The organism is Dyella japonica DSM 16301, assembly GCF_001010355.1.
GTDB lineage: Bacteria > Pseudomonadota > Gammaproteobacteria > Xanthomonadales > Rhodanobacteraceae > Dyella > Dyella japonica.
The window spans coordinates 169,660-250,417 of record NZ_JPLA01000013.1 but is presented as its reverse complement, the minus strand read 5'-3'; the positions used below and the strand labels follow the sequence as shown (position 1 = coordinate 250,417).

At 64.7% G+C, this 80,758-nt stretch carries 53 protein-coding genes (1 of these 53 cut by a window edge); 33 read left to right on the top strand and 20 right to left on the bottom strand.

The features are described 5' to 3' along the window. On the bottom strand, positions 1–791 hold a 791-nt coding region (locus tag Y882_RS05935; RefSeq protein WP_046970948.1), incomplete at its 3' end, for a YadA family autotransporter adhesin. 447 nt (positions 792–1,238) lie between these two features. Next, positions 1,239–2,195: an AraC family transcriptional regulator gene (locus Y882_RS05930; RefSeq protein WP_046970947.1), complete on the bottom strand. Its 957-nt coding sequence runs from the start codon at positions 2,193–2,195 to the stop codon at positions 1,239–1,241. 328 nt (positions 2,196–2,523) lie between these two features. On the opposite strand from Y882_RS05930, the gene Y882_RS05925 reads away from it, so the two are divergent. The 7 genes from Y882_RS05925 (at position 2,524) to Y882_RS05895 (ending at position 23,370) form a co-directional block, all read left to right on the top strand. Beyond that, positions 2,524–4,173, top strand: a complete 1,650-nt coding sequence (locus Y882_RS05925) for a mechanosensitive ion channel family protein (RefSeq protein ID WP_052949714.1) — start codon at positions 2,524–2,526, stop codon at positions 4,171–4,173. 342 nt (positions 4,174–4,515) lie between these two features. Continuing rightward, the gene (locus Y882_RS05920) at positions 4,516–16,413 is read left to right on the top strand and encodes a VCBS domain-containing protein (RefSeq protein WP_052949711.1); all 11,898 of its coding nucleotides are present in this window, start codon (positions 4,516–4,518) and stop codon (positions 16,411–16,413) included. 18 nt (positions 16,414–16,431) lie between these two features. Next, a complete protein-coding gene (locus Y882_RS05915; protein ID WP_082120949.1) occupies positions 16,432–18,042 on the top strand; it encodes a TolC family protein in 1,611 nt (536 codons plus the stop codon). A 10-nt stretch (positions 18,043–18,052) separates the two neighbouring features. Further along, a complete protein-coding gene (locus tag Y882_RS05910) occupies positions 18,053–18,790 on the top strand; it encodes an efflux RND transporter periplasmic adaptor subunit (RefSeq protein ID WP_046970945.1) in 738 nt (245 codons plus the stop codon). Then, the gene (locus Y882_RS05905; RefSeq protein ID WP_046970944.1) at positions 18,787–20,127 is read left to right on the top strand and encodes an efflux RND transporter periplasmic adaptor subunit; all 1,341 of its coding nucleotides are present in this window, start codon (positions 18,787–18,789) and stop codon (positions 20,125–20,127) included. The genes Y882_RS05910 and Y882_RS05905 overlap by 4 nt, the downstream gene beginning before the upstream one ends. Then, positions 20,127–22,223 carry a site-2 protease family protein gene (locus Y882_RS05900; RefSeq protein ID WP_046970943.1) on the top strand — a complete coding sequence of 699 codons (2,097 nt, stop codon included), beginning with the start codon at positions 20,127–20,129 and terminating at the stop codon, positions 22,221–22,223. Before Y882_RS05905 ends, Y882_RS05900 begins: the two co-directional genes overlap by 1 nt. A gap of 217 nt (positions 22,224–22,440) precedes the next feature. Beyond that, on the top strand, positions 22,441–23,370 hold the full coding sequence (locus Y882_RS05895) for a SphA family protein (protein ID WP_046970942.1): 930 nt from the start codon (positions 22,441–22,443) through the stop codon (positions 23,368–23,370). 7 nt (positions 23,371–23,377) lie between these two features. Here Y882_RS05895 and Y882_RS05890 read toward each other — a convergent pair whose 3' ends face one another. Continuing rightward, a complete protein-coding gene (locus Y882_RS05890; protein WP_046970941.1) occupies positions 23,378–24,739 on the bottom strand; it encodes a sigma-54-dependent transcriptional regulator in 1,362 nt (453 codons plus the stop codon). Next, on the bottom strand, positions 24,736–26,502 hold the full coding sequence (locus Y882_RS05885; protein WP_046970940.1) for a PAS domain-containing sensor histidine kinase: 1,767 nt from the start codon (positions 26,500–26,502) through the stop codon (positions 24,736–24,738). Before Y882_RS05885 ends, Y882_RS05890 begins: the two co-directional genes overlap by 4 nt. 208 nt (positions 26,503–26,710) lie before the next feature. On the opposite strand from Y882_RS05885, the gene Y882_RS05880 reads away from it, so the two are divergent. From Y882_RS05880 to Y882_RS19935, 8 genes are all read left to right on the top strand, one after another. After that, a complete protein-coding gene (locus Y882_RS05880) occupies positions 26,711–27,808 on the top strand; it encodes a porin (RefSeq protein WP_046970939.1) in 1,098 nt (365 codons plus the stop codon). A gap of 11 nt (positions 27,809–27,819) precedes the next feature. Continuing rightward, a complete protein-coding gene (locus Y882_RS05875; protein ID WP_052949709.1) occupies positions 27,820–28,317 on the top strand; it encodes a type 2 periplasmic-binding domain-containing protein in 498 nt (165 codons plus the stop codon). Between the two features lie 295 nt (positions 28,318–28,612). After that, positions 28,613–29,716, top strand: coding sequence for a glycosyltransferase family 9 protein (locus Y882_RS05870; RefSeq protein ID WP_052949707.1), 1,104 nt, complete (start codon positions 28,613–28,615; stop codon positions 29,714–29,716). Further along, positions 29,713–31,539, top strand: coding sequence for an ArnT family glycosyltransferase (locus Y882_RS05865; protein ID WP_082120954.1), 1,827 nt, complete (start codon positions 29,713–29,715; stop codon positions 31,537–31,539). The genes Y882_RS05870 and Y882_RS05865 overlap by 4 nt, the downstream gene beginning before the upstream one ends. Positions 31,540–31,584: 45 nt before the next feature. Then, entirely contained in the window at positions 31,585–33,243 is a 1,659-nt protein-coding gene (locus Y882_RS05860; protein WP_244466249.1) for an ArnT family glycosyltransferase, read from the top strand. A 358-nt stretch (positions 33,244–33,601) separates the two neighbouring features. Then, positions 33,602–35,134: an ArnT family glycosyltransferase gene (locus Y882_RS05855; RefSeq protein WP_052949705.1), complete on the top strand. Its 1,533-nt coding sequence runs from the start codon at positions 33,602–33,604 to the stop codon at positions 35,132–35,134. Between the two features lie 11 nt (positions 35,135–35,145). Next, a complete protein-coding gene (locus Y882_RS05850) occupies positions 35,146–35,769 on the top strand; it encodes a phosphatase PAP2 family protein (RefSeq protein ID WP_046970938.1) in 624 nt (207 codons plus the stop codon). A 130-nt stretch (positions 35,770–35,899) separates the two neighbouring features. Then, the gene (locus Y882_RS19935) at positions 35,900–36,397 is read left to right on the top strand and encodes a hypothetical protein (RefSeq protein WP_156171330.1); all 498 of its coding nucleotides are present in this window, start codon (positions 35,900–35,902) and stop codon (positions 36,395–36,397) included. On the opposite strand, the gene Y882_RS05840 is transcribed toward Y882_RS19935, so the two are convergent. The 7 genes from Y882_RS05840 to Y882_RS05810 all read right to left on the bottom strand — a co-directional run bounded on the left by Y882_RS05840 (position 36,376) and on the right by Y882_RS05810 (position 45,718). Next, a complete protein-coding gene (locus tag Y882_RS05840) occupies positions 36,376–36,930 on the bottom strand; it encodes a DUF4199 domain-containing protein (protein WP_046970936.1) in 555 nt (184 codons plus the stop codon). The two genes, Y882_RS19935 and Y882_RS05840, sit on opposite strands and share 22 nt — an antisense overlap. 107 nt (positions 36,931–37,037) lie before the next feature. Further along, complete coding sequence (locus tag Y882_RS20860; protein WP_046970935.1) at positions 37,038–37,451, bottom strand: helix-turn-helix transcriptional regulator; 414 nt, start codon at positions 37,449–37,451, stop codon at positions 37,038–37,040. A gap of 186 nt (positions 37,452–37,637) precedes the next feature. Next, positions 37,638–40,172 carry a TonB-dependent receptor gene (locus Y882_RS05830; RefSeq protein ID WP_046970934.1) on the bottom strand — a complete coding sequence of 845 codons (2,535 nt, stop codon included), beginning with the start codon at positions 40,170–40,172 and terminating at the stop codon, positions 37,638–37,640. 34 nt (positions 40,173–40,206) lie between these two features. Continuing rightward, positions 40,207–42,231, bottom strand: a complete 2,025-nt coding sequence (locus tag Y882_RS05825) for a tetratricopeptide repeat-containing sulfotransferase family protein (RefSeq protein ID WP_046970933.1) — start codon at positions 42,229–42,231, stop codon at positions 40,207–40,209. A gap of 82 nt (positions 42,232–42,313) precedes the next feature. Next, positions 42,314–43,708 (bottom strand): M20/M25/M40 family metallo-hydrolase, encoded by a 1,395-nt coding sequence (locus Y882_RS05820; RefSeq protein ID WP_046970932.1) that lies wholly within the window; start codon positions 43,706–43,708, stop codon positions 42,314–42,316. After that, a complete protein-coding gene (gene pcaF, locus Y882_RS05815; protein WP_046970931.1) occupies positions 43,705–44,907 on the bottom strand; it encodes a 3-oxoadipyl-CoA thiolase in 1,203 nt (400 codons plus the stop codon). Before pcaF ends, Y882_RS05820 begins: the two co-directional genes overlap by 4 nt. Then, positions 44,900–45,718: an IclR family transcriptional regulator domain-containing protein gene (locus tag Y882_RS05810; RefSeq protein WP_046970930.1), complete on the bottom strand. Its 819-nt coding sequence runs from the start codon at positions 45,716–45,718 to the stop codon at positions 44,900–44,902. Before Y882_RS05810 ends, pcaF begins: the two co-directional genes overlap by 8 nt. 105 nt (positions 45,719–45,823) lie before the next feature. Between Y882_RS05810 and Y882_RS05805 the strand changes: the two genes are divergently transcribed. The 7 genes from Y882_RS05805 to Y882_RS05775 are packed head-to-tail and all read left to right on the top strand — an operon-like array spanning position 45,824 to position 56,315. Next, a complete protein-coding gene (locus Y882_RS05805) occupies positions 45,824–47,143 on the top strand; it encodes an aminotransferase family protein (RefSeq protein WP_046970929.1) in 1,320 nt (439 codons plus the stop codon). A gap of 11 nt (positions 47,144–47,154) precedes the next feature. Continuing rightward, positions 47,155–48,738 carry an aldehyde dehydrogenase family protein gene (locus Y882_RS05800; protein ID WP_046970928.1) on the top strand — a complete coding sequence of 528 codons (1,584 nt, stop codon included), beginning with the start codon at positions 47,155–47,157 and terminating at the stop codon, positions 48,736–48,738. 4 nt (positions 48,739–48,742) lie between these two features. Continuing rightward, positions 48,743–49,588, top strand: a complete 846-nt coding sequence (locus Y882_RS05795; RefSeq protein ID WP_046970927.1) for a CoA transferase subunit A — start codon at positions 48,743–48,745, stop codon at positions 49,586–49,588. Continuing rightward, positions 49,585–50,388, top strand: coding sequence for a CoA-transferase subunit beta (locus tag Y882_RS05790; RefSeq protein ID WP_046970926.1), 804 nt, complete (start codon positions 49,585–49,587; stop codon positions 50,386–50,388). Before Y882_RS05795 ends, Y882_RS05790 begins: the two co-directional genes overlap by 4 nt. Positions 50,389–50,390: 2 nt before the next feature. After that, positions 50,391–51,734, top strand: coding sequence for an acetyl ornithine aminotransferase family protein (locus Y882_RS05785; protein ID WP_046970925.1), 1,344 nt, complete (start codon positions 50,391–50,393; stop codon positions 51,732–51,734). Between the two features lie 4 nt (positions 51,735–51,738). Next, on the top strand, positions 51,739–54,282 hold the full coding sequence (locus Y882_RS05780) for a CehA/McbA family metallohydrolase (protein WP_046970924.1): 2,544 nt from the start codon (positions 51,739–51,741) through the stop codon (positions 54,280–54,282). Beyond that, entirely contained in the window at positions 54,279–56,315 is a 2,037-nt protein-coding gene (locus Y882_RS05775) for a S9 family peptidase (RefSeq protein WP_052949703.1), read from the top strand. Before Y882_RS05780 ends, Y882_RS05775 begins: the two co-directional genes overlap by 4 nt. 11 nt (positions 56,316–56,326) lie before the next feature. Here the strand turns inward: Y882_RS05775 and Y882_RS05770 are convergent, their stop codons facing one another. Continuing rightward, positions 56,327–57,484 carry a DmpA family aminopeptidase gene (locus tag Y882_RS05770; RefSeq protein ID WP_046970923.1) on the bottom strand — a complete coding sequence of 386 codons (1,158 nt, stop codon included), beginning with the start codon at positions 57,482–57,484 and terminating at the stop codon, positions 56,327–56,329. A gap of 58 nt (positions 57,485–57,542) precedes the next feature. On the opposite strand from Y882_RS05770, the gene Y882_RS05765 reads away from it, so the two are divergent. Genes Y882_RS05765 through Y882_RS05750 form a run of 4 tightly spaced genes read left to right on the top strand, consistent with a single transcriptional unit; the run spans position 57,543 to position 63,348 of the window. After that, on the top strand, positions 57,543–58,613 hold the full coding sequence (locus Y882_RS05765; RefSeq protein WP_046970922.1) for an aromatic ring-hydroxylating oxygenase subunit alpha: 1,071 nt from the start codon (positions 57,543–57,545) through the stop codon (positions 58,611–58,613). Beyond that, positions 58,610–59,911 carry a Xaa-Pro dipeptidase gene (locus Y882_RS05760; RefSeq protein ID WP_082120946.1) on the top strand — a complete coding sequence of 434 codons (1,302 nt, stop codon included), beginning with the start codon at positions 58,610–58,612 and terminating at the stop codon, positions 59,909–59,911. Before Y882_RS05765 ends, Y882_RS05760 begins: the two co-directional genes overlap by 4 nt. A gap of 18 nt (positions 59,912–59,929) precedes the next feature. Further along, positions 59,930–61,255 (top strand): amino acid permease, encoded by a 1,326-nt coding sequence (locus Y882_RS05755; protein ID WP_046970921.1) that lies wholly within the window; start codon positions 59,930–59,932, stop codon positions 61,253–61,255. 5 nt (positions 61,256–61,260) lie between these two features. Next, a complete protein-coding gene (locus tag Y882_RS05750) occupies positions 61,261–63,348 on the top strand; it encodes an oxidoreductase (protein WP_046970920.1) in 2,088 nt (695 codons plus the stop codon). Positions 63,349–63,350: 2 nt separating this feature from the next. Here Y882_RS05750 and Y882_RS05745 read toward each other — a convergent pair whose 3' ends face one another. From Y882_RS05745 to Y882_RS05730, 4 genes are all read right to left on the bottom strand, one after another. Beyond that, positions 63,351–64,553: a threonine synthase gene (locus Y882_RS05745; protein ID WP_046970919.1), complete on the bottom strand. Its 1,203-nt coding sequence runs from the start codon at positions 64,551–64,553 to the stop codon at positions 63,351–63,353. 47 nt (positions 64,554–64,600) lie between these two features. Next, the gene (locus Y882_RS05740; RefSeq protein ID WP_211259125.1) at positions 64,601–65,830 is read right to left on the bottom strand and encodes a dicarboxylate/amino acid:cation symporter; all 1,230 of its coding nucleotides are present in this window, start codon (positions 65,828–65,830) and stop codon (positions 64,601–64,603) included. Positions 65,831–65,925: 95 nt separating this feature from the next. After that, positions 65,926–67,518 carry a SulP family inorganic anion transporter gene (locus tag Y882_RS05735; protein ID WP_046970917.1) on the bottom strand — a complete coding sequence of 531 codons (1,593 nt, stop codon included), beginning with the start codon at positions 67,516–67,518 and terminating at the stop codon, positions 65,926–65,928. 1 nt (position 67,519) lies between these two features. Continuing rightward, positions 67,520–67,969, bottom strand: coding sequence for a DUF3574 domain-containing protein (locus Y882_RS05730; RefSeq protein ID WP_046970916.1), 450 nt, complete (start codon positions 67,967–67,969; stop codon positions 67,520–67,522). A gap of 345 nt (positions 67,970–68,314) precedes the next feature. Between Y882_RS05730 and Y882_RS05725 the strand changes: the two genes are divergently transcribed. Continuing rightward, a complete protein-coding gene (locus Y882_RS05725) occupies positions 68,315–70,771 on the top strand; it encodes a TonB-dependent receptor plug domain-containing protein (protein WP_046970915.1) in 2,457 nt (818 codons plus the stop codon). Between the two features lie 41 nt (positions 70,772–70,812). On the opposite strand, the gene Y882_RS05720 is transcribed toward Y882_RS05725, so the two are convergent. The 3 genes from Y882_RS05720 to Y882_RS05710 all read right to left on the bottom strand — a co-directional run bounded on the left by Y882_RS05720 (position 70,813) and on the right by Y882_RS05710 (position 73,883). After that, positions 70,813–71,268 carry a MarR family winged helix-turn-helix transcriptional regulator gene (locus tag Y882_RS05720; RefSeq protein WP_046970914.1) on the bottom strand — a complete coding sequence of 152 codons (456 nt, stop codon included), beginning with the start codon at positions 71,266–71,268 and terminating at the stop codon, positions 70,813–70,815. A gap of 47 nt (positions 71,269–71,315) precedes the next feature. After that, on the bottom strand, positions 71,316–72,311 hold the full coding sequence (locus tag Y882_RS05715) for an NmrA family NAD(P)-binding protein (RefSeq protein WP_244466247.1): 996 nt from the start codon (positions 72,309–72,311) through the stop codon (positions 71,316–71,318). A gap of 288 nt (positions 72,312–72,599) precedes the next feature. Further along, entirely contained in the window at positions 72,600–73,883 is a 1,284-nt protein-coding gene (locus Y882_RS05710) for a LysR family transcriptional regulator (protein WP_046970912.1), read from the bottom strand. 266 nt (positions 73,884–74,149) lie between these two features. Between Y882_RS05710 and Y882_RS05705 the strand changes: the two genes are divergently transcribed. The 6 genes from Y882_RS05705 to Y882_RS05680 all read left to right on the top strand — a co-directional run bounded on the left by Y882_RS05705 (position 74,150) and on the right by Y882_RS05680 (position 80,524). Next, positions 74,150–75,007: an amidohydrolase family protein gene (locus Y882_RS05705; RefSeq protein ID WP_046970911.1), complete on the top strand. Its 858-nt coding sequence runs from the start codon at positions 74,150–74,152 to the stop codon at positions 75,005–75,007. Beyond that, positions 75,004–75,900 (top strand): substrate-binding domain-containing protein, encoded by an 897-nt coding sequence (locus Y882_RS05700; protein WP_046970910.1) that lies wholly within the window; start codon positions 75,004–75,006, stop codon positions 75,898–75,900. Before Y882_RS05705 ends, Y882_RS05700 begins: the two co-directional genes overlap by 4 nt. A gap of 61 nt (positions 75,901–75,961) precedes the next feature. Then, positions 75,962–77,242: a C4-dicarboxylate transporter DctA gene (gene dctA, locus Y882_RS05695; protein WP_211259124.1), complete on the top strand. Its 1,281-nt coding sequence runs from the start codon at positions 75,962–75,964 to the stop codon at positions 77,240–77,242. Positions 77,243–77,326: 84 nt separating this feature from the next. Then, positions 77,327–78,796 carry a carbohydrate porin gene (locus tag Y882_RS05690; protein WP_046970908.1) on the top strand — a complete coding sequence of 490 codons (1,470 nt, stop codon included), beginning with the start codon at positions 77,327–77,329 and terminating at the stop codon, positions 78,794–78,796. A gap of 20 nt (positions 78,797–78,816) precedes the next feature. Beyond that, positions 78,817–79,488 (top strand): 4-carboxy-4-hydroxy-2-oxoadipate aldolase/oxaloacetate decarboxylase, encoded by a 672-nt coding sequence (locus Y882_RS05685; RefSeq protein WP_046970907.1) that lies wholly within the window; start codon positions 78,817–78,819, stop codon positions 79,486–79,488. A 13-nt stretch (positions 79,489–79,501) separates the two neighbouring features. Continuing rightward, complete coding sequence (locus Y882_RS05680) at positions 79,502–80,524, top strand: amidohydrolase family protein (RefSeq protein WP_046970976.1); 1,023 nt, start codon at positions 79,502–79,504, stop codon at positions 80,522–80,524. 28 nt (positions 80,525–80,552) lie between these two features. Here the strand turns inward: Y882_RS05680 and Y882_RS05675 are convergent, their stop codons facing one another. Beyond that, a protein-coding gene (locus Y882_RS05675; RefSeq protein ID WP_046970906.1) for a CerR family C-terminal domain-containing protein crosses the window boundary here: on the bottom strand, positions 80,553–80,758 show its end. 496 nt of this gene lie beyond the right edge of the window; 206 of the gene's 702 nt are visible here — the last part of the coding sequence; the start codon falls outside the window, past its right edge; the stop codon is at positions 80,553–80,555.

Below are 80,758 nucleotides of genomic sequence, written 5' to 3'. Positions count from 1 at the left end.
TCAGTCTGCGCCTGCGCATTCGCGCCGAAGGCGGCGGAGTTCGCACCTGCAGCCACGCTGTTGTAGCCATTGGCTGTGCTCAAATCGCCCGTCGCCGTCGCGCCACTGCCGATCGCCGACGACCCGTCGCCCAGCGCCAGGCTTGCCGAGCCCATTGCCGTCGCGTTGTTGCCCACGGCCAGCGCATCGTCGCTGCCGTCATTGGCACCGTTCGCCTTGAAGTAGCGGGTCGCATTGCTCAAGTTCGTGTCGGCCTGCGCAGAAGCCACATCAAGCTGCTCTTTGTTCACCGCGTCGTGCGCATTCGTGCCATCGGCGACATTGGTGATGCGGCGCTCTGTGCCGGCACTGCCGACGGACACCGTATTGGCTTCGTTGGCGATCGAACCCTGCCCCAGCGCCACGCTGTTGGCAGCCTTCGCCACACTGCCGTCTCCCACGGCGGTCGCGTTCTTTGCCGAGGCCTTGGCGCCATTGCCGACTGCCGTGCTGTGCGCACCGCTGGCCGAGGTGTTGTTGCCCACGGCCGTGGCGGACGCGGCCGTGGCAGCCGCCACGCTGCCGCACGCGAACGCGCCGGTCACCGCTGTGGGTTCCTGGCCTGCGGCAAACGTGCCGCTGCAAACCTCTGCATGCGATGCGAGTGGCGCGAGCGCCATCGCCAGTGCGAGTGCCGCGCCCTTGCGGGTGGTCACGCCGCGGCGGCCCTTGCCGTTGGCGCGCGCCAGCTCGGAGGCCACCACTACGGCGCCGAGCGTGGGATTCCATATCTTGCTGTAGATCGTGTTCATCGTTTCTCCCCGTGAACGTCGTCGAGTTCGGATTGGCTTGACGCAAGTCGTCGAACTCGCCCCCACCAGCCATGGGTTCGGCTGGAGCGATCGACGGGTCAACCGGGTGTCGATGCGCTGCAAGTTCGTCCGTTCAAGGGTGGACCCTGCAAAACCTGCGAGTCACGCACAGGTTTTTTCATTGCAATCACGAGGGTCACGAAGCGCACGAAGATTGCAAAGACCACGCAACATCACGAAGCCAACGCGCCATGCGTCGGACTCGGCAAGGTGATTGAAGTGGCCCATCGAAGCAGCGGGTAACTCACGCTGTGGCGGGCATCGTGCTCAAGCAAGTCTCCCGCGCCTTGGTTGCGTTGATGTGACGCGGGCGCAGGAAGGACTGTGTAGTTCCGGCAAAAATTCCAGCATCCATCGCGGCGAAACTACCGCCGGCGCCATGGAAAACTAATGACTCGTTGCGCGAAACGCTTTGCTCTTGCCGAGAACAGAGGCAGGCAACGTCCCGTAGATGCGGCGATGCAGGCCGGAGAACCGTCCAAAATCCCAGACGCCGAAACGGCTGCAGATGCCGGCGACGGTTTCGCCGGGAGCGGCTGCCTTCAGTGCATCGTGGATTTTCCGCAGCCTTCGCAGGACCAGATAGCGATAAGGACTGAGTCCGAAATGATCCATGAAGATCGCATGCAGTGTGCGCGCAGAAACGCGGGTGGCGCGGGCAAGGTCGGACAGTTGCACGGGGCCGTTGCCCGCCGCGTCGATCACCTGCAGGGCGCGGCCGAGGATCTCGCGCCTGGGCAAGCGAGGACGACCTTGTGCTGGCGGCGGCGCCGCATCCAGGGATTGAACGGCTTCATAGATCGCCCAGGACAGCTGTGCATGGAGCATGTCGATCGCAGCCTCGTCGAACCCGGCATCGCGGGTCTGCATGCCCGGCATGCGATCGACGAGGTCCCTGATGCGTGCGATGGACGCGGCATCGACCTGCCCGACCAGATGGTCGCTCATGTCGCGACGAAAATCCTCGTGCGTGAGGTCCAGCCAGTGAGCCACGGCCGTCCGTCCGATGGCCACGCCAATCCAGTCGATCGCGTCGCTGTTGTAGACGTGGAAATCGCGATCCGGCGCCAACCAGGCCAGCATGGCGCCGTGCATCCGCGTGCCGTTCACGGCCACCGCAGGCGTTTCGACCATGGGCAGGAACAGCCCGAAGTTCTCCGACCGGCATGCGCCGCCGTAAATGGCACCACCGCCATTGCGTCCCCGCATGATCTCCAGGTCCGCCAGCGCGATATCCCTGAGCTGCCAGCTGAGCGTATTTCTGCCGACGGGAATGTATTGCCCGTCGACGCCACGCAAGGCGTCCTCGAACTCATCGAAATCCAAACCGGTGAGCGAATTCACCTATTACTCCTCTCAGCAAGACATGGGGGCGCTGCGACTCCTTGCAGATTATTTCCAGAACAGCACAGCCGGCGACCGCAAAGCGCGCGATCCGGGGCCAAATCAGGGGGATGGTAACAACGTGGCGTCGATCCGCGAAATTAAAAGGCGGCGCAATGCCGCATGCGGGCCGATACGTGGATCTCGCAAAAACCCGCGCGCGGCCCCGGAGGCGGCCGTGACCGCTTTTACGTAGTTTTACGAAGTGAAGACGCCGTAGTTTTCCAGTTGCCAATTGGGGACCGTGCATCGATTCTCGACGCCAGTGGGGCGCTTAAGGAAACGTGACATGAAAGTGTCGACGCGCTTTTGGCTGGCGGCTGCACGCATGGCGGCTGTGGCGATGCTCACGGCAACGGCCGCGTGGGCTCCAGCCGGCTACGCATCGCCCGCACCCCAGGAGGCCGCCGCATCGTCGGCGTCGGTATCGGCGCCGGAGCAGCCGCAGGCCCAGGCGCAGGCGCAGCTGCGCTATTTCAATCGCGAGATCACCACGTTCCGCTCATACTTCATGGGCCGGTCGCCCGCGCTGAGGGCTGCCACGGGGGCGGAGAATATCGCGCACATCGCGGCAAAGAGCCCGGCGGTCGACCTGACGTTCAAGGACCTGCCGCAGGGTGCGCTCATCCTTTTGAACGGCGAAGTGGTGGCGATCTTCACGCCAGACGATCTGGACAAACTCAACAACGAAACGATGGCCGAGGCGAAGGCCCATATCACGCAGCAGCTGACGGCGGCTGTCGAAGCCGCCAACAGCGCCAACTCGCCCCGACGACTGACCCAGGCCATCGTCTGGTCCGCCCTGGCTACGGCGCTGACGCTGGCGATACTGGTGACGCTGCGATGGCTGGGGCGACGGATCGATAGCGCGCTGCAGCGCTGGCTGGAGCGGCGCCTGCTGGCCATCCGCCATGAATCGGCGCGCCAGTTCGCGCTCAATGCACGCACCATCGCCTCATGGTTTGTGCGTGTGATCTTCTGGCTGGTGGCTTTGGCCATCATCGAGGAATGGCTGCGCTTTGTGCTGGCGCAGTTTCCGTACACCCAGCCATGGTCGGAGGCCATGCGCGGATGGGTCGTGGAAAAGTTGAAGCAATGGGGCGTGACGATCGCGGGCGCCCTGCCCGGCCTGCTCACCGCCGCGGTGATCCTCTTTGCGGCGCGAGTGATCACGCAGGCCATCAGCGTGACGTTTCGCGGTGTGCAGAGCGGGCGCTTCAAACTGCTTGAGATCGACTCGGAGCTCGCCGAGCCCACGCGCAAGCTGGTGGTAGCCGCGATCTGGCTGTTTGCCGTGGCGATGGCCTATCCGTATCTGCCCGGCGCCCAGACCGAGGCCTTCAAGGGCCTGAGCGTGCTGGTCGGCCTGATGGTCTCGCTCGGCGCCTCGGGCATCATCGGCCAGGCCGCCGCGAGTTTCACCATCATCTATTCACGCACCATGCGCGTGGGCGACCTGATCAAGAGCGGCAACACCGAGGGCGTGGTGCTGCAGATCGGCCTGTTCACCACGCGATTGCGCACCATCACGGGCGTGGAAGTGAGCATTCCCAACAATGTGGTGCTCGGCAGCCAGCTGCAGAACTATTCGCGCAACCCGGAAGGTCCCGGCATGTGGCTCACCACCACCGTCACTATCGGTTATGACGCGCCGTGGCGGCAGGTGCAGCACATGCTCGTGGACGCCGCCAAGGCGACCGCGCAGGTGCTGCCGGAACCCGCGCCCTTCGTATTGCAGACCGCGCTGTCCGACTTTTACGTGGAATACCTGCTGCACGTGCGCATCGTGGATACCAGCCTGCGGCTGGACATCCTGCACGACCTGCATTCACGCATCCAGGACAACTTCAACGCGGCCGGCGTGCAGATCATGTCGCCTCACTACGTGGGTGATCCGGCGGAGCCGAAGGTCGTGCCGCAGGCGCACTGGAATGGTTGAGCGCGGCGCGCACGTCGCGCGACTTCATGGAGTACGGCCTTCGGGCCAGGGTGGCTTGGAAATCACATCTTCCATGCTTTTGTGCACCGCAATTCTTGACGCTGCTTATACGCGGCAAATGCGCATCCTTAGCCTTGCATAGAACTGTCCTTGACTAGCGACGGGGCAGCCGATTTCCGCGGGGAGTGGATGAAAAGAAGATCGTCGTGACTGGGTTAAACCGACGACGTTCGATAAACGCGGCCGCTATTCGGGGTACCGCATATGGCTCTTGTGTCCAGTCATGGATGGGGCAATCCCTTAAGACCCCACGGCCAGGCGATCGCCCTGGAGCCCCGCATCATGTTCGACGGCGCGGCCGCCGCTGCCACTGAGCAGCATCACGTCGCCGAGCGCTTTGCAGACACGGAGCCGGCAGCGTTTCAGACGCACGGCCTGACGCTGACGCCGCGCGCCGCCGCCACCGCACCGGCGCCTTCGGCAGCGCGCGAGCTGCTGGTCATCGACAGCCGCATCCAGAACGGTACGGAACTCGCCAAGGACTTGCCATCCAACGTTTCGGTGCTGGTGGTACAGCCGGGCCAGGATGGCTTGGCTGCCATCTCGGCGGCGCTCGATCGCCTGGGCAAGGTGGATTCGATCCAGATCGTGTCGCACGGCGCGCCGGGACAATTCACCCTGGGCGACCGCACGATCACCAGCAGCACCATCGATCAGCTTGGCAACGAACTCGCATCGTGGCGCTCATCGCTCACCGCCGATGCGGACATCCTGCTGCTGGGCTGCAATGTAGGTGCGGATGCTTCGGGACAAGCCCTGGTACACGAGCTTGCCCACTGGACCGGCGCCGGCGTGGCAGCGTCCAGCGACAACACGGGAAGCGTCGCTGCGGGCGGCAACTGGACGCTGGAGGTGCACGACGGCGCCATCGATCATCCGCTCGCGATCAGCGCCGAAGCCCGCGCCGGCTTTCAAGGCCTGCTGGTCGATGCCAGCCCCACCGTGACGTTGTCGTCGGCCGGTGGCGACGTCCTGTTGGGCGACCAAGTCACCTTCACGGCATCGTTCACCAACACTTCCACCCAGGACGGCTACGCGCCCTTCATCGATCTGTTCTTTCCTGCCACCGGCAAGGACGGCGACGATGGCGTGAGCTTTGTTTCCGCCACCTATCTTGGGCGTCCGGTCACGGCTTATGTGATCACCTTCGATGCCAGCGGCAATGCCGTGCATCCACTGGCCAAGGACGCCACCGGCCAGGCCGTCGTGCTCCACGCCGCCAACTATGGGCTGCGACCGGGCGACGAGCTGGTGGTGCTGCAATTGCCCTATGCCAGCGTGGGCAGTGCACAGCCATCCGTCGACGTGCAGGTCACCGCGCATCTGAGCAACCTCGCCGACACGGCGTTTTCCAACGGATCTCCCAATCTTTCCATCCTTGCGCAAGGCGGCTTCCAGTTCGGCAACGATTCGCTGGACAACCCCACGCAGGATCCGTCGCTGATCGAAGCGGCCACGCACAGCTACGCCGTGCATCCGACCGTGATCACGCTGACCCAGACGGTGAACACGCCGGAAGGGAAAACCTCGTCGGGCCCGAATTACGCTCGAAGCATCACCGTCACTGCCTCGCCTGCGCCCGGGCAATCGCTCACCGACGTCGTGGTTACGCAGAACCTGCCGTCGGACATCATGGTCACCGCGATCACACCCAGCGCCGGCGGCGTGGTGACGGAAGTGATGCTGGCCAACGGCACTGTGCTGAGCAATCCCACCTTGATCCAGGCGGCACTCGCCGGTGGCGCCTACGTGGCGAACTACTCGGTCACGTATGCCGCGCTCACCGGCCCCTCCGACATCAACATTGCGTTCTTCGTGCCACAGGCCGATGCCAATGGCGACCCGATACTCAATCCAGCCACCGGCGCTGCCGTCACCATCACGGTCGACGGCGCATCCGCGACCGGCGAATGGACACCACTGGACCCGCGCGACCTGACGCCGCCGGCAACCGAAGTGGCGCTCTCGGGTACCGGGCCCGCCACGTCATTCGTGGTGCAATCGCTCAGCCTGTACAAGACGGCCGCCATCACCGGCGATATCGGCACTCCCGGCCTCACGCCCGGCGACCGGCTCACCTATTCCGTCGAGCTGGATCTGTCGGACTACTTCGCCTTCGGCATGAACATATTCAACCAGGGTCACTTCCTGGTGAAGGACACGCTCGGCGACGGTCAGACGCTCAGCGGCACCCCCACCATGAGCATCTCGCTCAACGGCGTCACGCAGACCGTGGCGCTGGTGGTCACCACCATCGTGAACGCCGACGGCACGACCTCGCTGGCCTTCGATATCGGCCAGTCGATACTCAATGCGCGAGGCCAGCTTGGTGGCTTGCAGGGCGACCTCGCCTTCGATGCGATACAGCAAGGCGCCACCAAGGTGGTGATCAGCTACCAGGCCGTGGTGAGCCAGGCCTATACCACGGTGTATCCGCAAAGCGAAATCAACGAAGGCGATTCGATCAGCAACAACGCCAGCGTCGACGCCACCGTGCTGGAAGATCCCGTCAACCTGGGCACGGGCGTGGTCGGCGATACCGACGCACGCACCGAGACGGTGCCGGTCAGCGACGTGGACATCGCCATCTCCTCGGTCAATGGCGGTGCGGTACCGGCCAATGGCGAGCTGCGTCCCGGCGATGTCGTCACCTTCACCATGAGCTACGACCTGGTCACCGGCGACTACGAAAACATGTCGCTCTCGGCCTATATGCCGCTGCCCTTGTTCGACATCACCGGCATTAGCTGGACGCAGGGCAATGGCGTTGATCAGTGGCATCTGGGCGCGGGCAATACCAACGCCGGCGGACTGCTGTCGGTGACCACCGGTGCCGGCAACGCCATCGTGTTCAACTTCGGCAGCTTTGCGACCGCAGCCACGGTGGGTTCGCGCATCGAGGTGCAATTCACGGTGGTGGTGGGCAATCAGCCGTTCGCGGACCAGCGCGCGCTCAGCGTGCTGGCCAAGTCCGACCAGACCACCACCATCGATCACACGCACCTGCTTTCATCCGAAGAGATCGCGGTGATCAGCTCGATTGCCGAGCCTGAGGTATCGATCGTCCACGGTGTCGTATCAAGCACCAATGGCACGATCACGGGCACCACCGGCACCTGGTCCGCGCCCGGCACCGGCGGTGCGCCGTTCACTGGCAGCATCACCGATCCCAAGGCCGTCAACGGCGACATTACCGGCATCGATGCCGGCGATACTTTGCGCATGGCCACGGAGCTGAAGAACACCGGCGGCGGCGCGGCCTTCGATTTGAGCACCGATATCTTGTTGCCCACCGGCTTCTCGTTCGTCGGCGGATCGCTGGCCAGCGCCAATCTGCACCTTTATCGTGGCGATGGCACGGCCCTGGTGCTGGGCGTGGATTACTCCGTCAGCGGCAATACCATCACCTTGCTGGACGCGAACGGCACCGGCACGCTGACCGCCGGACGCGCCGGCTCGGCAGCCGATGCCACCGGCGCCAACGTCATCATCATCACCTACGACGTCACGGTAAACGCCAGCATCGCGGCAAGCAGCACGCTGCAAAGCACCGCCGATCTGCTGCACTACGCCAGCACCGAGGGCGGCGCCAACTTCGTCGGCAGCATCAGCGAAACGGCGGCCGAGCAAGTCGCCGCGCCAACGGTACGCGTGGTGTATGCCGGCGGCAGCCTGGACAACAGCGACTCCAGCGCCCCGCAGACCAATGGCAGCGACCTGGTGATCGGCGAGAGCATGCTCTACGACATCGTGGTCACCCTGCCGGAAGGCTCGACCCAGTCCTTGCGGCTGCAGGACCTGATCCCCGCCGGCATGCGGCTGGACACCAGCTTCAACGGCACCGGCTACCAGATCATCACCACCAGCGGCGGATCGGCCGCGTTGCTGGCGAACTTCAATGGCAACGTGGTGATCAGCGGCCTCAGCGGCAGCGGCGGCACACTGGGCGCGGATGGCGTCGATGCCTTGTTCACCTTCAGCGCAAGTACGGCCAACGGCGACAACAACACCGGCAACAATGCGTTCGTGATACGCGTGCGCCTGGTGGCCAGCAATGTGATCTCCAACCAGGCCGGCACCACGCTTTCCAACCCGGCGCAGATCGTCTACAGCGATCCGGATGGCGATACGCCCAACGGCGCCACCGCCATCGACCGCACGGTGGCTTCGGCGGGCGCGGCGCCGACCATCGTGATCCGCGAGCCTACGCTCACCATCCAGCAGACCACCGATCCCCTGCCCCCGTTCGGCGTGGAAGAAACCATTCCCGTCACCTACCAGATCATCATCACCAACGGCTCCAGCAGCGCGGACTTCAACGCCTACGACATCAGCCTCAACGATGTGCTGCCGACCCAGATGAGCGGCTACACCATCCTGGGCGTGACCTACAGCGGCGGCGCGAGCAACAACGGCGGCCAGGACTTCGTGATCGTCAACGGGGTGCTGCAGACCGCCTCGGGCGCCCGGGTCGACATCCCCACCGGCGGCAGCATCGTCATCCGCGTCAACGGCACGGTCAACGCGAGTGCGGCGAGCGTCGCCAGTTTCGACAACACGGCCACCGTGGCGTGGACCAGCCTCGACGGTCCCAACAGCGGCGAGCGCACCGGCGCGGACGGCCTGCTCAACAGCGGCGTGCTGAACGATTACAGCGCAGCGTCCACGCTCACGGTTCCCGTGCTTCGAGGCGTCTACCTCTCCCGCGTCGGCGGCTTGCCGCAGACTTCTCCGGCCAGCCCGACCGATGGCGACAACGAAAACGTGACGGTTGGCGAAGTGATCCACTACCGAGCCGTTGGCGCGTTCGCGCAAGGCATCACCAACGACTTCGTGTTGCAGATCACCCTGCCCAATGGCATCGGCTTCATCAACGACGGCACGGTGCGCCTGGTGTTCATTTCCAACAACGGCATCGTCAGCAGCATCGGCAACCTGGTCACCGGCGGCACGCTCAACATCGTGGGCAATGCCGAAAGTCCGCAGGCGCAACCTTTGCTGCCCGATCTGTCCGGGCCTGGCGCCACGGGCGTATTCAATCCCTCGCAGATCACCATCAGCACCGATGCCAACGGCAATACGGTGATCAGCTTCCACTTCGGCAACATCACCAACACGGATATCGACCCGGATGTGGAGGGCTTCGCGCTGGAGTTCAACGCGCGGGTGCTCAACCAGGCGTCCAATACCGCCGGCGATGCGCTGCCCGTGGTGGCCGCCGAGTTCGCCGGCACCACGGCCTTGTCCACCAGCCAGCCCGTGTACGAGGACATCGTCGAGCCGTCGTTCAATGGCCTCAACAAGCAGATCATCGATTTCACGCCGAACGTCACCGCCACCACCGGCATGGCCACGGTGTCCGTGAGCTTCACCCAGAACGGTGGCTCGCCCGCGTTCGATGTGGTGCTCAGCGACAATTTCGCCGGCGGCAGCGCTTACACCTTCAACGGCCTGATCATCAACGGCACGGCCTACACGCTGGGCAATCTGCCTCCTGGCGTGACCGTCGACACCAGCAACGGCGTCACCGTGCACTTCGGCCAACTCAATCCGGGCGACAGCGTGCGGTTCACCTATAACGTCACCGTACCGGACCTGGCACCGGAGCCCGGCAACAACGCCACGCTGACCTGGACGAGCCTGTCCGACAGCTTTACCCAATGGGGCGGCTCACTGGTTGGGCCAGCAGGAAGCTCGACGGGCGAACGCACCGGTCAGGGCGGCGTGAATACCTATGTGCTCAGCGAGGGCGCGGGACTGGGCGTCATCAGCGGCACGCTATGGAACGACACAGCCAGCGCCACCACCAGCACCACGCCGGATGGTCCAGGTCTGGCCGGCCAGACGGTCACGCTGACCTGGGGCGGACTCGACGGCAATCTCGCCACCACCGCCGACAATCGCAGCTTCACCACCGTCACCGACGCGAACGGCAACTTCAGCTTTGGCGCGCTGCCCAGTGGTGCATTCCGTATCGATGCGCCCGCCAGTGCCACCTATGCGCTGCCAACCGGCACGTTGCGCGTGCGCATCGACACGGATACGTCCTCGCCGCTGGGTCAGGTCGTGGTGAATCTTGGCGAAGGCGTGCAGGTCGCCGCCAACGCGGGTTACGTCCACCAGAACGTGGCGCCACAGAATCAGCTGCCCGGCACGCAGAACGGGCTGGAAGACGTCGTACTCGCCATCAGCGGCATCAGCATCAGCGATGTGGATGCGGGCGCAGGCACGGTGGGCGTCACGCTTACCGTGCTGCATGGCACGCTTGCGCTGGGCAGCGCAGCCGGCGTCACGGTGAGCGGCAGCAACACGTCGCAGCTGGTGATCACCGGCACCATCGCCAACATCAACGCGGCGTTGGCCACGCTCACGTACATCGGCCTGCCCAATTACAACGGTGACGACACGCTCAGCATCGTCACCAACGATCAGGGCAATTTTGGTGACGCCAATGGCGATGGCATCCCGGGCCAGAATCCCGGCGATGCGCTCACCGCCACCGGTGCCGTCGCCATCGTGCTGCAACCCGTGAACGACCCGCCCAGCGCCGTGCCCGACACGGACGACGCGGTCGAAGCCGGCGGCACCAACAATCAGACCGAAGGCGTCGATCCCAAAGGCAACATGCTCGACAACGATACCGATGTCGACATTGCCACCAACGGCGACTTCCTCACCCTGACGGGGGTGCAGTTGCTGCCGGGCGGACCGGTGGTGGCGCCGCTGGCCAATGGCGGCACGGCATCTGTCACCGGCTTGTACGGCACGCTGTATTTTCTGGCGAACGGCTCCTATCAATACGTCGTCGACAACGGCAATCCCACCGTGCAGGCACTGCGCACGTGCGGCCAGACGCTCACCGAAACCTTTTCCTATACGGCGGTGGATACCGGCGCCCTCGGTACCGGCTCCACCCTCACCATCACCATCCATGGCGCCAACGACACGCCCGTGGGCGTGCCCGACGTGGGCAATGCGGTCGAAAAAGGCGGCGTGAACAACGGCACGGCTGGCAGCGACGCCACTGGCAATGTGTTGGCAAACGACACCGACGTCGACAGCGCGGCGAACGGCGAAGTGCTCTCCGTCTACGGCGTGCGTACGCATTCGGCGTCGGGCGTGGGCCCGGTGGTGCTGGTCACGGCTGGAACCACCTCCGCCAGCGGCGGCGCCGTGCTCAATGGCTTGTATGGCACGCTGACCATCGGCGCGGACGGCAGCTACGTTTACACGGTGTTCGACAACAACGCCACCGTGCAGGCCTTGATGGCGGGTGAAACGCTCAACGACACGTTCGATTACGCGGTCGAAGACGCCGGCGGCCTGCTCTCGATCACCCAGCTCAACATCGTGATCCACGGCAGCAACGACAACCCCGTGGCCACCGACGACGTGGCGCAGGCACAGGCCGCATCGACCAACGACGACACGCATGAGAGTAATCCCTCGGGCAATGTGATTCTGTTTGCGAGCCGGCCCGGCAATCCCACCGATCCAGGTGGCAATGGCATTGACTACGACGTGGATCATGCCGATCAGCCCAATACCAACCTCACGGTCACCGGCGCAGCCTCTGGTGGCAGCCTCACTGGAGCGCTCGATCCCGTAGGCGTGATCACCGGCTTGTACGGCACGCTCACCATTCACGCCGACGGCAGCTACACGTACAACGTGGATAGCGCCAATGCGACGGTGCTGGCTCTGTCCGCGGGACAGACGGTACTGGACGTCTTCACCTACCAGATCGTGGATACCGAAGGACTCACCGCACGCGCCAACCTCACCATCACCGTGCACGGCGCGGAAGATCCGCCGGTCGCGCAGAACGTCACCTCGTTTGCACGCGAAGCCGGTGGCGTGAACAACGCCACGCCAGGCCTGGACCCCACCGGCGACGCCACCGTCAACAGCCTCGACCCGGATGGCGACCCCATCACCGTGATTGGCATCCGCACGGGCGACGTCGCCGGCACCGGTACAGCCGGCACGGTGGGTACCGCACTGGCAGGCCTCTACGGCACGCTCACCATCGATGCCGACGGCACCTATCGCTACGTGGTGGACAACAGCAACGCCACCGTGCAGGCGCTTCGCACCGCCTCGGATGTGTTGCGCGAGGACTTCACTTTCACCATCACCGATGGCGTGTTCCAGAGCAGCGCGGAGATCCATATCTTCATCAGCGGCCAGAACGACAATCCGGTGGCCAGCGACGATGCCGCCAATGCCACCGAGGCCGGCGGACTCAACAACAACCGGCCCGGCGTGGATCCCGCGGGCAACGTGCTCGGCAATGACACCGACGTGGATGCGGGCGATGCGCTCGCGGTGACGGCCATACGCACGGGCGCCGAAGCCGGCACCGGCACAGCGGGCACCGTGGGTGCCGAGCTCGCGGGACAGTTCGGCTGGCTTACCGTCAATGCCGACGGCAGCTACGCCTACCGCGTGAACAACACGCTGGCCGCAGTGCAGGCCCTGCGCAGCTCCACCGACACACTGACCGAGAGCTTCAGTTACACGGTGACCGATCTGGCCGGCGCCACCGATGTGGCCACGCTGACCATCGTCATTCATGGCAGCAACGACACGCCGGTGGCCGTGGACGATGCTGCCACTGCCGTGGAAGCGGGAGGCATCAACAACGGCACGCCGGGCGTCAACCCGACCGGCAACGTGCTGAGCAACGATTCGGATGTCGACGCCTTTGGCGAAGCACTGCGCGTCACCGGCTTTGACAGCGCGACCACGCACGGCAATGCCGGCGAGAGTCTGGCGGGTACCTATGGCACGTTGACGCTCAACGCCGACGGCACCTATTCGTACGTGCTCGACAACAATAACGCCGCCGTGCAGGCGCTGCGCACCAGTGGCGACACACTTAGCGAAACCTTCAATTACAGCATCGCCGATGTGGATGGGGCGGTCAGCTCGGCGCAGCTGGTCATCGTGATCCATGGCGCCAACGACGCGCCCCACGCCAACGACGACACGGCCGATGCCATCGAAGCGGGCGGCATCAACAACGGCACTCCCGGCACCTCGCCCTCGGGCAACCTGTTGAGCAACGACACGGACGTGGACGCCAACGACACCATGGTGGTGTCCGGCGTGCGCGTGGGGCCGCTCTCCGCGGGCGGCACGGTTACCGGCATACCCAGCCATAGCCAGGTCAGCATCGCCGGCACCTACGGCACCCTGCTGGTCAGCGACAACGGTGACTATACCTATCAGCTCGATGACAGCTCGCCCGTGGTGCAGGCGCTGCAGCCCGGGCAGACGCTGACCGAAATCTTCTCCTACATGTCGCTCGATGCGGCCGGCGCTCCGGGTGCCGCGCAGCTCACCATCACTATCCACGGCAGCAACGACACGCCCACGGCCACCGTGATGACGGTGTCGGCAACCGAAGCCGGCGGCGTCAGCAACGCTACGTCGGGCGTGGATCCCACCGGCAATGTGCTGAGTGTGGTGACGGATGTGGATGCGGGGCCTGGCGATCTGTCCGTAGTCGCGTTCGACAATGGACAGAACAGCGGCACCGTGGGCGACGCCCTCGCCGGCAAGTACGGCTCGATCACGCTCAATGCCGACGGCAGCTTCCAGTACCTGGTGGACAACAACAATGCCGCCGTGCAAGGGCTGCGCACCAGCACCGATCGCCTGATCGAAACCTTCAACGTCACGGTTTCCGATCAGTTTGGCGCCACCACGACCACCCAGATCGTGGTAGTGATCCACGGTGCCAACGACGCGCCGGTCGCGCATGACGATATCGCTGACGCCTTCGAGGCCGGCGGCGCCGACAACAATTCGCCGGGCGTCAATCCCAGCGGCGATGTGCTGCTCAACGACACCGACGTCGACAGCGTCGCCAACGGCGAAACCAAGACCGTCATCGCCATCCGCACCGGCGCCGAGAGCGGCACGGGCACCGCCGGCACGCTCGGCACGGAACTGCGCGGCCTGTATGGCTGGCTCACCATCCTGCCTGACGGCACGGCGAGCTACCGCCTGGACAACGACGATCCGACCGTGCAGGCCTTGCGTGGCAGCAACGACACGCTGAGCGAATCCTTTACTTACACCATGTCCGATACAGACGGACTCACCGACGCCGCCACCATCACCATCGTCATCCATGGTGCGAACGATGCGCCGGTGGCCGTCAACGACACCGCCACGGCGATCGAGGCGGGCGGCGTGAACAACGGTACGCCTGGTTTCAATCCCAGCGGCAATGTCTTGACCAACGACAGTGACGTGGACGCCGGCGACCAGCTCAGCGTGGCCGGTGTACTTGGCGCGGGAGGTTTTGGCGGCGCCGGCGCAGTGGTGGCCGGGCGCTATGGCACAGTGGTCGTCAATGCCGACGGCAGCTACAGCTATCAGTTGGATAACGACAATGCCGACGTGCAGGCGCTGCGCCTGCCGACGGATACGCTCACCGAGGTCTTCGTCTATACCGTGCACGATCTGGCTGGCGCCACCGCCACGGCCACGCTGACCATCACCATCCATGGCGCCAACGACAATCCGCACGCCGTGAGTGACCTCGGCGTCGCGGTCGAGACGGGTGGATTGAACAACGCCACTGCCGGGACCGATCCCAGCGGCAATGTGCTGGCCAACGACACCGACGTGGACGCCAATGACAGCAAGACCGTCGACGGCATCCGCGCAGGCGGCTTGCTCAGTCCGGGGCCGCTGCAATCCATCAGCGCCGCGACAACGGTGGCCGGCCAGTACGGCACGCTGGTCATCGCACCTGATGGCTCCTACCACTATGCGCTCGACAACGACCTGGCCGCGGTGCAGGCGCTGTTGCCGGGGCAGTCGCTGATCGAGGTGTTCACTTATCGCGTGGTCGATCGCCTGGGCGCCTCGGATACGACGGAGCTGCGCATCGTCATCCAGGGCAGCAATGACACACCCATCGCGATCGACGACAGCGCAACCGCCGTGGAAGCCGGCGGCATCCACAACGGCACGCCCGGCGTGGATCCTGTCGGCAACGTGCTGGACAACGACACCGACGTCGATGGCGTCGCCAATGGCGAAACCAAGCAAGTGGTGGACTACCGCACGGCCAGCGGCAGCAGCAGCGTCGCTGGACAAGCGCTGGCCGGTGCGTACGGCACGCTGACCATCGGCGCCGACGGCAGCTACCAATACGTCGTGGACAACAACAATCCGCTGGTGCAGGCGTTGCGCACGCGCGATCAAACGCTCACCGAAGTATTCAGCTACACCATGCGCGATGCGAATGGCGCGACCTCGGTGGCGCACCTCACCATCACCATCCAGGGCAGCAACGACAACCCGGTGGCCGTGGACGATAGCGGACAAGTGAGCGATCAAACGCCCGGGCAGCAGGTGGGCGGCCAGGTCCTGCCCAACGACAGCGACGTCGATGCGGGCGATGCATTGGTCGTGAAGAGCGTGCGTGCCGGCGCGGAAAACGAAGCCGGCGCCGAGCTTCCCGTCGGACAGAAGATCGCCGGACGCTACGGCAGCCTCGTGCTCAATGCCGATGGCAGCTACGTCTACACCATCGACATGAGCAATCCCGCGGTATTGGCCGCGGCTGGCCTTGGCCAGGTGCTGGATGATGTGTTCACCTACACCATCGCCGATCTCGCGGGTGCCACCGACAGCGCGCAGCTGGTGATCCATCTGAACATCTCCGCGCCGCGCCCGCCGCTGAGCACGATCGGCCCGCAATTCCCCGATCGACCCGGCGTGTATGTCAGCGGCCTGTCGCTGCCCGAGGTCGACCCGAAGGTCTATGTCCTGCCTGCGGTCAACGATGTGGCACAAGACCAGGCCGAGACCGCCATTGCCACGGGCGGCAACGATCCGCAGTACATCTCGTTCGATCTGATCAACGCACAGTCCATTGGCGAGGGACTCGGGCTGGTGCCCGGACAGGTGGTGCATCACGCGGTGCAACGGAGCCAGCAACTGGCCGCCTTCGATCTGGCGAAACTTTTTGCACGGCACGGTCGCGTGAGCCTGAGCGCGGATGGCCTGCTGCCCGATCCGTCGATCTTCGCGAGCACACCGGGCGGCCTGGCGAGCGGCGAGTTCCTGCGGGATGCCAGCGGACATCTCACGGCACGCGGCTTCCGCGACCAGCTGCGCGATGCCGCCAACCGCCGGCCGTTGCACGGACGCTGACCAGGACGGAGTGAGGACATGCTTATACCAACAAACAAGCTGACGATCGCCTCCTTCTCCTGTGCACTCACCCTGGCGCTGTCGGCCTGCATCTCGCAGCAACCCAAGCCTTACAGCCAGGACGAGATCGACAAGCGCGTCGCCGCCGACCAGGTGACGATGTACGCCAATCAGGAGCCGGTCACGCACCCGATCACCTTCTATGAGGCGGCGGCGCGGGCGCTCAAATACAACCTGGACTATCGCCTCAAGTTGATGGAGACCGCGCTCGCGTCCAACTTGCGTGACGTCTCCGCCTACGAAATGTTGCCGAGACTGGTGGCGTCGGCCGGTTACGCCGGCCGCAACAACGATTCCGGCGGCACCTCGATCGGCATCGTGGATCGCCAGGTGAGCTTGCGCCCATCGACGTCCGAAGAGCGCTACCACGACGTCTACAACCTCGGCCTGAGCTGGAGCCTGCTCGACTTCGGCGTCGCCTACTACCGCAATCAGCAGAAGATCGACCAGATCCAGATGGCGGAGGAGCGCCGCCGCAAAGTGGAACAGAACGTGCTGCAGGACGTGCGCAATGCCTATTGGCGCGCCCTGGCCGCACAACGCCTGATGCCCGAAGTGACCCGCCTGCTCGAACGCAGCAACCAGGCGCTGGCCTCGGCGCGCGAAGCGGAGGCACGGGGCATTGCGCCCAAGCAGGAATTGCTCGCCTATCAGCGCGCCCTGCTCGATGCCATCTATCTGCTGACCGTACGCCGCCAGGATCTGGAGTTCGCCCAAGCGGAGCTTTCGGCGCTGATGTCGCTGCCGCCCGGCTCGCGCATGGTGCTGGCGGAAGATGCCGAGCCGCCGTTGCCGACGATCACCTCGGACATCAACGGCCTCGAACAGCTGGCCCTGCATCAGCGTCCGGAAATCATGGAGGAGTGGTACCGCAAGCGCGTGGACGACAACGACATCAAGGTCGCCAAGGCCAACCTGTGGCCCAACGTGCAGATCAGTGCCGGCTATTCGTACGACACCAACAAATACCTCTACAACAACGGCTGGGCCGAAACCGGCCTGCAGGTGTCGATCAACCTGCTCAAGCTGTTGCAATACCCCTCGCTCAACCGCGCCCAGGATGCCCAGCGCAACACCGACGACATGCGCCGCATCGCGCTGTCCATGGCGGTGCTGACGCAGGTGCGCGTCGGCGCCTTGCGCTATTCGCTGGCCACCGAAGAACTGGGCTTTGCCGACCAGAGCCTGGCGGTGGACAAGCAGCTGTTCGATTACGCCAAGGCCGCCAATCTCACCACCATCGGCTCGCAGCTGGAAGTGATCCGCGCCGAAGGTCGTTACCTGCTCTCGCGCTATCAGCGTGAAGCGGCGTATTCCGATGCGCAGGCCTCCTGGGGGCGCCTGTACAACTCGGTCGGCCTGGACGTGTTCCCCGACGCCGTGGAGAACTACGACGTGGCCACGCTGGCCAAGGCGATCGAGCAGACCATGAACAAGCTGGAGCCGTTGCGGCCGCCGCCGGCCCCGGCACCTGCGCCGGCGCCGAATCCCGCGCCGGCGCCTGTCGGCGATGCGGCGCCGGCCCCCTCTTCCACCCCGACGACGGGAGCAGCGCGTGGCCCCCATTGACGAGACGACGATGCGTTTGACTCTCTGCTCGATCCTCCTCGCAACATGCGCCACCCTGGCACAGGCCGCCGAACCCAACGTCGACTCACCCTCGGTCCACGTGCTGCTCAGCGCCGACACGGAAACCACCTTGTCCAGCCAGATGAATGGCACGCTCGGTGACATGAAGGTCACCCTGGGTCAGCGCGTGGCCAAGAACGCGCTGCTGGTGGAGCTCAATTGTGGCGAGGCGCAGGCCCGCGCCCAGGCCGCCGATGCGGAACTGGCCATGGCGCAGCAGAATCTGGTCGCCAAGCAAGGCATGCAGAAACTCAATGCCGCCGGCGAAATCGAAGTGGCCAACGCCAAGACCGATGTGGCCAAGGCCCAGGGGGCACGCGCGTTGGCCGCGGCGCAGCGCAACTATTGCTATGTGCGCGCGCCATTCGGTGCACGCATTGCCAAGGTCTATGCGCGGCCATACCAGACGGTCGCCGCCGGCGCGCCCTTGTTCGACCTGGTCAGCGATGGGCCGCTCAAGGTCCGCCTCAACGTGCCTTCGAGCCTGGTGGCGCAGTTGAAGCTCGGCATGCCCTTCCAGATACGCGTGTCGGAAACGGGCAAAACCTATCCGGCGCATGTGAGCGCGATGAGCGCGCGCGTGGACGCCGTGGCACAGACCGTGGAGCTCGAGGCCCGGCTCGATGGCGAGCACCCCGAACTCATCGCCGGCATGAGTGGCGTGGCGCTGTTGCCGGGGGCGCGATGACTGAAGCCTTGCCGCCCTCTGCGCTGCTGATGTTGCTGGCGTCGCTGCGCGACCGCGCGCTGGCCGCCGACACCTTGAATGCCTTGGCGTTCTCCATCGCCAACGATCCTTTTCCCTTGCTCGCCTATCGGCAGGCGCTGGTGTTCGCGCAGCGTGGCGAGAGCTTCGAATTGCTCTGCGTATCGGGCCTGGCCAAACCCACCGAGGACTCGCCCTATCTGATCTGGCTGCGCCGGGCCAGCCGATGGCTGGGCACGCAAGTGACCGATGACCATCCGCTGTGGCTATCCCGCGAGGGCCGCACGCTGCCCGACGACGTCGCCGATGGTTGGTCCGAATGGTGGCCCGCCGGCGCCTGGTGCCTGCCTGTGCACAGCAAGCACGGCGAGCGCGTGGGCATGGTCGTATATCTGCTCGATGCCGCCCCCGATGAGCGCCTCGCCTCACTGCTGCAAGGCTTGCGCAGCACCTGGGCGTATTGCTGGTCGGCACTTACCGGCCGGCAGCATCGTCAGCGCTGGCGGCCGACACGCAAACAGCTGCTCACCTTGACGGCCATCGCCGCACTGCTGTTGCTGTTGCCTGTGCGGCAGACCGCACTGGCTCCTGCCGAAGTGGTGTCGCGACACGCGGAGATCATCAGCTCACCGATCGACGGCGTCATCGCCAGAATGGACGTGCGGCCGAACCAGGCGGTCGAGACCGGCAGCTTGCTGTTCGAGCTGGACGAAACCACCTTGCGCAGCCGCGCCGATGTCCTGAAGAAGGAGGCTGCGGTCGCCGATGCCGAACTGGTGGCCGCCACGCAGCGCGCCTTCGACAATCCGCAGAGCAAGAACGAACTGACCCTGTTGGGCGCGCGATTGCAGGAGCGGCGTGCCGAGCTCGATGGCGTCCGTGCCCAGCTGGAGCGCACGCGCGTCACCTCGCCGCGTGCCGGCGTGGCCGTCTACAGCGATCCGAACGACTGGATCGGCAAACCCGTCGTCACCGGCGAACGGATACTGCGCGTGGCAGACCCGGCCCTGCCTGCCATGCGCATCGAGCTACCCGTGGCCGACGCGATTGCACTCGAGCCCGGCAACAGCGTCACGCTCTATCTTTCCGCATATCCGCTGCAGCCCTTGCACGGCACCATCATCGAAACGAGCTATGAGGCGCGCCCCAACGACGACGGCATCGTGGCGTATCGCCTATTGGCCAGTGTCGACGGCACACCGGAGCACGCGCGACTGGGCTTGCATGGCACGGCCAAGCTCTATGGCAGTCGCGTGTTGCTCGGCTACTACCTGTTTCGCCGGCCGCTCGCGGCCTTCCGCGCGTGGACGGGCCTGTGATGGAATCCGTACTCGACATGCCGCTGCCGCCGCTGCGCGACGACCTGCAGCTGTCCGAAGCGTCGGCCGGCCGCGAAGGCGAGCCGGCATGGGTCATCCAGGACAGCGTGGTCAATCGCTTCTATCGCATCGGCTGGCTGGAGTTCGAATGCCTGCTGCGCTGGGGCAGCTCCCCGCGAGAGATCGCCGACGACATCCAGGCCAAGACCACGCTGCAACCCGACGCGGAACAAGTGTGGACGTTCGGGCTGTTTCTCCAGCACAACCACCTGCTTCGCCCCGGCCCGGCTGCCGTCGAACAGCTGCGCAAAGCCAGCGAAGGCACGCAGTGGCTGACCTGGCGCTGGTGGCTGCATCACTATTTGTTCTTCCGCATTCCGCTGCTGCGCCCCGAGCGGCTGCTGCGCTTCCTGGCCGCCCATACCGACTGGCTGTTCAACCGCATCACGGCGGCCATCATTATCGTGCTGAGCCTGCTCGGCATCCTCATGGTGGCGCACCAGTGGGACGAGTTCACCCATGCGGTGGTGGATGCCTTCTCGTTCGAGGGCGTGCTCGGCTTCGCGCTGGCGATCATCATCGGCAAGACGCTGCACGAACTGGGGCACGCGGTGGTGGCGACGCGACTGGGCGTGCGCGTGGCACATATGGGCATCGCCTTCGTGGTGATGTGGCCGATGCTTTATACCGATACGGGCGAAGCCTGGAAGTTGCGCAGTTCGCGGCAACGCCTGGCGATCGCATCAGCGGGCGTATTGACGGAGCTCACGCTTGCCGGGCTCTCCACCTTTCTCTGGGCGCTGAGCGAACCGGGCACGCTGCGCAACGCCCTGCTCTATCTGGCCACCACCAACTGGGCGCTGACGCTGGCGCTCAACGCCAGTCCGTTCACACGCTTCGACGGCTATTTCATTTTGTCGGATCTGCTGGACGTGCCCAACCTGCACGAGCGTGCCTCGGCGCTTGCACGCGTGGCGGTGCGTCGGCATGTGCTCGGCCTGGACGAGCCATGGCCGGAGGTGATGGATGCCCGCCGGCGCCACATGCTGATCGGCTTCGCCTTCGTGACCTGGGTGTATCGCTTCGCGCTGTTCCTGGGCATCGCCGTGGCCGTGTACTACTTCTTCTTCAAGGCGCTGGGCATCGTGCTGTTCGCGGTGGAAGTGACCTGGTTTATCGGCCTGCCGATTGCGCGCGAACTGCGTCACTGGTGGTCGCGCCGCAGCGAGGTGCCGGTGCGTCGACGCATGATCGTGTTCGCGATCATCGCCATCATACTGGTGCTGATTGCCCTGCCCTGGCGCACCCAGGTACATGCCTACGCCGTGGCCCGCTCTGCGCAGCAGCAGCGGATCTTCGCGCCGTTTGCAGCGCGCATCCGCGATATCCATGCCTCCGGCGAAGTCGCCGCGGGCACGCCGCTGGTGGTGCTGGAGCAACCCGATATCGCCATACGGATGCGCGGCAGCCAATCCAGTCTGCAAGGCTATCAGGCTCAGCTGTCCAGTCTGCTGGCCCAGCCGGGCGGCATCGATCAGCAATCGGCCACCACCGAGCGCGTCAACGTGCAGCTCGAGGAAGTGGCGTCCGCACGCGATGAAATAGCGCGCCTCACCTTGCGCGCCCCGTTTGCCGGGCGCTGGATGGACGTCAACCCCGACTGGAAACCCGGCCAATGGATCAAGGCCACCGAGCCGCTGGGCGTGATCGCCGATCCGCAGCGCTGGCAAGTGGATGCCTATGTGCCGCAGGAAGACATCTACCGGATTCAGCCCGGTGCCGAGGCCACCTTTTTTGCGGACGGCCACGTCGGCGCCATCCACGGCCGCGTGATTTCCATTGCCAGCTCGCGCTCCAGCCAGCTCGATCACGCCATGCTCTCCTCGCGCTATGGCGGCCCCATTGCCGTGGCCAAGAAGGCCGACAGCGATGCGCCGTCGTCGGCGTTCTTCCTGGTGGTCATCCAGTTGGATGGCGCTCCCTACACCGTGCGTGAGTTGCGTGGGCACGCGCAGATCGAGGGTGAGCGGCGCAGTTACCTGATGTCTGGCCTGACGCGCCTGTTGTCGGCCGTGATCAAGCAAAGCGGCTTTTGACGAGCACCTCTGGTAGGTAAATCTACGCAGCGACCTCTAGGTACTTCTGCGCTGGCAGTAACGCCATCGACTGCACACTATCACCAGAAATCTTGATGCTTGAGGGCCAGCTAGCCGTCACACATCAAGCCTGCGCGTGCGGCATCGAAACCTCTGGCGACGCCTCCATCCTGGCCTGCCAGACCCATCACCAGCCGGTAGACAGCCTGAGTAGCGTATGCGCGTGACGACGCGAGCGTTCGCGGTATTGGCCATCGCGATAGGGGGTGTCACCGGTGCCTCGGTGCACGCCACGGAAGGTGCCGGCGGCCTCTATCTGCTTGGCAGCCAGGCGCTGGGTGCCGGCCTGGCGCCCGCTCCCGGCTGGTATGTATCAACCGCTGTTGCGCAGTACAACGGCGCGGTCGGCAGTACCACGGTGGGCGGCGTCACCCTGGTGACCTTGAAAAAGCGTGTCGACAGCATGGCGGTCAACCTGCTCTACGCTCCCGCCACGCCGATCTTCGGTGGTCAAGCCGCCATCTCCGTGACCGCGCCTTATGCGTATCTGCGCCTCAGCGGCGAAATCACCGGGACGCGTCAGACCTCAGGCTCGGTCAGCAATACCGACCTGGCCGACATGGCGATCAACGGGCGTCTGGGCTGGAAGATCAACAACGGGTTCTCTCACGCCATATCGCTGACCGTGTGGGCACCCACGGGCGACTACAACAAAGGCTTCAACGCGTCCCTGGGCCACAATCGCTGGGCCGGCGACGTGCTGTGGGCGATGACCTATGTGTCGCCCCATTCCCACCTCGAGCTGTCTGCAGCCGTGGGCTACGGGATCAACGGTCCCAACGACATCACCCATTACCGCAGCGGCAACGAAGCCCACGTCGAACTTGCCGTGGGCAAGCGGCTGTCGCCCCACTGGGTGGTTGGCCTGGCCGGCTACGCGTACCGCCAGGTCACCGCCGATACGGGGCGCGGAGCAAATCTTGGTGGACTGGAAGGCCGCGTGCTGGGTGCGGGACCCGCCGTCAACTACGGCACCAGGTTTGGCAGCCATGCCCTGGCCGTCGGTGTCCGCTACTACCGCGAATTCGACGCCAATGATCATTTCCACGGCGACGTGGTGATCGCCTCGGCCACCTTCCGCCTTTGATGCGGCGCTACATCTGATACGTCTTGAGCTTGTACCAGAGCGTGCGTTCGCTGACGCCCAGCAGGCGCGCAGCGGCAGCCTTGTTGTTGTCGCTGCGCGCCAGCGCGGCCTCGATCAGTTGGCGCTCCAGCGATTCGACGCGATCCTTCAAGGCCAGCGAGCCCTCGGGCACCGGCGCGGCATGCGGCGGCGAGGCCGTGGCTTCACGCGACAGCTCGGCGGGCAGCAGTGTCGCGCCGACCTCGCCGTCGCGACACAACACCGCGGCGCGCTCCATCAGGTTCTCCAGCTCGCGCACATTGCCCGGCCAGTCGTAGGCTTCCAGTCGTTCCAGTGCACGCGCCGACAGCCGCGGCGTGGCGCGGCCCAGTTCCAGCGAGTATTTGTTGAGAAAGTGATTGGCCAGAATGGTCATGTCGCCCTGACGATCGCGCAGCCTGGGCACGTCGATGCGCACCACGTTGAGCCGGAAGTAAAGATCCCGCCGCAGCAAGCCCGCCTCAACGGCCTCCAGCGGCTCGCGATTGGTCGCCGCCACCACGCGCAAGTCCACCGGTATCGCCGCATTGGCGCCCAGCCTCTCGATGCGTCCTTCCTGCAGCACGCGCAGCAGTTTGGCCTGCAGGCTGCTGGGCATTTCGGTGATCTCGTCGAGAAAGATGGTGCCGCCACTGGCCAGCTCGCACTTGCCCACGCGATCGCGCAAGGCGCCGGTGAAGGCGCCTTTGACATGGCCGAAGAGTTCGGTCTCCAGCAGCTCGGTGGGAATGGCCGCGCAATTGATCGGCACGAACAGGCCTTGTCGCCCGGATGCCTGGTGGATGGCGCGCGCCACCAATTCCTTGCCCGTCCCGGTTTCGCCGACGATGAAGGCGTTGCTGCGCGTGGGTGCCACCTGGCGGATCAGCTCGTAAAGCGCCTGCATGGCTGGACTGACGCCGATGAACTCGCCCCAGCCTCGCGAGATCTCTTCGCGCAGATAGTAGTTCTCGCGCTGCACCGCCTGCATGGCCAACGCCCGCGTCACCGCCATCTCGACGGTCTCCATTTCGAACGGGCGGATGATGTAATCGATGGCGCCCAGCTTCATCGCGGCCACGGCGGTCTCGATGGTGGCGTAGGCCGTCATGACGATGACCGGCACATCCTGGCTGCGTTCGCGCAAGGCCTCGAGCAAGGCGATGCCGTCCATCCGGGGCATGCGCAGGTCCGTGAGCACCAGGTCGATCGACTGCTGCTCGATGATGGCCAGCGCCTCCATGCCGTCGCCGGCTTCGAGCACGTCATGGCCCAGCGACTTCAGGGACAGTTCGAGGATGCGGCGCATCTTCGCCTCGTTGTCCACCACGAGTATCCGCCTGGCGTTCATCGGTTTTGACCATCCACTGCAAATCGAAGATTGAAGGATGCGCCACCCCAGGCACTCTCGCCCACGGTGATCTCGCCCCCATGCACATGCACGACCTGCTGCACGATCGTCAGGCCCAGGCCGATGCCGCCATCGCGACGGCTGAAGAAGGGATCGAAAATCGTCTGCCGCAACGATTCGGGTACGCCGGGACCGTCGTCCATCACGCTGATCCACACCGCGCCCGCATCGGAACGTGTAGCCACCTGCACGCGCCCTTGCTCGCCCACGAAGGCCAGCGCATTCAACACCAGGTTGAGCAGCACCTGCATGATCTGCTCGCGATCGCAGGGAAAGATCAGCACCGGCTCGGCAAACTTGCTGGACAGCGACACGCCGGCCTTGTCGGCCCGCGAAGCCAGCAGCCCAAGCACGCTGTCGATGATGGCGTGCAGATCGTGCGGACGGAAATCGGGCGGCGCCGGGCGCGCGCATTCCAGCAGCAGGGTGACCAGCCGGTTGAGCCGTTCGGTCTCGCTGAAGATAAAACCGATCAGCTCATGCTCGCGCTCGCCCAGGTGCGGCTGGCGCTGCAGCATTTGCGCGGAACTGCGCAGTATGCCCATGGGAGTGCGCACCTCGTGCGCCATGATGGCGGCCATCTCACCGACCACGGCCAGCTTGCCCGCACGCACGACCTGCTCGCGCGAGCGCGCCAAGGCATCGATCATCTCCGCGTACGCGCGATGCAGCTCGTGGATCTCGGAGATATTGGTGGCAGGCAGCTGCGGCAAGGCCGCGTCGCGCTGGCGGAAGCTGCGGGTAAAGTCGGTGAGCGCCACGATGGGCAGCGCAATACGGTTGGCCAGGCGCGAGGAAATCCACAGTCCCGCGAGCAAGGTCAGCACCAGCACCGCCAGCATCGCCCACAACAGGCGCCAGATCGGCCCGAAGGACACCGAGGTCGGCTCCATCATCACGATATGCCAGCCCAGACCCTGGAATTGCTGATAGCCGGTGGAGGTGGCGATGCCGACCAACAAGGTGCCGTAACCGAGCGCGCTGCCATCGCGCACATAGGACAGCGCGCCGCGGGCTGGCAGGCGCCAATCCAGTTGCAGGCGTGACAGGTCGGCGCGTGCACGCAAGGCAGCGGAGGCAGCGATGACGCGGCCGCGATCGTCCACCAGCAGCAGGCCGCGCGAGCCATGATCAACCGCCTCGTCCAGCAGCGCCTGCACGGCCTGCCAGTTCAACACGACGTAGAGGTAGCCGATGCTGCCCTGGCCAAAGGTGTTCGGCACCGGCGTGCGCAGGATGGCGCCATGGCCATCGGCACCCCACGTCTGCGCAATGGACGCGCCGCCCAGACGGGCACCGGAAATCGGACGCCACTCACTGCTCGCGGGCGCCGCCGTGCCAATCAGCGAAGGCTGGCTGGCAGCGACCACACGCCCGTGTTCGTCGGTGCACAGCAGTGCGGCATACGCATTGCCCTGACCGGCGTGCAGGTCCGAGAGAAAGTGCGAGAGGCGCTTGTCGACATCGTTGACGCGGACGTCCTGCATCACCTCCAGCCCGCTCCACACGCGCATGTTTTCGATATGCGAGAACAGCAGCGTGTCGATGCGCTGCATCACCGTGCTGGCGCCAAAACGCAGGTTGCCGGCAATCTCCGAACGCAGCGCACTGCGAAACTGATAGAACGAGAGCGCGCCCACCACCAGCACGGTGCCCAGCAGGGTCAGGAACAGCAGGCGAAACAGGGCTGATCGTGTCGTCAAGGTGCTGCCGTCGCGCTGATGATGGGAGGGCGTCGCCGCCCGGGTGGGATGGCACGCCTTTGCGGTAGCCCCTGCACTGTCGCAGAATCCGCCGCAGTGCCGAGCCCTGCCGGTGGAATCGTCGCTCGCGAGCCTTTCGTTTCGCTGTGCCGGCCGCCGGAACCAGGTGTGCCGGCTTGGTTCCATTCCATGTTGGTGGGCATGACCGATGAACAGGCACCCTCGCCGCTTTTCGCTCCCAGGCGCAGCCGCACTGCTGCTTGGGCTGGCCTGCGCCTCGGGCGCCATGGCGGCGGACGATGGCGACGGCAGCTGGCAACCGGCGCCGTATACGCTGGGCCAGGGCCTGTACTTTCCTGGCGTGGGCCTGCGGGTGGGCGGCTATGCCGACCTCAATTTCTTTAGCGTCCAGGGCACCAAGACCAGCTACAACGTGCGCGACCTGAGCCTGTTCATCACCCAGGACATCGGCACCCGCTGGCAGCTTTTCAGCGAAATCGAGGCCACCAATCCGGTGAACAGCACCGGGCGTACCGACGATGACGACGCCGAGCTAGACATCGAGCGGCTGTACGCGGACTACCACGCCAACCAGGCCATCACCTTCCGCTTTGGCAAGTTCCTCACCCCGGTGGGCGAATGGAATCTGGTGCATGCCGACCCGCTGACCTGGACCGTGTCGCGCCCTTTGTCCACCTCGGCCGCCTTCTCGCGTCACGCCAACGGCGCCATGATGTTCGGCACGGTACCGGTGCACGGAAACGACCTCGATTACTGGGTTTTTGCCGACGACAGCAAGAACCTCAATATCGGCCGCGACCAGGACAATGCGTATACCAACTTCGGCACCACCGAGACGCTGCAGAACAATTTTCGCCAGGCCATCGGCGGCCGGGTGCTCTACCACCTGCTGGGCGACTCGCTGAGCATCGGCGCCTCCACGCTGAACTACGAGCTGCAGCAGCCGCGCGAAAAATACTGGCTCAACGGCATCGATTTCAGCTGGACCAGCCGCTACGTGAGCCTCACCGGCGAGGGCATCTATCGCAGCAGCACGAGCAGCACCCCCGATGAGCGCGGCGGCTTCGTGCAGGCCGAAGTGCCGGTGTGGCGGCGGCTGTACCTGATCGGCCGTTATGAGCGCTATCGCTCATCGACGCCGGCGCAGACCAGCACCATCCGCACCACGGCCATCAATTTCAAGCCGATCGAAGGGGTGGTGCTCAAACTGGAATATCGCGACGGCTCGCACAACGAGCTGCTCGCGCCCACCGGCTGGCTGGCGTCTGTCGCGGTGCTGTTCTGAGCGTCGCACCCATGCGCGGATACCCTCGGCAATGGTCGACCTGGCTGGTCATCAGCGTACTGCTGATGCGCCCGGGCATGGCCTGGGCGGCGCAGCCGCAGATCGCCATCATCACCGCGCTCGATGGGCCGCAGCTGACGCTGGATCAGAACACGGTACGCAACGTGTATCTGAAGAAGATCTTCGTGGATGGCAAGGGACAACGCCTGACGCCGGTCAACCTGCCCAGCCGCTCGCCCATGCGTGTGGCGTTCTCGCACACACTGCTGCATATGGACGACACCCAGCTGCAGGATTACTGGGACCAGCAGTACTTCCAGGGCGTCAGTCCGCCATACGTGCTCGCTTCGACCGATGCCGTGGTGCGCTTTGTGGCGACCACGCCGGGCGCGATCGGTTACGTGGAGCCGTGCCAGGCGGACGCCAGCGTGCGCGTCGTACTCACCATCACCCTGCCAGCGCACCAGGGCGAGGATCTCCCGGCCTGTCCGGAACATCCTGCGCCCTGAGTCCTTGGCCGGTCTGCCAATAGTTGCAGACAAAGTTTGCACCCTGCAGAAAGCGTCGCGCGCCCGGGCCGCTGCCCACGGCCCTCTTTCATCGCACCATCAGCCACTTGGGGTCGTGGCACGAAATTCGCACCGCAGGCATTGCCCTGCTGCGAGCCGCCTGATGCCCTGACTTCTATGTGTCAACTTTTTGCGCCCTTCATAGGGCATGATGGGTTGGCGGTAGTTGCGCGGATCTCGGCATGAGCCCGGAGCGGAATTCACCTCATGCCTCCTCCATGCCGACCGGTGCCGCTTGAACCAAACCAAGACCCTCCACTGCAACGAGCCGCTGCCTCGCAAAGGCATTTTTCGCATCCTGGTCTGCCGCCCCAACCATCGGCTTGGCAACACCATCCTGCTCACGCCGTTGATCGCGGAGCTTGAGCGGCACTTCAAGGGCGCGGAGATCGACGTGATCTCCGAGGGTGATATCGCCGCGGAGATCTTTGCGACGTTCTTCAGCGTCCGCAACGTCTATTGCCTGCCCAAGCGCGGATTCAAGCACCCGCTGCCTTTCCTGCACCTGCTGCACCGCGTGCGCCGCACCCGCTACGACCTGATCATCGATCCATGCCTGGGCTCGGGCTTCAGCCGTGCCATCACGCGCCTGCTGCACGGCAGCTACAAGCTGGGCTTCAGCGACACGCCGCTGCGCTCGGGCCTCACTCACGCGGCGCCGACCAGCATCGCCATGCAACATATGGCCAAGCGCCCGGTCAATCTGCTGCGCTGGGCGTTGGGCCGCAGCCATGGCGAGGAGCCTGGCTATCCTCCCTTGGATATCCGACTGACCGAAGTCGAGCTGGCCCACGGCCGCCGCGTCATCGGTGAGCTGCTGGCCGTGTCGCGACAGACCAGCTCGCCGCCGGTGGTGGGTGTGTTCGCCAATGCGACGGGCGCCAAGCGCTACCCGATGGACTGGTGGCGCGAGTTCATCGACACCTTCAAGACGCTGTGCCCGGCGGCCAGCATGCTCGAGCTGATCCCCATGCACGGTCATTCCATGCTGGGCGCCGAATGGCCGGGTTATTACTCCTCCGACATCCGCCGCATGGGCGCCGTCATGGCCGGCATGGACTTGATGATCACCGCCGATTGCGGCGTGATGCATCTGGCCGTGGCGTCCCGCGTGCCTACGGTCGGCATGTTCTGCGTCACCGATGCTTCGGTCTATGCCCCCTACGGGAACGGCAACTGCTCGCTGCCCACGCAAGGGCTGTCGGCGCGTGAGGTCGCGTGCCGCGTGGTGGCGGCGCATCCGGATCTGCTCGGGCGCCCGGTGTTCGGCTCGTCGCTCGGAGACGTGGCGGCCACCGCGGGCGAAGACCTGTTTCTCGCCCGGGCATGGGCACCATGACGCAAGTGCTGGGCACGCCTGTCGAGTCTCCCGCAGAGCGTGCCGAGGACGTGTCCTTGCATCGCCAGCACTCCGGAAGCGAGCCGGGTGATGCCGCTGCGCAAACACAGTCACGCGAGCGACTGCAACGTTGGCTGTTGATGCTGGGCGCCTTGCTGCTGCTCGCGGCAGGCATCGGCCTGCGCGGTCCCACGCCTTCGGATGAGCCGCGATTCGCGCTGGTGGCGCATCAGATGGCGGCTTCCGGGAACTGGCTGATTCCGCATCGCGGCAGCGACTGGTATTCGGACAAGCCGCCGCTGTTCATGGCGATGCAGGCGCTGTCGTATACGCTCACCGGCAACTGGCGCGTGGCGTTCTTGCTGCCCTCGTTGCTGAGCGCGCTGGGTACGCTGTGGCTGGTGTATGACCTGGCGCGCCGGCTGTGGGGACACCGCGCCGGTATGGTCGCCAGCCTGGCTTTGCTGTGTACGGTGCAATTCGTCTTCCAGGCCAAGCGCGGGCAGATCGATCCGACCGTCACGTTCTTCATCACGCTTGCCAACGTCGGCCTGCTGCGGCATCTGCTGCTGGGCCCGGACTGGCGTGCATTCTGGCTGGGCTGCTTTGCCGCGGGACTGGGCGTCATCACCAAGGGCGTGGGCTTTCTTGCCTTGATGATGTTCCTGCCATGGGCCTTTGCCGTGCGGCGTCGCTGGCCGGATATGCCTGACCTGCGTGGTCATGCCGGGCACTGGCTGGGCGGCCTGCTGGCGTTCGCCCTGGCCATCGCGCTGTGGATGGCGCCCTTGCTTTTCTACGTGCACGCCTACGACAGCGACGTGGCACGCAGCTATCTGCACGACATCTTCTTCAACCAGACCGTCAACCGCTACGTGCATCCATGGAACAGCTTCCAGCCGCCATGGTTCTATCTCACGGTGATCATCACCTCGTGGCTGCCGCTCAGTCTTGCCTTGCCCGCCTTGGCGCCGGCGTGGATGGAGCGGCTGCGGGCGCGCGATGCACGCATCCTGCTGCCGCTGGCGTGGATCGTCTTGGTCATCGTGTTCTTCAGCCTGACCCGGGCCAAGCGCGATGTCTACATCATGCCGGCGCTGCCGATGCTGGCGCTGTGCGCAGGGCCGTATCTGGAAGATGCGTTGCGCAAGCGCTGGTTGTCGTTCGTCGCGATCGGGTTCCTGCTATTGCTCGGCGGCGCGGCGCTCGGCATCGGCGTGGCTGCGCTTGGCTTTCATCCCGCGGCGACCGTGCGCTTCATGGCTGCGCGTCAGCTGGGTGAGCAGGCGCCGCTGTGGTGGGGCATGTGCATCGCCCTGGGCGCCTGGTTGCTGCTGCAGCCGCTGATCTTTCGCCGCCAGCGCGCGGGTATGGCCGTGCTGGCCGGCATGGCCGGTGTGTGGCTGATCTGGGGACTGGGCATGGCGCCCTTGCTGGCGCGCGCAAGCTCGCCTGCCACGCTGGCGGCTCGCGTCGAACAGACGATAGGCCCGCACGCCGAACTCGCGCTGGTCGCCTGGAAAGAAGAACTGCCGCTGGCCTTTACGCGACCGCTCACCGATTTCGGCTTCGTGGTGCCGTGGCATCAGCAGCTGGCCTCGGCCATCCGCTGGCAGGCCCAGGCGCCGTCGCAGCGATGGGTGCTTGTTCTGGCCGATGTGATGGAGCCCTGCATCATCCGCTCGGCCAGTGTGGACATGGGCGTCACCAGTGGACGTGACTGGCGGCTGTTCCGCAGCGATGCGGTAGCTCCGGCCTGCCGGCAGGGCCAGGTGCCCACGGGCGCCGTCGAGGACTGGGGCGGCATCGACAGCCATCGCTGATGCAGCTAGACCTCGCATTTGTGCCACCACGTTCTCGAGTCGCCCGTGAATTTTCCTGATAGCCAAGCGCTGCGCACCACACCGTACGAACGGCTCGCTCCCTACCTGCCATGGGCATGGTTGCCGCTGTGGATCGCAGCCGCGCTGGTTGCCATTTTTCAGCACGGCCCGATGCCCATGTATTCCACGCGCACGCTGTCGGTGGCATGGGAGATGTGGACGCACCACAGCGTGCTGGTCCCCTACCTCAACGGCCTGCCCTATAGTGATAAACCACCGTTGCTGCTGTGGCTGATCCAGCTGGGCTGGGCCATCGGCGGTGTCGGCGATGTGTGGCCGCGCCTGCTCGAGGTGGCGCTCGGTGCCTTGCAGCTGGTGTTGGCGTGGCGGCTGGCGCGCCGGCTCTTCCCACAAAATCCACTGATCGCGCACGGCACGGCATGGATCCTGCTCGCGCTTACGTATGGTTTCCTGTTTGGCCTGCAGGTCATGTATGAGGTGCTGCTGGCCGACTGCGTGCTGGCCGCCCTGCTCTGCCTCGCACCATCGGCAAACGGACAACCTCCGCAGCTGGGCAGGTTTGCGCTGGCGCTCAGTCTCGGCTTGCTGACCAAGGGACCGGTGATGTTGCTGCACGTCGGCCTGCCCTGGCTGCTCGGTCCTTTATGGAGCGAGTGCGCGCACAACCATGCGCGACGGTGGTATGTGCGCGGAGGCGCCGCGTGCGCCGTGGCCTGCGCTGTCCTGCTGACCTGGGCTTTGTTGGCCGCATGGAGCGGTGGCGTAGCCTATCGACACACTCTGCTGGTGCATCAGACCGCCGGTCGTGTCGTTGACGCTTTCGCCCATGCCCAACCGTTCTGGTGGTACCTGCCCTTGCTGCCGGTGCTGGTGTTTCCGTTCGCGCTGTGGCCACGCATCTGGCTGGCCTTGGCATCGTGGCGCCATCCGCTGGAGCCTGGTGTGCGGTTTCTGCTCGCCTGGCTGGTCCCTGTGTTTCTGGCGTTCTCGATGATCAGCGGCAAGCAGGCGTATTACCTGCTGCCGGAGTTCGCCGGATTTGCCATGCTGATCGCGGCGTCGCTGGCGCGCCTGTCCTTGCAGGAAACGCGGAACAGCCGCTGGTGGTCACCATGGCCCTTGGCGCTGCTGCTGGCGCTTGCCGGCGTGGCCTTGATGGCCATGGATGGACTGGTGGCCCATGGGCACCTCGCCGATCCCATGTATGCAACGCTGGCCACGCACAGTCGCCCCTTCGGTGCGTTGTATCTGCTGCTGGCATTGGCGCTTGCGCTGCCGCGACGAGGAGAACTGTACCGCGTGGCGGGCGTGGGCCTGCTCGCCGTGGTGGCGGCCAACGGGCTCTTCAGCATGACCTTATGGCCAGCCTACGACTTCACACCCGTCGCCAGGCTGCTGGCCACAGCGCAGCAGCAGGGACGCGCCGTCGCCAACTTCGAATCGAATGACGGGCAGTACACCTTCCTCGGACGTCTCACCGAGCCGGTCGCATCCGTGCACAGTCTGCACGCACTAAGCGAGTGGGCGCGCCAACACCCCGAAGGCCTGGTGATCATCTATCCCAGACGCCTGAGCGACGCCGATCGCGCGCAAGCCATCTATACCCAACCATTCCGCGGCATATCGCTGGCCGTGTGGCCGGCGCAGGCCCTCGTGCAGGCGCTTCCTCAGGAAATCCTGTGACGTGATGCGTGCGCCGCAGCGCGCACTCCTACCTTTTTTGCAAACAAAAATTGCGGGGTGCAGGTTTTGCATGGCGCTCCCGGCGCATGTCCATCGCGCAAACATGCGCGCGCTCAGCCACTTAGTGGCATGGCATGAAATTGGCAAAAGGCTAGACAGACCTTAGCCAACGCAGAGCCTCATCCATGCCCGCAACAGCCGGTACGTTTGATCGGTTGTCCACCACCTCATGCCATAGCCGATCGACCCCCGCTGCGGGCGAGCGAATAAGCGAACCAGGCAGCAGCGTAGCGAACGCTGTCTGCCGTTGCTCTCATCAAGAGGAGGCGACCAGTGCATCGCTGACCGGTTGTCACGCATGAACAGCAGCCTGAGCGTGTCGGTTGAATCGTCGCGAGCGGTCGCGCGCATACGCACCAGTCCACTCCTGTGGGTGTTGCTGCTGGGTCTGTTGCTTGGTTTTGCCTTCCAGGGCTCTCGTGGCCTGTGGAGTCCCGACGAAGGGCGCTACGTCGGCGTCGCACTGCAGATGATGGACTCGGGCAATTATCTTGCGCCCGCCTACAGCCCCGCTTCGCTCAACTTCTCCAAGCCGCCGCTGACGTATTGGGTGATCGCCGCGTCGTTGCATCTGTTTGGTCGCAATACCTGGGCTGCACGCATGCCTTACGCACTCGCCTATCTGGCGACGCTGGCCTTGCTGTTCGCCATGGGCAAGCGCACCAGCCCGAGCAAACCCTGGCTTCCATCGCTGGTCTACGCGACCAGCCTGTTCACCTTTTTCAGCGCCAACATCATCAGTACCGATGTGCTGTTGACTCTGACTGAGGGCTTGGCTGTCTTCGGCTTCATCCTGCACACATGGCCTCAAGGCGACGGCGAACGGCGTCGTGGCCTGATCGTGATGTGGCTCGGCTTTGGCCTGGCCTTCTTGACCAAAGGTCCGCCGGGCCTGCTCCCGCTGTTGTCGGTTATTGCGTTCGCAGCCACGTGCGGCGGCGCACGTGCGGTGGTGCGACTGCTGCACCCGGCCGGCCTGGTGATCTTCCTGCTGGTGGGATTCACCTGGTACGCGGTTGTCATCCTGCGCTATCCCGGCCTGCTCCACTACTTTCTCCATCAGGAAGTGTATGGCCGCATTTTCACCGCCATGCATAAACGTCACGCCGGAGCCTTTGGATGGGCGGTGGCGTTTCTGCCTGTGCTGGTGCTCGGCACCATCCCGTGGTGGCGCGGCCTTGCGCGATCGGTCCGCGACATGCTCAAGCCCGCCACGTGGACTCAGTGGCGCAATGAGCGATCGATCCAGCTGTTTCTCGTCCTCTGGTTTGCCCTGCCCTTCGTGATCTTCTGCCTGGCGCAGTCACGGCTGCCGCTCTATCTGCTGCCGCTGTTTCTTCCCCTCGCGCTGTTCACGGCATCGCGCATGGAGCGCACTTTCGATGTGGGCAGCCCGCGGACCATTGGCCTGTTGGCCACATGGCTCGTGCTGCTGCTCGCGACCAAGGCCGTTGCGGCTTACGGCTTCAAGACCGGCGTCGACAACCGCCATGCCGCAAAACAGATCGCGGCAACGATGGGCGCCGCCGACTACCGCGCGCTGGTTTTTCTGGAAGAGGCCACCGACACCTATGCCGTGGAAGAACAAACCCTCTGGGGCCTGCGCTTCTATCTCAACCGGCCGGTGTACGGCATCTGGTGGCATAGCCCCGACGCGAGCACGCAGCTCTGCTCAGCGATCAAGGCACAGGAAACGTCCCTGCTGCTGGTCGATCACGACATTCCCGCCGCCAACGCGCAGGCGCTGTTGAACAGCTGCGGCGCGTCGGTCGCCTCCGCCGGCAACTGGCGAAACAACATGTTGTTCCTCGTACACGGCGTTCCGAAGTGACCGGAGGGCGTATGTCCATACGACGACTCGCAGCCTTGGTCCTGGTGCTGGCCTGCAGCAGCCCCAGCTGGGCGGGCAGCGGCATCCTGGGCCTTGATCACCCGGTGACCTATGACAACAGCGGCATCTGGAAACGCAGCAATCAGGAAATCCTGATCTATGGAACCATCGCCACCATCGGCGCCGGCGCGCTCTGGTTTGGCGACGACAACAAACTGGGCGACACCTTCTGGCGATCCGTCGATTCGATGGCAGTCACCGCCATCAGCACGCAGGCGCTGAAGTGGACGTTCCAGCGCGAACGCCCGTCGGAAACCGACAACCCGAACAAGTGGTTCCAGGGCTTGCACGCGCAAAGCTTCCCGAGCGGCGAAGTGGCCGCCGTCACTGCCGCCGTGACACCGTTCATCATCAACTACGGCAACGATCATCCGGCCGTCTATCTGCTGGCCCTGCTGCCCGCCTATGACGCCGTCGCCCGTGTAAAAACCCATGGCCACTGGCAGAGCGACGTGCTGATCGGCGCGGCGATTGGCGCAGGTATAGGCGTGTGGGCCACCCATCGCGACTCACCCTGGATCCTCTCGCTGCTACCAGGCGGATTTCAGGTCGGCTATGTCCACCACTTCGATTGACAGGGAGACCGCGCTATTCCGCGGATAGGCGGAAAATTTACGCCGCCACCGTATTTCGATGTAGCGCCTTTACGCCCGCAGGACACAGCATGGCTCATCCGCTCCCGGGAGCGCCGAATAGCACCATGCTGTGAGCATTGTGATCGTCCATGGGCCGCACACGTCCGGCCACCCTCTTCCCCAGGAACTGCAACAACAACTTCAGCAACAAGCCGGCGCGGCGGGATGCACGCTGGAGCTGCGCGGATGCAGCGACCTGCGCCACTTTGTCGGCCAGGTGTGCGCGGCCGGTTCCGACAGCACGGAGTTCGTACTGCTCGATCCGGGCGACCTCGCATCCCAAGTACGCGAGCACCCGGAAGCCGGCCTGGTCGATGCGCTGGACCAATTGGGTGCGCCATACATCGAAGTACATGAGGAATGTGGCGCCGAACTGGACCATGAAGCCGGCTTCCACAAAGCCCCGCTCGCCACCGTCATCATCAACGGCAATATCGGCAGCGGCTACCGCATCGGCCTCAGCATCGCGTTGCGGCAGCTGCAGGAGGGGCGTCGTGGCGACCAGGGAACGGAACCCGGCAGCCACGGTCGACGCCAAGTTTTCGCTCAGCGGGTGGCGGGGCTATAGCCGGGCCGCGCGGGCAGGAACCGACTGTTGCGCAGCAGGGCCGCCGAGATCAGCGACACCAGCACGCCGACCGGGAAGATCTCCACGAAGGTCATCGGCAGGCGGTACATCGGGTTGGCGTATTGGACCTTGAAGGCCTCCATGTCGGCGGTCAGCTTGGCCAGTGCCTCGGCGCTGGCGCCCTTGGCCTTCTCGCTGGCGATGATCGCCTGAGCATACGAGGTGGCGAAATCCATATGGGTCATCGCCTGCACGGCTTCCCATGCCGCCACATAGAAGATGCCGGCAATGAAGCTGATCCCTAAGCCGACCCCGAGTGCCGGCCAGAAGCCGATCACGCCGCCCCGGTCCACGTCCCGATGCCGCTTGATCCCGACGAACACCGCGCTCAGGGCGATCAGCATCGTCGTGTAGCCGATCAGCATGCCGTACTTCATGGGCGGCATGCCGGAGAAGGCGATGAAGGTGACGAACTCGAACCCGCCAACGATGACGCCGGCGATCACGCCGTATTTAAGGATGGTCCGCAGCACGGTGTACTCCTGGGTGATGGAAGATGTCGCCATTGGGGGCAAGCGGGAGCCGCCCGGCAATCGCCCGAATGGGTGATTTGAGCGATTTCATCCGAAATGACACCGCATCAGGGCACGATCCCCAGTTCGCGGGCCCGACGGATCGCTTCGGTACGGCGCTTCGCACCCAGTTTCTCAAACAGTCGCGCGACGTGCGTCTTGACCGTGTTGGGCGACACATGCAGGCGTGCGGCGATCTCCTTGTTGGAGTGGCCGGCGGCCAGCTCATGCAACACCTCCAGCTCGCGCCCACTCAGACCCAGCGCCGCCTGCGCCTTCGGGTTGCCGTCGAAATCAGGGGCCGGTGGCCTGGCGAATACCCGCATGCCGAGCACGATGCCAAGCACCAGGAAGGCGGCCGCCACCAGGAACATATAGATGTCGCCCGAATGCATCCGCGCTAGGCGCTGGTAGTCGAGCCACTGCAAGGCCACGGTGCCCGCCGCCAGCAGCGCCCCATAGCCGACCACCCGCTTCCACATCGCCGCCTCCGCTTTCCCCGTGGAGTCAGATCTTAGCGCCGGCCGGTGGGTGCCGTGCCCTCGAAAGCCCTGCCGCTCCGGCACAAAAAAAGCCGGGCCCGAGGGCCCGGCTAGGGGAAGGCAACATCGGATGACAGAACGTGAACTCGTGCCGTGGCCAGCGGGCCGCGGCACGCCTGGGTCGAACTAGAACTCCTGGCTCAAACGGATGCCGATGGTCCGCGGCGGCGTCATGACGGTATAGACCTGGCCGTTGGGATAGGCCGGCACCACGTCGTGGGCGGCGCACACGGCCTCCGCGCACTCGGTGTAGCGGTACAGCTGGCCACGTTTGTCGAACATGTTGTTGATATAGATATCCAGCGACAATCCGTGCTTCTTGATGCCGGCGGTAAAGTCCACCGTCGTGTACGCAGGCAGATTGCCCACCAGGCCTCGTTCCAGGATGCGCAGGTCCGAGGTGCGCTCACCCACATGCACCACGGCGCCCTGCACGAAGGCCTCCATGCCGGCCACGTCGAAGGCATAGCGCGCAATCAGGTTGCCCTTGAACTTCGGTGTCACCGGCAACTGCGTGCCCTTGGGCGCCTGCGGACCGGTCACCACATCGCCGGTGAGCGGATTGACCGTGCCCGCCGGACAGTACGTGATCGGCGTGCCGCTGGTGTCGGTGAACCCGCAGTAGTTCTCCGTCAACTTGGCGTTGTACAGGGCGATGCCCATGCCGATGGTGAGGTTGTACGTGGCCGCCCAGTTCAGGTCCGACTCCAGGCCGTCGATCTGCGCCTGGCCCGCGTTCTTGATTTCGGTCAGGCCGTTGGCGCCCAGGATGCTGAACTGGAAGTCCTTCCACTTTTCGCGGAACACCGCACCATTGAACGACAGCCGGTTGTCGAACCAGGTCGTCTTCCAGCCCAGTTCGTAGTTCGTCAGATAGTCCGACTTGTACGGCGGCAGGCTGCCTCGGCGATTGATGCCGCCGGGACGGAAGCCTTCGGACCAGGTGCCGTAGATCATCTGCTCGGGCGTGATCTGCCAGGTCAGGTTCGCCTTGCCGAGCGAGCCCGATTCGTTGGTGGACTTGAAGAAGTCCGAACAGGGTGCGCCGTGGTAAGGCTCCTGCGTCACGCAGCCGGCTTCACCATAGCTCGACGAGGGCGAATAGCCGGAACTGAAGCCGTAGAAGCCCTGCAGGCTGTTGTCCGTCTTGAAGTAGCGCCCGCCGATGGTGCCGGTCAATGTCTCCGGGATGAAGTCATAGGACAGCTCGCCGAACACCGCCTTGTCGCGGTCATTGCGTTGCTGCTCGGTCAGCCACAGCGTATTGGGCCAGCCCGGTACCGCGAGCGAATCGGCCAGGCCGTTGATCATGTAGGCCTGTTCGATGTCGTGCACCTGCTTTTCCCAGAACAGGCCGCCAACCACGCGCAGGCGATCTTCCTTGGGCGAGGCGATGCGCAGCTCGTGGCTGTTCATCGTGTAGTGGTCCTTGCCCTGGATGAACTGCGACGGATTGATCAGCTTGCCGCTGTTGTCGTAGATGTACGCGCCATAGCCGGCCAGCGTGTCGTACCAGAACGAGTAGTCGCTGTAGTCGCTGTACTCTTCCTGGTTGCGCTTGAGGCGGCCGTAGGCATAGGTCAGGTCGAAGTTGCCGATCTTGCCTTCCACCGTCAACGCCGCCTGGATCCAGCGGTCATTGGTCTTTTCCGGATAGAAGTGCGTGAGCGCCAGGCTGCCGACCTGCGGATCGGAGGCCACGTTGCCGTTGGCGATCGTCTGCTGGCCCATCAGCGTCGGGCTGATCGACCACTCGTCGTTGAGGTTGATCTTCAACGCCGCACGCGCACCGCTGGTGTCGACATCGTTGTAGTTCTTCTTGGCCGCGCCGGTACAGACCAGATCCGGCGCCGAGCAGCCCTTGGCATTGCTGACGGTGATGCCCGAGGTCGGGAACGTGCGCTCGCCGACCACGTTGTCGATGTAACCGGCATCGTGCTCATGCCAACCCACCAGGCGGATCGCCGTGCTCGGCGACAGCGGGATATTGACCATGCCGTCGGCCTCGTAGCCGATGCCGCCATGATCGACCGAGTCCATGCCGACGCTGTAGCTGGCAGCAAAGGCGCTCGGGTCGGGCTTGTTGGTGATGATGCGCAACGCGCCCGCTTCGGCGCTGGCACCGTAAAGCGTGCCCTGCGGACCGGACAGCGATTCGACGCGGGCGATATCGTACATATGGATATCGAGCGGTCCCTGGATCGTGGTGACCGGTTGTTCATCGAGATAGACGCCCACGCTCGGCAAGGAGCCGGAGTGGTTGCCATCGCCGCCGCTGGCCACGCCGCGCATGTAGATCAGCGCAAAGCCCGGCCCGAAGGTCTGATACGACACGCTGGGCAGATACTTCACGTAGTCGTCAAAACTCTTCACGTGCAGCTCCTGCAGCTGCTCGCCACCCAGCACGTCGATGCTGATCGGCACCTTCTGCAGGTTTTCCTCGCGCTTCTGTGCGGTCACCGTCACCGTGCCCAGCGTCTTGGGCTTGGACGCCGCAGCGGGTTCTGCGGCCGGCGTTTGGTTCTGGTTTTGATTCTGCTGGCTGTTGTCTTGCGCGAAAGCGCTGGGCGCTACGGCAAGGCAGATCGCCGCGGCTAGCGGCAACCGGGCTAGTCGCACCCTTTGTGTTCGTATTGGCTGTCTTGGCCTGACCCTGTGCATCGACTTCCCCTCCCCGGTAGTGACGACGATCTATCTATAGGACTCCCCATGCCGGCGGCTCGGGATAACAACCGAGTACCGGACCCAACCCCTGCTCCAACGGCTCCAGCCATCCGGCGTAGTGGCGCCAGTGATCCACGCCTTCGCGGTAGATCGGCCGACGCACCTGTTCCGAACTGGCCGTACGCACCGGCCGCTCGTTCTGGAAGAAGCGCAGACACGATTCCTCGAACGGCAGGCCACAATGGTCGAGCAGACGCCGAACCTCCCCTTCGGTGTCGTCGACCATGTGTTCATAGATCACGCGATGAATGCGACCGGGCAGCACCCGGTCGAAATGCGCCATCAGCGCCACGTAGTCGCGGTAGTAGCGGCCCAGATCCAGCAGGCTGTAGCTGAAGCTCTGCCCGCGTGCGAAATGCTGTTTGAAGCCGGAGAAACAGCAGGCCAGGGGATGCCGGCGCGCGTCGATGATCTTCGCGTTCGGCAGCATCAGGTGGATCAGGCCGATATGCATGAAATTGTTCGGCATCTTGTCGATGAACAACGGTGCCGAGGTCTTGCGCTGGATGCGTGTGTGTTCGAGATAGCGCTCGCCCAGTTCGTGCAGCGCATTCGCGTCGAGCGTCGCCAGCGCCTCGTGGTACGGCATCTCACTGCTTGCATGAGCCTGTTCGCGCAGACTGCGGGTGATCGAGGTGACCTCCGGCAGCTCCATGGTGCCTTCGACCATGCTGTGGCTGGACAGGATCTGCTCGATCAGGGTGGAACCGGCGCGCGGAAGGCCCACGATGAAGATCGGATCGCCGGACGCATGGCCACAACCGGCACGCGCGGCGAAGAACTCGCTGGTGTAGCGCTCGCGGATGTGTTGAACGCGTGCGGTGGTTTCATCGGCGCTGTAGTTGAGCTGCGCGTGGCGTATCGCGTTGCCTTGGGCGTAATGGCTGAACGACGCCTCGTACTCGCCGTCATCCTCCATCGCCTTGCCGATGGCGAATTCCAGGTGCAGCCGATCATCCTCACCCAGGTCGGCGCGGGCCAATTGCCGGCGCATCACGGCCAGGTCGTCGGCGCTGAAGCGGAAGGTCTTGAGGTTGGCCAGGCTCCACCAGATTTCGCCGAACGAAGGTTGCAGCGCCACGCCGCGACGATAGGCGTCGATGGCGCGCGCGGTATGGCCAGCCGTCTTCAGTGCATGGCCGTAGCTCATCCACACGCTGGGATGGCGCGGATCGCGCGTCACCAGCTCGTCATAGATGCCGATGGCCGGCTCGTAGTCGCCGATGCGGCAGAGCACGGCAGCCTTGAGGTTGAGATGGCCAAGGTTGTTGGGTTCCACCGCGAGCAGCTGCTCGACTTCCGCCAGCGCGCGCTCCGGCTGATTGCCCCGGTGCAACACCAGCGCATAGTTCTGGCGTGCCGCATGAAAACTGGGCGCCAGTTCGAGGCAACGCGAAAGCAAATGCTGGGCGTCTTCGAGACGCCCCAGGCGCGCGGCCACTTCCGCGAGCATACGGATCGCCGCCACATCGGTGGGTGCCTGCTTCAGATGTTCGCGCAGCAGTGACTCGGCATCCGGCACGCGGTTTTCGACCAGTGCATTGGCAGCCGCCAGCAGGCGCGGATCGCGCGTGGAGCAGCGCACGTGCTGGGCGTAGGCGGCATCGGCTTGTGCGTGTTCGCCGGCGGCCATCAAGACATCGCCCAGCGCACGCCATGCTTGCGGCAGATCGGGCTTCAGTACTGTCGCCAAGCGCAGCGCAGTCATGGCTTCCTGTCCCTGCCCGCTACGGCCCAGGGCAATGCCCAGGTCGAGCTGGGCATAGGCCCAGCTGGGCTGCGTGAGCACCAGCTTCTGAAGGATGTCGATGGCGCCCTGCATGTCGCCCTGCGCCGCGTGCGCCGCTGCCAGCAGACGCATCGCCACTGGCTGGTTCTCGACCACTTTCAGGATTTCGGTCGCCTGCTCGGCGGCCATGGCCGGGTTGCTCTCCAGCAGGCGCGCGGCGTGCGCCAGCGCCTGCTCCAGGGTGCCGCTGGCGTCGCGCGCCGTCATCGCGAGCGCACTCGCCTGGGCGTGCGGCATGTACGGCGCAGCGATGGGGTGACGGCGATCGGCATAAGGCGGCAGACGCTCCTCAAAGGTCTTTCAGCAACCGATAGTTGAACTCTAACGACTGCGTGTAGGAATTCACCAGAATGCGTTCGTCCTGTCCGTGCGAGCGGTCATCGTCCACATCGTAGGGCAAGCCGTTGAACACGTACGACGGCATGCCAGCCGCACGCAGAAACACGCTATCGGAAGCGCCGGCCGACATCATCGGCGACACCGGCACCGTACCCCACACCGATTTCGCCACGCTTGCGATCTGCGCAAACAACGCTGCATCGACCGGACTGGGTGGACTGGGCTGAGGTGCGGCGACGCGGCTGATGTCGACGCCAGTATCTGCCACGGCACTCTTAAGCATGACGTCGACCTGATCCGGATCCTCGTCCGGCAGCAGACGGCAGTTGAGGGTGGCGCGCGCCATCTGCGGCAGCGCGTTCTCCGCATGCCCGCCCTGCAACAAGGTGGGCACGCAGGTGCTGCGCAGCTGCGCGTTGTTATAGGGCGAGGATGCGGCCAGCCGTGCCAATGCTGCGGCGTCAGAGGGCTGCCTGCCCACGGCGCGCATATCCGCCGCGGTCTGGCCCGTATAGAAGGTCGCCAGCTCGGTGTAGTACCCGCGCGTGGCCGAGTTGGTGCGCAGCGGAAACTGCAGCGATGAGAGTCGGTCCAGCGCCTTGGCCAGTCGATAGATCGCGTTGTCGGCCGTGGGCAGCGAGCTGTGGCCGCCGGGATTGCGCACGGTGAGCGTATAGCTAAGGAAGACTTTCTCGGCTGTCTCCACCGACAGCACGGCAGGCTTGCCGCCGCGGATCTCCGGACCGCCGCCATCGACATTGATCGAATAGGCCGAACGAATCAGCTCCGGCCGGTGCGCCAGCAGCCATTGCACGCCATTGGAGACGCCATCCTCCTCGCCCGCGGTGAGCGCGAGGATGTAGTCGCCCTTCGGCTTGAAGCCTTCGCGGTGAAGCCGCAGCAAGGCAGTGACCAACCCTGCCCCGCCACCCTTGATGTCCATGGTGCCGCGGCCATAGAAATAGCCGTCGCGCTCGGTCAGCGCGAAGGGATCGACATGCCAATCCTCGCGTCGCGCCTCGACCACGTCCAGATGGGCCAGCAGCAGGACCGGCTCGCGCTCGCCACGGCCGCGCAGGCGCACCACCAGATTGCGTCGCTTGGGATCATCGCCAATCACCTGTACATCTGCCGGCGCAAAGCCCTCGGCGATAAAGCGCTTGGCCAGGCGATCGGCCGCCACCGTGGTGCTGCCGTGCTCGGAGGTGGTGTCGGTGGTGATCAGTTCGTTGAGCAGCTCGCGGCCTAAAGCGTTTTGCGCGCTTACGGTGGCATCGGTCGCCGGTCCGCCTATCGCAGGCAGGCTGAGTGCTCCCAACAGTGCGCAGATCAAAACCCGATTCATGCTCGCTCCATGGCAACAGCCAAACCCTGCCCCACACCCACACAAAGGCTGACCAGCGCCCGGCGCTGCCCATGTCGACGCAAGGCGAACGCAGCACTCATCGCCAACCGTGCGCCACTGGCGCCTAGCGGATGACCCAGCGCAATGGCGCCGCCGTTCGCATTGAGCTGCACCGCATCGTCGGCCAGACCCAAGGCACGCGCACACGCCAGCACCTGGGCCGCGAACGCCTCATTGATCTCGATGCGATCGAAGTCCGACAAGCCAAGACCACTGCGGGCGAGCAGCTTTTGGATCGCAGGCACCGGGCCGATGCCCATCACTCGCGGTTCCACGCCGGCCGACGCCATGCAGGTGATGCGTGCGAGCGGATCGAGGCCGTATGTGCGCACGGCTTGTTCGGAGGCGAGCAGCACAGCCGCGGCGCCATCATTGAGACCCGAAGCATTGCCAGCCGTGATACTGGTTCCCGCACCAAGCAAGGGCTTGAGTGTGGCCAGCTGTTCGCGTGTCGAACCGGGTCGCGGTTGCTCGTCGGCATCGACGGTAACGACCTGCTTGCCCGATGTTGTCTCGACCGCGGTGATTTCTTCGGCAAGCCAGCCCTGCTGACGCGCTTGCTCAGCGCGTTGCTGGCTCCGCCACGCATAGGCGTCCTGGTCGGCGCGATCAATACCGTGTTCGCGCGCCAGGTTCTCCGCCGTCTGCGTCATGGAGTCGACGCCGTAACTCTCCCGCATGCGTGGGTTGACCAGACGCCAGCCCAGCGTGGTGTCCTCCAGCTGCTGGTCGCGGGCCAGTGCATCTTGGGCCTTGGCCATCACATAAGGTGCGCGCGACATGCTCTCCACACCGCCAGCGATGATCAGCTCGGCTTCGCCGCTGGCAATCGCCCGCGCAGCCTGGCCAATCGCTTCCAGACCCGATGCGCACAAGCGGTTCACCGTGACCGCGGGCACGCTCACCGGCAACCCGCTCAACAACGAGGCCATGCGCGCCACATTGCGATTGTCTTCGCCCGCCTGGTTGGCGCAACCGAGGATCACTTCGTCCACTGCCGCCCAGTCAAGGCCGGTGTGGCGCGCCATCAAGGCTGCGATCGGCAGAGCCGCCAGGTCGTCGGCACGCACACTGGACAACGCGCCGCCGTGCCGTCCAAACGGCGTGCGGGTGGCGTCGACCAGATAGGCGCTATGCATAGGCCCTCGTCAGGGCCATATGCGGTTGCCAGCTGCCACGCTGGATGGCGTATTCGATCGAGCGCTGCGCGTCCTGCAAGGCCGGCAGGATCAGTTTCACTGCACGCGCGGGAGCGTCATCGCTATAGGGCATGCCCACATTCAGTGCAGCCACCACGCGTCCATCGGCCGCATGGATGGGTACGGCGATCGAGCACAAGCCCAGCTCCAGCTCGCGCGCCACGATCGAATAACCCTGCTCGCGTATGCGCTTTATCTCGGCCTTGAGCGCCGTCATGGTGTGCAACGTATGCGGCGTGATCGCCTGGAACTTCTGCGTACGCATCCACGCGGTCAACTCGGCGTCCGGCAGGTCGGCCAGCACGACGCGTCCGAGCGAGGTGGCGTAAGCCGGCAGTCGCGCACCGACGCCGAGCGCCACGCTCATCACGCGACGCACTGGCACGCGCAACACATAGACGATGTCGCTGCCGTCGAGCACCGCGAGAGAACAAGACTCGCCCACCCGCTCGGACAGTAGGGCCAGCGTCTCCTGCGCCAGTTCGGTCAGGTCCAGCGAGGACAGATAGCTGTAACCGAGCTCCAGCACGCGAGGCAGCAAAAAGAAGCTGCGGCCGCGACTCCCTACGTAGCCAAGATGCTGCAGCGTCAGCAGCAGGCGGCGCGCCACCGCGCGCGACAGACCGGCGCGTTCGGCCACCTGGGAAAGACTGGGACTGGCCATGTCGTGACTGAAGGCGCGCAGCACTTGCAGGCCGCGGGCCAGCGATTGCACGTAATCAGCACTGTCCTCGAAGGGTTCTGATGCCATAGGTCGCAGGTGTCCATTGACAGGGCGAGCGTAGAAGGATTCCAATGAGTTCGCAATACGAATTTACGTTCGGTAATCGAACAGGCTGCATCCAGGGGGAGAGGCTTGGCAAGCGAACACGACAGCGTCCTGCACAGCTGGTGCGTGCAGTCCCAATGGCAGGCGCCGACCGTCGTTGGCGGCAGCGGCGCGCACCTGGTGCTGGCCGATGGCCAGCGCATTCTCGACATGAGCAGCCTGGCCGAGTGCAGCAACCTGGGCCACCAACATCCCGCCGTCGTCGAGGCGATCCGCCGGCAGGCCGAGCAACTGTGTTTCGTCACCTCGGCCTGGGGCGCGCAGCCGCGCGCCGAACTGGCTGAAGCGATTCTGGAGAAAGCCGGCTTCGAAGGCGGGCGCGTGTTCTTCACCCTGGCCGGCGCGGACGCCAACGAAAACGCCGTGAAATTCGCGCGCCAGGCGAGCGGCAAACCGCACGGCTTGATCGTGACGCGCGACCGCTCCTATCACGGCGCCAGCTATGCCTGCATGGCATTGTCTGGCGACGCTCGCACTCGTGCCCAGGTGGATCCCGCGGCGTTCGGCGTCATGCATGTGCCGCCCCCGTATGCCTACCAAGGGGCATGCGGCAGCTACGACGCGCAGATCTGCGGAGAGCGCGCGGTGGAAGCGGTGGCGGCGGAAATCGACTATCACGGCACGGAACAAGTCGCCGCGGTCTTGATGGAGCCTGACGCCGGCACCAATGGCATCGTCGCCCCCGACAACTACTGGCCCGGCCTGCGCGAGGCGACCCGCACGCGCCATGTCGCCCTGATCGCCGATGAAGTCATGAGCGGCTTTGGCCGCTGCGGCGAATGGTTTGCCTGGCAGCGCTACGGCGATGAGGGCAAGCCGGACTTGATGACCCTGGCCAAGGGCCTGACCGGCGCGCATCTGCCGCTGGGCGCCGTGGTGCTGTCGAGCGACATCGCCGCCCGTCTCGAACATCAGATGCTCTACACCGGGCTGACCTATTGCGGTCACCCGCTCTCATGCGCGGCAGGTCTTGCGGCATTGCGCGCCTATGAGCAGGAAAACCTGATCGAGCGATCGCGCACGCTGGGCCGGCGCATGTTCAACCAATTGCAGGCAATGCAGTCGCGTCACGCCGTGATCGGCGATGTGCGTGGCGGCCACGGTCTGTTTGCAGTGGTCGAACTGGTCGCCGACCGCGCCACGCATGAACCCTTGTCACCCTGGCCGAAGACGCCGGCCGCGCTCAACGCGCTGGTCGGTTCGGCCATGAGCGAGGGTGTGTCGTTCGCCTGCCGCGGCAACCTGATCCTGCTGGCGCCACCGCTGGTGATCGACGAGCAGGATCTGGCGGACGCTCTGGCCCTGCTCGATCGACTGCTGACGCGCTTCTTTCCTTCGGCACTTTAGGGGAAACATCCATGAGCTTCCGCCTCACCTACGCGACCATGTACAACCCACCGGAAGCGATGCACCAGCGCTTCGAGGAAGCCATGACGCGCGTCGAAGCGAAAGCCGGTGCGCGCCATCCGCTGTTCATCGACGGCGTTGACTGCGACGCTGCGCAATATGTGGAACGCCACGCACCGTTCGACCGCAGCCTGCGCCTGGGCTCCTTTGCGCTGGCCGACGCCACCGATGCCCATGCCGCCATGGAGGCGGCGCGCGCGGCGTATCCGGCCTGGCGCGCCACCCCCGTGGCCGAGCGCGCACGTCTGATCCGCCGCGCTGGCGAGATCATGGAAGAGCGCGTCTACGACATCGCCGCCGCACTCACCCTCGAAGTGGGCAAGAACCGCATGGAGGCGCTGGGCGAGGCGCAGGAGACGGTCGATTTCTTCCGTCACTATGCCGACGACTTCGAAAGCCATGCCGGCTACACCAACGTGCTGCCGGACGATCCGATGGAGGGCGCGGCGTCGCACAACGCCAGCGTGATGCGCCCTTACGGCGTATGGGTGGTGATTGCCCCGTTCAATTTTCCGCTCGCCCTGGCCGGCGGCCCCGCTGCTGCTGCGCTGGTGACCGGCAATACGGTGGTGCTCAAGGGCGCCACGGATACGCCCTGGGCCGGACGCCTGCTGGCCGACTGCATCCGCGACGCGGGATTGCCGCCCGGCGTCTTCAACTATCTCTCCGGTGCGGGACGCGAGGTGGGCGAGGCACTGGTACGTCACCCGCATACGGCGGGCATCACCTTCACCGGCTCGGTGCCTGTGGGCCGCCAGCTGATGCAGCAGATGAACGGCGGCACCTATCCGCGCCCCTGCATCGCGGAGATGGGCGGCAAGAATCCGTGCATCGTCACCGAGCACGCGGACCTCGATCGCGCGGCTTCCGGCATCGTGCGCTCGGCCTTTGGGATGGGCGGCCAGAAGTGTTCCGCGCTGTCGCGGCTATACGTGCACGAGCAAGTCGCCGATGCCCTGATCGAACGCATGCAGGCTCAGATCGCTGCACTCCGTATCGGCGATCCGCGTCGCCGCGAGCACTGGCTGGGCCCCGTGGTCAACGCGACGGCCTATGCCAACTATCGGCAGTACGCCGACGCGCTGCGCAGTGGCGGCGCGCGCCTGATCACCGGTGGCGCGCAGCTGGGCGAAGGCCAGGCAGCCGAACCGGCGCTTTCCAACGGCTACTACGTCGAACCGCTGCTGGCCGAGGCCCCACTGTCGCACCCGCTGTGGCAGCAGGAGATGTTCGTGCCCATCCTGATGCTGCATCGTTACCAGGATCGCGAGGAAGCGATGCGCCTGGCCAATGACTCGCCGATGGGCCTCACCGCGGGATTCTTCGGCAGCGAGGACGAAGTGCCGTGGTTCCACGACCATATCGAAGCGGGCGTGACCTATGCCAACCGTCCGCAAGGCGCCACCACCGGCGCGTGGCCGGGCTACCAGCCGTTTGGCGGCTGGAAAGGTTCGGGCTCCACCGGCAAGGCCATCGCCTCGTTCTATTACCTCGCGCAATACCTGCGCGAGCAGTCGCGCACGGTGGTGGAGTAAGCCCATGCATCTGTCGCTAGCCGATGCGATCGAGAACTGCGTCGCCGATGGCGCCAGCATCGCGCTCGAAGGCTTTACTCACCTGATCCCGTTTGCGGCGGGCCACGAAATCATCCGCCAGCGCCGACGCGATCTGCACCTGATCCGCATGACGCCGGACCTGGTCTACGACCAGATGATCGGCATGGGCTGCGCGCGCAAGCTCACCTTTTCCTGGGGCGGCAATCCCGGGGTGGGTTCGCTGCATCGCCTGCGTGACGCCGTGGAACACCAGTGGCCCAATGCACTTGAACTGGACGAACACAGCCACGCGGGCATGGCCACGGCGTTCTGCGCCGGCGCATCGCGGCTGCCGTTTGGCGTGCTGCGCGGCTATGTCGGCACCGACCTGCCCGCACGCAATCCGAATATCCGTCACGTCACCTGCCCCTTCACCGGCGAGTCGCTGGCTGCCGTTCCCGCGATCAATCCCGACGTCACCATCCTGCATGCGCAGCGTGCGGACCGCGAAGGCAATGTGGCGATCGAAGGCATCGTCGGCGCCGCGCGCGAAGCCGCACTGGCCGCGCAGACGCTGATCGTCACCGTCGAGGAGATCGTCGAGGATCTGCCGCCGGCGATGAATGCAATCGTGCTGCCGCACTGGATCGTCAGTGCCGTGGTGCATTGTCCGGGCGGCGCGTATCCGTCCTATGCGCAAGGCCATTACACGCGCGACAACGCGTTCTACCAGCGCTGGGATGCGATTGCGCGGGAGCGCGACAGTTTCCGGTCGTGGATGGACATCAACGTGATAGGCGCGCGCGACCATCGGACATTCCTGGCCGGCTTGCAGCAGGCGGCCTCATGAGTGATTGCACCCGCGACGAATGGATGACCATCGCCGCCTCGCGCCTGCTGGCCGACCACGCCGTCTGTTTCGTCGGCATCGGGCTGCCTAGCGCCGCCTGCAACCTGGCCCGGCTGACGCATGCACCAGGCATCGTGCTGATCTACGAATCGGGCACCATCGGCACGCGGCCGGTTGTACTTCCCCTATCGATCGGCGACGGCGAACTGGCCGAAACCGCCGCCTGCGTGATCTCGCTGCCGGAGGTATTCAGTTACTACCTGCAGGCAGGCCGTGTGGACGTAGGTTTTCTCGGCGCGGCGCAGATCGACCGCTACGGCAATCTCAACAGCACGGTGATCGGTCCGTATGACGCACCGACAACGCGTCTTCCCGGCGCAGGCGGCGCACCTGAAATCTCGCTGCATGCCAAGCAAGTGTTCGTGATGGCGAAGGCGTCCACGCGCAGCTTCGTCGAGCAGCTCGACTTTCGCACCAGCGCCGGCTATCTCGATGGCCATGGCGCGCGGGAACGCTCCGGTGCGTTCGGCGGCGGACCACGTGCGGTGATCACCGATGTCGGCCTGCTCGCGCCGCACCCTGAAACCCAAGAGCTGCAACTGGTGGCGCTGTACGTCGGCACGAGCGTCGACGAAGCACGCGCCGCGATCGGCTGGCCGCTGCGGATCGCCGATCACCTGGACACTATCGCCGAGCCGACCGCTCACGAACTCAACACTTTGCGCGCACTCAATGCGCGCACCGTCGAGGCGCACGCACGCCCCGTCCATATTCCGCTGCCCGCTGAAGGATTGCCGTGACCATGACCGTGCCCAATCCGGCTCACATCAAGACTGCCCTGCCCGGCCCAAAGGCCGCCGCGATGATCGCACGCGACGCCGAGGTGATCTCGCCCTCGTATCCGCGCGACTATCCGTTCGCGATGTCGCACGGCCGCGGCACCGAAGTGTGGGATGTCGACGGCAACCGCTTCCTCGATTTCGCCGCGGGCATCGCGGTGTGCGCCACCGGTCATGCGCATCCGCGCGTGGTGGATGCGGTCAAAAAGGCCGCCGATCAGTTCCTGCATATCTCCAGCGACTACTGGCATGCGCAGATGCTCGGCCTGGGCGAACGCCTGGCGCGCGTGGCGCCGATGCAGACCCTGGCGGGCGAGGCGGCGATGAGCTTTCTGTGCCAGTCCGGTACCGAGGCGGTGGAAGGCGCATTGAAACTGGCGCGCTATGTCACGCGGCGACCGCGCTATATCGGCTTTCTGGGCGGCTTTCATGGCCGCACCATGGGCTCGCTGTCGTTCACCTCGAGCAAGTACACGCAGCAGCTGGGCTTCGCACCCACCATGCCGGGCGTGACCCATGTGCCGTATCCAAATTCTTTTCGACCGCTGTTCGCCGGCGCCGACCAGGGCAAGGCGGTGCTCGACTATATCCGCATGCTGTTCGAGCGCAGCGTGCCAGCATCCGAAGTGGCGGCGTTCCTGGTCGAACCGATCCAGGGTGAAGGTGGCTACATTGTTCCGCCGGATGGTTTTCTCGCGGGGCTGCGCAAGCTCTGCGACGAGCACGGCATCCTGCTGATCTTCGACGAAGTGCAATCAGGCGTGGGCCGCACCGGCAAGATGTTTGCGTGCGAGCACACTGGCGTGGTGCCGGACATCATGACGCTGGCCAAGGGCCTGGGCTCGGGCTTGCCGATCGGTGCGGTGGTCGCCAAGAAATCGCTGATGTCGCAGTGGAAACGCGGCGCACACGGCAACACCTATGGCGGCAATCCACTCGCTTGCGCCGCGGCCAATGCCACCCTTGATCTCGTCTCCGAAGGCCTGGCTGACAATGCCGCAGCCGCCGGCGCGCATTTCATGGCACGCCTGCACGAGCTGGCGCGCGACTATCCCTGCATCGGTGAGCTGCGCGGCAAGGGCTTGATGATCGGGATGGAATTGGTGGAAGCCGACGCCGAACGCACGCCGGCCCGCGCCTTGTGCGACGCCGTGGTCACCCGCGCCTTCCACAACGGACTGCTGTTGCTCTCGTGCGGCACCAGTACGGTGCGCTTCATGCCGCCGCTGAGCGTGAGCAACAGCGAGATTGACGAGGCCATGGTCCTGCTGCGCGCCAGTCTCGATCAGGCACTGGCGGGCCACTGACCCGATGCGGCGCCGCCTGGTCATCGCACTAACTCTGCTCGCTTGCGCCGGCACGGCGCAGGCGGCGCGCGAAAGCGTGCTCAAGCAGGTCGACCTGCCGCACAACTATTACTGGCGCGAACTGTACATCCCGCAGCTCACCACCGGACCTGACTTCGCCAGCTTCACGCCCGACGGCGACACCCTGGTCTACAGCATGGGCGGCTCGCTGTGGCGGCAGCGCATCGACGGCGATACCGCGATCGAGCTGACCCACGCCCCGCGCGCCTACGACAATCAGCCAGAGGTCGCGCGCGATGGCCGCAGTGTGGTGTTCACCCGCCACGACGGCAACGGCATCGAACTGTGGCGTATCGATCTGGCGACGGGACGCGAGCACGCGTTGACTTCCGGTGGCGCGGTGAATGTCGAGCCGCGCCTGTCTCCGGATGGGCGGCAGCTCGCCTGGGTATCGACGCAGGGCACCGGCCATTTCAACCTGTTCATTGCCGACATCGATGCGAATGGCCTGCACCACGCACGCCCCCTGCTCGGCGAACGCAAGACGGCGCTGGACCGTTACTACTATTCGGCGTACGACCACGCCATCAATCCCTCCTGGTCGCCGGACGGCAAGGCCCTGTACTACGTCAGCAATCCGGAGATCGCCTGGGGCACGGGCGATCTGTGGTCGGTGCCGGTTGCCGATCCGGGCAAGCGCAGCAAGTTGCTCAGCGAAGAAACCAGCTGGAACGCGCACCCCGAACTCAACCCGGATGGGAGGCGCCTGCTCTACACCAGCTATCACGGTCGCCAGTGGCAACAGCTGTGGCTGACCACGAGCACCGGCGCTGCGCCGCTGCCGCTGACCTTCGGCGAGTTCGACCGCCGCAATGCGCGCTGGTCGCCCGATGGCAAACGCATCGTCTACGTCGACAATCAGGCCGGCAACACCACGCTTCGCGTGGTCACCACACTGGGCGGCGCCACCACCACGGTGACGCCCACCCATCGCCAGTACAAGGCACCATACGCCCGCCTGGTGCTCGACATCGTCGACGAACATGGCGAACGCACGCCCGCGCGCGTCGCCGTGCTTGGCAACGATGGCCGCGCCTATGCACCCGACGATGCCTGGATGCATGCCGACGACGGCTTTGATCGCTCACTGCAATCGGCCGAAACCCATTATTTCCATTGCGCGCCGCCCTGCGCGCTGGACGTGCCCGCGGGTGCCGTCAAGCTCTGGGTGCAACACGGCTTTGCCTATGCACCCTGGCGCAAGACGGTAAATGCTTCAGCGGGCCACGACACGCCGGTGCGCGCCGCACTCGTTCCGCAACCGCTGCCCGCGGCGTTTGGCCACTGGATCAGCGCCGACCTGCATATCCATATGAATTATGGCGGCCACTATCGCAATACGCCGGCCCATCTCGCGCAACAGGCGCGCGCCGAGGATCTCGATCTCGCCTACGACCTGGTGGTCAACAAGGAGGAGCGCATTCCCGATATTGCCTCGTTCCGCACCGATGCCGATCCGGCCAGCCTGCCGCGTAGCCTGGTATTGCACGGCCAGGAGTATCACACCAGTTTCTGGGGGCATCTGGGACTGCTCAATCTCGGCGACCACTACATCACGCCGGATTTTTCCGCCTACCGGCACACGGCAATGGCCAGCCCGTATCCGCACAACGGCGTGATTGCGGATCTCGCGCACGCACAGGGCGGCCTGGTCGGCTATGTGCATCCGTTCGATACGCTGCCCGACCCCGCACATGACGCCGTGCTCAGCAACGAGCTGCCAGCCGACGTGATCAACGGCAAGGTGGATTACATCGAAGTGATCGGCTTCTCCGACCACAAGGCGACCGCACAGGTCTGGTATCGGCTGCTCAACCTTGGCTTCCATCTGCCCACCGGTTCGGGCACAGATGCGATGGCGAACTACGCCTCGTTGCGGGGGCCGGTCGGTCTCAACCGCGTGTTTCTTGATACCGCAGGCAAGCGCGATGCAGCGTCGGCCATGGCGGCGTTGAAAGCAGGTCACGGCTTTGCCAGCAACGGGCCGCTGCTCGGCCTTCTACTCGATAACGCCAAACCCGGTGACTCGGTCGCCCCAGGCAAACATCACTACCGCGTCGCCCTGCGCTCGCCGGTGGCGGTGGAGCACCTGGAGCTCGTGCATAACGGCAACGTGGTGAAAGCCTTTGCGCTCGGCGGTGACCATCATGCGTTCGACGCCGAAGGCGAGATCGAACTCGATGGCGGCTGGCTGCTGCTGCGCGCATGGAACGAGGGCGGCGATCCGCAGGTGCTGGATATCTATCCCTATGCCACCACCAACCCGGTCTGGCTTGGCGACCACGTGCGTGCACCAAGTGCGCCCGGCGACGCCGCCTGGTTTGCCGACTGGTTGACGCGAACCATCGAAGCGGCCTCCGCACGCGATGACTACAACACCGCCGAGGAAAAGCGGGCGACGCTCGACTACCTCAACCAGGCACGCGAGGCTTATCGCGCCATGACCGGCCACCCGACTTCCACCGAACCCTCCCGAGGCACCCGATGAAGCGAAACCCGTGCCTGCCTTTGGTCCTATGGGCGCTGCTGTGCAGCCCCAGCGCCGCCCAAGCCGACGACACGCGCTTCAACGCTGCCGATATCAATCGCCTTGCCGAAGTCAGTGAACCGGCGTTGTCGCGCGACGGTACGTCCATCATCTACACCGTGAGCACGGCCAATCTGGAGCGCGACGAACCGCAGTCGGACCTGTGGCGCGTGCGCTACGACGGCAGCGGCCGCGTGCAGCTGACCCATACACCGGACAGCAGCGAAAGCCGCCCTCAGTGGTCGGCCGATGGCCGATTCATCGCCTTCCTGTCCGATCGCAAGGTCGATGGCGAAGCCAGTGACGACGATACCAAGACCCAGGTCTGGGTGATGCCCGCGGACGGTGGCGAAGCGCATCGCGCCACCAACCTGCCGAGTGGCGTCGAGGACTTCGTGCTCTCGCCCGATGGCAAGCAGCTGGCAGCGATTGCCTTCGATCCCGAATATCCGCCTGGCACGAAGAAGCCCAAGCATCCGCTGCCCATCGTCACCGACCGCTTCCAGTTCAAGGACGATGACACCGGCTGGCTGGGCAATCGCCACAAGCATCTCTACCTGGTCGACATCGCCAGCGGCGCGGCCACGCAGATCACCACGGGTAGTCACGACGAGCAGCTGCCGGCCTGGTCGCCGGACGGCAAGCTGATCGCCTATGTCACCAAGCGCGGCGCTGATCCCGATCGTCACCTCAACTTCGACATCTATGTGATCGCCCCGCGCGCCGGCGCCAAGGAGCGGCAGCTCACCACCTTCGCAGGGGCCGATCTCGATCCGTACTGGGAAACGCGCCCGGCATGGAGTCCCGACAGCACGCGCATCGCCTATCTGCAAAGCGGCGAGGACAAGTGGATCTACTACGCACCCTGGCAGCTCGCCATCATCGATGTCGCCACTGGCAAGGCCACGATCCCGGCGCCGATCGATCGGTGCTTCACCAAGCCGCGCTGGTCGCCCGATGGGCGCAGCGTCTATGCCTTGATCGAACAGGCGCAGGTCACGCATCTGTCGCGCATCGATCTGCCCAGCGGCAAGATCACCGAACTGACCCACGGTGACCGTTTCGACACCGACCTGGATGTGTCAGCCAACGGCCGCGTCGTCGTACTGGGCGGCGATAGCCTGCATCCGCCACAACTGTCGGCGGTCGAGCAGGACAAGTTGCGTCTCCTGGACGACCCGAACCCGTGGCTGGATCAAAAGCATCTGGCGACCACTGAAACGCTCCACCTGCAGAGCGCCGATGGAACCGCGCTGGATGCCCTGCTCACCAAGCCGATTGGCTATGTGCCCGGCCGCCGCTATCCAACCATCGTGCGTGTCCATGGCGGCCCGGTGTACCAGTTCAGCCATGAATTCATGCCCGACTGGCAGGTCTACGCGGCGCATGGCTACGCGGTGCTCGCCGTGAATCCTCGCGGCAGCTCGGGCCGCGGTTTCGAGTTCGCCAAGGCGATCTATGCCGACTGGGGCAACAAGGACACGCAGGATGTGCTTGCCGGCGTCGATCGCGCGGTAGCGCTTGGCGTTGCCGATCCCGCCCGGCTGGGCATCGGTGGCTGGAGTTATGGCGCCATCCTTACCGACGAGGTCATCGCCCGCGACACGCGTTTCAAGGCCGCCATCGCGGGCGCCGGCTCCGGCAACATGTATGGCATGTACGGCGACGACGAGTACGCACGCGAGTACGAACTCGAACTCGGCACGCCCTGGGCCAACCGCGATGCCTACGACCGCGCCAGCTATCCGTTCCTGCATGCGGACCGGATCAGGACGCCGACGATGTTCCAGTGCGGCGAGCGCGACTTCAATGTGCCCTGCATCGGCGCCGAGCAGATGTACCAGGCGCTGCGTTCGCTGGGCATTCCCACCGAACTGGTGATGTATCCCGGCCAGCATCACGGGTTGACCGTGCCGAGCTATCTGCGCGACCGGATGGAACGCAACCTGGCCTGGTATGACCGCTATCTCAAAGCCGTCGGTGCGGGCCCGTGAGCAGGCTCAGTTCAATGCGGCGGCTCGTAACGCCCGAAGCGCTTGAGCAGCGCAACCAGCTGCGCATGCGAAATGGCCTTGGCATAGTGCCCGCCATCGCCCTGCATGTCGCGCGCGGCGATCATCGCATTGACGATGCTCTCCTCGGCGGCTTGCGCCGTGGCCTCGAACAAGGGGTCGACGTGGTCGTTGCCGATAAAGCTCGCCTGCTGCAGCGGCGTGTCGTGCAGGGCCTGGGCATTGGCGGTGGAGAACGCCACGAAGATGTCGCCCGAACCGTTGCCGGCGAAGCTGCCCATGCGCGCCAACCCCATGCCGGCGCGCTTGGCAATGCGCTTCAGTTGCTGCGGCAACAGCGGCGCATCGGTGGCCACCACGATGATGATCGAGCCGGTGTCGGCGGCAGCTGGATTCGAAGCGCTGCGCACGCGGTCGTCGCGCAGATACTTGCCCACCGGCACGCCGGCGACGCGCAGGCTGTCGCGCAGGCCGTAGTTGGCCTGCACCAGCACGCCGATGGTGTAGTCGCGCTCGCCGATATGCACGCGCCGCGAGGCGGTGCCGATGCCGCATTTGAATTCATGGCAGATCATGCCGGTGCCGCCACCGACATTGCCCTCGGCCACCGGGCCGCTTTTCGCATCGCGCAGCGCCTGCGCGGCGTGCTCGGGACGGACGTGGAAACCGTTGATGTCGTTGAGGTCGCCATCCCAGGTTTCGGCCACCACAGGCAGCGACCACCAGTAACCCGAGGCATCCGCGCCACCCGCACGCACGCGCTCGGCGATCACCGCATCGCGCACCACGCCGACGCTGTGCGTATTGGTCAACATCACCGGCCCCTCCAGTTGGCCGGATTCCTCCAGCCAGGCCGTACCGGTCATCTCGCCATTGCCGTTGAGCGCGAACGAGGCGCCGAACGTGGGAATTTCGAAACTGTCGTGTCCACGCGGAAGAATCGCCGTGACGCCGGTGCGCACCTTGTGCCCATCCGGCAGATCCTCGATCAGGGTCACCTGACCCACCGTCACGCCGGCCACATCGGTGATCGCATTGAGCGGACCGGGCGCGCCGTCAAAGGGAATACCAAGATCCCTGGCGCGGGGCTCGGCCGCGGAAGCGACGCCGCACAGGACACACAGAGCAAACGCGAGACGACAGCGGGGCATGGATACTCCAGAGTTCGACCGTTTGTTGGATCAGTCTATCCCGGGAAGCCAGCCACGCATGCACGCTGATACCAAGATCACCGACCTCACGCTCGCCCGCGCACTCGACCCGAAGTATTACTTCGGCGAACCCATGCTGGCGATGGAGCAGCGTGCGGTATTCGCACGCAGCTGGCAGCTGGTGGCGCAGCAGGACCAGCTGACCGGTCCGGGCGACCACGTGGTGGAACATATCGGCGGCGTGCCGGTGCTGATCGTGCGCGGCCAGGACGGTGTGCTGCGCGCCTTCCCCAACGTCTGCCGCCACCGCGCCGGCCCACTGGCCCTGTGCAACGGCAAGGGTGCGCGCTCGCTGCACTGCAAATACCACGGCTGGACCTACACGCTGGAAGGCCAGCTGCGCAGCGCACCGGAAATGCAGGACGCCTGCGATTTCAGAGTGGAAGACATCCGCCTGCCGACGCTGCGCGTACACGAGTGGCAAGGCCTGGTGTTCGTGGCGCTGGATGAAAACACGCCCGCCTTCGACGAAGTCTACGGCGGCATCGCCGAGCGCATCGCGCCGATCGACCTGTCCGCCATGCGCTATCTGCGCCGCGACAGCTACGACCTCGACTGCAACTGGAAGGTCTATATCGACAACTTCCTGGAGGGCTATCACCTGCCCCATGTGCATCCGGGCCTGTCCCGCGTACTGGACTATCGCGCCTACGACACCGAGCTGTTCCCGTGGCACTCGCTGCAGTCCTCGCCGCTGCGCAACAGCGCCGAGATCTACGGCGACGGCCAGGCGTTCTACTACTTCGTCTACCCCAACGTGATGTTGAACATCATGCCCGGACGCCTGCAGACCAACCGCATCCTGCCGCTGGGACCGGGCCGCTGCCGGGTGGAGTTTGACTATTACTACGCGCAGGACGAGGCGGCGCAGAAACGCATTGCCGCCGACCAGACGTTCAGCGATGAAGTGCAGCAGGAAGACATCGATATCTGCGAGGCCGTGCAGAAGGGCCTTGCCTCCGGTTACTACCAACCTGGCCGCCTGTGTCCCAAGCGCGAAGGCGGCGTCTGGCATTTCCACAACCTGTTGCGCACGGCCTATGCCCAAGGCGCTGGAGAACCTGCATGAGCATGAAGTTGTCCGGTCTGTTCTGCGCCATCGCGATGGCATGTGCCCTGCCCGCTGTCGCTGCGCAAGGCCCGCAGCGCACCGTGGTGCACGCTGGCCATCTGCTGGACGTGGACAGCGGCAAGCTGCTCAGCGACCAGGCCGTCACCATCGTCGAAGGCCGCGTGGTGTCCGTGCAGCCGTGGGCAGCCAATAGCGGCAATGGCGCCAAAGTCCTGAACTGGACGAGCTTCACCGTCGTGCCCGGCCTGATGGACATGCACACGCACCTGGCCGATGAGATGGAATCCGCCGACTACGGCGCAGCGCTCAAGAGCAATCCGGCGCGCGATGCCTTCATCGGCGCCAAGAATGCGCATGACACCGTGCGAGCCGGCTTCACCACCGTGCGCGACGTGGGCGTGTTCCGCGGCCTTGCGGATATCCAGTTGCGCGACGCCATCAACGCCGGCTATGTGCCGGGTCCGCGGATGTTCGTTGCCGGCGCGTACATCACCATTCCCGGCGGCGGCGGCGAGATCACCGGCCTACCGCCGGGCACGGTGGTGCCGCCGGAATTCCGCGTCGGCGTTTCCAGGGGTGTGGAGGATGTGCGCAAGCATGTCGACTTCCTGCTGGACCACGGCGTCGACCACATCAAGGTGATCGCCACCGGCGCCGTGCTGGCCGACAACACCGAACCGGGCGTATCGGAGTACACCGAAGAGGAGATCCACGTCGCCGTCGTCGAGGCAGCCAAACGCGGCAAGTTCGTGGCCGCACACGCGCATGGCGCCGAGGGCATCAAGCGGGCGGTGCGTGCCGGTGTGCGCTCGATCGAGCATGGCTCACTGATCGACGACGAAGGCATCGCCCTGATGGTGCAGCACGGCACCTGGCTGGTGGCCGATATCTACAACGGCGACTACATCGACAGCGTGGGCCGCCGCGAAGGCTGGTCCGAGCAGACCTTGCGGAAAAATATCGAAACCACCGAGGCCCAGCGCGAGGGTTTCCGCAAAGCAGTAAAAGCCGGTGTGCATATCGCATTCGGTACCGACGCGGGTGTTTATCCGCACGGTGACAACGCCCGCCAATTCGCGTACATGGTGAAGTACGGAATGACGCCGCTGCAGGCGATCCGCTCGGCCACCATCGACGCGGCCCGCCTGATGGGGAAGGAGAAGGAACTCGGCTCGATTGCGCCCGGCAAGGCAGCCGACCTGGTCGCCGTGGCCTGCGACCCGCTGCAGGACGTGGAATGCCTGCGCAAGGTGCAGGGCGTGATCAAGGCTGGTGAGACGGTTTCCCTCGATTAACCCAAGAGTGCAGATGACGTGAGCGAAGGCAAAAAGATCGGCTTCTGGACCTGCACCTCCCTGGTGGTCGGCAACGTGATCGGGATGGGCATTTTCATCCTGCCCTCCTCGCTCGCCCCTTACGGTTTCAATGCCTTGATCGGCTGGCTGGTGACCCTGGTCGGCTGCCTGATCCTGGCCCGCGTGTTCGCCCATCTCTCCAAGGCGTTGCCGGGTGCGGACGGACCGTACGAGTACATCCGCTGCACCCTCGGTGACCTTCCCGCCTACATGGCGCTGTGGGCGTACTGGGTCTCGCTGTGGCTGACCAATGCGGCACTCGCCACGGGCGTGGTCGGTTACATCACGGTGGTGATGCCGCAACTGGCAGTGGTCCAGCCAGTGCTGTTCGCGCTATGCCTGTTGTGGCTGTTCGTGATCATCAACGTGTTCGGCGTGCGCTCGGGAGGTGCCGTGCAGATCGTCACCTCGGCGCTGAAGCTGTTGCCCATGGTCGCCATCGCGCTGCTCGGCGGATGGGTCCTGCTCACCTCGCCCGCAAGCTATGTGGTCCACCCGCCGACCACACCGATCACCTTCAGCGGCATCCTGGCTGCCTCGACCATCGCCCTGTACGCCATGCTCGGTATCGAGTCGGCCAGCATTCCCGCCGGACGCGTAACCAACCCGGGGCGCACGATTCCGCGCGCCACCATGGCCGGCGCCATCCTTGTCGCAGTCGTCTACATCGTGGTTTCGGCGGTACCGCTGCTGTTGATCGAGCAGACGGAACTGGCCAATGCCAGCGCTCCGTTCGCCTTGCTGATGGATCGCTTCTCCGCGGCCGGCTCCGGTCGATGGCTGGCCTTGTTCGTGGTGGTGAGCGGGCTGGGCGCGCTCAATGGGTGGACGCTGTTGATGGGCGAACTCACCCGCACCATGGCCAATAACGGCGTGCTGCCGGCCGTGTTCGCGCGACAGAATCGGCGAGGTGCGCCCGCCATCGCGCTGATCGTCACCGGCCTGCTCGCCTCGGTGATGACCTGGTTGAGCTACAGCCAGTCGCTGGTGGCGGCCTTCACCTTCCTCACCCGCGTGGTGACGGCGGCGAACCTTCCGCTGTATCTGTGCTGCTCGCTCGCGCTGGCCGTGCTCTGGCGTCGAGGCGCCCGTGTCGGCATGGGACGCAACGCGTTGCTGATCGCGACCGGCGGTGCAATCTACGCGGTGTTTGCCTTTGTCGGCAGCGGACATGAGCCGTTCCTGCTGGCGATGGGCCTGATCGCGGCGGGCCTGCCGCTCTACGCCATCATGCGGCTGCGCCGCAAATCGCCGCACAGCGCCACCGCGCCCGCCAAGGTATGAGTTCGATGAGAGACCCGCGCTACGACATCCTGTTTACGCCGGTAAAGATCGGCCCGGTCACCGCCAAGAACCGCTTCTTCCAGGTCCCTCATTGCAATGGCATGGGTCACGCGATGCCGCTGGCACACGCGGCAATGCGCGAGATCAAGGCCGAGGGCGGCTGGGCGGTGGTGTCCACCGAAGAATGCGAGATCCATCCCAGCAGCGACCTCACGCCTTACGTTGAAGCACGCCTGTGGGATGACCGCGACATTCCCGCGCTCGCGCTGATGTGCGACAAGGTGCACGCACACGGCGCGCTTGCAGCGCTGGAGCTTTCGCACAACGGCCCGACCGCCTCGAATCTGTATTCGCGCGAGGTTTTGCTGGGTCCGTCGCATCAGGTCTCGAAGTACGGCTATCCCTCGCAAGCCCGCGCAATGACGCTGCACGATATCCGCGAATATCGCCGCTGGCATCGCGAAGCCGCCTTGCGCGGCAAGCGCGCAGGCATGGACATCATCTATGTCTATGCGGCGCACGACCTCTCGCTGCCAATGCATTTCCTGCAGCGTCGCCGCAATCAGCGCAGCGACGAGTACGGCGGCTCGCTGGACAACCGCGTGCGCCTGCTGCGCGAGGTGCTGCAGGACACCCGCGACGCCGTGGGCGACACCTGCGCTGTCGCGCTGCGTTTCGCCACCGAGGAACTGCTCGGTCCCGGCGGCGTCGAACTGGCCGAGGCGCAGGACATCGTCAGCATGCTGGCCGAACTGCCCGATCTGTGGGACGTCAATCTCGCGGCCTGGTACAACGACTCGGTGCCTTCGCGTTTCGCCACCGAGGGCGCGCAGGAACCGTTCATCGACTTCGTCAAGAAAACCACCACCAAGCCGGTGGTGGGCGTGGGCCGCTTCACCTCGCCCGACACCATGGTGTCGCAGATCCGCCGTGGCGTGATCGACCTGATAGGCGCGGCCCGTCCGTCGATCGCCGACCCTTATCTGCCCAAGAAGATCGAAGGAGGCCGCGTCGACGATATCCGCGAATGCATCGGCTGCAATATCTGCGTCTCTGGCGACATGACCATTTCGCCGATCCGCTGCACGCAGAATCCGAGCATGGGCGAAGAGTGGCGCAAGGGCTGGCATCCCGAGCGTATCCGGCCCGCGCCCCAACCCACCCGCGTACTGGTGGTCGGCGGCGGACCGGCAGGCCTGGAGGCGGCGCGCGCACTCGGCCAGCGCGGCCATGATGTGAGCCTCGCCGAATCACGCAAGGAGCTTGGCGGCCGCGTCACGCGTGAGTCACGCTTGCCCGGCCTGGCCGAGTGGGCACGCGTGCGCGACTGGCGTGTGGGACAGATCGGCAAGCTCAACAACGTGAGCCTGTATCTCGACTCCCCGCTGAGCGCGCAGGACGTGATCGATTTCGGCGCCGAGCACGTGGTGCTGGCCACCGGCTGCCATTGGCGCCGTGATGGTTTCGGTCGTAGCAATGGCCTGGGTATTCCCTGCCTGGCCGACAACCCGCGGGTCTTCACGCTCGACGATCTGATGGATGGCCGTCTGCCCGAGGGCCGCGTCGCGGTGTTCGACGACGACGGCTTCTACTACGCCAGCGTGGCCGCCGAACTGCTGCGCGCACGCGGCTGCGAGGTCGCCTACGTAACGCCGGAAGACAGCATCGCGCCCTGGAGCGTCAACACGCTGGATTACCGCCATATCCGCAAGCGCATGGCCAAGCTCGGCATCGAGGCCATCGTGTCGCACAACATCACCGGATTCGATGGTTCAACGCTGACGCTGGAAAACACCTGGGACGAGCAGCACACCGAACGTCCCTGCGATGCCGTGGTCACCATCACTTCGCGACTGCCCGACGACGCGCTCTACCAGCAACTGCTGCAACGCCAGGGACACTGGGGCGGCGCGGGGATTCGCTCCGTACGCTGCATCGGCGACGCCGAGGCGCCCGGTCTGATCGCCCATGCGATTTATGCCGGCCACCGCTATGCGCGCGAGCTGCAGGAACCGGTGACCGGCGAGGTGGCGTTCAAGCGTCACTTCCACACCGCCGATCCCGATGACCTGCGACGCGAAGTGCCGGCGTGAGGTTACGGTCCTTGTGCGGCTGACAGACCCAGCTCGGCGGCAATCACATCGGTGTACTTCAAGCCTGCACCGGTGTTGAAAATCACCACGCGGTCCGAGGCCTTCAGGTCGCCCGAGGCGATCAGCTGGTCATAGGCAGCCGTTGCCGCCGCGCCTTCCGGCGACAGGAAGATACCTTCGTGCGCAGCCCAGTCGCGCAGCGAGGCAAAGGTGTCTTCATCGGAGACCGCGACCGCCTTGCCGCCCGATGCACGCAGAATGTCGAGGATGATGTAGTCGCCATACGCCTTGGGCACGCGCAGGCCCGAGGCCGCGGTCTTGGGGTCCTTCCACATCTGGCTGACGGCAGCGCCTTCGTCAAAGGCCCGCACCACCGGCGCGCATCCCGACGATTGAATGGCGAACATGCGCGGCCGCCTGCCCGGCTTCACCCAACCCAGCTGCTCAAGCTCGTCGAAGGCCTTCCACATGCCGATCAGGCCAACGCCGCCACCGGTGGGATAGAACACCGCATCGGGATATTCCCAACCGAGCTGCTCGACCAGTTCGTAGCCCATGGTCTTCTTGCCTTCCACGCGGAACGGTTCCTTGAGCGTGGAGATATCGAACCAGCCCTCCGCCGCCTTGCGTTCGCCAACGATGCGCGCGCAATCGGATATCACGCCGTCGACCAGGGTCACTTTCGCACCATAGGCGGTCGCTTCCACCAAATTGGCGAGCGGCACGTCGCGCGGCATGAAGATATGCGCTTCGATATCGGACGCTGCGGCATACGCGGCCAGTGCGCCAGCGGCGTTGCCAGCCGAAGGAATGGCCAGTTTGCGCAAGCCGTAGTGCCGCGCCATGGTGACGGCCAGCGACAACCCTCGCGCCTTGAACGAGCCGGTGGGATTGGCGCCCTCCTCCTTGAGGAACAATGCGTCGTGACGCTTGCTGCGCAGCATCGGCGTCCATCCTTCGCCCAGCGTCACCGGCGCCACATCGGGCAGCACGGCGCGATACCGCCACATGCCACGCCATGGCGTCGCCGCATCACCACCCTTCACTGCTTCCGCAGGCGAACTGCCCAGCAGCGGCGTGAGGTCGTATCGCACGTAGAGCGCCCCCGCGGGCTGCTCGGGACATTGCGTGCACAGCGTCTGCGGCACATCGGCCGGCAGTCGCGCATGGCAGCGGGAACACTCCAGATAGGCAATCGCAGGCATAAGACCTCGCTAGGGATGGGCAATGGGGAGAGGAGCCGCAAGGAAGTTCATGGATGATCGATTTTGCAGGGCGCATCAAGCTGCCCTTCCCATGAGGCCACCGCAGCAGCGGCCACGGAATTGCCCACGATGTTCGTCGCCGAACGCCCCATGTCGAGCACGTGATCGACCGCCAGCACCAGCGCGAGTCCGGCATCGGGCAGATGAAAATAGTGCAGCGTGACGGCAATCACCGCGATGGCGGCCCGCGGCACGCCGGCCAACCCCTTGGTGGTCAGCATCAGCAAGCCGAACAGCGTGATCTGCTGCCCCACGCTGAGCTCAACGCCATAGGCCTGCGCGATAAACAGGATGGCAAACGTACAGTACATCATCGCGCCGTCGAGATTGAACGAATATCCCAGCGGCAGCACGAAGCTGGCGATGCGACGCGGTATGCCGAACGCCACCAGCTGCTCGAGCAGACGCGGATAGGCCGCCTCCGACGAGGAGGTGGCAAACGCCAGCAGCACGGTCTGGCGGATGCCTGCCAGCAGACGCAGACTGCGCGATCCGATGATCAGGCCAAGCGCGGCCAGCAGCAGCGCCCACAGGATAAGCAGCGACAGATAGAAGCCCGCCACGAAACGCGCATACGTGCCCATGATGCCGATGCCGTGCAGGCAGATCGAACTGGCCAAGGCAGCGAAGATGGCCAGCGGTGCCACCTTCATCACATAGTCGGTGATCTTGAACATCACGGCGGCCAAGGCATCGACCAGCTCGACAAAACCCAGCGCCTTCTCCTTCAGCGATGCCGCCGCCAGGCCAATCAAGAGCGAGAACACCACGATCTGCAAGATCTCGTTGTCCGCCATGGCCTCGACGAAGGAACGAGGAATCAGGTGGTTGATGAACTCCGCCGGCGAGAAGCTGGTGACCGCGCCCGCGCTGCCACTGGACGCCGGCAGGTGCGCAAACGCGGGCATGGCATGCAGCGCGGCACCCGGCTGCAGCCAGTGGGCCATCAGCAGGCCGACCGTGAGCGACACGCAAGAGGCCGCAAAGAACCAGGCCAGCGTCTTGATGCCGATGCGCCCGATCTCCGCGGCGCCGCCCATGCGTGCAACGGCCGATACCAGCGAGGCAAACACCAGGGGCGCGACGATCATCTTGATCAGCCGCAAAAAGATGTCGGTGATGACCGAGAGGTCGGCGGCGATCACGGCCGCCTGTTCCGCCGTGAAGCTGCGGTTGCAGACCCAGCCCACCAGCACGCCGAGCAGCGTAGCCGCCACCAGGGACAGCGTGAATCCATGCCGTCCGCGCGACCGCACCTGGCTTGGCCTAGCGCCGGTCAATGACGTCCATCCTCAGGTCGCGCGACATCCGCTCAGGCCACGCTGCGGTCGTCACGTGGCGCTGCCAGGGCAAGCACCAGCAGCACGATGGCCAACACCACGTACGCACCGGTGAACTGCCAGACCAGCTGGCGCGAGGCCTCGTCGAGTGTCCAGGGCACATAGATCCCACCGGTCAGCTCCACCGAGTGGATGATGCCAAACAGGCTCAAGGCTGCGCCCGACAGCAGGATCCCGGCAGCCCGGCGTGTTCGACCATCGATCAAGGCCACCAGGAAACTCGCCCAGATCATCGAGGTAATGATGAAGCCGTTGCCCAGCACGGTGATCACCGCCAGTTCGGAAATCCCATGGCTATGCTCGGCGAACAGCGCGCCGTAGTGGTCGCTCGACACGTAGGTGGGATCGCTGAGCTTGATCGTCACCATGCGTGCGATGGCCGGAAAGAAGCTGAATACGACGGCCGCGGCATAGCGCACCGGGGTCGCCTCAAAAGCCTGCACCGTGATGCCGATCGCCACGAACACCAGGATCGGCGCCAGCACCGACAAAGGCAGCAGCTCGACCAGGTTGGACAGGTAACCGAACACGCCACCCAGGCCGATCACCAGGCCGGTCAGCAGCGTATAGCCACTGCGCGCACCCATCGCCTTGTACGACGGCTGGCCAATGTAGGGCGTGGTCTGCGCCACGCCGCCGCAGAAACCGGCTACCAGCGTCGCCAAGGCCTCCACCAGCAGAATATCGCGCGTGCGGTAATCGTCGCCGGCCACGCGCGCGCTTTCCGTCACGTTGATGCCGCCCACCACCATCAGCAAGCCAAACGGCAGGATCAGCGGAAGATAAGGCGTCGCTGCGGCCAGGCCGTTCATCCATTGCAAGGTCGGCAGCGGCAACGCAAAACGCCACTGCCAGGCGACCGGGGCGTGATAGCCGTTGCCAAGCCAGCCCAGCGGGCCCAGACCGTAGTACAGCAGCGCCGCCACCACGAAGGCCACCAGCACGCCCGGCAGCCCCAGCGGCATGCGTGCGCGTGCCACCAAGGCGTACAGCACCACACCCAATCCTGCAAAGCCCACCACCGGCACTTTGAGGATCTCGATCAGCGGCAGAAAGCCCATCAGCACCAGCGCAATGCCCGCGATGGAACCCAGCAGTCCAGCGCGTGGCACATGCCGTTGCACCATGCCGCCAAAAAAGGACAGCACGAACTTCAGTACACCCATGATCACCAGCGAGGCCATGCCCAGCTGCCAGGTGGCGATCCCCGCAGCGTGCTCATCCATGCCGGCCTGCTTGAAACTCAGGAACGCCGGACCCAGCACCAGCAGCGCCATGCCGATGCTGGTCGGCGCGTCCAGGCCAAGCGGCATCGCGGTGACGTCATCACGGCCTTCGCGCTTCGCCAATCGGCGCGCCATCGCGGTATAGGCCAGGTTGCCCAGCAGCACGCCAAAGGTCGTGCCTGGGAACATGCGCAGAAAGACGATATCGGCCGGAAAACCGAAGATGCCGATCAAGGCCGTAGCAAGAAAGGCCATGATCGACAGATTGTCGACCACCAGGCCAAGAAAGCCATTGATGTCGCCGGGTGAGAGCCAACGCTGCGAACGAATGCTGCTCATCTCAGAACGACACCTCGGCAGGCTGCGTCACGCGCAGCACGGACTGGTCACCCGTGCGCTGCTTCCACGCCGCACGTATGGCGTCCACCTTAGCGCGATTGTCCGCCGTGTCGGGATAATCGATCACCAGCATCTTCGAGCGCAGGCGCTCCGGCGTGGGCTGGCCCTTGCCCTGCCACTGGCCATAGACGTCGAGCACGCTCAAGCCATCCGGGAATCGCGGCGTGACTTCCGCATCCAGAAATTCCCGCCAGCGTTGCTCACTGACGCCATGGCTGGCATCCCCCGCGATGCCCAGCCCGAAATACAGCTTGGTATCCACCCAGCCTTGCGTTTGTGCGGGATGCGCCGCATCGCCATGCAACGTGGCAGTCGTGGGAGCCACCGAGGTGACGCAACCCGAAAGCAATCCGGCTGAAAGCACCGCCCACGTCAAACGCAAATGAATCATGGCTATTTCCTCATGCCAATTTGGACATCTATACGGATAGAGCGTCAAAGCTCTTAGACCTTCGCGCAGTATTGACAACATGACTTGCGCAATGCAACAAATAACCACCGGCCGCCTCGCGTGGCCGAGCCCACTGCCAGCTGTACCTGGGGATCAGGTTTGTCGAACATGACCGATTGCATGCTTGAGTACCCGCACGCGCCGCATGGTAAGTCCATGCGGCGATGTTGCCTGGCGTAGCCGCTTCTCCGCGCCCTCCCCGGCGCTAGTACCCACTAATCCATAGTGTCCAGCGTCGCCCCTGAAGGTTCGCGCGATGGACGGCTGCACCCATAAGGAATTGCCATGTCGATACGCCCCGCCGCGCTGCCGCGCGTCCGTTTGCTCACCGCGCTCGTTGCGACGGCGCTTGCCGTGCCCCTGGCGCATGCGCAAGCGCAGCCCGCCGATGAACAAACAAAGACACTGGGTCAGGTCGTGGTGACAGGCGTGCGAGCGAGCAACCGCACCTCACTGGACTCGCCCGTGCCGGTCGACGTATTGAGCGAACAGGATCTGCGCAACGCCGGTGCGGTCAACGGCGAACTGGGCGCGGCGCTCGCCGTGCTGCTGCCCTCGTTCAATTTTCCGCGCCAGTCCAACTCGGGCGGCTCGGACCATGTGCGCGCTGCGCAGTTGCGCGGGCTGTCCCCGGACGAAGTGCTGGTGCTGGTGAATGGCAAGCGCTTTCACACGTCGGCCCTGGTCAACACGGATACCAAGATCGGCAACGGCACCACGCCGGTCGATTTCAACGCCATCCCCATCAGCGCGATCAAGCGCATCGAGGTGCTGCGCGACGGCGCGGGCGCGCAATATGGTTCCGATGCGATTGCCGGCGTCATCAACATCATCCTCAAGGATGCGCCAAGCGGCGGCGAAGTCTCGGCCGATTACGGCGCCTACCATACGCACTTCCGTCCCACCGATCGCGAGATCACAGATGGCCAGGGCGGCTACGCCGCCGCGGATTTCGGCACGACGCTGGCCGGTAGCGGCTACCTGCATGCGGGCGTGGAGACCAGCCACCATGCAGGCACCAATCGCGCCGGTTACGACACCGTGCCCGATTTCATCGCCGATCCCACGCCGGCCAACCTTGCCCTGCGCGGACAACGCAACTATGCCGCCGGCGATCCGCCCAACGAGAGTTACAACGGCTGGTTCAACGGCGAGCTGCCGTTGAACGCACACGCCAGCCTGTATGCCTTTGGCACCTATACGCAGCGGCACACCATCGGCGACAACTACTTCCGCTACCCCGATAGCGACGCGAACGTGCCTGCCATCTATCCGGACGGTTATCTGCCGCAGTCCATCGGCCACAACCGCGACGCCCAAACCGCCGGCGGCGTGCGCGGCACCGTGGGCGACTGGAGCTACGACGGCAGCCTCAACTGGGGCAGGAACGCGTTCGACTACGACCTGCGCGATTCGCTCAATGCCTCGCTGGGTGCGGCCAGCCCCACGTATTTCCATATCGGCAGCTACGCGTTCAACCAGAGCACGGCCAATCTCGATGCCAGCCGTCAGTACGACGTGGCGGGCAGGTCCGTGACCCTGGCCGTCGGAGGCGAGTATCGCTATGAGAACTTCCACACCGGCGCGGGAGATCCGGCCTCCTATGCCGTCGGACCCATCGACGCACCTGCCGGAGCGCAGGCCGGCGGCGGCTTGCAGCCGCAGGACGCAGCGGATCTCTCACGTCGCGTGCAGGCGGCCTATGCGGAAGTTTCCAGCGATATCACCGACACCTTCTTCGCCGACGCAGCGGGCCGCTATGAGCATTACAGCGACTTCGGTGGCAACTGGAGCGGCAAGCTCAGCGCGCGCTGGGAGTTCTCCCCCGGTTTCGCCTTGCGCGGCGCGGCGTCCAACAATCTGCGCGCGCCATCGCTGAGCCAGATCGGCTACGAAGCGACCACCACCGGTTATGGCGCAGACGGCAAGCTGGTGACGGGTCGCATCCTGTCGGTCAACAACCCACTGGCGCGCGACCTGGGCGCACAACCGCTGAAGCCGGAAAAATCGCGCAACTTCAGCATCGGCATCACCGGCCAGCTCGGCAGCGCCTTCGACTTCTCGCTCGATGCTTATCAGATCGCCATCGACCATCGCGTCACCCTGTCCGAGACGATCGACAACGATGGACTGGAGCAATACATCCAGCAGAACTTTGGCGTGGCCGGCGTGCAGAGCGTGCAGTTCTTCACCAACGCCGTGAATACGATCACGCGCGGCGCAGAATTGGTGGGCAACTACCGCGCCGAAGTGGCCAACGGCAATCTGCTGCTGACCCTGGCCTACAGCCACAACAACACGCAGATCCGCAGCGTTGAAGCCACCCCTGCCGCCCTGATCGCCGCGGGCGCCGACAACGTGCTGTTCGGCGTGGAAGCGCGCAACACCTTGACCGACGCGGCACCACGCCAGCGCGGCAGCTTCACCGCCAAATGGGACAACCGGCAGTGGGGCCTGCTCGGCCGCGTCACCCGCCAGGGCGCCACCACGCGCGTATTCGATTTTGGCGACGGCTACATCCCCACGCAGACCTATGCGCCCCGCTTCCAGCTGAATCTAGAGGCCGAGTATCGAGCTACCGATCACCTCAGCTTTGCGCTCGGCGGCGACAACGTCACCAACCAATACCCCACCCGCTCCAACAGCGACATCAACTACGGCGGCAACTTCCCGTACGACGTGATCTCGCCGATCGGCAGCAACGGCGCCTACTGGTATGGGCGGGTGCGCTACACGTTCTAGCCAAGGCGCCCAGGCGATTTCAAAGACATGGCGGCGGTCGCTCACTCAAACGACGTGGAGAGATCGCCCGTCTTCATCCCTGCAAGATTTTGCCGCAAGGCGCGCACGTCCTTCGCGCCATTCATCTCGCCGAACTGCCGCTGCGCTTCGCGCCACAGCGGAGCTGCTTGTTCGAACAGCCCCTTGCCGCTGGGGGTGAGCTCCGCCAGGCGGCTCCGACCGTCCGTCGGCGACGGCCGGAGCCGGACAAAACCGTCCCGCTCCAACACGCCAACCATTTTTCCCATCGCCGTTCGTTCGGTATCGAGTCGTTCGGCAAGATCGTTGATCGAGACGCCCTGCTCCTGATTCAGCGCTGCCAGTATCAGAAACTGGGTGATGCGCAGACCGGTGGGCTGCAGATGGCTGTCATACAGGCGCGAGATTTGCCGGGCAGCCTTCCTCATCGCAAAGCAGTGGCACTGATCGACCCCGACAGACGACTTGTTTGGCGACATCTCGACTCTCCTCAACCTCAGTGCAGCATGGAAACCGGACTCATGCCTCAAGCAAATGCAGCGCGATGCTTCTCGATAAAGGCCGGCACCGACAGCGCGGGCGTGCCGGTGATCTTCTCGACCACGTCATTGGTGCCCTGGAAAATGCCTTCGCGGTAATGCTGGGCCACTTCCACCAGGTGCTGGACCAGGAACGGAGGGAAGTTATACAGGTTTTCCATTTTGTGCCTGAACTGGTCGATGGAAGTCGGCACATACTCGATGCGCGCCCCGAGCACGTCGCTCATGGCGGCAGCGATCTGGGTGTGATCCATTTCGACGGGGCCGTGGAGGGTGTAGATCTTGCCCTCGTGGCCAATCGGATCAGCCAGGAGATGGGCGATCACCCGCCCCTGATCGTCCGAACTGATGGGCGCGTGGCGACCATTTTCAAACGGAAACTCGATCTTTTTCCTGGCCCAGATCTCCTGGGCGAAGTGCGGGTAGATCAGCCAGTCGGCAAAGAAGGTCGGACGCAGATGCGTGGTCGGCACGCCGGACCAATCGAACACGCGCTCGGATATCCAGTGATCCTGGGCCGCATGGCTGGTTGACTCCCGGCGAGCGGAAATCTGCGACATATTGACGATGGCGCTGACACCCGCCTCCTTGGCAGCCTGCGCGACATAGGCAGCCGCCTCGACGATGCCCGGCGCGATCGGATGCAGGAAATACATCGAACTGACGCCCTCCATCGCCGCGCGAATCTGGTCGATATCGGTGAAGTCGCCGATGGCAGTCTCCACGCCACGAGCCCTCAGCGCCGCCGCCCGCTCGTCGTTCGAACGCACGTAGGCGCGCACATGCCTGCCCATTTTCAGCAGTTCGTCGATGGCTGCACCGCCGGTGCGCCCAGTCGCACCGCTCACAAGAATGCTTGCTTCGCTCATGATCAGATCCTTTCGAATAATGCAGGCATATGCCCTTATATCCAAGGTAGGGGCATATGCTCTCATTTGCAAGAGGCCAGGACTCGCGCCCACGACCAAGACCTGTGTGCTCATCGCTCGCTACTCCGATCATCACCTCAGTGCATGAGAGGCCTTTCAACGGTGGAGACAAAACGCGCCGGGTGCAAGCCGCGGGAAATACCCTCTTTCCTCGCGACGCCCATTGCCCAAGTGGCCGCATGTGTCCGCCATTCATCGAGCGATGAATTGATTAACCATACGATTAATTATTGCAAGCAAGGCCAGTGGAAAGCCGGATTAAGGTGTGTCGCAGCCCGCTCAGGCCAACTGGGCTGCTGGATCTCGCGCAGCATTGAGCGCCGAGTCACCCATGCGCCAGGATCAGTGCAAGTCCTCGATATCCCAACGATCAGAAGGCGCGCTGACTTCGGCTCGGACGCGAAAGTCCGCACGCTCGGTGCGCTCGGCAGCCATCTCGCGCGCCAATGTGGCGAACTGCTCCTGGAGGGGCGTGGGCCGCCAGTCGCTGCGGCGGGTCATGGCGATGCGCCGGCGCAGCACCCCGCCTTCGATGGGGATTTCGGCCAGGGCGCCGGCCTGGCGCTCGAACAGAAATTGGTCCATCGACATCAGGCTGAGCCAGTCGCCTTTGAGCATCAGTCCGCGCGTCACCAAGACGGAACTGCATTCGATGCGCGGCGTCGGCGGCTCGATGCCGTTGACGCGAAACAGCGTCTCCCAGTTGCGCCGCATCGGCACGCCCGGCGCCGGCACGGCCCAGGGATAGGCGAGCAGGTCATCGATCGCCACCAACGCCTGTTGCCGCAGCGGATGCGCGCAGTTGCCGACGATGAAGAGCTCGTCATCGAACAGGCCCTCCTGCTCCACGTCATTGGCCGGCGCCGGATGGCGCATGGCGCCGCCGATCATCAGGTCGATGTCGCCATGGCGCAGCGAGCTGAGCAACTCGCCATACGGCGCCTCACGCACGTCCACGGAGGCCGCCGGATGTTCCTGTGCGAATCGCGCCAGCAGGTCCGGCAGAAACACTGCACGCGCCATCGGCAAGGTGCCGATGCTGATGCGGCCGCCGCCGTATTTGCCGGCAGCGATTTCATCCACGCCGGTGCGCAGCTCCGCCAGCATCAGGCGAACGAAGCGCACGAACCGGCTGGCCAGATCGGTGGGCCGCACGACGCGTCCGGCCCGCACCAGCAATTCCGCACCCAGCGCATCCTGCAGCTCGCGCACGGCCCGATACACCGCCGGTTGCGATAACGCGATCTGTTCTGCGGCCGTGGCGTAACTGCTGCATTGAACGACGGCCACCAGGGCACGCAGCTGGACCATGCTGATGCGTCGCTCGATCTGGTTCAGCGGCGCCAGGCGCGCCGAGCGGCGCACCAGCCGCACGCCATGAGTGAGATAGCGCAACGCGCGTTCCACGCGAATGATCCACGCCCGTCCACTGATGGTCGGGCGCGTGCCGTCGACTTGCCGCTCGAACAGACGGATTTCGAGATTGCGCTCGAGCTTGCCCACGGCCTGGGTCAAGGCCGGTTGCGAAAGACTGACCAGCTCGGCCGCCACGCTCATGCTGCCCGCGCGGGCGATCACGCTGAGCGCATCCAGGTGGCGGAGGTTGAGGGCGTAAATCTTATCCATGCGCAATCAATAGTATTTACTTATGTGTCAATAAGAAAACGAATTAGGCAACACCCGTGTTTTGGCGCAGATTCCGTTCACCACCGGAGAGCGAAAAAACTCTCTCGTAACAATCGATACCAATCTCGAAAGTCGTGCCGGGATTTTTTGATGGCGCAACGCAGCAACAAGAGACGCTAATCCGGCGCTTTCGCTGACTTACTCGATGTTGCGATGCACGAAACACCCCTCCCCCCGCGAACCCCGATAGTGAACTGACCGCGCTTATGAAGATCATCGATTCCCACCTGCACGCCATCGCCTCCGACACGACCACCTATCCGAAGAACCCGATCGGCGGCCATCAGTCGGAGTGGTCGCAGCAGCGACCGGTCGATGCAGCCGGCGTGATCAAGGCAATGGATGCGGCCGGCATCGCCAAGGCCGTGGTGGTGCAAGCCTCCACGGTGTACGGGCACGACAACCGCTATGTGGTCGACACCGTTCGTGCGCATCCCGACCGCCTGACCGGCGTGTATTCGATCGATGCGCTGGCACCCGATGCGGTCCAGCGTATCGATCATTGGGAAGCGCAAGGCCTGCACGGCTTTCGCCTGTTCACCACCGGCACCACCATGCCCGGCCAGTCCGATTGGCTGGGCCACAAGGATTCTTATCCGGCGTGGGCACATGCCGAACGCAAAGGCATCCCCGTCTGCCTGCAGATGACCATGCAAGGCCTGCCGACCCTGCGCACCTTGCTCGAACACTTTCCTGGCGTGCGCGTACTGCTGGACCATTGCGCCCGTCCGGACCTCGATGATGGCGTGCCCTACAAAGCGGCACAGATGTTGTTTGAAATGGCGCAGTTCGACGGCGTGCATCTGAAGCTGACCAATCGCACCTTGGCTGCGGCGGCGAAAGGCCTCTCCCATCCCATCGATTTCCTCGAGAAGCTGGTGAGTACGTTTGGCGCCGAGCGCATCGCCTGGGGATCCAACTTCCCGGCCGCGGAAGGCTCGCTGCATGAACTCGCGACGACGGCGCGCGATGTGCTGTCCAGTCTGCCGCAGCCGCTGCAGGCGATGATCTTCGGCGGCACGGTCCAACGCATCTATCCGGCGCTGGCGGAGGTATCGGCATGAGTCAGCCGGTCCATCTGCAGACCGTGTTGAAGACCACGGCCCTGACCACACCTCTAAAGGACGGCACGCTCAAGAGTGACCACGTGGTGCTCGACTTCACCGAGATCAGCCCGATCCACAAGGCGTTTGCGCCGATGGTGCGCGAGGCGGCGTTCGACCTCTCGGAGCTGGCCATCGTCACCGCCCTGCAGGCGATCGCGTATAAGCGGCCGGTGGTGCTGCTGCCAGTCGTGGTTGCGTCGCGCTTCCAGCGTGGCTGCCTGATCTCCTATCGCCCGCATGGCGAACTCACGCCTGAACAATTGCGCGGCAAGCGCGTCGGCGTGCGCTCCTACACACAGACCACGGGCATGTGGGTGCGCGCGCATCTGGTCGAGGATGCCGGCCTTGCAACTTCCGACATCCATTGGGTCACCCACGATCCGGCACATGTCACGCAGTATCAGGACCCTCCGTTCGTGGAACACCCGACTCACGGCAAGGACTTGCTGGCCATGCTGCACGATGGCGAGATCGACGCGGCGATCTTCGGCAATGACCTTCCCGAGGGCGACGACTATGTGCCGGTGATCGCCGACGCCAAGGCCAAGGATCTGGCCTGGGCGCAGCAGCACGGTTTTGTGCCGATCAACCATGTGGTCGCGGCAAGCGCCGAGACTTGCCGGCGCGAACCCGATGCCGTGCGCGCTGCCTATCGCCTGCTGGCAGAGGCTGAAGCCCTGCAGACGACAACCGCCAGCCCACGCAAGACGTTGTCCGGCTTTGACGCCCTGTATGGTCCCCTGGCGTGGATCATCGATGCGTGCCTGGAACAGAAACTGCTGCCGCGCAAGCTTGGCCTCGACGAGGTGCTGGGTCCCGCGCACGCTTTGCTCGAAACCAAGACGGCCTGATCGTGCGCCATAGCGCCAACGCGACCCACTACCAGAGTTCAGTTTCCTGATGACCCGACCGGTGAACCTCCAAACCCATCTGACGTCGCAGCGGCACCCGCTCTATCGCGACCTGACCTTCCAGGTGGTGGTGGGTATCGTGCTCGGCGTGCTGGTCGGTGTGGTGTGGCCCAACATCGGCGCGGCATTGAAGCCGCTGGGCGATATCTTCATCCGCCTGATCCAGATGGTGGTGGGGCTGATCATCTTCTGCACGGTCACGCACGGCATCGCCAGCGTGCGCGACATGGGCAAGGTGGGGCGCATCGCGCTCAAGGCGATGGTGTATTTCGAGCTGGTCACCAGCGTGGCCCTGGTGATCGGCCTGGTTGCGGTCAACCTGCTCAAACCCGGCGTGGGCATGCATGTCGACCTCGCCACGCTCAAGCAAGGCATGGACGCAGCCGACCACATCGCGCCTGCGCCGCAAGGCTTCGGCGAGTTCCTCACCAATCTGGTGCCGACCTCGGCGCTGGGCGCGTTCAGCCGCGGCGATATCCTGCAGGTGTTGCTGTTTTCCGTGCTGTTTGCCTGCGGTCTGGCCAGTCTTGGCGAAAAAGCGCAGCCGGTGTTGCGCGTGGTCGACGCCACCCAGCTCGCCTTGTTCTGGATCATCCGCCAGGTGATGAAGATTGCCCCGATCGCTGCCTTCGGCGCGATCGCCTTCACCACCGCCAAGTTCGGCGCCGCCAGCCTGTTGCCGCTGGCCAAGCTGGTGGGCGTATTCGCGCTGACCTGCGTGGCCTTCCTGCTGTTCGTGCTCGCCCCGATTTCATACGCGTGCGGCTTCAGCCTGCTCAAGCTGATGCGCTACATCCGCGAGGAGCTGGTGCTGGTGCTCGGCACCAGTTCGTCGGAAAGCGTGTTTCCGCAGCTCACCGAAAAATTGAGCCGTCTTGGCGTGAACGAATCGGTGGTCGGCATGGTGCTGCCCACGGCCTATAGCTTCAACCACGACGGCACCTGCCTGTACTTCGCGGCAGTCACGGTGTTCCTCGCGCAGGCCACCGACACTGCGCTGGGCTGGCAAGGACAGCTGGGCCTGCTGCTGATCCTGCTGGTCACATCCAAGGGCGGCGCAGGTGTATCGGGTTCGGCCATCGCGGTATTGACCATGACCCTGGCGGCGACCAAGACCATTCCGGTCAGCAGCGTTGCCTTGATTCTTGGTGTGCACCGCATCCTGTCGGCGGGTTTTGTGTTCGTGAATATCGTCGGCAATTGCGTGGCCACCGTGGTGGTTGGCCGCTGGGAACAGGCAGTCGATCGCGAACAGCTACAACGAGAATTACACGCGGGTTAACAGGAAGTTCGCCTTCAAAACAACAAGTGTCTCGCGGTACCTGACGGCACCGCGGCGGGGAGGAGTGCGTCAGTGAAAAGGTCAATGACACGTCAATCGCTTTATCTTGGTCTACTCGCCGCCTTGCTGATGCCTGCCGCCTACGCGCAGGACACGCAGGCAGCGCCGGACAGCGGACCGGGCGCCAACTGGGCCGACGGCTATGCGGCAGCGCAGGCCGATGCGCAACCCAGCAACGTCGATCCGGCCACCAGTCTCGCTGCCCCGCCGCCGCCTGCACGAGAGCCTGGCCTGCCTCGTCCGGCGTGGGTGCAGAACATGATCGATGATGGCGTGAACATCCGCGCCAGCCTGGTCGACCAGTTCGCCAAGAACACCACCGGCGGTGTGGCTCAGGGCAGTCACAACGTGGGCCAGTTCTATATCGGCGCGGATCTCGACCTGGGCAAGATCTGGGGATGGACGGGCTCCACCTTCCACTTCACCGTCTATCGCGACTACGGCCTGAGCCTCAACGCGTTGGTCACCGGCACCTATACCAAGCAGCAGTACATCTACAAAAACCCCTATACGCGCTGGCATCTGGGCCTGTTCTCGTACGAGTACAAAGGCCTCGACGACCGGCTCGATATCCAGGTCGGCCGCCTGGGCAGTACGACGTACTTCGGCCACCTGGTGGTCAACTGCCAGTTCACTTCCGCCAACACCTGCGGCGAGCCACGCATGCTGGTGTCCGAAACCGGCCTCAGCCTGCTGCCTTCGGCGACCTGGGGCGGCAACGTGAAGTACAAGACCACTGAGAACACCTATGTCGACGTCGGCGCGTTCGAGGTCAATCCCACCGTGCAGCCGAGCAATGGCCTGAACTGGGGCATCGAACATGCCACCGGTTACACCGTGCCGGTCGAATTCGGCTGGGTGAAGAATGATCCGCGCACGGAGCAGTTCCCGTTCGAGTTGAAGGGCGGCGCTTACGTGAGCACGGCTCCCTTGACCGACATTGACATGAATACGCGCGGCCAACCGCTGGGCATCAACGGCGGCACCGCCGCCACCGATCACCACGTGCGCGATGGCATCTACCTGATGGGCGACAAGGTGATCTGGCGTCCGGACCCGAGTTCGCCGCGCAGCTTCAACGTGTTCGGTGGCTGGGTGCAGCAGCTGGAGCAGCAGGAAATCATGCGCCAGCAGATCTACGCCGGCTTCGTGATGACCGGACCGTTCGCCTCGCGTCCGTACGACACGTTGGGTCTCAATCTCTCCGAGTTCGAATTGACCTCGGCCGAGCGCGCGTTTCTTGCCGAGGAGCGCGCCAAGCTCGGCGGCAGCGGCTGGAATGCCCGCCATCAGACGGCCGCCGACCTGACCTACAGCCTCCACCTGGTCAAGGGTTTCGAGCTGATGCCGAGCGTGCAGTACATCGTGCACCCGGACAACTCCGCCATTCCCAAAACCTCGGTGCTGCCCAAGAACCTGCTGGTCTACGCGATCGGTCTGCGCGTGGACATCGGCGTACTGATGGGCTTCAAGCCTGCCGCCGCCAACGATTGATGTTCGAAAGAGGATGAGCCATGTCTGTCGTAGTAACCCGCATCGAACGCGCCCCCGCCGGCGTCATTGATGGCCTGGCCAAGGTCGGCGTCGCCACCGCGCACGAAGCACAGGGCCGCAGCGGCCTGATGCATTCCAGTCTGCGTCCGATCTATGGCGGCGCACGCATCGCCGGCTCGGCCGTCACGGTGCTGATGCCGCCGGGCGACAACTGGATGATGCACGTGGCGATCGAACAGCTGCGCGAAGGCGACCTGCTGATCGCCGCCACCACCAGCCTCTGCGAAGACGGCTATTTCGGCGACCTGCTCGCCACCTCGGCCAAGGCGCGTGGCTGCCGTGGCCTGATCATCGATGCCGGCGTGCGTGATGTGCGCGATCTCACCGCCATGGCATTCCCCGTGTGGAGTCGGGCCATCCATGCGCAGGGCACGGTCAAGGAAACGCTGGGCTCGGTCAACGTGCCGGTGGTTTGCGGCGGCGCGCTGGTCCACCCAGGCGATGTGGTGATTGCCGATGATGATGGCGTCTGCATCGTGCCGCGCGCGAACGCCGTACAAATACTGGAACAGGCGAAGGAGCGCGAAGCTCGCGAAGAGGCCAAGCGCCAACGCCTGGCCGCAGGCGAACTGGGCCTGGATATCTACGACATGCGCGAGCGCCTGGCCAGCAAGGGCCTTACCTATGTCTGAGCAGGCGCGCCCCCTGATCATCGACTGCCACGGTCACTACACCACCGCGCCGAAAGGCCACGACGCGTTCCGCGACGCGCAGCTGAAGCACTTTGCCGACCCGTCGCAACCGCTGCCGGCCTACCCCGCCATCTCCGATGACGAGATCCGCGAGAGCATCGAAGCCAACCAGCTGCGCCTGCTGCGCGAGCGCGGCCTGGACATGACCATCTTCTCGCCGCGCGCCAGCACCATGGCCCATCATCAGGGCGATGAGGCGGTCAGTCAGACCTGGACGCGTCATTGCAATGACCTGATCGCGCGCGTGATCGGGCTCTATCCGGAGACCTTCATCGGCGTTTGCCAGCTGCCACAGTCACCCGGCGTGACGATCAGGCATTCGATCGCGGAACTGGAACGCTGCGTCAACGAGCTGGGCTTCGTGGGCTGCAACCTCAATCCCGATCCCTCCGGTGGCCGCTGGAACGGGCCGCCGCTGACCGATCGCGCCTGGTACCCGTTCTTCGAGAAGATGGTGGAGCTGGACGTGCCCGCCATGGTCCACGTCTCAGGCAGCTGCAACGCGAACTTCCATGCCACCGGCGCGCATTACATCAACGCCGATACCACGGCTTTCATGCAATTGCTGCAGGGCGATCTGTTCAAGGATTTCCCCGACTTGCGTTTCGTGATCCCCCACGGCGGCGGTGCGGTGCCTTATCACTGGGGCCGTTACCGCGGCCTGGCCGACATGTTGAACAAACCGCCGCTGGACGAGCACGTGATGAAGAACGTGTACTTCGATACCTGCGTCTACCATCAGCCCGGCATCGATCTGCTGTTGAAGGTGATCGACATCAAGAACATCCTGTTTGGCTCGGAGATGGTGGGCGCCGTGCGCGGCATCGATCCCACCACCGGCCATTACTTCGACGACACGCGGCGTTATATCGACGCGGCAAACCTTTCCGACGAAGAGCGGCACCAGGTGTACGAGGGCAATGTCCGTCGCGTCTATCCGCGGCTGGATGCGCAGCTCAAAGCACGCGGCAAGTAGGCCGCCCTGGCGCTCAACGCGTCGACGATCAGCCCCGTACCTGCCAACTTTCCAGCAGGGTGCGCGTCTGCTCCATCACCGTCGCCTTGAGCAAGGCGCCCTTGGCGGCGTCGATCTCCTTCCATCCCAAGGCGTCCAGGCAGGCGCCGGGAGGATGGAAGAACGGCAGGATCTGACCCTTGAGGGTGAGCAGGCGTATCCGCGTGATGGGATCGCGGGTAGTCGTGCCGGTGA

Coding starts and splice junctions, on each gene's coding strand:
- Y882_RS05925 (WP_052949714.1), top strand. CDS start 2,524: ATGAAAGTGTCGACGCGCTTTTGGCTGGCGGCTGCACGCATGGCGGCT.
- Y882_RS05920 (WP_052949711.1), top strand. CDS start 4,516: ATGTTCGACGGCGCGGCCGCCGCTGCCACTGAGCAGCATCACGTCGCC.
- Y882_RS05915 (WP_082120949.1), top strand. CDS start 16,432: ATGCTTATACCAACAAACAAGCTGACGATCGCCTCCTTCTCCTGTGCA.
- Y882_RS05910 (WP_046970945.1), top strand. CDS start 18,053: ATGCGTTTGACTCTCTGCTCGATCCTCCTCGCAACATGCGCCACCCTG.
- Y882_RS05905 (WP_046970944.1), top strand. CDS start 18,787: ATGACTGAAGCCTTGCCGCCCTCTGCGCTGCTGATGTTGCTGGCGTCG.
- Y882_RS05900 (WP_046970943.1), top strand. CDS start 20,127: ATGGAATCCGTACTCGACATGCCGCTGCCGCCGCTGCGCGACGACCTG.
- Y882_RS05895 (WP_046970942.1), top strand. CDS start 22,441: ATGCGCGTGACGACGCGAGCGTTCGCGGTATTGGCCATCGCGATAGGG.
- Y882_RS05890 (WP_046970941.1), bottom strand. CDS start 24,739: ATGAACGCCAGGCGGATACTCGTGGTGGACAACGAGGCGAAGATGCGC.
- Y882_RS05880 (WP_046970939.1), top strand. CDS start 26,711: ATGAACAGGCACCCTCGCCGCTTTTCGCTCCCAGGCGCAGCCGCACTG.
- Y882_RS05875 (WP_052949709.1), top strand. CDS start 27,820: ATGCGCGGATACCCTCGGCAATGGTCGACCTGGCTGGTCATCAGCGTA.
- Y882_RS05865 (WP_082120954.1), top strand. CDS start 29,713: ATGACGCAAGTGCTGGGCACGCCTGTCGAGTCTCCCGCAGAGCGTGCC.
- Y882_RS05855 (WP_052949705.1), top strand. CDS start 33,602: ATGAACAGCAGCCTGAGCGTGTCGGTTGAATCGTCGCGAGCGGTCGCG.
- Y882_RS05850 (WP_046970938.1), top strand. CDS start 35,146: ATGTCCATACGACGACTCGCAGCCTTGGTCCTGGTGCTGGCCTGCAGC.
- Y882_RS20860 (WP_046970935.1), bottom strand. CDS start 37,451: ATGTGGAAGCGGGTGGTCGGCTATGGGGCGCTGCTGGCGGCGGGCACC.
- Y882_RS05830 (WP_046970934.1), bottom strand. CDS start 40,172: ATGCACAGGGTCAGGCCAAGACAGCCAATACGAACACAAAGGGTGCGA.
- Y882_RS05825 (WP_046970933.1), bottom strand. CDS start 42,231: ATGACGGCGCGCGACGCCAGCGGCACCCTGGAGCAGGCGCTGGCGCAC.
- Y882_RS05820 (WP_046970932.1), bottom strand. CDS start 43,708: ATGAATCGGGTTTTGATCTGCGCACTGTTGGGAGCACTCAGCCTGCCT.
- pcaF (WP_046970931.1), bottom strand. CDS start 44,907: ATGCATAGCGCCTATCTGGTCGACGCCACCCGCACGCCGTTTGGACGG.
- Y882_RS05810 (WP_046970930.1), bottom strand. CDS start 45,718: ATGGCATCAGAACCCTTCGAGGACAGTGCTGATTACGTGCAATCGCTG.
- Y882_RS05800 (WP_046970928.1), top strand. CDS start 47,155: ATGAGCTTCCGCCTCACCTACGCGACCATGTACAACCCACCGGAAGCG.
- Y882_RS05795 (WP_046970927.1), top strand. CDS start 48,743: ATGCATCTGTCGCTAGCCGATGCGATCGAGAACTGCGTCGCCGATGGC.
- Y882_RS05790 (WP_046970926.1), top strand. CDS start 49,585: ATGAGTGATTGCACCCGCGACGAATGGATGACCATCGCCGCCTCGCGC.
- Y882_RS05785 (WP_046970925.1), top strand. CDS start 50,391: ATGACCGTGCCCAATCCGGCTCACATCAAGACTGCCCTGCCCGGCCCA.
- Y882_RS05780 (WP_046970924.1), top strand. CDS start 51,739: ATGCGGCGCCGCCTGGTCATCGCACTAACTCTGCTCGCTTGCGCCGGC.
- Y882_RS05775 (WP_052949703.1), top strand. CDS start 54,279: ATGAAGCGAAACCCGTGCCTGCCTTTGGTCCTATGGGCGCTGCTGTGC.
- Y882_RS05770 (WP_046970923.1), bottom strand. CDS start 57,484: ATGCCCCGCTGTCGTCTCGCGTTTGCTCTGTGTGTCCTGTGCGGCGTC.
- Y882_RS05765 (WP_046970922.1), top strand. CDS start 57,543: ATGCACGCTGATACCAAGATCACCGACCTCACGCTCGCCCGCGCACTC.
- Y882_RS05760 (WP_082120946.1), top strand. CDS start 58,610: ATGAGCATGAAGTTGTCCGGTCTGTTCTGCGCCATCGCGATGGCATGT.
- Y882_RS05750 (WP_046970920.1), top strand. CDS start 61,261: ATGAGAGACCCGCGCTACGACATCCTGTTTACGCCGGTAAAGATCGGC.
- Y882_RS05745 (WP_046970919.1), bottom strand. CDS start 64,553: ATGCCTGCGATTGCCTATCTGGAGTGTTCCCGCTGCCATGCGCGACTG.
- Y882_RS05735 (WP_046970917.1), bottom strand. CDS start 67,518: ATGAGCAGCATTCGTTCGCAGCGTTGGCTCTCACCCGGCGACATCAAT.
- Y882_RS05730 (WP_046970916.1), bottom strand. CDS start 67,969: ATGATTCATTTGCGTTTGACGTGGGCGGTGCTTTCAGCCGGATTGCTT.
- Y882_RS05725 (WP_046970915.1), top strand. CDS start 68,315: ATGTCGATACGCCCCGCCGCGCTGCCGCGCGTCCGTTTGCTCACCGCG.
- Y882_RS05720 (WP_046970914.1), bottom strand. CDS start 71,268: ATGTCGCCAAACAAGTCGTCTGTCGGGGTCGATCAGTGCCACTGCTTT.
- Y882_RS05715 (WP_244466247.1), bottom strand. CDS start 72,311: ATGAGCACACAGGTCTTGGTCGTGGGCGCGAGTCCTGGCCTCTTGCAA.
- Y882_RS05710 (WP_046970912.1), bottom strand. CDS start 73,883: ATGGATAAGATTTACGCCCTCAACCTCCGCCACCTGGATGCGCTCAGC.
- Y882_RS05705 (WP_046970911.1), top strand. CDS start 74,150: ATGAAGATCATCGATTCCCACCTGCACGCCATCGCCTCCGACACGACC.
- Y882_RS05700 (WP_046970910.1), top strand. CDS start 75,004: ATGAGTCAGCCGGTCCATCTGCAGACCGTGTTGAAGACCACGGCCCTG.
- Y882_RS05690 (WP_046970908.1), top strand. CDS start 77,327: ATGACACGTCAATCGCTTTATCTTGGTCTACTCGCCGCCTTGCTGATG.
- Y882_RS05685 (WP_046970907.1), top strand. CDS start 78,817: ATGTCTGTCGTAGTAACCCGCATCGAACGCGCCCCCGCCGGCGTCATT.